A 112,601-nucleotide genomic window follows, 5' to 3' on the forward strand; every position below is an offset into this window, starting at 1 on the left:
TGTTCGAGCTGTTCCCGCGCCTCAAGGAGCGGCGTAACCAGCGCGCCATGACCATGTCCGGCGGCGAGCAGCAAATGCTCGCCATTGCCCGTGCGTTGATGAGCCGGCCCAAGTTGTTGCTGCTGGATGAGCCGAGCCTGGGGCTGGCGCCGATTGTGGTGAAGCAGATCTTTTCCACCCTGCGCGAATTGGCGGCTACCGGGATGACGATCTTCCTGGTGGAACAGAACGCCAACCACGCGTTGCGTCTGTCGGACCGCGCCTATGTGATGGTCAACGGTGAGATTCGCCTGACCGGCACCGGCAAGGAGCTGTTAGTGAACGAGGAAGTGCGCAACGCCTATCTCGGCGGCCACTGAGTACGTGGGGGAGGGGGCAAGCCCCTCCCCGCATTTCTTTTGAGTGATCCACAAGGCTGATCCAAATTGTGGAAAACAAATCCAGCCTCCCTCCAAAGCGCGACATATAGCCGCCGCAAATCGCTGTTTTGTCACAGTTTTGACTTGTCCCCATCCACTGTGGAACCGGCTGTGGGTAACGTGGGAGTAGCTGGCTGAAAGCCTCTGTTTTCGCGGCTTGTAGCCTTGCGGTTGTTTTTTGAGCAGTGGTTTTTTCGGGAGCGTTCGAGGGGTTTGTCAACCTGTTTAAAGACACAGGTATATGACCGAATTATGTCCGTTAAGCCTGTGGATAAGTCTGTGATTAAACTCTGGAAAGACCTCCGCAGAGGCCGAAATAACTGGCCTGGAGCCATCGCGCGGATTTTTCAGCGTGTGTCGGGGCTACATAGGCCTCGCTGAAGGTCAAGCAAAATACTTTCCGAAACAGCCCGCAGCCCTTGTATACAGCGGGTTTGGTCGGTTTGAACTTGCCCCCAAAGACTGTGGGCGCAGCTGTGGATAACCTGCGTGCATAAGGCTACAGGCTGCGCAGTACAAGGGTTTGCGCCAAGTGATCATAAAATAACCAGTCATGCCGCAGTGCGTGTGCGTAGCGGTTGCCGCAACGGCGGTGGACGGGCATTCTGCTGGCTGATTTTTTCCCGTCGCTCGCAAGGAGAACACCATGTCCGACACGCTGTTTATTACTGGCGCCACTTCAGGTTTCGGCGAAGCCTGTGCTCGTCGCTTCGCCCAGGCTGGCTGGAAACTGGTGCTCACTGGCCGGCGTGCCGAGCGTTTGAATGCGCTGGTGGAAGAACTTTCCAAGCAGACCGAAGTGCATGGCCTGGTGGTGGACGTACGTGATCGCAAGGGCATGGAAGACGCGATCGCTAACCTGCCACCGTCGTTCGCCACCCTGCGCGGCTTGATCAACAACGCCGGCCTGGCGGTGGGCACCGACCCGGCGCCCAAGTGCAACCTGGACGACTGGGAAACCATGGTCGACACCAATATCAAAGGCCTGCTGACCACCACCCATCTGCTGCTGCCACGTTTGATCGCCCATGGTCGTGGCGCGGGCATCATCAACCTGGGCTCCATCGCCGGCAGCTACCCGTACCCCGGCAGCCATGTGTACGGCGGCTCCAAGGCGTTCGTCAAACAGTTCTCCCTGAACCTGCGCTGCGACCTGCAAGGCACTGGCGTGCGCGTGACTAACATCGAGCCGGGCCTGTGCGAAAGCGAGTTCTCCCTGGTACGTTTCGGCGGTGACCAGGCGCGATACGACGCCACCTACGCCGGCGCCGAGCCGATCCAGCCCCAGGACATCGCCGACACCATTTTCTGGGTGCTCAATACCCCGGCCCACGTCAATATCAACCGCCTGGAGTTGATGCCGGTGAGCCAGAGCTGGGCGGGGTTTGCGATTGAGCGGGGGGCCAAGTAAAGCGTTAGACCGAGTCGCTGCTATCGGGGGCAAGCCCCCTCCCACACTCGACCGTGTTCACAAACCTAAGATGTGCACTGGTCAACTGTGGGAGGGGGCTTGCCCCCGATGGCGTCAAATCGGCCAAAACACGACATAAGGTACACTCCCTGTCTGAAAGCCCCTCCGCATCGTGCGGATTCAGGGTTTTGACGGGAGGCTATGTGAGTAACCGAGGTGAGCAGGCACTGCTCAAACAATCGACGATTCTGATGTTCGCAGTCGCGATCGCCGGGATTGTCACGGGCGTGATATCCGGCGCCCAATCCATTCTGTTCGACGGCTTTTTCTCGCTGATCGCCACCGCCATCAAGGTGCTGATGCTGATCACGGCCAAGCTGATCGCCAAGAAAAGCAACGAGCGTTTCCAATTTGGCTACTGGCACCTGGAACCCATGGTGCTGTTGATCGAAGGCAGTTTCCTGCTGCTGATCGCTATCTATGCGTTTCTCAACGGTGTGTTCGGCATTATCAATGGCGGGCGTGAGATCGAGTTGGGGCTGGTGATCATCTATGCGGCGGTGTTTACCGTCGTCGAATTCGCTTACTTCTTCTATGTGCGCTACCGCAATCGCAAGCTCAAATCATCGCTGATCCAGTTCGACAACATCAGTTGGCTGGTGGACGCGATGCTGTCGGTGGGGCTGCTGATCAGCTTTCTGGCCGCGCTGTTGCTCAAGTCCCATGGCTATGGCGAATGGGCGGTGTATGTCGACCCCATGATCCTGATCCTGCTGGCCCTGAGCATGCTGGCGCCAGCGTTCAAGATCCTGCGCCCGGCGTTGCGCGACGTGCTGGGGATTGCCCCGGATCATCTGGACGACAAGGTGCGCGAGGTCATGGACGCCGCGACGGCGAGACATGGTTTCGAAGAGTACGTGTCGTACGTGCAGAAGCATGGACGCGCTCGGTTTATCGAAATCCATGTGGTATTGCCGGTGGATTACCCGGTGAACAACGTTGCGACTCTCGATGCATTGCGTGAGGAGATATCCACAGGGCTCGGCACGCCGGATGCGGCGCGCTGGTTGACGATCAGCTTTACCGCAGATCGTAAGTGGATTGCGTAAGGCCCTGGTAGCAGGTGGCCAAGTGATACGGCGTGGTCGACGGCATGTCCCGTCGGCTCACGGCGCCATTGGCATCCAGGCATTCGTGCCAGCCTTTGTCGTGCAGGAAGTGCTGCTGCAGCGCCAGCAATTGGCGTTGCAACACCGCTTGGCTGTTGGGGCGCAGGGTCAGCGCGCGCAGGTATTCGGCCTGGGCCCAAATGCGTTGGGTGCCGTCGCGCACGCTGCCATCGGGGGCAAGCATGCCGCTGACCGCGCCGGTCACGTTATCCACACCCTTGAGTTCGGCATAGGCAAACGCCCGCGTCAGTGAGGCGTGCAACGGCGTACCGCGCAGCACATCCGACGATTCCAGCAAAAAGAACCATTCGAACTGGTGCCCCGGCTCAAACCAGTTATCCACAGCACCCAGCGGTTTCTCCATCATCACGCCGTGCTGGCGGTCGATGAAGTGCTGTTGCATAGCGGTTGCCAGGCTGAGCAGAGCGGCTTGCACGGCGGCGTCCTCACGCACAGCGAGGGTGGCCAGAAAGCCTTCGGCCAGATGCATCAACGGGTTCTGCAGCGGGCCGGAATCGAGCGACGACCAGTTGCGCTCCAATACGGCTTCGTACAGGCCGTCATCTGTGGCGAAGCGTTGCGCGACGACTTCCAGGGCCGCGTTGAGTACCGATTCCACCAACGGTTCGCGCACCTTGGCCCAGTAATGGGCACAGGCGAAGATGATGAACGCGTGGGTGTAGAGGTCTTTGCGCATGTCCAGCGGCTGGCCGGCGGGGTCGATGCTGTAAAACCAGCCGCCGTGTTCGGCGTCGTGGAAATGTCGCTGCAAGGAGCGAAACAATGCGGCTGCCCGCCCTTGGGCAAACTCGGCATCGGGTTGGCCGATCAGGCTGGCGAACAGATACAACTGCCGGGCGCAGGCCATGGCGCGGTAGCGTTGCGGCGGCAAAGGATGGTGATCGGCGTCCAGCGCCTCGTAAGGCAACGCCAGCTCGGCATTCCAGCCTGGGCCCTGCCACAGCGGCACGATCAGGTCATGGAAGTGGGTGAGCACGGTGTTCAAAGAGGGTTGGGAAGCGCTGGGCATTGGCTGGCGTCGTCACGGCAGAGGTGTAGGCGCGCATGGTAGCAGGCTTGGGTTCTGTGGTGTCTGTGGCACAGCTATCGGGGGCAAGCCCCCTCCCACCTTTTGATAGCAATGCAGCCAAATGTGGGAAGGGGCATGCCCCCGATGAGGCCTTTAGCCGCACTGCCAATCAGCCCGCCAGCCACCAGACCCCCCCCCACCGTTTGATAGCGCTGCAGCCAAATGTGGGAGGGGGCTTGCCCCCGATGAGGCCTTCAGCCGCACTGCCAATCAGCCCGCCAGCAACCAGGCCTCTCATACCTTTTGATAGCAATGCAGCCAAATGTGGGAGGGGGCTTGCCCCCGATGAGGCCTTCAGCCGCGCTGTAAATCAGCCCGCCAGCAACCAGACCCCAGTCGCCGCCGAAGCCGCACCGGCCACTCGCACCAATGGCGCCGCTGCCGCCGGCAGGAAGCGCACGAGTGCATAACCGGCTGCGTGCAGTGCTGCCGTCGCGCCGATAAAACCGGCGGCGTATGCCCAAGGGCTGGACATCTCCGGCAGTTCCAGGCCATGGGCCACACCGTGAAACAGCGCAAACAACGCCGTGGCGCCCATCGCCATCAACAGCGGCGGCCGCACCGCCAGCGCCACGGCCAGGCCCAGGGCCAGCACCGAGGCAGCAATCCCGTTTTCCAGCGCCGGCAGCGCCAGGCCTTCGAAACCCAGCAAGCCGCCGATCAGCATCGTGCCCACAAACGTGCACGGCAGCGCCCAGCGCGCGGCGCCTTTTTGCTGGGCGGCCCACAAGCCCACCGCCAGCATGGCCAGCAAATGATCGAGGCCGCCCAAGGGGTGGCTGATACCGGCCACCAGGCCGTTATCGCCGTGGCCGGGGTGGGCGAAGGCCAGCGCCGGAGCGAGAAGCAGGGCAGCGGTGGCAAAGAGTTTGTTGAGGCTCATAACTAGCTTCCTTGAAGAGAGATCAGGCGGCGGTCAGCAGACCCTGGCGTTCGATAAAGGCCACGATATCGTCCAGGCCGACCCCGGTTTTTTGGTTGCTGAACACAAAGGGTTTACCGTTGCGCATGCGCTGGGTGTCGCTGTTCATCAGTTCCAGCGAGGCGCCGACCAAGGGGGCGAGGTCGATCTTGTTGATCACCAATAGGTCGGATTTGCAGATGCCCGGGCCGCCTTTGCGCGGCAGCTTGTCGCCGGCGGACACATCGATCACGTAGATGGTCAGGTCCGACAGTTCCGGGCTGAAGGTCGCCGACAAGTTATCCCCACCGGATTCCACCAGGATCAGGTCCAGGCCGGGGAAGCGGCGGTTGAGTTGATCCACCGCTTCGAGGTTGATGGAGGCGTCTTCACGAATCGCCGTGTGCGGGCAGCCGCCGGTTTCCACGCCGATGATGCGCTCGGGCGCCAAAGCCTGGTTGCGCACCAGAAAATCGGCGTCTTCGCGGGTGTAGATGTCGTTGGTGACCACCGCCAGGTTGTAGCGATCGCGCAGGGCGAGGCATAGGGCCAGGGTCAGGGCGGTCTTGCCGGAGCCTACCGGGCCGCCAATGCCGACGCGCAAGGGTTGTGTGTGCATGTGCTTCTCCGAAGTAAAGGGCGCCAAAATTAAAAGAACCTATGAACGAAACAGGCGGCTGTACTGGCGCTCGTGGGCCATGCACGCCAGGGACAGGCCAAACGCGGCGCTGCCGCAGTGGTCGGGGTCGATGCGACTGGCGTCCTGCTGGGCTTGTTGCAACAGCGGCAGCAGTTCGCTGGTCAGGCGCTGGGCAGCTTGCTGGCCCAGGGGCAGGGTTTTCATCAGCACGGCCAATTGGTTTTCCAGCCAGCTCCACAGCCACGCGGCGAGGGCGTCTTCGGCGCTGATGCTCCAGGCGCGCGCGGCCAACGCCCAGCCAAGGGCCAGGTGTGGTTCGCTGAGGTGGTCGAGAAAGTGACGTGCGGCGGCGTCCAGTTCGGGCAATCCGTTGAGCAGTTGTTGCAGGGAATAGCCCATCTGCCGACTTTCTTGATACAGCTCGCGAGTCTCACGGCTGGCGCGGTGTTCTTCGCACAATTGCGTCAGCCGCGGCCAATCCTGAGCGGCGGCCGCCCGGCAGTGGGCGAGCAGCAAAGGCGCTTCGAAGCGCGCCAGGTTGAGCAGCAACTGGTCGCCGATCCAACGCCTGGCGCTGGCCGCATCGCAGACGCGGCCGTTCTCCACGGCCATCTCCAGGCCCTGGGAATAGCTGTAGCCGCCAATCGGCAATTGCGGACTGGCCAGACGCAGCAACGCCCAAGCTGGGTTCATAGACGCACGCCGAACTGATGCAGCTTGGGCGGGTAGTTGAAATCTTCATCGCCATGGCGCGAGTGGTGATGGCCGCCGCCGTAGGCACCGTGCTCCGGTTGAAAGGGCGCCTCGATGGTTTCGGCGTGGGCGCCCAGTTGTTCGAGCATGGCCTTGAGCACGTAGTCATCGAGCAGGCGCAACCAACCATCCCCGACCTGCAGCGCCACATGGCGGTTGCCCAGGTGATAGGCGGCGCGGGTCAGCTCATAAGCGCTGCTGCAGGTGACGTGCAGCAGCTGTTCAGGGCGTGCAGTGACGCGTACGACACGTCCGTCTTCCGCCTGTAGGCATTCGCCATCGTGCAGCGGCGGCTGGCCACGCTCCAGAAACAGGCCGACGTCTTCACCATCGGCACTGAAACAGCGCAGGCGGCTTTTGCTGCGCGCTTCGAAATTCAGCTGCAACTCAGCGGCCCAGAGGGCTTGGGGGGCAATTCGGCGATGGATCACCAGCATCAGAAAGCTTCCAGCTAGGGGCAATGAACCAGCTAGAGCAAGGGCCTTGCCAACCCCGCAAAAGCGTAGGAATTACCTGTAGGTGGGGAGGCGGCTGCCACCGAATGGGGCAGTGCTGTGCGCAGGGAGCGCCTCAATATGGTGCGTCTGCCGGTGGCTTGCCCCGGACATGGGCGCTTTGGGATTTTTCCTACGACATCTCGGGATTCGGCGCTCAGCGCGCTACACGGCCGGTGATTAGGCTTTGCGCCGTGTTTAATCCGCTGCGATGTTCATCATGTTTAAGTCATTTTTATGTTCGTTTTTTATCGGCTTGTCGTTTGTTGTGTCGTCGGCTTCAGCCAACTATCAACCGCGTTCGACCCTCGGCGCGTCACTGCAAAGCCTGCCGTCTGCCTCGATTACCAATGTGATCGACCGGGCCCATGAATTGTTGGGCACACCTTATAAGTGGGGCGGCATGTCGGTAGAGCAAGGCTTCGATTGCAGCAGCTTGCTGGTCTACCTGTTCAAGACCCAAGCCAATATCCAGATCCCACGCACCACGGCGGCGATGCACCGTTCAACGGCCGCCACCATCCAGCGCAACGCCCTCAAACCCGGCGATGCGGTGTTTTTCAAGGGCAATGGTCGCGGGCAAGTCAGTCACGTAGGGCTTTACATTGGCGAGGGCAAATTCATTCACTCGCCCCGTACCGGCAAGAACGTACGCATCGACTCGTTGAGCAACAGTTATTGGAACAAGCACTACACCACCGCCAAGCGTTTCCACGCGGCGGGTTGATTGGTCTACTCGGTGCTGCCCAGCCCTTGCCAGTGCTTGAGGCCGATAAAGATAAAGCGCAGCTGTTGAGTGATCTTCGCCTGGGGCGTGAGGTGGGCCGGCAGAGCCTGGGCCGGAGGGTCGATGATATCGGGCAGGGTGGCGAACACGCTCTTGACGATCAGGTCGGCCATCACATGCAAGCCTTCGGCATTCAGGTGTTGCAGCTTTGGCATCAGCGTCAGGTCGGCCGCCAGGTCGCGGGTAATGTCTTCGCGCAGTGCGGCGATGGCCTGACGCACGGCGAGGCAGCCGCCATATTGCTCGCGGGCCAGAAACAGGAATTGCGAGCGATTGGCCGACACCACATCGAGAAAGATGCGTACGGAGGCATCAATGATGCCGCCCATGACGAATTCGTTATGGCGCACCAGGCGAATGGTGGCGCGGAAGGTCTGGCCGACTTCGCTGACCAGCACCAGGCCCAGTTGATCCATATCGGCAAAGTGTCGATAGAAGCCGGTGGGGACAATGCCGGCCGTTTTGGCCACTTCGCGCAGGCTCAAGCTGCCAAACCCACGGCCGCACTCCATCAGATGACGAGCAGCGTCCATCAGGGCAAGGCGGGTCTGTTGCTTTTGTTCGGCACGGGGCAGCATGGGCGGGCGGGCTTTGTGGACAAGTACAGCGACGCACTCTAGCAAAACCGCTTGATCGGCGTCGAACTTGGCGGGGTCAGTGGCGAGACAGGTTCTGCAGAAAGTCAAAAGCCCGATCGGCGGATCGGGCTTTTTTCTGGGCCACCACAGGCTCAGCTCTGTGCTTGATGCATTTCTTCCAGGCGGTCGGCACCACCTTCGGCAACGGCATTGCGTTCCAGCAGACGATCAGCACCACCTTCGGCAACACCGTCAGTGTAGGTGCGTTTGTTGGCACGGTCGGAACCACCTTCGGCCACTGCGTTGCGCTCCATCAAACGATCCGCGCCGCCTTCGACCAAACCTTTTTCTTGCAGGCGATTAAAGCCGTTTTCAGCAACAGCGCCTTTGGCGTAGTCGCGGTTCTCTTCTTCTTGCGAACCGCTGCGTGCCAGGGTTTGGCTGGTCTGCACGGCTTGGGCTTTATTTTGTGGGATCGCTTGTTCGGCAGCTGGCAGGGCGAAAGCGCTCGAAGCCAGGACAGATAACAGGGCGGTAGCGAGTATTTGGCGTTTCATGATCAGTTGCTCCTTGGGAGGGCGATAAAGTGGGTACGTGGCTAATGCTACTCTCGATAAGTCGATATAAAAGTTCATAAACACAATGGTAATAATCAACAGAATTGATTGTTCCCGCCGAAGGCTCTAGATCGCGCCTCTCAAGCACGCGGTTTTGCACCGTGGTGGGTATTTTCGACACGTTGGCGGGTAACATTGGTGCGCCATCGATGGTAGAAACTGTCGGTCCGGTCAGGAAAACCAATTTTTTGCGCGACTTCTCGCCCTTAAAACGCGATCGGGTTAAACCCGTGGGCGGTTTGCCAGTCGTAGTCTTGTAAGCTGTTCTAAAGGCTGTGACCCAGCCGGTCGTATTCAGGAGTTCTGTGCAATGACGCGCACTCGTAAAGTCGTGGTTTGGAGCTGCGCCAGCTTCGTCGTGTTAATCGCTGCGGTAGTGCTGTTTCTAGTGTTTTTTGATTGGAACCGCATCAAACCGCCCCTCAATGCCAAAGTGTCCGAAGAGCTGCATCGCCCGTTTGCCATCAATGGCAACCTTGCCGTGAAGTGGCAGCGCGAGCCCGACGAAGGCGGCTGGCGCGCCTGGGTGCCGTGGCCCCATGTGATTGCCGAAGACCTGACCCTGGGCAACCCCGACTGGTCGAAAAAGCCGCAGATGGTCACCCTCAAAAAAGTGGAGCTGCGCATTTCGCCCCTGGCATTGTTGGCGCAACGGGTGGTTATCCCACGTATCGACCTCACTGAGCCGAGCGCCGAATTGCAGCGCCTGGCCGATGGCCGCGCCAACTGGACCTTCACGTTCGACCCTAAAGACCCCGACGCCGAGCCCTCCAATTGGGTGGTGGACATTGGCACCATCGGGTTCGACAAAGGCCATGTGACGCTCGACGATCAAACCCTCAAAACCCAGCTCGACGTGATCATCGACCTGTTGGGCAAACCCATTCCCTTCGGCGAAATCGTCGGCGATGCCGATGCCAAAAAAGCCTTGGAAAAAGGCTCGGCTCCTCAGGACTACGTGTTCGCCCTCAAGGTCAAAGGCCAGTACCACGGCCAGAAGCTCGACGGTGCCGGCAAAATCGGCGGGCTGTTGGCTCTGCAGGACGCAAACAAACCGTTTCCGCTGCAAGCTCAGGTCAAGATCGCCGACACCAGCATCGCTCTGGCCGGCATGCTGACCGACCCTCTTAACCTTGGCGCCCTCGACCTGCGCCTCAAGCTCGCCGGCACCAGCTTGAGCAACCTGTACCCGCTGACCGGCGTGACCTTGCCCGATTCACCGGCGTACGCCACCGACGGTCACCTGATCGCCAAGCTGCACGACGCCAGTGGTGCGTCGTTTCGCTACGAGAACTTCAACGGCAAGATCGGCAACAGTGATATCCACGGCGACCTGGCCTATGTCGCCAGCCAGCCAAGGCCCAAACTCAGCGGTACGCTGGTGTCCAACCAGTTGCTGATGACCGACCTCGCGCCCCTGATCGGCGCCGATTCCAATGCCAAGCAAAAGGCCCGTGGCGGCGACAGCAAGCAGCCGGCGACTAAGGTGCTGCCGGTGGAAGAGTTCCGCACCGAGCGCTGGCGCGACATGGACGCCGATGTGGAATTCACCGGTAAGCGCATCGTGCACAGCGCCGACTTGCCTTTCACCGACCTCTACACGCACCTGGTGCTCAACGATGGCGAACTGAGCCTGGAACCCCTGCGTTTCGGCGTGGCCGGCGGCAAGCTCGATGCGCAGATTCGCCTGAATGGCCGCACCACGCCCATGGAAGGTCGCGCCCGGCTCACCGCGCGCAACTTCAAGCTCAAGCAACTGTTCCCCAGCTTCGAACCGATGAAAACCAGTTTCGGCGAACTCAACGGCGATGCGGATATTTCCGGGCGCGGCAACTCCGTCGCGGCGCTGCTGGGCACCTCTAACGGTGATCTGAAGATGCTGATCAACGACGGCGCCATCAGCCGTGGCCTGATGGAAATCGCCGGCCTCAACGTGGGCAATTACGTAGTGGGGCGCCTGTTCGGCGACAAGGAAGTAAAGATCAACTGCGCGGCGGCGGACTTCGGCGTCAAGAGCGGCTTGGCCACCACGCGGCTGTTCGTGTTCGACACCGAGAACGCGATCATCTATGTCGACGGCACGGCCAACATGGCCACGGAGCAGTTGGACCTGACCATCACCCCTGAGTCCAAAGGCTTTCGCCTGTTCTCCCTGCGCTCGCCGCTGTACGTCAACGGCCCATTTATCAAGCCCAACGCGGGCGTCAAAGCCATTCCCCTGGCCCTGCGCGGTGCAGGCATGGTGGCACTCGGTGTGATCGCCGGCCCGGCCGCCGGCCTGCTCGCCCTAGTGGCCCCGAGCGGTGACGCGCCGAACCAGTGTGCGCCGTTGTTGCAGCAGATGAAGGAAGGCAAGGCGCCGAAGACGGTGAAGGGTTGACGTGACGCACGTTGAATAAGTGGGAGCAGGCAGGCCCTCTGCCACACAAACAAAAGGGGAGCTGACTGATCAGCTCCCCTTTTGTTTGTGTGGCGTTTTACAGGCTTTCGAGAATATCCGCCATATCGTCCGCGTGCTCTTCTTCCTGGGCCAGGATGTCTTCGAAGATGCGGCGGGTGGTCGGGTCTTTGTCGCCGATGTATTGGATGATCTCGCGGTAGCTGTCTACGGCGATGCGCTCGGCGACCAGGTCTTCGTAGACCATTTCTTTCAGGGTGTTGCCCGCCACGTATTGCGCGTGGGAGTTCTTCGACAGCAGGTCGGGGTTGAACTCAGGTTCACCGCCCAATTGCACGATGCGCTCGGCGAGTTTGTCGGCGTGTTCGGCTTCCTGGGTGGCGTGTTCGAGGAATTCCTGCGCGGCGACGGCGGCTTTGATGCCGCTGGCCATGAAGTAGTGGCGCTTGTAGCGCAGCACGCACACCAGTTCAGTGGCGAGGGAGGCGTTGAGCAGGCGAATGATTTCTTCGCGGTCAGCGTCATAGCCCTCGGTCACGGCACCGTTTTCGACGTTCTGGCGGGCGCGGCTGCGCAGGGTGGCAACGTCGGTCAAGTTTGCTTCAGTCATCTCAATCTCCTGGGGCTAATCCGGGTTACGCCACGCTCTGTCGGCGTGATCGCTCCAAGTTGTGAGTGCTGGGCGAGGCAAAAAGTTTTATCGGATTTGCCGCCGGCGTCATCAGCCGGACTTGCAGTTGGGCTAGGCTGCACGGTATCCAAGTATTTTCGAGGACGTTCGCTTCATGCCGCAGTCGTTAGCCACACGTTATCCGTTGGTACTGGTGCCCGGCATGCTGGGGTTCGTGCGTATTGGGCTGTTCCCCTATTGGTACGGCATCGTCCCGGCCCTGCGCGCGGGTGGGGCGCAAGTCTTCGCGGTGCAGGTGGCGCCGTTGGATTCCAACGAGGTGCGCGGCGAGCAATTGCTGGTGCAGATCGAGCGCATCCGCCGCGAGACCGGCGCAGAGAAGGTCAACCTGATTGGCCATAGCCAGGGCTCGCTCACCGCACGCTATGCGGCGGCCAAACGGCCGGAGTGGGTGGCGTCGGTGACGTCGGTGGCTGGGCCCAATCACGGCTCGGAACTGGCCGACTACTTCCACACCCATTACCCCATCGACAGCGTCAAGGGGCGGCTGGTGAGCGCGTTGTTGCACTTGGTGGCCTGGCTAATGGGCCTGCTGGAAACCGGCTATCGCGGCCCGCGCTTCAAGGCGGACTTGCAGGCGTCGCACCAGTCCCTGACCAGTACCGGCGTGGCGCTGTTCAATCGCCAATACCCCCAGGGGCTGCCCGACACCTGGGGCGGCCAGGGCGCGGCGCAGGTCAACGGCGTGCGTTATTACTCATGGTCCGGCACCTTGCAGCCAGGCAAGACCGACCGCGGGCGCAACCTGTTCGATGGCACCCACCGCAGTTGCCGCCTGTTCGCCCGCAGTTTCGTACGGGAGAAAGGCCAGTGCGATGGCATGGTTGGGCGATACAGTTCGCACCTGGGCGTGGTGATTGGCGACGACTATGCGCTGGACCACTTCGACATCGTCAATCAGTCCCTGGGCCTGGTGGGCAAGGGCGCCGAGCCGATCCGCCTGTTTGTCGAGCACGCACGACGCTTGAAGGCGGCGGGGGTTTAAGCGGATCGACGCACCGGTGTGGTCCAGCGTTCCGACAGAACCACGCCGCCCAGGGTCAGCAACCCACCCACCAAGTGATACAACGCCAGTTCTTCCTTGAGCACCGCCGCCGCAATGAGTGCGGTGATCAACGGCAGCAGGTTGAAAAACAGCGTGGTGCGGCTCGGCCCGAGGGTTTTGACCGAATGCATCCACGCCAGCGGTGCGAGCATCGACGCCAGCACGCAGGCGTACAGCACCAACGGAATATTCGCCCAGCCCAGGCCGGCCTTTGCGGAGAACAGGTACAGCGGCAACAGCACCACCACTGCCACCAGTATCTGCAAATACAACAACACCAACGGCGGCAGGCGCAGCTGCCATTTTTTCAGCAGCGTGCTGTAGACCGCGTAGGCCAGGGTGGCCACCAGCATCATCGCGTCGCCCAGGTTGACCCCATGTTGCAGCAGGGCGCCGAGGCTGCCGGCCGACACCACCACTGCCACCCCGGCAAACGACAGCACCGCACCCGTGAGCGCGCCGAAGGTCAGGCGCTGGCCGAGGCTGATAATGGCGGCGGTCAACGCCATCAACGGCATCAGCGACAGAATGATGCCCATATTGGTGGCGCTGGTCAGCGACGCGGCGTAATACGCCAGGCTCTGGTACACCGCCATGCCTAGTACGCCGAGGATGCAGACCTTGCCCAGATTGGGGCGGATGGTCGGCCAATGAGCGATCACCGGTTTGAGCATGAACGGGGTAAACAGCAGGGCCGCCAGCAGCCAGCGGTAGAAACCGATTTCGGCAGGGAAGATCGAACCCACGGCCAATTTGTTGACCACGGTGTTGCCGGCCCAGATAAAGATGGCCAGCAAGGGATAAGCGTATTGCATGACAGCGCCGCATGGATGAATGAGCGGGGATTATCCTCTCTCAGCGCCGGAAGGTGTAACAAGGTTTGACTACACTCTCCACAGGCCGTGCCCTCCGCATGGTAACCGGGAGAAAACTCCATGAAGATGCTGCGTATTCCGTTGTTGATGATGGGCCTGCTGCTGTGTGCCCAGGGCTTTGCCGCCACTGCCCAGCAGACCAAGATGACCACCTGCAACGCCGAAGCCACCACCAAGACGCTCAAGGGCGATGAGCGCAAGGCGTTTATGAAAACCTGCCTGTCGGCCCCGGCCGCCAACGATGCCAAGACGCTGACGCCGCAGCAGCAGAAAATGAAGGATTGCAACGCGTCGGCGAAAACCAAGGCGCTGACCGGTGATGCGCGCAAGACCTTTATGAGTAGCTGCCTCAAGGGCAGTTGAGTAGGCGACTCCTCTTGGGTGAGGGCGACTCATCGACTTGCCCCGATAACGGTGTATCAGTCAGCTCTTGCGTCCACTGATGCACCGCAATCGGGGGCAAGCCCCTTCCCACGCTTGATCGCACTCGCTTGATTCCCTTAAGGCTGGCAGACTGCCCATCCTTTAACGCCGTTCGTTTTGAGGCTGTATGCCAACGTTTTCTCAGCGTCATATGTTGTTGCTGGCCAGCTACATCATTATTTTTGGCGGATTGCTGCTGGTATTGCCGCTCAAGTTGCTACCCAGCCTGCTGGCCGGTCTGTTGGTCTACGAACTGGTCAACATGCTCACCCCTCAACTGCAACGGCTGATCGAAGGCCGGCGCGCGCGCTGGCTGGCGGTGGCCTTGCTGGGCACCGTGATCGTCAGCGTGCTGACGCTGATCTTTGCCGGCGCTATCAGCTTCCTGCTCCACGAAGCGGAAAACCCTGGCGCTTCCCTCGACAAGTTCATGGGCGTGGTCGACCGTGCGCGCGGCCAACTGCCGCCGTTCCTCGACGCCTACCTGCCTGCCAGCGCCGCCGAGTTCCGCGTGGCCATCGGCGACTGGCTGAGCAAGCACCTGAGCGAACTGCAACTGGTGGGCAAAGACGCGGCGCACATGTTCGTGACGCTGCTGATCGGCATGGTGCTCGGCGCGATCATCGCCCTGCAGCGCATCCCTGACCTGACCAAGCGCAAGCCCCTGGCCGCGGCGTTGTTCGACCGCCTGCACCTGCTGGTCCAGGCGTTTCGCAATATCGTCTTCGCGCAAATCAAAATCGCCGCCCTCAACACCGCCTTCACCGCCGTGTTCCTGGCCGTGGTGCTGCCGCTGTGCGGCATCCACTTGCCGCTGACCAAGACCCTGATTGTGCTGACCTTCCTGCTCGGCCTGTTGCCGGTGATTGGCAACCTGATGTCCAACACCCTGATCACCATCGTCGCGCTGTCGTTGTCGATCTGGGTCGCCGTGGCTGCGTTGGGCTATCTGATCGTGATCCACAAGGTCGAGTACTTCCTCAACGCCCGCATCGTGGGCGGGCAGATCAGTGCCAAGTCGTGGGAATTGTTGTTGGCGATGCTGGTGTTCGAAGCGGCATTCGGTTTGCCGGGGGTGGTGGCGGGGCCGATTTACTATGCGTACCTCAAGAGTGAGTTGAAGCTGGGGGGGATGGTTTAGGCTTTGTGGTGCCTGGGCTGACGCCATCGGGGGCAAGCCCCCTCCTACCTTTGAATGCGTTCACAAAGCAAAATGTGGGAGGGGGCTTGCCCCCGATAAACTCACCTCGGTATCCCAGGTGAAATTCAGCAGCCGTAGCGCTTACTCGCCTCAATCGCCAACCCGCTGCCGATACTGCCGAAAATATTCCCTTCCACATGCCGCGCATTCGGCAACATCGCCGCGATGCTGTGGCGCAGTGCCGGGATGCCGCTGGAGCCGCCGGTGAAGAACACGGTGTCTACCTGCGCCACGCTGACCGAGGCATCGTTGAGCAGTTGAGTCACGCTGCCACGTACACGTTCGAGCAGCCCGTCGATGGCTGACTCGAACAAGCTGCGGCTCAGGTCCACGCTCAAGCCGCGCTCGATGCGGTCGAGCGGCACATGGCGATTGTCGTCGTGGGTCAGCTGGATCTTGGTTTCTTCCACTTCCATCGCCAGCCAGTGCCCGGCGCGCTGTTCGATCAGCTTGAACAGGCGGTCGATGCCGCCGGTGTCTTCGATGTCGTAGCGCATGCTGCCCAGGGCCAACTGGGATTTTTGCGAGTACACCGAGTTGATGGTGTGCCAGGTCGCCAGGTTCATGTGGTGGCTGGTGGGCATGTAGGCGCCGCTTTTCATGCGGCTGCCGTAGCCGAACAGCGGCATCATGCCGGCCAGCGACAGTTGCTTGTCGAAGTCGGTACCGCCGATGTGTACGCCGCCGGTGGCGAGGATGTCATCGTGGCGGTTGTCGTTGTGGCGACGCTCCGGTGACAGGCGCACCAGCGAGAAGTCGGACGTACCGCCGCCGATGTCGACGATCAGCACCAGCTCTTCCTTTTCGATGGTGGATTCGTAGTCGAACGCTGCGGCAATCGGTTCGTACTGGAACGAGATGTCCTTGAAACCGATCTTGCGGGCCACATCTACCAGTGTGTTTTCCGCTTCCTGGTCGGCCAGCGGGTCGTCATCGACAAAGAACACCGGGCGCCCCAGCACCACTTCTTCGAACTCGCGGCCGGCGTTGGCTTCGGCGCGGCTCTTGAGCTGGCCGATAAACAGCGCCAGCAGGTCGGTGAACGGCATCGCCGTGCCCAATACGCTGGTGTCGTGCTTGATCAGCTTGGAACCCAGCAGGCTCTTGAGCGAGCGCATCAGCCGGCCTTCGTAGTTTTCCAGGTATTCGTGCAGGGCCAGGCGACCGTAGACCGGGCAACGCTCCTCGAAGTTGAAGAACACCACCGACGGCAGGGTGATTTTGTCGTCCTCCAGCGCAATAAGCGTCTCCTCGCCGGGGCGGATCCAGCCGACGGTGGAGTTGGACGTGCCGAAGTCGATGCCGCAGGCACGGGCTGGGGATGGGTTTTTCATGTCTATCGGGTTCCGGTCGAAAAACGGCCGCGCAGTGTATGCCAGTCCAGAGCCGATGCGTAGGCCGACTATCTGTTAAATCACGCTTGAAAGTCGCCGATTTGCCCCCACATCTGTTGCATACGGCTAGCGCCGATAACACTTTGACGCACCCCCAGGCCATAAGACTCAACAAGTGCAAAGCATCGCACCTTGTGCCCTGGGCTGTGCGATCCCGATGAGAGGATGGTGAACCGCCGATGGATTTCAAAGACTACTACAAGATTCTGGGTGTCGAGCCGACGGCCGATGACAAGGAAATCAAGACCGCCTATCGCAAGCTGGCTCGCAAATATCACCCCGATGTGAGCAAGGAAAAAGACGCCGAAGCCAAGTTCAAGGACGCGTCCGAAGCCTATGAAGCGCTCAAAAGCGCGGATAAGCGCGCCGAATACGACGAGCTGCGCAAGTATGGCCAGCATGGTCAGCCGTTCCAGGGGCCACCGGGCTGGCAGAGCCGTGGCGGCTTTGGTGGCGGCCAGGACGCGGGCGACTTTTCGGACTTCTTCAGTTCGATCTTCGGCTCCCGTGGCGACGCCTTTGGCGGCGGCCAGCGCCGCTCCGCAGCGCGCAAGGGCCAGGACGTGGAGATGCAACTCTCGGTATTCCTTGAGGAGACGCTGTCCACCGAGTCCAAGCAGATCAGCTTCCAGGTGCCGCAATACGACGCCTCGGGCCGGCATGTCAGCAACACCACCAAGAGCCTGAACGTGAAGATCCCCGCCGGCGTCACCGACGGCGAGCGTATCCGCCTCAAGGGGCAGGGTGCGCCCGGCGTGGCCGGAGGGCCCAATGGCGATCTGTACCTGATCATCAAGTTCGCGCCGCACCCCAAGTTCGAAGTGGACGGCGAAAACCTGATCACCCACTTGCCGCTGGCACCGTGGGAATTGGCGTTGGGCGCGGAAGTCGCGGTGCCGACCTTGACCGGCAGGATCAACCTCAAGGTGCCGGCCGGCAGCCAGAACGGCCAGCGCATGCGCGTCAAGAGGCACGGCTTGATGAACAAGGCCGGGCAGCGCGGGTTCCTCTACGTGCAGCTCAAGGCAGTGATGCCTAAGCAGGCCGACGACGAAACCATCGCGCTGTGGCAGGCGCTGGCCAAGAAAGCCAACTTCAACCCGCGCGAAAACGTCTAAACCCGCCCCGGCGCGGGACCGTCACAGCGAGCGCGGCAGCACCACGGTAAAGGTGGTGCCGTCCGCCTCGCTGGACGTCACTTCAATGCTGCCCCGATGGGCCAGCACCACTTCCTTGACGATAAACAAACCCAACCCCAGGCTGGACGACGTGCTGCCCGGTTCCTCATTGGCGCTGCGCACCAGTGGGTCGAACACCGTGCCCAGGGCGGCTTCGGGGATCGGCGGGCCGTAGTTGTGCATGCGCAATTCCACGCTGTCCGCCGTGCCTTTGAGCGTCAAGGTCACCGCCTGGCTGTGGGTGCCGTGCTGCAAGGCGTTGCCGATCAGATTCTGCAGCAGTTGGTCGACGCGGCCACGGTCCCACTGACCGTGGGTGTCGCCGTGGATGATCAGCGCCGGGTTGCATTCCGGGCGACCTGCGCACGCCTCGTCGATGGCCTCGCGCGCGGCGTCCGCCAGGCTCATGGGTTTGGGGTCGATGGGCAGGCTGCTGCCCAAACGGCTGCGTACGAACTCCAGCAGGTCGCTGACCATCGCCCCCATGTGGCGCGCGCCGTTGCGGATATTGCCCAGCAGGCTCAACCCCTGGTTATCCAACTGGGCCTTGCGCAACAGCATCTCGCTCGACATGTTCACTGCCTGCAACGGCGCGCGCAGGTCGTGGCCGAGGATCGCCAGGAAGATGTCCCGCGAGCGCGCCACTTGTTCGGCGTAGGCTGCGGTGGACTCGGCCAGGGCTTCGTCGATGGCTTCATTGAAGCGGATCATGTCTTGCAGGTCTGCCCGTTGCGGGGTTTGCACGCTGTCGACCCACAGCCGGATCACGCAGGCGCGCAAATGGCGGAACTCGGAGGTCATCTGCACCAGGTCAAAGCCCACGGTATGGCGCAGCTCGCCATGGCTGGCTGCGGCTTGATCCAGGCTGGGGGTTTTCTCCGGGCCTTCGCCCTTGGCCTTGGCGGCTTGTTCGCTGGCGCTTTGGCGGGTGTTCATGTCACGGGCGGCGGCCAGCAGGATCGAATGGGCGTGGTCGCGCAATTGTGTGCGGTTGAGGGTGTCGGCGGCGGGTGTCAGGGTCTGGGCGAACAGCTCCCATTCATCAACGATCTGCTCGGCGTGTAACACGATGAATTCGGATAAACGCATGGCCAGGTTTCCAGAACGATGAAAGCGCGTGGCGCATCGTAGCGCCATACGCGTGCTTCATTCACTGGCCCCGCAGGCCTGTGCCGATGAACGGTCAGAACAGGAAATAACGCTGCGCCATCGGCAGCACATCCGCCGGTTCGCACCAGAGCAATTGCCCGTCTGCCTTGACCTGATAGGTCTGCGGGTCCACCTCGATCTCCGGCAGGTAATCGTTGTGGATCAGGTCGGTTTTCTGCACATCACGGCAGCCCTTGACCACGCCGATGCGTTTCTTCAAACCCAGCGCTTCGGGCAGACCCTCGTCCAGCGCCGCCTGGCTGATAAACGTCAGGCTGGTGGCGTGCAATGAGCTGCCAAAGCTGGCGAACATCGGGCGGTAGTGCACCGGTTGCGGGGTCGGGATCGAAGCGTTGGCATCGCCCATCAGGCTGGAGGCAATCGCGCCGCCCTTGAGGATCAGCGTTGGCTTGATCCCGAAGAACGCTGGACGCCACAGCACCAGGTCGGCCCATTTGCCCACTTCGATGGAGCCCACCTCATGGCTGATGCCATGGGTGATCGCCGGGTTGATGGTGTACTTGGCGATGTAGCGTTTGGCGCGGAAATTGTCGTTGCCCGGGCCGTCGCCGGGCAGGGCGCCGCGTTGCTTTTTCATTTTGTCGGCGGTTTGCCAGGTGCGCGTGATCACTTCGCCGACGCGGCCCATAGCCTGGCTGTCGGAGCTGATCATCGAGAACGCGCCGAGGTCGTGCAGGATGTCTTCGGCGGCGATGGTTTCGCGGCGGATGCGGCTTTCGGCGAAGGCCACGTCTTCGGCAATGCTGGGGTCCAGGTGATGGCAGACCATCAACATGTCCAGGTGCTCGTCGATGGTGTTGCGGGTGAACGGCCGCGTCGGATTGGTGGAACTGGGCAGTACATTGGGGAAGCCGCACGCCTTGATGATGTCCGGCGCATGGCCGCCGCCGGCGCCCTCGGTGTGGTAGGTATGGATGGTGCGACCCTTGAGCGCGGCGAGGGTGGTTTCGACAAAACCGGACTCGTTGAGGGTGTCGCTGTGGATCGCCACTTGCACGTCGTAGTCGTCCGCCACCGTTAGGCAGTTGTCGATGCTCGCCGGGGTGGTGCCCCAGTCTTCATGCAGCTTCAAACCGATGGCGCCAGCCTTGACCTGTTCGATCAATGGGCCCGGCAGGCTGGCGTTGCCCTTGCCGGTAAAACCGATGTTCATCGGGAACGAATCGCTGGCCTGCAGCATGCGCGCCAGGTGCCACGGCCCCGAGGTGCAGGTGGTGGCGTTGGTGCCGGTGGCCGGGCCGGTACCGCCGCCGATCATAGTGGTGACGCCGCTGGTCAGCGCTTCTTCGATCTGCTGCGGGCAAATGAAATGCACATGGGAGTCGATGCCGCCGGCGGTGAGGATCATGCCTTCGCCGGCGATCACTTCAGTGCTGGCGCCGATGGCCATGGTCACGCCGGGCTGGATATCCGGGTTACCGGCTTTGCCGATGGCGTGGATGCGCCCGTTCTTGAGGCCCACGTCGGCCTTGACGATGCCCCAGTGGTCGATGATCAACGCATTGGTGATCAAGGTGTCGACCACCTCGGCGGCGAGCAACTGGCTCTGGCCCTGGCCATCGCGAATCACCTTGCCGCCACCGAATTTGACCTCTTCGCCGTACACGGTGAAGTCCTGTTCCACTTCGACGAACAGCTCGGTGTCGGCCAGGCGGACCTTGTCGCCGACGGTGGGGCCGTACATATCGGCGTAGGCTTGGCGGCTGATTTTCATGTGTGTGCCCTGAAATATTTGTGTTGAATGTGAAATCGCTATCGGGGGCAAGCCCCCTCCCACCTTTGGAATGCGTTCCCCTGTGGGAGGGGGCTTGCCCCCGATGAGGCCCTAAAGGTCGCCCATGATCCGCCCGGCAAACCCGAACACCCGCCGACCGCCGCTCAAATCCACCAGCTCGACCTCACGGCTCTGCCCCGGCTCGAACCGCACCGCCGTACCCGCCGGAATATTCAAACGCATGCCACGGCTGGCGGCGCGGTCAAAGGTCAGCGCGTCGTTGGTTTCGAAAAAGTGGTAATGCGAACCCACCTGGATCGGCCGGTCGCCGCTGTTGGCCACGCTCAGGGTGACGGTACGGCGGCCGACGTTGAGTTCGATCTCGCCGGGCTGGATCTGAAATTCACCAGGAATCATGCAGGTTGCCCCAGGGTCTTGTAGTAGATGGCGGTCGGGCTGTAGCGCCCGTCCGGGCTTTGGCAGTAGTCGGGCAGCTCACCGATCTTGGTGTAGCGCAGCGACTGGTAGAAGGCTTCGGCCGGCGAGCCGGCTTCGGTGTCCAGGTACAGCAGGCCACGCCGGTGCTGGCGGGCGGCGAGTTCCAGGGCGTTCATCAATTGCTGGCCGAGGCCGTGGCGGCGGGCGCTGCTGTGCACCAGTAGCTTCTGGACTTCGGCGCGATTGAGGCCGTTGGCTTTCTGGCACAACGCCAACTGCACGCTGGCGATCACCTGCTCGTCGCGCACCACCACCCACAGCAACAGGCTGGCGTCTTGCAGGCTCGCCTGCACGCCGTTGAGGTAACTGCGCGCCTGGGCGTCATCGAAGTCGGCCATGAAACCCACCGACGCACCGTGACTGACCGCGTCCAACAGCAGTTCACTCAAGCCCTGGCGGTAATGGGCGAAACTTTCCGCATTGACGCGACGCATTTGCGCAGCACTCATCGATCTCACTCCTTGGGCGGTTCGGCGCCGGGGTTCAGGGCCAGTTGCATAAAGGTCAGGTCCAGCCAGCGGCCGAACTTGATGCCCACTTGCGGCATTTGCCCGGTGGTGACGAAGCCCAGGCGCTCGTGCAGGCGGATCGAGGCCTGATTGCCACTTTCGATGGCGGCGACCATCACGTATTTGCCGGCGCTGCGCGCTCGTTCGATCAGCACTTGCATCAAGCGTGGGCCAAGGCCCTTGCCGCGTTGGTCGTTGCGCACGTACACCGAGTGCTCGACGCTGTAGCGAAAACCTTCGAATGGTCGCCAGTCGCCGAACGAGGAATAGCCCGTCACCTCGTCGTTTTCCACCGCCACCAGGATCGGGTAACCCTGGGCCTGGCGCGCGTTGAACCACGCCAGGCGGTTGGCCAGGTCCACCGGTTGTTCGTTCCAGATCGCCGTAGTGTTGCGCACCGCGTCGTTGTAGATATCGCGAATGGCGGGAAGGTCCTTTTCGGTTGCATCACGAATCATGAGCGTGCCTCAGGCAATCGGTTGATGAACGGTGACTAGCTTGGTGCCGTCCGGAAAAGTGGCTTCCACCTGGATATCCGGGATCATCTCCGGGATGCCTTCCATCACTTGTTCACGGCTCAGCAGGGTGGTGCCGTAGTGCATCAGGTCGGCCACCGTGCGGCCATCGCGGGCGCCTTCCATCAAGGCGGCGGAGATGTAGGCGATGGTTTCCGGGTAATTGAGCTTCACCCCACGCGCCAGGCGGCGCTCGGCAACTAAGCCGGCAGTGAAGATCAGCAGTTTGTCTTTTTCCCGTGGGGTCAGGTCCATGGTTCAGTCCGTCGTGAAATACATTCGTAAATACAGTGAAGATTAAGTGTGGGAGGGGGCTTGCCCCCGATAGCAGTGGGTCAGTGAAAAATGCTCTGCTTGACACGCCACTATCGGGAGCAAGCCCCCTCCCACATTTTTGATCTTCATGTGCTCCAGATTCTCGGTGATACCGCTTCTCGGCCCAATATGGCCGGGCGCAACAGCCGCCACACATCAATCAACCATCCCCGCGCCAGCAACGCCTCGCTGGCCAGGCAGCGGGCCACCAGCAAGCCGGGCAATTGGGTCAGGTCGCCGCGCACGGCGTGGGGCAGCGCGCGGCAACGTTCCAATAACTCAGGGTCGATATCGCCCGTCACCAGCAACGTGGCGAACACCGGTTGCCCGTCCAGGCCGATGGGCGAATCCAGCAGCCCGTCGCCGCCGACGATGCGTTGGCGTTCATGCCAGAGCGACTGCCCGTCGCGGCGGATATCCAGGTGCGATTGAAAGTGCCCAAGGTCGAAGCGTTCGTCACTGGCCGGTCGGCCCAGCGCAACCACGTCCCAATAGAACAGCCGGGCATCGCCGTGCAGGTCGATGCGCGTGGTGAGTTCGGCTTGGGCCGCACTGAACACGATGGTTTCCTGGGGCAGCCACTCCAGCGTGGCGCCGGCCTCTACCGTCAGCGCCAGTTGTTGAAAAGCCGGGCTGCTGGCGCGGTACCACTTGGCCGCGCCAGGGCTGGTCAGTTGTGCCCAGGCGCCCTCGGCGACGTGGGCGCTGATGTCCAGGCGGTCGCCGCCGGCAATGCCGCCCGGTGGGTGCACTATGATGTGCTGGCACACCTCGGGGCCTTCGGCATACAGATGCTTTTGCACGCGCAGCGGGCCGACGTGGCGGCGCATCACCGGGCGCGTGGTGTCGCCGAAGCGCGCGTAGCCTAGCTCCAGCGCGGCGTGCCAGCTGGGGGTGAACAGGGCAGGGGAAACGGGCAGGTTCATAACGGCGTGCTTTTCATGAGGTCGCAACAGATTAGATGGTTACCAGGCCGCGCACACCTTCGCTTTCCATATTTTCGCCACGGCCTTGCTGGACGATTTCCCCACGTGACATCACCAGGTACTGGTCGGCCAGTTCGGCGGCAAAGTCGTAGAACTGCTCCACCAGCAGGATCGCCATATCGCCCCGGGCCGCGAGTTTTTTGATCACCGCGCCGATCTCCTTGATCACCGACGGCTGGATGCCCTCGGTGGGTTCATCGAGGATCAACAGGCGTGGGCGACTGGCCAGGGCGCGGCCGATTGCCAATTGCTGCTGCTGACCGCCGGACAAGTCACCGCCACGACGATGCTTCATTTGCAGCAACACCGGGAACAGTTCATAGATAAACGCCGGCACTTCCTTGGCCTCGGCGCCGGGGAATCGCGACAGGCCCATCAGCAGGTTTTCTTCCACCGTCAGCCGCCCGAAAATCTCCCGGCCCTGAGGCACGTAGGCGATCCCGGCGTGTACGCGCTGATGGGGCTTGAACCCGGTGATCGGCTTGCCCTCCCAATTCACTGCGCCTTCTTTGGCCGGCAGCAAACCCATCAGGCATTTGAGCAGGGTGGTCTTGCCCACGCCGTTACGGCCGAGCAGGCAGGTCACTTCGCCGATTTTTACGTCGAATGAGAGCCCGCGCAGGATGTGGCTACCGCCGTAGTACTGATGCAGCTTGTCGACTTGCAGCATGTTCAATTCTCCCCAATGATCGTTCCCATGCTCCGCGTGGGAATGATCAACGAACTCCGTTAGTTGGCGTTAAGCGGCAAGCTTCAAGCTTCAAGCTGCAAGTTAGAGCGGACGGATGCCTGCTTTGCTTTAACTTGCCGCTTGAAGCTTTAGGCTCGAAGCTGGCCGATGTATCACCGTCCCAAATACACCTCAATCACCCGCTCATTTTCCTGCACCTGCTCCAGCGATCCTTCGGCCAGCACGCTGCCCTGGTGCAACACCGTCACATGGTCGGCAATCGCGCCGACAAAGCCCATGTCGTGTTCCACCACCATCAGCGAATGCTTGCCCGCCAGGCCCTTGAACAATTCGGCGGTGAATTCGGTTTCGGCGTCGGTCATGCCGGCCACCGGTTCGTCCAGCAACAGCAACTGCGGGTCTTGCATCAACAGCATGCCGATTTCCAGGAATTGCTTTTGGCCGTGGGACAGCAGCCCGGCCGGGCGATGCACCGAAGCGCTGAGGCGGATGGTGTCGAGCACTTCATCGATACGATCCTTTTGTGCGCCGCTCAGGCGCGCACGCAGGCTGGCCCATACCGACTTGTCGGTCTTTTGCGCCAGCTCCAGGTTTTCGAACACGCTGAGAGCTTCGAACACCGTGGGTTTCTGGAACTTGCGACCGATGCCGGCCTGGGCGATCTGCACTTCGCTCAGGCTGGTCAGGTCCAGGGTTTCGCCGAACCAGGCATTGCCGTGGCTGGGGCGGGTCTTGCCGGTAATCACGTCCATCAGCGTGGTTTTGCCCGCGCCGTTGGGGCCGATGATGCAGCGCAGTTCGCCGACGCCGATGTACAGGTTCAAGTCGTTGAGCGCCTTGAAACCATCGAAGCTCACGCTGATATCTTCCAGGGTCAGGATGGTGCCATGGCGGGTGTTCAGGCCCTTGCCGGCCACCTGGCCCAAGCCGATGGCGTCGCGGCCGCTGCCCGCATCGAGAATAGGTTCAAGCATCACATTCCTCATTTCTTCAGCAGCCCGATCACGCCCTTGGGCAGGTACAGGGTGACGATGATGAACAGCGCCCCGAGGAAGAACAGCCAGTATTCCGGGAAGGCCACGGTGAACCAGCTCTTCATGCCGTTGACCACCCCGGCACCCAGCAGCGGACCGATCAGCGTGCCGCGCCCGCCCAGGGCCACCCACACGGCGGCTTCGATAGAGTTGGTCGGCGACATTTCGCTGGGGTTGATGATGCCCACCTGCGGCACATACAGCGCCCCGGCCAGGCCGCACAGCACCGCGCTCAACACCCACACGAACAGCTTGAAGCCGCGTGGGTCGTAGCCGCAGAACATCAGGCGGTTCTCGGCGTCGCGCAGGGCGGTCAGCACCCGGCCGAACTTGCTGCGCGCCAGGCGCCAGCCGATGAACAGACTCGCCACCAGCAACAGCACCGTGGCCAGGAACAACACCGCCCGCGTGCCCGGCTCGGTGATGCCGAAGCCGAGGATGCTGCGAAAGTTGGTGAAGCCGTTGTTGCCGCCAAAGCCGGTCTCGTTGCGAAAGAACAGCAGCATGCCGGCAAAGGTCAGGGCCTGGGTCATGATCGAGAAATACACGCCCTTGATTCGCGAGCGAAAGGCGAAGAACCCGAACACCAGGGCCAGCAACCCCGGCGCCAGCACTACCAGGCACAAGGCCCAGAGAAAGTGATCGGTGCCGGCCCAATACCAGGGTAATTCGGTCCACGATAAAAAGGTCATAAACGCCGGCAGCTCACTACCGGCGGCCTGGCGCATCAGGTACATGCCCATCGCGTAACCGCCCAGGGCAAAGAACAAACCGTGGCCGAGGGACAGCATCCCGGCGTAACCCCACACCAAGTCCAAGGCCAGGGCGACGATGGCATAGCACAGGATTTTGCCCACCAGGGTCAGGGTGTAGGCCGATACGTGCAAGGCGTTGTCCACCGGCAACAGCGACAGCAATGGCAACGCCAGCAGCAGCGCCAGGATCACCGCGCCCACGGCGATGGTCACCTTGGGGCCGGCCTTTTGCGTGGCCGTGAGCATCAATGGCTGGTTCATCAGTCGATCACCCGTCCTTTCAGTGCGAAGAGTCCTTGCGGGCGTTTCTGGATAAACAGAATGATCAGCGCGAGGATCAGGATCTTGCCCAGCACCGCGCCGATCTGCGGCTCCAGAATCTTGTTGGCGATGCCCAGGCCGAAGGCGGCCATGACGCTACCGGCCAGTTGGCCGACGCCGCCGAGTACAACCACCAGGAACGAGTCGATGATGTAGCTCTGGCCCAGGTCCGGGCCGACGTTGCCGATCTGGCTGAGTGCGACACCGCCCAAGCCGGCGATGCCGGAACCCAGGCCGAACGCGAGCATATCCACACGCCCGGTGGGTACACCGCAGCAGGCGGCCATGTTGCGGTTCTGGGTCACGGCACGCACGTTGAGCCCCAGGCGCGTCTTGTTCAACAGCAGCCAGGTCAGCACCACCACGCACAGCGCAAAGGCGATGATCACGATGCGGTTGTACGGCAACACCAGGTTGGGCAGTACTTGAATACCGCCGGACAGCCATGCCGGGTTGGACACTTCGACGTTCTGCGCACCGAACACCAGACGCACCAGTTGGATCAGCATCAGGCTGATGCCCCAGGTGGCCAGCAGGGTTTCCAGCGGTCGACCGTACAGGTGACGAATCACCGTGCGTTCCAGGGCCATGCCGATGGCGGCGGTGACAAAGAAGGCCACCGGCAACGCGATCAAGGGGTAGAACTCGATGGCCGCGGGCACGTAGCGCTGCATCAGCAACTGCACCACATAGGTGGAATAGGCGCCGAGCATCAGCATCTCGCCGTGGGCCATATTGATCACGCCGAGCAGGCCGAAGGTGATCGCCAGGCCGAGGGCGGCCAGCAGCAGGATCGAGCCCAGGGACATACCGCTGAACGCCTGGCCGAGGATTTCACCCAGCATCAGTTTGCGTTTGACTTGGGCCAAGCTGGTTTCGGCGGCGGTATGCACGGCGGCGTCGGTTTCCACGCCCGGCGCCAGCAGCGCTTCCAGGCGCGTGCGCGCCAGCGGGTCGCCGGTGCTGCCTAGCAGGCGCACGGCGGCCAGGCGTATCGCCGGGTCGGCGTCGACCAGTTGCAGGTTGGCCAGGGCCAGGCTGAGGGCGGTGTGTACGTCCTCATTGGTTTCGGCGGCGACCTGCTGGTCGAGGAATTTCAATTGCGCCGGTTGGGCGCTTTTTTGCAGGGTTTGCGCAGCCGCTAGACGCACTTTGGGGTCGGCGGCCAGCAGTTGTTGGCTGGCCTGTACGTTATCGATCAAGCCGCGTAGACGATTGTTCAAACGCACGGTCTTGGTTTCGCCATTGACGGTGAGTTGGCCCTGTTGCAGGGCGTCCACCAGCTCGATGCGCGCAGGGTCGGGGTTGGCGGCCCAGTCCTGCAACAGCTTGGCCTGTTGCGTCGGGTTGGCGGCCAGGAAGTCTTCGGCATCGCCGGCGTGTACCACCAAAGGCAGCAACAGCAAGGCTGTGACGATGAAACGGTGCAGGGCAGTGGGCATACAAAATGTCCTGATCGTGTGGGAGGGGGCTTGCCCCGATGGCGGCGTATCAGTCAGCACATGCAGTGCCTGACACTCAGCTATCGGGGCCCCCCTCCCACAGTTGGCCTGTGGTGGGGCTTAGTTGCTCTTCACCGCATAGTCCGGCTTTTTGTCATTGCCTGGGATGTATGGGCTCCACGGCTGTGCTCGAATCGGCTCCTGGGTCTGCCACACCACCGAGAACTGCCCGTCGGCCTGGATCTCGCCGATCATCACCGGCTTGTGCAGGTGGTGATTGGTCTTGTCCATGGTCAGGGTAAAGCCCGACGGCGCGGCGAAGGTCTGGCCGCCCAGCGCTTCACGCACTTTGTCGACGTCGGTGGACTTGGCTTTCTCCGCCGCCTGCGCCCACATATGGATACCCACGTAGGTGGCTTCCATCGGGTCGTTGGTCACGGCTTTGTCGGCGCCCGGCAGGTTGTGTTTCTTCGCATAGGCTTTCCAGTCGGCGACGAATTTCTGGTTCACCGGGTTCTCCACCGACTGGAAGTAGTTCCAGGCGGCGAGGTTGCCCACCAGCGGCTTGGTGTCGATGCCGCGCAGTTCCTCTTCGCCAACAGAGAACGCCACTACCGGCACTTCGGTCGCTTTGAGGCCCTGGTTGGCCAGCTCTTTGTAGAACGGCACGTTGGAGTCGCCGTTGACGGTGGAGATCACGGCAGTCTTGCCGCCGGCCGAGAACTTCTTGATGTTGGCGACAATGGTCTGGTAATCGGCATGGCCGAACGGGGTGTAGACCTCTTCGATGTCTTTATCCGCTACGCCTTTGGAATGCAGGAACGAGCGCAGGATTTTGTTGGTGGTGCGCGGGTACACGTAGTCGGTGCCGAGCAGGAAGAAACGCTTGGCGCCGCCGCCTTCCTCGCTCATCAGGTATTCAACGGCCGGGATCGCCTGCTGGTTCGGCGCCGCGCCGGTGTAGAACACGTTCGGCGACATCTCTTCGCCTTCGTACTGCACCGGGTAGAACAGCAGGCCGTTGAGTTCTTCGAACACCGGCAATACGGATTTGCGCGACACCGAGGTCCAGCAGCCGAACACCACGGCGACTTTGTCCTGGGTCAGCAACTGCCGACCTTTTTCAGCGAACAGCGGCCAGTTCGACGCCGGGTCAACCACCACAGGCTCCAACATTTTTCCGTTCACACCACCCTTGGCGTTGATCTCGTCGATGGTCATCAACGCCATGTCCTTAAGCGACGTTTCGGAGATAGCCATGGTCCCGGACAGCGAGTGCAGGATGCCGACCTTGATGGTCTCGGCGGCCTGGACGGTCCAAGTCATGCCCATGGCGGCAATGGATGCCGAAAGAGTGAAAGCCTTGATCAAGCTGCGACGCTTCATGGTGCGATCTCCGAGTACCCAAGTGTTGTTGTTGGACAGATACTCCGGTGATTGCAAGGGCTGTGCCTGCTTGCCCTAACGAGTGAATACGGCGCTCACACCGCGCTGGCGGCCAGGCTCTGCACCGAATCGGCGCCTGAACCTGGCCGTGGTGCGGGGCCGGCACTGCACTGGTGCGTTGGCCCCGGCTTGTGTCATGGGCGCGCCGATTGGCCTTGCCCGAACCACCGCGACAGCACCAGGCGATCCAGCACCCACACCGCAATCAACGAGGCGCCCACCAAGGGGAAGATGATCGCCAGCGCCAGCATGATGGCCATCGCGGTTTTCCACTTCGGCAGGTCATGGCGCAATGGCGGCACCCCGAGCCCGCCCTGGGGCCGGCGCTTCCACCAGATCACCACGCCGCTGACCGCGCTGAGCAGGATCATCAGGCAGATCAACAACACGAGCAGTTGGTTGACCCAGCCGAACATCTTGCCTTCGTGCAGCATCACGCCGGTCTCGGTGGCCCGCGCGACCAGGTTGTAGTGCGCCCAGCGCACGTCGGCCAGGACCTTGCCGGTGTATTGATCCACATGCAGGGTCGCGTCGTTGCGCGGGTCGTCGGCGAACACGGCGATGGTGAAAACGCCGTTGGCCGTGGTGGGGAAGGTGATGCTGTAGCCGGGCTCGACTTGGCGCGCGGTGGCCAGGTCGACCACCTGTTGCAGGCGCACGGTCGGCGCAGCCGGGCCCGAATGCATGGCGCCGTGATTCATGTGTTCGGCATGGTCGCCGGACATCGGCATCGGCGTGTTTTCCATGGCCCAGGGCACGGTCTGTTGCGTCGCGGTGTTGAGTGCCCGCGCTTGCTGATCGGACTGCGGCACGTCGTTCCACATCGCTGCGGGGAAGCGGTTCCAGAGCTCGGCGTATTGCTTGCCCCAGAAGCCGGTCCAGGTCATGCCGCTGAGCAGCATCACCAGCAGAAACGCCGCGCCCCAGAAGCCCACCACCGCGTGCAGATCGCGCCAGAACAGCCGCCCGCGACTGCCGAGACGTGGCCACAGCACGCCGGCTGAAGACTTGCCGCGCGGCCACCACAGGTACAGGCCGGACACCACCAGCATCACGCCCCAACCGGCGGCGAGTTCTACCCAGCGATCGCCGGTGGTGCCGATCATCAATTCACCATGCAGCGCGCGGGCGATGGCTTGCAGATTGTATTGGGCGTCCTGCTCGCCGAGCACGGTGCCGCGATAGGGGTCGACAAACACCGTCACTTCGCGGCCATCGTTGTGCATCACAAACTGTGCGCTGCTGGTGGCGGTGGCCGGCGGTAGGTATTTGCTGATCTTGCCCTGGGGAAAGGCCGCCTGGGCCCGTTGCAGTTGCTCGTCGGCGCTCAGCGCGTGTTCGGCGCTTTGCACCGTGAGCAGGTCGCCGTACATCAGCGGATCGAGCTGGGGTTTGAACAGGTAGATGATGCCGGTCAGGGCCAGCAGCACCATAAAGGGGGCGACAAACAGGCCGGCGTAAAAATGCCAGCGCCAGGCCAGGTTGTAGAAGGAAACTTTTTGAGTGCTCATCAGGGGCTCCGCAAGGCTTTGGTTTTTTTGTTTCAGATGTACCGCCATCGGGGGCAAGCCCTCTCCCACATTGGGTGCGCATTTCAAAATGTGGGAGGGGGCTTGCCCTCGATGCTTTTAGAAGCTCATGTCCACCTTGGTCCAGAGCGTGCGCCCCGGCTCCTTGATGGCTTGCGGATCGCTCGCCGGGTAGCCGAACCCGGCGTTGCCGGCCAGGTTCAGATGCTCGGCGTAGGCCTTGCCGAACAGGTTGTCGACGCCGGTGCTGACTTTGAAGTTTTTATTGATGCGATAAGCCCCGTTCAGCGAGAACACGCCAAACCCGCCGCTCTTGTCATAGTCCTTGCCGACCACATTGCCTTTGTTCTGGTCGATGCGGTTTTGCGCCGCGACTACCCGCCACAGGGCTCCGGCGCTCCAGTTGTCCTCGCTGTACGTCAGGCCCAGGCGGGTATCCAGCGGCGGCATTTGCGGCAGGGCCTTGCCGTCGCTGCTGTTCTTGCCCCAGGCGTAGGCCAGGGTCGCATCGGCTTTCCAGTGCGGGGTCAATTTGTAAGCCGCGCCCAGTTCGCCGCCCATGATGCGTGCGTCCACATTGCGTGCCTGGGAGGTGGTGCCCATCATGCCGGGCTTGTAATCGAACAGGATAAAGTCACGCACCTGGCCGACGTAGCCCGATGCCCAGGCTTCCAGCGTGTCGGTTTTGTACTGCGCGCCGACGTCGAGCTGGGTGGTTTTTTCCGGCTTCACACCCTCGAATGCATTCACCGAACCGACCGCGCCGGTGTTGGGCGAAAACAGCTCCCAGTAGTCCGGGAAACGCTGCGAATGGCCGAGCCCGGCGTAGACAGTCGTGGGGCTGTCCGCCAGGTCGTGCTCATAGCGCATAAAGCCCGACGGCAAAGTGTCGGCGCGGGTCTCATCGGCGGTGGGGTTGGCGCGTTTGCTCATGCCCGAGCCGGTGGTCTGGCGAAAGTCCTTGGCCGAGGCGCGGTCCAGGCGCGCGCCGCTGACCAGGCGATCACGGTCGGCGGCATACCAGGTGAGTTCGCCAAACACGCCGTAGTTGTGGAAGTCGGCGTCCTTGTCGCGCGGCAGGTTTTTGTAAGTGTCGATGCCCATACTGCTGCGTTGGCGGTGTTCGTTGGTCTGGGCGTCCAGGCCGCCGATCAACTGCACGTCGGCCCAGCGCCAAGTGGCCTTGATGCGGGCGCCGAGGGTGCGTCGGTCGACGTTGGAGGCCATGGGGCCGGCCATCATCCCGGTGCCCGACGGCGTGCGCAGGCTGTAGTTGTCCATCACATGGTCGGCGTAGTTGTAGTAAACCTGGGCTTCGACCTTATCCAGCACCTCGCCGATATTCGATTTTTCGAAGCGCAGCCCCAGGCTCTCGCGCAGGAACTGCGAGCCGTCCATGCCGCGCCCGGCGTAGCGCGCTTCGCCGTCGCCACGGCCAGCGGTAAGTTCCAGCAAGGTGTCGGCGTCGGGGGTGAAACCCACCGCAACGTCACCGTTCCACTTGTCATAGCGCGAGGCGACCGTGTCGTTATGGCCGTCCTTGTAGTCATCGGCGTGGGCCTGATTGCCGATCACCCGCACATAGCCCAGCGGTCCGCCGGCGGCGGCATCGATGACCTTGTCGAAGCGCCCGTTGGAACCGGCCAGCACACTGGCGTTGAGCCGCGTGCCCAGTTCCCCGAAATGCTCCGGCTCACGGTCGAACAGGATCGTGCCGGCCGAGGCGCCCGGGCCCCAGAGTACGGTTTGCGGGCCTTTGATCACGGTGAGAGTGTCGTAGGTTTCCGGCGAGATGTAGGAGGTGGGCGCATCCATACGACCGGGACAGGCCCCGAGCATCATGCTGCCGTTGGTGAGGATATTCAGGCGCGAACCGAACATGCCGCGCAGCACCGGGTCGCCATTGGTGCCGCCGTTGCGTACCAGGGCGAAGCCGGGGATGGTCTTGAGGTAGTCGCCGCCATCGCTGGCGGGCACCGGTTGACGGGGATCCTTGGGGTTGGTGACCACGGTCAGCGGCGAGCTGGGGGCGATTGCGGTGATCACCGTGGGGCTCAATTCATGTTCGTCGGCGTGGGCCATCGGAACCAACAGTGCGCCGCACAGAACGGCGAACACGGGGGTGCTTCCCAAACGGGAGTCAGCAGAAAACCTGGACATGACAAATTCCATCAATCAATCGTAAACAACACGGCCAGCAGCCTGCGGCTGTCTGTCTAAAGTCGGCCGGGGGTGAAGTAACGGGGTTTAGTGCTTACGTTGCGATGGGCGGCGCACGGCTGCGGGCGCCGGGGAAGATGCTCTGCCGGGCATGGCCCAGGCGCGTGGCGGGGGTGAGGGCGTTGGCCGGCGGTGGGGCGCCGACGGCCACGAAGGACGCGTTGCCGGGCAGGGCCGGGCAACTGAACAGCAGCTCGCAGTAGCCGCATTTGGCCCACAGCGCGTGGTGCTCGCTAGGGGCTTTGGGATGATGGGAGTCGCCGTGGTCAGCGGGCATCTCCATGGGCATTGCCATGGACATACCGGCGTGATGATCCATCGGCATCGCTTGGGAAATCAGCGGACCGATAAAGATCATCAGCATGGCGAACAGGCTGATCCAACTGCCGCGCGTTACACGGGGGCGGGGAGACAACCTGGCGCGAGGGGCGCCCATCGAGCTTCAGCCTATTGCGGGTGCTGGTGCTGGTGCTGGTGCTCGTGACCGGCCATGGGCGGCATTTTCTGCACTGACACTTGCACCTCGACCTTGCCGGCCTTTTCGAAGGTCAGGGTCAGCGGGAACTGTTTGCCATCGGCCAGCAGGCTGCGGTCTTTGAGGCCCAGCAACATCACATGGTAGGCCATGGGCGCGAACGTCAGATCGCCTTTGGCCGGCACGGCCACGTTGGGCACCTCTTGCATTTTCATCAGGGCGCCTTGCATGACGTGCTCGTGCAACTGCGCCTTTTCTGCCACTGGCGTCTCGGCGCTGAGCAGGCGGTCCGGTGTTTCTGCGGTGTTATGCACCACGAAATACGCCGCGACGGTGGGCGCATTGGGTGGCAACTCCTGGGACCAGGGATCGCTGACCAGCAGGTCGCCGGCCTTGTAGTCTTGAGCATTGGCAGCACTGAACACCGGCAGCAGCAACGCAGCCAGAAGCATGGAAGATTTGAGCATGGCAGTTCTCCAGAACGGTTCTAAACGCAGTTCACTTGCGAAAAAGACTAGACCGGTGGAGAGGCGCGGGGGTTGAGGCTCGGCCATTGCTGGCGCGGGGTGGGGGTCTGCAATAACGGCGGCGACAGGCTTTGTAGCGGCTCGAAGCGCGTCACATACAACTGCGGCACATGCCCCGGCAATGCCACCAACGACGGTGAGCCCGAGCAACACCAGCAATGCTGCATGGTGGAATGATCGTCCGGCTGCGGTGCCGGAATCTCCAGTTTGCCCAGTTCGATAGTCTTGAGGCTGGCGCCATTGGATGAACAGAAACTACCCCACAGCAGTTGCTGCACAGGGTCCTTGGATTGCTGCATCGCCCCGGCCAGCGGCATGGCAAACGCGTTGAACAGCACTGCAAAGCAGGCGATCCAGACGATTGCAAAGCGTTGACGGGCCATGGCGGACAATCCGTAGGGTTAAACGATCAGGCCGGTATTTAGCCTGATCGGCGGGGATAAGTAAAAAGCGGCGGTGTGGTTTGGTGTCGCAGTGCTATCAGATCACCGTGGCGTGCAGCTTGAGGCCCAACGCTTTCATGACTTTCATGATAGTCGCGAACTCGGGATTGCCACCGCTGGAGAGGGCTTTATACAGACTTTCTCTGCCGAGGCCCGCGTCGCGGGCTACTTGGGTCATGCCTTGGGCGCGGGCGATGTTATTGAGCGCCGAACGAATCAGCACGCCGTCGCCCGCATCTTCTTCGAAGCATGCTTCAAGATATTCGGCCATATCTTCGGGCGTTCTTAGGTGCTCTGCCACATCGAAGTCAGTGAATTCATTCATGAATTACTCCTTTTTCTCAAAGTCTTCTGCAATTTGTTTAGCACGCTGAATGTCACGTTTCTGCGTTGATTTGTCGCCTCCGATCAACAGCAGATAAACCACCTCGCCTCTGCGAGTGAAATAAACCCTGTAGCCAGGGCCATAGTGGATGCGCATTTCAAAAACGCCATTTCCGAGCGCTTCGCAATCTCCAAAGTTGCCCCATTGCGCGTTATCCAACCTCGCCAGTACGCGTGCTCGCGCGGGTTTACTGCGTAACGAATCAAGCCATTCTTGAAAGTGTTTTGACTTCTTAAATTGAATCATCTTGGATCGTATTCCTTGGGATACAAAGTGGCAAGATGCGACGCGCTGCAAAAGCAGTGCATCCCCCTCCGCGGGCGCTGACGCAAAACCGCGAAACGGGAGGTTAGGGCGGGGGCTTTTGGCTGAGCCAGCCAGCTGGCTCGGAAGTGTCTGTAGGTGGATTCTGCGTTTAAGGCGGGGTAAGGGTGGTATCGGCGTCTGTTTACCGTAGCCGCTGGCATCAGCACCGGAGACCTGTTGGTCAACCTCAGCGAAGCACTCGCCTCGGCCAATGCGCTGAGTAGCGATTGCTCGGCGTTGCGCAGTTGATCAAACTGGCGCAGTGACTGGCGGATCCTGTGCACAGTGGTGTCGGACAGGCGATAGCCACAAGCCACTAACGCCACAACAAACAAGGTGGGAGGGGGCTTGCCCCCGATAGCGTTGTGTCAGTCGCTGATTTGCTGGCTGAACTATCGCCATCGGGGGCAAGCCCCCTCCCACATTAGGTTTGTGGTGCTCCACGAGTGTGTATTGCCTGTAGCAGCGCTGACACGGCTGTGAATTCTCGGTCCACCGCCGCCAACACTGGCCGCTTCAACACCAGCACTGGCACCCCGCGTTCCCGCGCCACTTCCAGCTTCGGCTCGGTGGCGGCACTGCCGCTGTTCTTGCTGATCAGTACATCGATCCCACGCCGTTCAAACAGCGCGCGTTCGTCTTCGAGCAGAAACGGCCCGCGTGCGCCAATCACTTCACAGCGATCATTGCCGGGGTACACATCCAATGCGCGCAGTGTCCAGAATTGCTCGGCGGGGATTTCGTCGAGGTGCTGCAACGGTTCGCGGCCCAAGGTGAAGAGCGGGCGCTTGAAGGGTTTCAGGGCTTCGATCAGCTCGGCCCAGTCACTCACTTCGCGCCAGTCATCATCGGCCTGCGGCTGCCACGCCGGACGGCGCAGGGCCCAGCAAGGGATGCCACTCAACCGCGCAGCCTCGGCGGCGTTACGGCTTATCTGCGCCGCATAGGGATGGGTCGCGTCGAGGATCAGGCTGATCCCTTCATCCCGGACAAACTGCGCCAGGCCCTCAGCGCCGCCATAACCTCCGACACGCACTTGGCAACTGAGATCGGTCGGCACACGCCCCACTCCCGCCAAACTGTAGATGTGCTGCGGGCCCAATGTGTGGGCAATGGCGAGGGCCTCGGTCACACCCCCCAGCAGCAGAATCCTGTTCATAGTGGCTTGATCACTTCGAGCAAAGTGATCGGCAGCGCCTGGCGCCAGGTATCGAAGTCGCCCAACGGCTGGGCCTGGGCTACATGGATGCGCGTCAGTTCGCCGCCGTGCCGGGCGCGCCAGTTCATCAGGGTTATTTCGCTTTGCAGGGTGACCGCGTTGGCGACCAGTCGGCCGCCGGGGCGTAGGTGTTGCCAGCAGGTATCGAGTACGCCGTCGCGGGTGACGCCGCCGCCGATGAAGATCGCGTCCGGGGCTTCAAGGCCTTGCAACGCATCCGGCGCTTTGCCGCGTATCAGCTGCAGGCCAGGTACACCAAGGGCGTCGCGGTTGTGTTCGATCAGGGTTTGGCGGCCTTCATCGGCCTCGATCGCCAGCGCGCGGCAGCTGGGGTGGGCGCGCATCCATTCGATGCCGATGGAGCCGCTGCCCGCGCCCACATCCCACAGCAGTTCGCCGGGCATGGGGGCGAGGCGGGCGAGGGTCATCGCGCGCACGTCGCGCTTGGTCAGTTGGCCGTCGTGCTGGAACGCCGAATCGGGCAACCCCGCCAGGCGCGACAGGCGCGGCGCCGTGGCATCCGCCACACAGTCGATGGCAACCAGGTTCAAATCGGCCACGCATGTGTGTTGCCACGCCTGCGCCAACCCATCGATGCGCTGTTCCTGCGCCCCGCCCAGGTGTTCGAACACGCTCAACCGGCTAGGTCCAAAGCCTGACTCAGCCAATAGCGAGGCGATCAAGGCAGGGCTGCGACCGTCATTGCTCAACACCAACAACCGCACGCCGCTGGCCAGATGCGCGTTAAGCGCCGCCAACGGGCGCGCCACCACGGAGAGCGTCACTACGTCCTGCAACGGCCAGCCCAACCGCGCCGCCGCCAACGACACCGACGACGGCGCCGGCAAGATCAGCAACTCCTGTGCGGCCACTTGCCGCGCCAGGCTGGCCCCTACGCCGTAGAACATCGGGTCGCCGCTGGCCAGCACGCACACAGGCTCACCGCGCCGCGCCAACACCGGCTCCAGGGAAAACGGGCTCGGCCATAATTGCCGCTCGCCCCGAATACACATCGGCAACAGATCCAACTGGCGTTGCCCGCCGATAATCCGTGAGGCGCGCAACAGGGCGTGCCGGGCGTTCCTGCCCAGCCCCTTGAAGCCGTCTTCACCGATGCCTACTACCGTCAGCCAGGGCGACATAGGGATTCCTTGAACGACATCCGACGGGCAGGCTTTTCATGCCGCCGGACAAAGCAGGCATAATACCGCGCCTTTGCCCATGAACCGGTAGCCCCGTGAAGCCAACGCCCGCTGTGAATACCTTGCGCCCCTCGGCTTGTCCGGGGTTGCTGCGTATTGTCCAGGCGCTGGATGGCGGCATCTGCCGGATCAAACTGGCCGGCGGTTCCATCACCGCCGCCCAGGCCCACGCGGTGGCGGACGCCGCCCAAGCCTATGCCGGTGGGGTGATCGAGGCGACCAATCGCGCCAATCTGCAGATTCGCGGCATCGGCGCCGAGCAGGACGCGTTGATTGCCATGCTGCTCGCCGCCGATCTTGGGCCGAATAACCCCGCCGGCGATGACGTGCGCAACCTGATGCTCAGCCCCAGCGCCGGCATTGACCCACAGATGCTGTTCGATACCCGCCCGCTGGCCGAGCAGATCCTCGCCACCTTGCAAAACCATTCGCGGTTTCACCAACTGTCGGCCAAGTTCGCGATCCAGTTGGATGGCGGCGAGGCCCTGGCGATGCTCGACCATCACCATGACCTGTGGCTATCGGCGTTTGTGCGCGATGGCAAGACATTGCTGGCGTTCGGCCTGGCCGGCTGCCCAGGCCAGGATGCCCCCGTGGCGGCGGTGCCGTTGGAGCAGGGCCATACGCTGGTGGTGGCAGTGCTGGAAGCTTTTCTCGACCTGGCGACCCCCGAGCAAACCCGCATGCGCCATCTGGATGTGGATAACCTCATGCGCCGCCTGCGTCTGCCGCTGCTGTCGGTGGAGGGCTTTAAACGCCCGGCCACTGGCGCGTTGCTGCACATCGGAAGTTATCCACAAGAGCAAAAGAATCAGTTCTATGTCACGGCAGGTGCGCCGCTGGGCCGCCTGGACTCGATGATGCTCAAGGGCGCCGCGCAACTGGCCTGCGAGTACGGCGATGGGACGTTGCGCCTGACCCCTTGGCAGGGCGTGTTGCTGCCCAATATCGAGCGTCCGGTCGCGGTGACCCAGCGCTTGGCGCAGTTGGGCTTCCTGTGTGCAATCGACGATCCCCTCGCGCGCCTGATCGCCTGCACCGGTTCCAGCGGCTGCGGCAAAGCCCTGGCCGATACCAAAGCTGACGCTGTGCAACTGGCCGCGCTGCAACCCGGCGTGGAGGTGCACCTGTCCGGCTGCCCGCGCTCCTGCGCTGCGGCGCATACCGCGCCGGTTACCTTGCTGGCGGTAAGCCCCGGTCACTACGACGTCTATTTTCGCGATGCAGCCCAGCCCGGTTTTGGCCGGCTGCAGGCGCGCACCCTTTCTATTGAAGCGACGGGCACCTTGCTGCGTGCCCGCCCACGGAGCAACACCGATGATTGATTACATCCGCGACGGTCAGGAGATCTATCGCAACTCCTTCGCCATTATTCGCGCGGAAGCCAACTTGGCCCGTATCCCGGCTGATTTGGAAAAACTCGCGGTGCGCGTGATTCATGCCTGCGGCATGGTCGAGGCCATCGACGGCTTGCAGTTTTCCGACGGCGCAGGCAAGGCCGGGCGCGATGCACTGGCCGCCGGCGCGCCGATCCTGTGCGACGCGCGCATGGTCTCCGAGGGTGTGACCCGTGCGCGCCTGCCGGCCAACAACCCCGTGATCTGCACCCTGCGCGACGACAGCGTGCCGGAACTGGCGCGGGAGTTGGGCAACACCCGTTCCGCCGCCGCCCTGGAACTGTGGCGCCCACACTTGGAGGGCAGCGTGGTGGTGATCGGCAACGCGCCGACGGCGCTGTTCTATCTGCTGGAGATGCTCGATGCCGGTGCACCGAAACCGGCGTTGATCCTGGGCTTTCCGGTGGGGTTTGTCGGTGCCGCCGAATCCAAGGCGATGCTGGCCGCCGACAGCCGTGGCGTGCCGTTCGTGATCATGCAAGGTCGCCTGGGCGGCAGCGCCATGGCCGCCGCAGCGGTGAATGCGCTCGCCACGGAGGTTGAATAATGTCGGCGCGCGGACGCTTGATCGGCCTGGGCGTGGGCCCCGGCGATCCTGAACTGATCACCGTCAAGGCGCTGCGCCTGCTGCGTGAGTCGCCGGTGGTGGCGTACTTCGTGGCCAAGGGCAAGAAGGGTAACGCCTTCGGCATCATCGAAGACCATCTGGTGCCACAGCAGACCCTGATGCCGCTGGTGTACCCGGTGACCACCGAAGCGCTGCCGGCACCGCTGTCCTACGAGCAGGTGATCAGCGATTTCTACGATACCGCCAGCGTCGATGTGGCCGCGCACCTGGATGCCGGCCGCGACGTGGCGGTGATCTGCGAAGGCGACCCGTTCTTCTACGGCTCCTACATGTACCTTCACGACCGTCTGGCCGAGCGCTACGAAGCGCAGGTCATCCCTGGCGTGTGCTCAATGCTCGGCGGCGCCTCGGTGCTCGGCGCGCCACTGGTGTATCGCAACCAGAGCTTGTCGGTGCTTTCGGGCGTGTTGCCCCATGACGACCTCAAGCGCCGCCTGGCGGACGCTGACGCGGCGGTGATCATGAAGCTGGGGCGCAATTTTCCCAAGGTGCGCCAGGTGCTCGAAGAACTCGGCCTGGCCGAACGCGCGCTGTATGTGGAACGCGCGACCATGGCCAACCAGAAGATCGTGCCGCTGGATCAAGTGGAACCGATGTCGTCGCCATATTTTTCGCTGATCATCGTGCCCGGTGAACGGTGGCAAGGATGATGCGCCCGGCGATTGTCATCCTGGGCCAAGGCAGCTTGGCCACGGCGCGCAAGATCCAGCAGGTTTACCCTGGCGCGCTGATCCACGGCCTGGCGGGGCGTATTGAGGGTGCGGACACCCTCTACAACGAGTTCGGCACCACCCTGCGCCAGCTCTATCAACAGGGCACGCCGTTGATTGCGTTGTGCGCGGCCGGCATCGTGATTCGCACCCTGGCGCCGTTGCTGCTGGAAAAAGGCGAAGAGCCTGCGGTCCTCGCGGTGGCCGAAGACGGCAGCGCTGTGGTGCCGTTGCTGGGTGGGCTGGGTGGGGTCAACGTCATGGCCCGCGAGATCGCGGCTGCGTTGAACGTGGCGGCGGCAATCACCACCAGTGGTGAACTGCGTTTCGGCACTTGCCTGCTCAACCCTCCGAGTGGTTATGAGTTGGCCGATCTGGAGTTGGGCAAGCGTTTCGTCTCCGACCTGCTGGCCGGTGAAAGCGTGCGCATCGAAGGCGCGGCGCCGTGGCTGGAACAGGCCAATCTGCCCCAGGATCAACAGGCGCGCCTGGCGATTCATGTGGGCAGTGCCGAGCGCAAACCTGCGGCCAATGAATTGCTGATCTATCCGAAAACCGTGTGTGTGACCTGTGCTCCGGGCCCGTACTTGGCCGAACGCGTGCGCAGCGCTTTGGGAGAAGCCGGTATTGCCGTGCAATCCCTGGCCTGCCTTCTGGCCAGCCACACGCAGATGGCCGACTCGACGCTGCACGAAGCCGCGCTGGCGCTGGGCGTGCCGCTGCGGTTTGCCGATGTGCAGCCCGGCGCGCAGTTGCTGATCGATGTTGCCGAGCAACCATTGGATGTGTCCAAGCTGGGCCGCGCCCGTGGTCGCCTCGCTGTGATTGGCCTGGGCCCCGGCGCCGCCGAGTTGATGGTGCCGGCGGTGAAAGCCGAACTGGCGCGCTGCACCGATGTACTGGGTTATGAAACCTATGTGCGCATGGCCGGCCCATTCCGTGACGATCAGGTACAGCATTGCACCGACAACCGCGAAGAAATGCAGCGTGCGCGCCATGCTTTCGAACTGGCCGCCCAGGGCCGTTCGGTGGTGGTGGTGTCGTCCGGCGACCCGGGTGTGTTCGCCATGGCTGCGGCGGTAATCGAGGCGTTGCACGAGTCCGACGACCCGGCCTGGCATCAGGTCGACCTGGAAATCCTGCCAGGTGTCTCGGCGTCCCTGGCCACCGCCGCTCAGGCCGGCGCGCCGTTGGGGCATGACTTCTGCGTGATGTCGCTGTCGGACAACCTCAAGCCCTGGTCGATCATCGAAAAACGCCTGGACCTCGCGTCCCAGGCCGACCTGGCCCTGGCGTTCTACAACCCGATTTCGCGTTCGCGCCCGTGGCAACTGGGCCGTGCCCTGGAAATCGTCGCGCTGCATCGCTCGCCGCAAACGCCGGTGGTGCTGGGCCGCGACATTGGCCGCCCCGGCCAGACGCTGCGCGTAACCACCCTGGGTCAACTCACCCCGGACCAGGTGGACATGCGCACCATGGTGCTGATCGGCTCGTCTACCACCTGCACATTCCCGCGGGCCGATGGCGGTACATGGGTCTATACACCGCGTTGGTACGGCGAAAAACCCGGCGCCTGAGGCTGCACGAAAGCTCCGATAAACCCTGGGCGCTCACCGGGTGTTTTCGGAGCTTTTTTCTTTTTTGCACAAGGAAAACCGGAAGGTCCGGCGATGTGCCTCGCAATTGCTGGGCAGCGTTTCGCGCGGCGTGGCGGCGAGCGTTGTTTGTCGTGTGGAAACCCCGCCGGGCGCTGGACTAGGGTGAAGGCAAGCCCCATGTTGGGGTGCTTGTGGAGAACTGGAAAATGGAGCGACATCACAAACGGATCAACAACGTAAAACGGCGCAAATTGATCGCCGCCTACAAACTGCCGGGAGCGCCCGGGGCGCACGCCACGTTACCGCTGGACACCGATGAAGACAGCAACGCCGCGGTGGTTAACAACAGTGTCATGTCGTTTGCCGAGGGCCTGTCCGGGCTGAACCGCGAATACATCCGTAAAAGCTATCTGCTGGCCAGCAGTTACGTGAGCGATGTGTTGAAAGTCCAACGCGGCAGCGAGGCGTGGTACGACGAATTTATCAAGGTGATGATCAGTCTGGGCTGGCTACCGGTGCGCAGTCGGTTCGAGCGCGTCTCCAGCGTCGGCAAGGGCCTGACGGTGCAACTGGCGGCGTTGAATATGATTGCGACGTTGCTGGCTTCGACGTCATTGAGCGGGCCGTTGCTGGCTACGCTGCCCAAGCTCGCGGCGGATGCGCTGGAGGCGCTGAAGCAGCAGCCGACGTCTTTCGAACTGTTCAAACGCAACAGCGCCGTGCACCAGGGCGGTGATTTCGGCCTGGCGTCCTGCGCCGAATCCGACGGTGAATTGACGATGGTGCTGGTGACCTACAGCACCCAGGGCGTGAGTAAACAGGTGGGGTTGCCATTCCTGGAGTGGGATAGCTCCTCGTTCGAGGCCTTCAGCGGGCAAACCTGCCTGGTGCTCAATACCTCGGTGGTCAACGAAAAAACCATCCAGCTGATGCGCGAGAGCGCCGGAGACAAAGTACAGCTGGCAATCGCGAAATACCGGATTTAGGGCACCAGATAGCCGCGCACGCCCGTAAAAATAATCTGCGCGGCAAGGGCGCAAACAAACAAGCCCATCAATCGACTGACAATCTGCAAGCCCTGGTCACCCAAAATGCGTTCGATGCGGTTGGACAAGTACAGCACCACACCCACCGTGAAGCTGGCCAGGGCGATGCTGAGGATGGCCATGATTTTGTCATCCCAGTGCGGCTGGCTGACCCCCATTACCAGCAACGCACCGATGGTGCCGGGGCCGACGGTGAGGGGGATGGTCAGCGGCACGATGGTTACGTCCTGCTGCACGTTATCGGTCTGCACGGCCGACTTACCCTGAGCCATGCCCAGGGCAGAAATGAACAGCACACTGCCGGCGCCGATGCGGAATGCGTCCACGGTGATGCCGAACACACTGAAAATCAACCGGCCGAACAGGTAGAGCAACACACTGGACACCAGTGTTGCCAAGGCCACTTTCCAGGCCAGGCGGCGTCGTTCTTTGCTGGAATAGCCGCGAGTCAGGCTGATAAAGCAGGACAGCACGAAGAACGGGCTGTAGAGCACCAGCATCTTCAGGTAAACGCTGAATAACACGTGGAGCATGGAGGAGGCTCGCGGCAGGAGAAGTGGGGAGAGTCTAACAGGCGCCAGGGGGCAAATGTGGGAGGGCAAGCCCTATCCCACATGGGATTTCAGGTCACGAGGGGGCGTGTTCGGGGCGCTGTTGACGCTGTGCCACCCAGAACTCCACCAGTTCACGCAGTTGCGACAATTCCACTGGCTTGGCCATATGCCCGTCCATACCGGCTTGGCGTGCGCGCTCTTTATGTTCCGAGAGGATGTGCGCGGTGAGCGCGACCACCGGCGTGCGGATGCGTTGGTGGCTGACTTCCCAGGCGCGCAGTTGTTGGGTGGCCGAAAAACCGTCGAGGATTGGCATCTCGCAGTCCATCAACACCAGGTCATAACGCTGGGCTTTCATGGCCTCCAGCGCTTCTTCGCCGTTGCTGGCGGTGTCCGGGTTGAGGTTGAGCTTGCCGAGCATGCCGCGGATAACTTTGGTGGAAATGCTGTTGTCTTCGGCCACCAGGATGCGGAAATCGCTGGGCACGGTGACAGCTTCCGGCGTCGTCAGGACCGGGCGCGGCGTGGCGCTGCCTTTGCTGCGCTGGGTCAGTTCGTCGGCCAGGGTGGTCTTGAGGGTATAGCCGGCCACCGGCTTGGCCAGGATGCGCTTGATCCCGCAGTTACGCGCGATGATCTTGCTCGGCGCGTTGCTGATGCCGGTGAGCATGATCAACAGAATGTCGTGGTTCAGGCTAGGGTCTTCCTTGATCTTCGCCGCCAGTTGCATGCCGGTCATGCCTGGCATGTTCTGGTCCAGCAGCACCACGTCGAAGTAGTCGCGCAGGTGCGCTTTGGTGCGCAGCAGGGCCAGGGCTTCTTTGCCCGAGGGCGCGGCACTGACGTTCAGGCCCCAGGCCGAGCATTGCTGCACCAGCACTTTGCGGCAGGTGTCGTTGTCGTCCACCACCAGCACGCGGGCGCCTTTGAGCGGGCCGTCGAGGTCGGACGTCGGGTGTTCCAGGCGCTCCGGGTCCAGCGGCAGGGTCAGCCATAAGGTGCTGCCCTGATGGCTGCCGCTCTTGATGCCGAATTCGCCGTTCATCAACAGGATCAGCTGGCGCGCGATCACCAACCCCAGGTGGCCGCTCAAACGGGTGGCCGACAGGAAATTCTTACTGTGCAGTTCGCTATGCAGCAGGGCATCGCGCTCGGCGGCTTCCATTGGAATGCCGCTGTCTTGCACGGCGATGCGCAGGCGCGGTTTGGTGCTGCGATCGTCCAAGGCCACCACGATCAGCACTTCGCCTTCGTCGGTTTTCTGCAGGGCGTTTTCCAATAGGCTCAACAGCGCCTGGCGCAGGCGTGTCGGGTCGCCGCTGATAACGCGCGGCACTTGGGGCTGGATAAAGCTGATCAGTTCGACATTCTGCTGCTCGGCCTTGGCGCGGAAGATACTCAGGCAGTCCTCGATCAGCGCATTGAGGTCGAACTGCACATCGTCCAATTCGATCTGCCCGGATTCGAGTTTGGAGATGTCGAGAATCTCGTTGATCAGCGTGAGCAGTTCGTTACCGGCGCTGTGGATGGTCTGCACATAGTCCCGTTGCTTCACCGACAGCGGAGTGCCCAGCAGCAGTTCGGTCATGCCCAGCACGCCGTTCATGGGGGTGCGGATTTCGTGACTGATTTTTGCCAGGAACTCGGCCTTGGCGGCGATCTCGGCATTGCTGGCGGCCAGGTCGCGGCTGAGGCTGAAGCGTGCCTCGACAATCGCGCGCTGGCGCTCGCCCAGAGCCAGGCTCATCAACAGGCCACTCAGGCAAATGAATGCCAGCAGCGTCACGATCAGGCCCTGTGGCGAGACCATCGTCAGGCCCAGCAGCGCCGGCAGGATAATCAGAGTGCCGATATTGAAGACCACCATCCCCGCCACGAACAGTCGCGCTGGACGGTAGCCTTTCTGCCAGTGATACGCTGAAACGAACAACATGCTCAGCCCCGCCAACGCCACCAGCGCGTAGGTGATGATATTCAGGGGCAGGGTGTTGACGAACAACAGCAGCAGACCGCACAGCACGATGAGCAGGATGTCGGCCATCAGCAGCTTGTTCAGTACATGGGGGCCGAGCGGCATAAAGAAGCGATAGGCAAACATCAGCCCGCACGGTGCGGTCAGCAGCAGGGCCAGGTACGCGCCGGGGGTCTGCACTGCGTGCCAGTTGGGCAGCCACGGGCCGACCAGGTTAAGCAGCAGCGCCAGGCTGAGCATCAACAGGGCCTCGCAGGCGGCCAGCCATAGGCTGCTGCGCGAGCGGTGGTAGGCGAACCGTGTGAGGTTATGCAGGATCAGCATCAGCAGGCAGCCGAACAGCAGGCCGTAGATCAGCGTCTGCGTCTGGTTGGCGGCGGCAAGTACGGCCGGTTCCAGAGTGATATAGGGGCGCAGCTCGTGTTCCGAGACCAGCCGCACGTAGACCTCAAGGACGTTCTGACTTTGCGGCAGCGGTAGCATGAAGTCGCTGCTGGGCAGCGGGCGTTCCGTCTGGGCCTGGCGGGTGCCGGTGCTTTGTTGCTCTACCAGGGTGTCACCATCGAGCACGTATAGGTTCAGGTGGGACAGGTCCGGGGCGAAGATGCGCAGCACTTGCTCGTGCTTGCCGGGTTGCAACTTGAAACGTACCCACAACGCACCGTCCGGCTCCGCGGCGGTAATACGGTCCAGTTCGATGGGGCTGAATTGATTGGTGTAACGCGAGGAGCGGATGTCGCTCAGTTGCAGGTCAGCCTGTTCATCAAGCAATACTGCCCAGCCACTGCCTTGCGCGGCGGCCTGGGCCGGGAGCAAGCAGAGCAGCGTCAGCAGACTGACAGTGAAACCTATGGCGATCCTGAGCCAGCGCACGGCGAAATCCCTTCGTAGGTTGATGCACGGGTTAACTATGCGCGGGGTGGCGGGTATACGGCAAGGGCCTTGAGCCCTTGCCTAACCGAACGGATAGCTACTGACAATGCTAGCGATGTTCGAGATTTACTGGCTCTCACCACGCTCGCGGGCAATGGCGCGATAGCCGATGTCCTTGCGGTAGAAGCAGCCCTTCCAGTCGATTGCCGCGGCCAGTTTGTACGCTTGCTGCTGCGCGGCGTCGACACTGGCGCCCATGGCGGTGGCGCACAGCACGCGGCCGCCGGCGGTGACGACCTGGCCGTCCTTGAGCGCAGTGCCCGCATGGAACACCTTGCCTTCCAGCTTAGCCGCCGCTTCCAGGCCTTCAATCACGTCGCCCTTGGCGTAGTCGGCAGGGTAGCCGCCGGCTGCCAGCACAATGCCGACGCTCGGACGTGGGTCCCACTGTGCTTCAACCTTGTCCAAGGCCTGGGCCAGGGCGGCTTCCACCAGCAGCACCAGGCTCGATTGCAGGCGCAGCATCACCGGTTGGGTTTCCGGATCGCCGAAGCGGCAGTTGAACTCGATGACTTTCGGATTGCCGGCTTTGTCGATCATCAGACCGGCGTAGAGGAAACCGGTGTACACGTTGCCTTCGTCGGCCATGCCGCGCACGGTCGGCCAGATCACCTGATCCATCACACGCTGGTGCACATCACTGGTCACCACCGGCGCCGGCGAGTAAGCGCCCATGCCACCGGTGTTCGGGCCAGTGTCGCCGTCGCCGACGCGCTTGTGGTCCTGGCTGGTGGCCATTGGCAGCACGTTCTTGCCGTCGACCATCACGATGAAGCTGGCTTCTTCACCGTCGAGGAATTCTTCGATGACGACACGCGAGCCCGCATCGCCGAAGGCATTGCCGGCGAGCATGTCGCGTACGGCGTCTTCGGCTTCCTGCAGGGTCATCGCTACGATCACGCCTTTACCGGCGGCCAGGCCGTCGGCCTTGATCACGATTGGCGCGCCTTTTTCACGCAGGTAAGCCAGGGCCGGCTCGATCTCGGTGAAGTTCTGGTAATCGGCGGTCGGGATCTTGTGGCGGGCGAGGAAATCCTTGGTAAAGGCTTTCGAGCCTTCCAATTGCGCAGCACCGGCGGTGGGGCCGAAGCAATCCAGGCCACGGCTGCGGAACAGGTCCACCACACCGGCCACCAGCGGTACTTCCGGGCCGACGATGGTCAGGGAAACGTTTTTCTCGGCGAAATCGGCCAGTTGCTCAAGGGCCAGCACGTCGATGGCAACGTTCTGGCATTTGGCTTCAATGGCGGTGCCGGCATTGCCGGGGGCTACGAAAACTGTCTGGACGCGAGGGTCCTGGGCAACTTTCCAGGCCAAGGCGTGTTCACGGCCGCCGCTGCCGATGATCAAAACATTCAAGTCAGACTCCTTCGAGGGAAGTTAAAAGCTGCAAGCGGCAAGTTAAAAGCAATCTGCATTGCCTCTCCCTACGTTGCGCAGCCTCTAATGAATAAGGCTGCAAGCGAAAGTAAAAGCGATCCCGGTCTACTCTTACTTGCCGCTTGCAGCTATAAGCTCGCTACTTCACGCAGTGGATCAGTGGCGGAAGTGGCGCATGCCAGTGAAGACCATGGCAATGCCAGCTTCGTCGGCCGCGGCAATCACTTCGGCGTCGCGCATCGAGCCGCCTGGCTGGATCACGGCAGTCACACCGGCCTTGGCGGCGTTGTCCAGGCCGTCACGGAACGGGAAGAACGCGTCGGACGCCATCACCGAACCGGCCACCTGCAACCCGGCGTGCTCGGCCTTGATCGCGGCGATACGCGCCGAGTTCACGCGGCTCATCTGGCCGGCGCCGACCCCGATGGTCTGGCGGTTCTTGGCGTAGACGATGGCGTTGGATTTAACGTACTTGGCCACTTTCCAGGCGAAGATCAGGTCGTGGATTTCCTGCTCGGTCGGCGCCCGCTGGGTCACCACTTTCAGGTCGTCGGCGCTGATCATGCCGATATCGCGGCTCTGCACCAGCAGGCCGCCGTTGACGCGCTTGTAGTCCCATGCCGCGGCGCGGTCGGCCGACCACTCGCCGCAGGCCAGCAGGCGCACATTGGCCTTGGCTGCGACGATGGCGCGGGCTTCTTCGCTCACGGATGGGGCGATGATCACTTCAACGAATTGACGATCGACGATGGCTTTGGCGGTCTCGGCGTCCAGTTCGCGGTTGAAGGCGATGATGCCGCCGAACGCCGACTCGGTGTCGGTGGCGTAGGCCAGTTCGTAGGCCTGGCGAATGCCGCCTTCGGCGTCCGGGCTGACGGCCACGCCGCACGGGTTGGCGTGCTTGACGATCACGCAGGCCGGCTTGACGAAGCTCTTGACGCACTCCAGCGCAGCGTCGGTGTCGGCCACGTTGTTGTAGGACAGCTCTTTGCCTTGCAACTGGGTCGCGGTGGCGATGCCCACTTCGGCAGGCTTGGCTTCCACGTAGAACGCCGCGCTCTGGTGCGGGTTCTCGCCGTAGCGCATTTCCTGGGCCTTGATGAACTGGCTGTTGAAGGTGCGCGGGAACTGGCTGCGGCCTTCGGTGCTGAGGGTTTCGGCGGCTTGATTAACGGTGCCCATGTAGTTGGCGATCATGCCGTCGTAGGCGGCGGTGTGTTCGAACGCCTTGAGCATCAGGTCGAAACGCTGAGCGTAGGTCAGGCCACCGGCCTTGAGGTTTTCCAGCACGCTGGCGTAGTCGCTGGCATTGACCACAATGGCCACGTCTTTGTGGTTCTTGGCCGCCGAGCGGACCATGGTAGGGCCGCCGATGTCGATGTTTTCGATGGCGGTCGGCAGGTCACAGCCGGGTTTGTTGATGGTGGCTTCGAATGGGTAGAGGTTGACGGCCACCAGGTCGATCGGCTTGATGCCGTGCTCGTTCATGATCGCGTCGTCGGTGCCGCGACGGCCGAGGATGCCGCCGTGGATTTTCGGGTGCAGGGTCTTGACCCGACCGTCCATCATTTCTGCGAAACCGGTGTAGTCCGCGACTTCTACTGCGGCCACGCCGTTGTCCTGCAGCAGTTTGAAGGTCCCGCCCGTGGAGAGGATTTCCACGCCCAGAGCTTCCAGCTCACGGGCAAATTCGAGGATCCCGGTCTTGTCGGAGACACTGATCAAGGCGCGGCGGATCGGCAGGCGGGTGGTCTGGTCGGTCATTTCAATTTCCATCAAAAGCAAAGGAGTCAGCAAAAAAGGCGACCGGTTTTACGCGGGCGCCTTTCTGGTTGGATTGAATGCTTACAGCAAATCGTACTGCTTGAGCTTCTTGCGCAGGGTCCCACGGTTGAGGCCCAGCAGCTCACTGGCTTTGGTCTGGTTGCCCTTGACGTAGTTCATCACGCTTTCGAGCAAGGGCGCCTCGACTTCGGAGAGCACCAGGTTGTACACGTCCGTGACGGAAGCGCCCTCAAGGTGGGCGAAATAATTGTGCAGCGCCTTCTCGACACTCCCGCGAAGGGTCTGACCTTCTTCGCTCGGCGTGTTGAGGTGCTGTTTCAAATTGACGTTGTCGCTCACGGGTGCTGTTCCACTCACTAAAGTCTCGGTCATCATCGTCATGCGGCCACCCCCTCTCCGTCCCCTGTCACCAGGCTCTTGTAACGTCCGGCGAAGAACTCACGAACGTTGGCGCACTGTGCTTCCGTATCATCCAAACGATTGAAGTGGGCGCGAAACTCCTTGGCGCCCGGCAAGGTTGCGAGATACCAGCCCACATGCTTACGAGCAATGCGTACTCCCATGACGTCTCCATAGAAGGCGTGCAGGGCGGCCAGATGCTCTAGCAGAATACGTTCCACCTCGATCAGCGCCGGCGCCGGCAAGGTTTCGCCGGTGCGCAGGAAGTGCTCGATCTCACGAAAAATCCACGGCCGCCCCTGGGCAGCACGGCCAATCAACAGGCCATCGGCACCGGTCGCGTGGAGTACGCGCCGGGCTTTCTCGGCGGAGTCGATATCGCCATTGGCAAAGACCGGCATCGACACCGCCTGCTTGATCGCGGCGATGGTGTCGTACTCGGCTTCACCGGTGTAAAGGTCGGCGCGGGTGCGGCCATGCACCGCCAGCGCTGTAATACCTGCCTGTTCGGCGATCTTCGCCACCGTAAGACCATTCTTGTTGTCCCGGTCCCAGCCGGTGCGAATCTTCAGGGTTACCGGCACATCGACTGCGGCGACAACGGCCTGCAGGATCTCGGCAACCAACTGCTCATCTTTCAACAGCGCTGAACCGGCGGCCTTGTTGCAGACCTTCTTGGCCGGGCAGCCCATGTTGATATCGATAATCTGCGCACCCAGCTCCACGTTGGCCCGGGCCGCATCCGCCAGCATCTGCGCATCTCCACCGGCGATCTGCACCGAGCGGGGCTCGGGATCACCTTCGTGGATCATGCGCATCCGCGACTTGCGGGTGTTCCACAGACTCATGTCGCTGGTGACCATTTCCGAGACTACTAGGCCGGCGCCCAATCGTTTGCACAGCTGACGAAAGGGCTGGTCGGTGACGCCCGCCATAGGGGCGAGAATCAAGCCGTTCTGCAATGTGTATGGGCCGATGCGTACCGCCGACATAGGACTTCCCTGTTGTGGGGCCGGATCATTAGAGTTCGAAAAAGGGTTGGCATGATACCCGCTCTCGATGACTGGATAAAGGCTGAATTGGATAAAATCTGAACAGTTATTTCTTTATCGCCGTCGGTTTGGTTGACCGGCGCGCAGTCAATCTTCCACCGTCAGGTTTCGCTGGTTGAGTCGTTTCACTCGGGGGAGTGGAAGCTCAGGCTGTAATTCACGGCTTTGTTGCCCGGATCGAGGATATCCAGGGAGATATGGATCGGGGTCTGCGATGGCATTTCGCTAACGCCGGCCAGCTCGCCGCTGAGGTATTCGCTCGGTTTGAACCGACGACTGGCAATCAAGCCGCCGTTGAGGTCGGCGAAACGCAGCTCTAGCAGTGGGAAGGGCTGGGAGAAAGTTGCACGGTTGTAGATGATTGCGTCCACCACCAGCGCCCCGGCGAACTCAGGGTGGCTGCGCACCACCAGGTTGCTGCTCTTGATATGGGCGATATCGACCCGTGACGGTACCGTGCAGCCCAGTGTGGGGCACAACTGCTGGAACCACGGACGGTAGGCGTCCTGGCGGGCCAGGTCGTCGAATTGATAGGCGATGTACTGGCCCGCCAGGCCGGCTGCGGCGAGAAGCACCAGCAATAGCCAGATCAGGCGGCGGCCCAGCCCTGAAGGGCGTTTTTGCGCGTAGAGGTGCAGCGGGTCGTCTTCCAGGTCCTGAAGCACGTCGTCGTGGACGCTGGCCGCAGGGCGCGCACGCTTGCGGCGCGGCTGAGGGTGTTCTTCCGGCTCCGGGGTGGGGGTCTCATCGTGTACTGGAGTGACGGGGGGATCGAATGCGTCGGTGTCGCGTATCGACCGCAACGGCGGCTCATCCTCGATCTCGTCGGTGTGGAACGACATCGACGGTTCGGTGCGCTGACGTGTCGCAGCGCCTGGGGTCGCTTCGGGTTCGTCTTCGTCGGCTTGGACACGTTCTTCAGCGGGTTCGCTGAACAGGCTGGCGGCCCACTTTTCCTCTTCGGCCTTGAGCGTGTCGCGGCTGGCGCTGAGGGGTTCTTCCTTCTGCCGACGATCGCCGGGTTGGCGACGGTCGGCGCTCACCGATGCGGCGGGCTGAGTGGGGCGGCGTTCCAGCTTGGCCAGTTCTTCGTCCAGGTCCAGGTGATCCAGATCCAGCTCTTCGGCGCTCCATTGCTTCTGGCTGATCGCGCGCGGCGCCTCGGGCAAGGCCTCGGCGGCTGTCGGCGGCTCGGTCGTCGGCGCAGGCGCAGGCGCAGGCGCATGGGCCGCGCGTTGCTCCAGTAACTGACGAGCCGCGTTGAACACTTGCAGGCACGAGCCACAACGAACTACGCCGCGGGCCACGCTCAATTGAGCATGGTTGACGCGAAAGCGAGTCTGGCAATGTGGGCACTGGGTGACGAAACTGTCGGTCATGCGGCCATCCGATTCAGGCAAGCGCTCATTCTAGCGCCGACGACCGCTGATGCGTACCCAGCCATCGCGGTTAGCGATCGGGTCCAGGTCGAAGTCCTGGGCATAAGCGGCGGCGACTTCATCGCCCTGTTCGGCGAGGATCCCCGACAGCGCCAGGCGCCCGCCGGGCTTGACCAGGCTCGATAGCTGCGGCGCCAGGGACACCAGCGGCCCGGCGAGGATATTGGCCACCAGCACATCGGCCTGCACCTGGGGCAAATCCTGCGGTAGGTAAAGCGGGAATTTGCCTTCAGGAATGTTGTTGCGCCCGGCGTTGTCGCGCGACGCTTCCAAGGCCTGTACATCGATATCGGTGCCGACGGCTTCCTTGGCACCCAGCAGCAGAGCGGCGATTGCCAGAATCCCCGAGCCGCAGCCAAAGTCCAGTACGTGGCTGTCGCGCAGGTCCTGACCGTCGAGCCATTCCAGGCAGAGGGCGGTGGTGGGGTGGGTGCCGGTGCCGAACGCCAGGCCCGGGTCGAGCAGCAGGTTCACCGCGTCCGGCTCCGGGGCCGCGTGCCAGCTCGGCACGATCCACAGGCGCTGGCCAAAACGCATGGGCTGGAAGTTGTCCATCCAACTGCGCTCCCAGTCCTGGTCTTCGATCACTTCGCTGTGATGTTCCGGCAGCGGGCTGCCGGTGAGCAGTTCCAGATGGGCCAGTACGCTGGCGGCTTCGGTGCCGCCCTCGAACAGGGCCAGCAAGTGGGTGTGGGACCACAGTGGGGTGGTGTTCAGTTCGGGTTCGAAGATCGGCTGGTCTTCGGCATCCATAAAGGTCACCGACACGGCGCCCACTTCGAGGAACGCGTCTTCGTAGGTTTCGGCTTGTTCTGGGCTGATGGCGAGACGGACTTGCAGCCAAGGCATGGCGGGCACCTTTGAAAATAATGAGTGTGCGACGACGGGGTCGCGAAAGCGCGCAAGTTTACGCGAGCGGCGGGCAGAAGACGACACTACTGACTGCACGCCGGTCAAATGTGGGGAGGGGGCTTGCCCCCGATAGCGTTGGACCAGTTAGAGATACTCAGACTGACACACTGCAATCGGGGCAAGCCCCCTACCACATTTGGCTTGTGTACATTTTCACAATAGAGGGCTCACAAACAACAAAACCGCCCGAAGGCGGTTTTGTTGGGTGGAGCACTTACTGGTCGGCCAGTTTGTGTTCCAGGTAGTGAATGTTCACACCACCTTCGCAGAAGCCTTCATCGCGGACCAATTCCCGGTGCAGCGGAACGTTGGTCTTGATGCCGTCGACCACGATTTCGTCCAGGGCGTTGCGCATACGGGCCATGGCCTCGTCGCGCGTGGCGCCCCAGGTGATCAGCTTGCCGATCAGCGAGTCGTAGTTGGACGGAACCTTGTAGCCGCTGTACAGGTGCGAATCGACGCGAACGCCGTTGCCGCCCGGAGCATGGAAGTGCTTGACCAGGCCTGGGCTCGGCATAAAGGTTTTCGGGTCTTCGGCATTGATCCGGCACTCCAGGGAGTGGCCATGAATCTTCACGTCAGCCTGGGTGAACGACAGCACGTTGCCGGCGGCGATGCTTAGCATCTCCTTGACGATGTCGATACCGGTGACCATCTCCGAAACCGGATGCTCCACCTGCACGCGAGTGTTCATCTCGATGAAGTAGAAACGACCGTTCTCGTAGAGGAACTCGAAGGTACCGGCGCCACGGTAGTTGATGTCGATGCACGCCTTGACGCAGCGCGCCAGAACTTCCTGGCGAGCGGTTTCGTCCAGGCCCGGAGCCGGCGCTTCTTCCAACACCTTCTGGTGACGGCGTTGCAGCGAGCAGTCACGGTCGCCCAGGTGGATGGCGTGGCCCTGGCCGTCGGACAGTACCTGCACTTCCACGTGACGTGGATTGGTCAGGTATTTCTCCAGATAGACCATCGGGTTGCCGAACCAGGCGCCGGCTTCCGCACGGGTCTGCTTGGCCGCTTCGATCAGGTCTTCTTCTTTGTGCACCACGCGCATGCCGCGACCACCACCACCACCGGCGGCCTTGATGATCACCGGGTAACCGACTTCGCGACCAATGCGCAGGGCGGTTTCCTCGTCTTCAGGCAATGGGCCATCGGAACCCGGAACGGTTGGCACGCCGGCCGCAATCATGGCGTCCTTGGCCGACACCTTGTCGCCCATCAGGCGAATGGTTTCGGCTTTCGGGCCGATGAAGGCGAACCCGGATTTTTCCACCTGTTCGGCGAAATCGGCGTTTTCCGCGAGGAAGCCATAGCCTGGGTGGATGCCATCAGCGCCGGTCACTTCTGCCGCGGCGATGATGTTCGGGATGTTCAGGTAGGAGTTCGAGGCCAGTGGCGGGCCGATGCAGATGCTCTCGTCCGCCAGCTTAACGTGCATCAATTCGGTGTCGGCCGTCGAGTAAACAGCGACGGTCTTGATGCCCTCTTCCTTACAGGCGCGCAGGATACGCAGCGCGATCTCGCCGCGGTTGGCGATCAGGACTTTTTGCAGTTTCTTCGCAGGTTTCAACATCGAAGGTGCTCCGCGGTTCAAACGATGGTGAACAGCGGCTGGTCGTACTCAACCGGCTGACCGTTTTCTACCAGGATGGACTCGATCACGCCGGCTTTTTCAGCGGTGATGTGGTTCATCATTTTCATCGCTTCGACGATGCAAATGGTGTCGCCCACTTTCACGGTCTTGCCCACTTCAACGAAGGCTGGCGAGGTCGGTGCCGGGGTGCGGTAGAAAGTACCGACCATTGGCGACTTGACCACGAAACCGTTCAGCGCAGGAGCTGCCGGTGAGGCAGGAGCAGCCGGGGCAGCCGGTGCAGCGGCTGGTGCAGCAGCAGCCGGAGCCGGCGCTTGCATCTGCGGGGCATAGAATTGTTGAGCTGGGGTCTTGCTGTGGCGGCTGATCCGTACGGACTCTTCGCCTTCCTTGATTTCCAGCTCGTCGATACCGGATTCTTCCAGCAGTTCGATCAACTTCTTAACTTTACGGATATCCATGAATCATCAACTCCCAAGGGTCGGTCAGGGGCGCTTGGCCGGTTGTTCAAGCTGTTCCAGGGCGGCCTCCAGGGCCAGTCGGTAACCGCTGGCGCCAAGGCCGCAGATCACTCCCACCGCTACGTCGGAGAAGTAGGAGTGATGGCGGAAAGGTTCGCGTTTGTGCACGTTCGACAAATGCACTTCGATGAATGGGATGCTCACCGCCAGCAGCGCGTCACGTAATGCAACACTTGTATGCGTAAAAGCGGCTGGATTGATCAGGATAAAGTCCACACCTTCGCCGCGCGCGGCATGGATGCGATCAATCAACTCGTACTCGGCATTGCTTTGCAGGTATTGCAGATGGTGGCCGGCATCACGGGCCCTCTGTTCCAGATTGAGGTTGATCTGATCGAGGGTCACTGCCCCGTAGACGCCCGGTTCACGGGTGCCAAGCAGGTTCAGGTTGGGTCCGTGAAGAACCAGTAAGGTCGCCATCGGCTGTTCCTTGTTATAGAGGTGGGTACGTCAGAACCCGGCGACTATGCCGCAAAGCCTTTGTGACTGTCCAGTTCTATGCAGTAGGCGGCACGATTAGCGAGGATTGCGCAAAATTTATGACTGTGGGTCAGTATCCGGTCATAGGCGACACGTCATGAACCCTATGGAGATCAAGTGTGGAAGGGGGCTTGCCCCCCGATTGCAGTGTGACAGTCTCAGTATCTCTAACTGATCCACCGCTATCGGGGGCAAGCCCCCTCCCACATTAGTTCTTGATATGACGCTGGGACCGGTTAGACGCGGAATGCCTGTACGGCGGTATTGAGCTGCCCACCCAGCACCAGCAAATGCTCACCCTGGCTGCGACCTTGGCCGATACGCAGCAAATTGTCTTCGCCCAGTTGATGAATACGCTCGCTGTTATCGCGAATCTCACTTACCGCGCCACTCTGCTGCGCGGTGACATCGGCGATGCGCACGGCGGTGTCGGAAATGGTCTGGATCGCGCCGACGATTTCGTCCAATGCGCCGTCGGCGGCCTGGGCCTGCTGGGCGGTGGCTTCGGCGTGTTCCACCTGGGCGCGCATGCCTTCCACCGATTGGCGGGCGGCGCTTTGCAGGCCGGCGATCAAGCCTTGGATTTCGGCGGTGGCGCCGGCGGTGCGCTGGGCCAGGGAGCGGACTTCGTCGGCGACCACCGCAAAACCGCGGCCGGCCTCCCCGGCGCGGGCGGCTTCGATGGCTGCGTTGAGTGCGAGCAGGTTGGTCTGGTCGGCGATGGAGCGGATTACCGTCAGCACACCGCCGATGGTGGCGGATTCTTCGGCGAGTTTTTCGATCATCTGCGCGTTTTGCTGTACTTCGCCCACCAGGACATGCAGGCCGGTCAGGCTCAGGCCGATCACCCGCTGGCCCTGTTCCACCGCCTGGCCTGCGCTGCGGCTGGCGCCGGCGGCCTGGCTGGCGTCGCCGGCCACTTGCTGAATGGTCGCTTCCAGTTCACCCAGGGAGTCGCGGATCTGCGCGGTATCGCCGGCCTGGCGCTCGGCGCCGTCGTGCAGGCCGCTGCTCAATTTGGCCAGCGCACGGCTGCTGCCGGCGACTTCTTCGGCATTGCCACGAATGGTGTCTACCAAGTCCACCAGGTAGGCACGCAAGCGGTTCAGGGAGGCTTCGATATCGTGCAGTTCGCGGTTGGTCTTGCCCAGGGCAATCGGTTGGCTGAAGTCGCCCTCTGCCCAGGTCGATAAGGCCGGCGCCAGGCTGGTCAGCACTCGGGCCAGGCGGCGTTGGAGGGTGTCGATCAGCAGCGCGATCAGCAGGATCAGGCCAATCATCACGCCTTGCATCAGGCGCACTTCGCCCTGGATTTTGCCATGCTGCGCGCGCACTACCGGTTCCAGCCCGGCGATGGCCTGTTGCACCGCATTGATCTTCAGATGCGTGGCGGCGGCCAGGTCGGCGCGCTGCTGGATCTGCGCGCGGGTGCGTTTGAGTTCGGCGGGGTAACGGGTCAGCAGGCTGTTGAGTTCGCGCTTGAGGTCGACGCCGCTGTCCTGGGCTTCGGCTTTTTCAGTGTTTTCCAGGCCCATCAACGCGGAGAAGTCATCGGTATTGGATTCGGCGCTGGCTTTCACACCCAGTAATGGCAACTGTTCCAGCAGGTCGGCCTGGCCACGGATCTGGCCGAGTTCGCGCTCCACGTCATCGGCCAGCTCGGCGCGCCCGCTGCTGACCAGTTTGTCGCGGGCCAGTGAGAGTTTGCCCAAGTGCTGGGACGCGGCCAGCAGCGCTGGCAGGTAGCGTGCAGCTTCCGGGGAGTTCACGCCGGTGGCGTACTGGCTCAGCTGTTCCAGGTTCGCACTCAGCTCACGCTCGGCCTGCACCAACAAGGCTTGCGGGTCGCCGGCCAACTTGCCGGCGGCGAGCAGGTCGGTCTTGCTGAAGGCGTCCAGCTCCACCAGGCTGGGGCGTAGGCTCTGCGTCAGCTCGGCGGGCAGTTCATCCAGATGTTGCTGCAGGCTTTCCAGGCTTTGGCTGGCACCGCTCAAACGCAGCGCATCGCCACTGGCCAGATAGTCCTCGATATTGCGTGCCGCCTGGTTCTGAAAGGTCTGCGACAGGCTCAGGTAGCGTTCCATCAGCAGATAAGGGCGCTCCAAGGCGCGTTGCGACCACCATAAGGTCGCCCCCAGCGCCAGGCACACGGCCACTAACAGGAGGGTGTTGAGATTGGTCAGCAGCTTCAGGCGCATGCGTGGTTTCAGCCGGCAGCAAAAGATAAGTGCCTGAAGTTATTGCGTTTCTATTACAGCGTTATGACGGAGTCAGTGGATTCCGATGAAAAGATGGCACTTTGCTTTGATGTGCGCGCCGCCTGTACGCGGTTGCGTCCTCCACCTTTGGCGCGGTACAGCGCCTCGTCGGCCTGGGCCGCCATCATCAGGCTGTCGGAACCGTCGCACAACTCCACCAGGCCGGCGCTGAAGGTGCACCACAGATCATGGGGCTGGGCGGGGTAGTGGATTTCGGCAAAGCGTTCGCGAATTTCATCCAGCACCTTGCAGGCCGATTCCAGGTCGGTGTCGGGCATGACGATGGCGAACTCCTCACCGCCGTAGCGCCCGATAAAGTCGGTCTTGCGCAACCGCTGCTTAAGAAACAGCGCCAGGCTCTTGATCACGCGGTCGCCCATCGGGTGGCCGTGGCTGTCATTGACGCGCTTGAAGTGGTCGATATCGAGCATGGCAAAGCTCAGCGGCTTGTTTTCGCGGCGCGCGCGGAAGCTGCAGTCTTCGAGCAGTTGCAGGATATGGGTGTGGTTGTACAGACCGGTCAGGCTGTCGCGCACCATCCGCGCCTTGAGGTTACGGGCGCGGGCCGCGCGGTTGCGCACGGTGGTGATCAGGTGGCGCGGCTTGATCGGCTTGGTGAGGAAGTCGTCGCCGCCCTCGCTCATGGCATCCAGTTGCTTGTCCAGATCGTCCTCGGCCGACAGGTAGATGATCGGCACGCTCACATAACGGTCATTGTGGCGGATCACCTTGGCCAGCTCGGTGCCGGTGCAGGCGGGCATGTACATGTCGAGGATGATCAGGTCGGGCTGGAAGTCCGCCAGTTCGGCCATGGCCTGGATCGGCTCGATCAAGGTGCGGGTGACGATGCCGGCGCTGTTGAGCAGGCGCTCGGTATGCAGGGCCTGGGCCCGCGAGTCATCGATGATCAGCACTTTATAAGGTTCGTACTGGGCGACGCAGGTCAGCACTTCGATCTTTTCCAGCAGGCTGGAGGCTTCCAGCGTGCCGGTGAGGAATTCCTGGCCCCCGGCGCGAACGGCGGCCAGGCGCGTGGGGGTGTCGGTTTCGTGCAGGCTGAAAAACAGCAGCGGCAGTTTTTGCTCCAGGCCTTCTTGGGCTTCGGCAGCGAGCTTGAGGCCCAGCCCGGTGCCGCAGAAATCCACGTCCATCACGATGGCAGATGGCAGGCGCTCGGCCATGGACGAGCGAAATGCCGCTACGCTGTCCAGGGACTGTGCGCTCATACCAAAGAATTCCAATTGCTTGGCCAGGCGCTCGGCACGGTCGTGATCGGCCAGCATCACGTAGATCGGCTTGCGCATCGGCGGCAGAAAGGTTTGTTCCAGCTGGTCGCCCTGGCGCAGGCCGGTGCGGGACAAACGCTGCATCAAACGGTTGAGTTCAGTGATCAACTGGCTGCTCAGGCGGCCGCGGTTTTCGTCCACCGCTTTAAGGGATTCGCCGATATGGTGAGCCAGTTGACCGTGCTCGGGCTGTTCGAAGCGCTCGGCAAAGCGCAGCAGGCGTAAATTGGCTTCGCTGAGTTCGGAGAGGTCGGCGCTCGACCATTCGCTGCGTTGCAGGCGCTGCCAGATCTCAAGAATTTGACGTGCCTGATGAATTACCCGCTGGGCAAAGTGCTGCTTGAGGCGCTCACGGCTGGGGTCTTCTGGCTCGGTCATATCCTGACTACTAGGTGAGGGTGCATGCTGAGGTTGACTGATGGCTCTATGCTAGCACCTCTTTTCATGGGAATGAGTGTCATACGTCAATTAACTGTGCGTCTTCGCTATTCAGTTACTGACTCGGTGGTCGCGCTGCGAAAAAAAACGTGCATCCTTATATAGACGAACACGCCCGATACGCCAGTTTGGATAAAACCCCCACACCGACCGGCACGATGGGGTAGGGTTGTGGTCGGAGTGTTTTGAACGCACGCCCTCAATTCAAGTGCATGAACTCAAGTGATTGAAAGGATATCGCCATGCTGGACTGGAAAAACCGTGCAGGCAGTGCCACCGGCCCCGCGCCTGAACCCAAATCGACCAACCGCGGCTATTTTCGTACGCTGCTGATGAGTCGGGCCGTACTCAGCGTACTCGGCCTGTACCTGTTGGTCACCGGCGCTCTGGGCTGGTATTGGAGCGAAGAGCCGGCGTTGTTTCCGGTCCAGCAAAATGCGCAGATCGCTGCCGACAAAGACGGCAAGCAGATGGTCGTGGGCTTCACCACCGTTGAAACCCTCAAGACTGTGGTCGGCACGCTGTTGAACAAACCCGGTGGCTACATTTCTAACGACCGCTTCCCGCCGGGCCTGTGGATGGACAACATGCCCAGCTGGGAATACGGCGTGCTGGTACAGGTGCGCGATCTGACCCGCGCTCTGCGTAAGGACTTCGCCCGCTCCCAGTCCCAATCGGCTGAAGACGCTGACTTGGCCAAGGCCGAGCCACGCTTCAACTTCGACAACAAGAGCTGGGTGCTGCCGTCCAGTGAGTCCGAGTACCAGGAAGGCATCAATTCCCTGAGCCGCTACGAAGCGCGCCTCTCCGATCCCAACCAGAAAGGCGCGCTGTTCTACGCCCGCGCCGACAACCTGAACAATTGGCTGGGCGATGTCGCCACGCGCCTGGGTTCGTTGTCCCAGCGCCTGTCGGCCAGCGTCGGTCGGGTCAAACTCAACACTGCGTTGAAAACCGAGGCGCTCGCGCCGGGTGAAGTGCCGCAGGTTGACGAAGAAGTGGTGGAAACACCGTGGATGCAGATCGACAACGTGTTCTACGAAGCCCGTGGTCAGGCCTGGGCCTTGTCTCACCTGCTGCGTGCGATCGAAGTCGACTTTGCCGATGTGCTGGCCAAGAAGAACGCCACCGTCAGCGTGCGCCAGATCATTCGTGAGCTGGAAGCCTCGCAAGAGCCGGTGTGGAGCCCAATGATCCTCAATGGCAGCGGTTTTGGCGTGCTGGCCAACCATTCGCTGGTCATGGCCAATTACATTTCCCGGGCCAACGCTGCGGTGATCGACCTGCGTCAACTGCTCAACCAGGGTTGATGATGGATGCCAGTCAACGGGAGGAGGCCCATCGCGCGGCCTCCGATGCCGAGCTGATCTGTTGGGTCGACGAGCAGGACAACCTGCTCGGCCACCTCGTCAGGTCCGATCTGCGTGCGCGTGGCTTGATCGGCCGCTGCACGTTTATCTTCCTCTTCAACTCCAAGGGTCAGCTGTGCGTGCATCGGCGCACCCTGAGCAAAGCCCTGTACCCAGGGTTTTGGGACACGGCGGCGGGTGGAATGGTCGCGGCGGGTGAGTCTTACGCGGTGTCGGCGGCCCGTGAATTGGAAGAAGAGTTGGGCGTGGGCGGGGTGGATCTGGTCGAACATGACCATTTCTATTTCGAGGATGGTGACAGTCGGCTCTGGTGTAAATCCTATTCAGCCGTGTGGGATGGCCCTCTGCGGTTACAGCCAGAAGAGGTGATGGAGGCGCGCTTTTTACCCATCAGCAAAGTCTTGCGGGACGCCAAGAAAAAACCTTACTGCCCTGACGCTCAAGAGGGCTTGCGCCGCTATCTGGCCTTGCGTCGCTAAAGTTGCATGAAATGGCGCCATTTGGCTCTTAGCAAGCGTGCTTTTTGCCGTTACACTGCGCGACTTTTCACCCGCGTCGCTTTGGCGATTCGGTAGCGCTGCCCCTGCCTGAGTGGGGCTTCGCGGTCGGCTGACCCTTTTGGGGGCCGATCAGTCTTCATCCTCCCAAGAGGATTGCCGGTGGCCAAAAAAGCCGCATCCTTCGCCGCCCTTGGTGGCCTGGTATTTTCCACCGACGCAGGTCGACACTGCCCGGACTGTCGTCAGCCCGTGGATGCCTGCATCTGCAAACAGACCCTGATTCCCGAAGGCGACGGTATTGCCCGCGTGCGACGCGAGAGCAAGGGCCGTGGCGGCAAGACGGTGACCACCATCACCGGCGTGCCCCTGGCCGCGGAGCCCCTCAAGGAACTGGCCACCACGCTGAAAAAGCGCTGTGGCACCGGTGGCGCGTTGAAAGACGGCGTCATCGAGATCCAGGGCGACCACGTCGAGCTGTTATTGGCCGAGCTGATCAAGCTGGGATACAAGGCCAAGAAGTCCGGCGGCTGAGCCTCTTACCGGCCAGTGTCTAAACTCTGTCCTGCGAGTGGGGTCTACCTCTCTTACAGGCAAATCGTCATTTTCATTCTTTAGACTGCGCCGGCCTCGAACCCGAGGCGGTGCCTTCGACTTCATTTATAGGGGACTTCGATGTCCGTACGACGCACACGCAAAGACGATGGCAGCCAATGGACCGTTGCGGACAGCCGCAGTGTTTATGGGATCCGCCATTGGGGGGCCGGGTATTTCGCGATCAATGACGCCGGTCGCGTTGAAGTTCGTCCAAACGGCCCGAACAGCACGCCCGTCGACCTTTACGAGCAAGTCGACGAACTGCGCAAAAGCGGTCTTTCGCTGCCGCTGCTGGTGCGCTTCCCCGACATCTTGCAAGACCGCGTGCGCCAACTGACCGGTGCTTTCGATTCCAACATCGAACGCCTGGAGTACCAGAGCAAGTACACCGCGCTGTACCCGATCAAGGTGAACCAGCAGGAAGCGGTGATCGAGAACATCATCGCCACCCAGAACGTTTCCATTGGCCTCGAAGCCGGCTCCAAGCCCGAGCTGCTGGCCGTGCTGGCGTTGGCACCAAAGGGCGGCACCATCGTTTGCAACGGTTACAAGGACCGTGAGTTCATCCGTCTGGCGCTGATGGGCCAGAAGCTGGGCCACAACGTGTTTATCGTGATCGAAAAAGAATCCGAAGTCGGCCTGGTGATCGAAGAGGCCGCGAGCCTCAAGGTCAAGCCTCAGGTGGGCTTGCGCGTGCGCTTGTCGTCCTTGGCGTCGAGCAAGTGGGCGGACACCGGTGGCGAGAAATCCAAGTTCGGTTTGTCGGCCGCGCAGTTGCTGTCGGTGGTCGAGCGCTTCCGCGCCGCAGGCCTGGATCAGGGCATTCGTCTGCTGCACTTCCACATGGGCTCGCAGATCGCCAACCTGGCGGACTACCAGCACGGCTTCAAAGAGGCCATTCGTTATTACGGCGAACTGCGTAACCTCGGCCTGCCGGTGGATCACATCGACGTCGGCGGTGGCCTGGGCGTGGACTACGACGGTACTCACTCGCGTAACGCCAGCTCCATCAACTACGACATGGACGACTACGCCGGCGTGGTGGTTGGCATGCTCAAGGAGTTCTGCGACGCGCAGAGCCTGCCGCATCCGAACATTTTCTCCGAAAGCGGCCGTTCGCTGACCGCCCACCACGCCATGCTGGTGGTGCAGGTGACCGACGTCGAGAAACACAACGACGAAATCCCGCTGATCGAGAACAAGGAAAGCCTGCCGGAAACCGTGCAATGGCTGGTGGACCTGCTCGGCCCGACCGACATCGAAATGGTCACCGAAACCTACTGGCGCGCTACCCACTACATGAGCGACGTGGCTGCCCAGTACGCCGACGGCAAACTGACCCTTTCGGAAAAAGCCCTGGCCGAACAGTGCTACTTCGCCGTGTGCCGTCGCCTGCATAACTCGCTGAAAGCCCGCCAGCGCTCGCACCGCCAAGTACTGGACGAACTCAACGACAAACTGGCCGATAAGTACATCTGCAACTTCTCGGTCTTCCAGAGCCTGCCCGACACCTGGGCCATCGGCCAAGTGCTGCCGATCCTGCCGCTGCACCGTCTCGACGAAGAGCCGCTGCGCCGTGCGGTACTGCAGGACCTGACCTGCGACTCCGACGGCAAGATCAAGCAATACGTCGACGAGCAGAGCATCGAAACCAGCCTGCCGGTACACGCCCTGAAGGAAGGCGAGGACTACCTGCTGGGTATCTTCCTGGTCGGCGCCTACCAGGAAATTCTCGGCGACATGCACAACCTGTTTGGCGACACCGACTCGGTGAACATCTACCAGCGTGAAGACGGCTCGGTGTACAGCGCCGGGATCGAAACCCACGACACCATCGAAGACATGCTGCGCTACGTGCACTTGTCGCCGGAAGAGTTGATGACGCACTACCGTGACAAGTGCGCCAGCGCGAAGATCAGCGCGTCGGAGCGTACCCAGTTCCTGGATGCGTTGCGTCTGGGGCTGACGCGTTCGTCCTACTTGTCTTCCTGATACCGTCTTGAGCGACGCACGGTGTTTTCCGTGCGTCGTATCGGCGGGCGCTTCAGTGCACTTTCAGGCACACACTGTGCCCGCATTGAGCGGTATTGAACTCAAGGCTAAGTCGGTCAATTCTGTCAACGTTACCGTTTCTACGGTGCACCATGACAACTCGGTCATCAATGGGCAGCTCAACTCGACCTTTTGGCCCAAGTTGGTGAACATCGGCTTCTTGGGTGACTATCAGATTGAACTGGGTGCTGTTTTCCACCTCCAGCATGCCCTGAACATTGGCCGGCCCTTGCCCATTAGTGCAGCCAGCAGTGGTTGCGAGTGTGCAAGCGGCGGCCATCCACAGTGCTTTCGTGATGTTCATATCCGACTCTCCTTGAATGTATGGGATGGGGATTACCCATGACCATTCAACGCCCGGCGGGTCGGTTTGTAACCTGTGAAAACTAACAGGTCGGATCGCCAAACCATTGGTTCTTTTTGCTCAAGCGCCACGCGATAACCCACAAGGTTAAACTGCGCAGCGCCATAAACAGCAGGAAGCTGATCCACAACCCGTGATTGCCCAGCCCCTGCAAGACCCACGCGAACGGCAGCACGATCAATACCGTCAACAACATCCCATCGCGCATTTCCCGCGCCCGCGTGGCACCGATAAACAGCCCATCCAGCAGATAACTCCACACCGCAATCAAGGGCAGTACCGCCAGGTAAGGCAGGTAGGTGTCGGCGGTTTCGCGCACGCTGGGGATATCGGTCTGCATGGCGATAAACAGATGGCCGGCGACGCTGAACAACAATGCAAATCCAAGGCTGGCGATCAGTGACCAGCCACCGGCCACTACCAGCGAGCGGCGCAAGGTTTGCCGGTCCCGTGCGCCGATGGCGTGACCGCACAGTGCCTCCACCGCGTGGGCCAGGCCGTCCAGGGCGTGGGCGGTCAGCAGTAGGCCGTTGAGCAGCAGCGCATTGGCCGCCACGGTGGCGTCGCCCAGGCGCGCGCCTTGCACCGTGATCATGAAAAACACTGACTGCAACGCCAGGCTGCGGATAAAAATGTCGCGGTTGACCGCCAGCAACGGGCGCCAGCTCTGCCAGCGCTTGAGGGCCGCCCAGGCGATATGCCCGGGGTAGGCGCGTAGGGCTTTTTGCGTGAGGGCCAGGCCAAGCAAGGCACCGGTCCACTCGGCGATGACCGAGGCGCGTGCCGACCCCGCGACGCCCCACTCCAGGCCAAGCACGAACCAAAGGTTCAGGGCGATATTGACCAAGTTGGTGGTCAGCAGAATCGCCAGCGGCGCGCGGGCGTTCTGCGTGCCGAGGAACCAGCCAACCAGCGCATAGCTGGCCAGTGCAGCGGGCAGGCCGAACAGGCGGGTGTGGAAAAAATCCCGGGTCAGTTGATTCAGTTGCGCGGACGGCTGCATCCATTCCAGTGCCATATGGCTCAGGGGGATGCCCACCGTGCCCAGCAATATGGCCAGCCCAAGCGCCAGCAGCAAGCCTTGCAGCAGGATCTGTCGCAGCGCTGCGCCATCCTTGCGCCCGGCGGCCTGAGCGGCGAAACCAGTGGAGCCCATGCGCAGAAAACCCATGGCCCAGGCCAAAAAGGTGTACAGGCTGGCACCCACGGCCACCGCGCCCAATTGGTGGGCATGCGGCAAATGGCCGATCACCATGCTGTCGACCAGGGCAACCAACGGCACCGAGATGTTCGACAGAATCATCGGCGCAGCCAGGGCCCATACGCGGCGGTGGGTGGGGCGGTCGCGCCAGTCGGTCAGTAAGGTGGACATGCAGGCTCCTTGGGGGAACGACATTGTAACCATCCATTAGCCATGCAGCAGAGCCAATGTGGGAGGCGGCTGTGGGATTTGGCTGGGGGTTTCAAACGGCTGCGAACCAACCCACCCTCCGTCGGTCAATGTGACCAGCACCACATCGGCCCCGCTCGGGCTGATATATAGTTCACACCCCCGGTTCCCTCTGACAACGAGTGCCCCATGCTTAACAAAGGATTGTTCCTGGCCTGCGCCCTGGCCCTGCTGAGCGCCTGCGATTCTTCCGATAAACCCACTGCGCCCACCGCACCCGTGGCGATCACCAGCACCGCCCCCAAGCCGATCAAAGCGGCGGTGGATGTGGCGGCGCTGAAGCAGCGCTACGCCGGGCGTGAATTAAGCGTGGTAGACGTGTCCGAGGTGCAGTTGGACGGTGCCAGCACGCTATCGGTGAGCTTCTCCATTCCCCTGGACCCGGAGCAGAAGTTTGCCGACAAGCTGCACCTGGTCGACAGTAAGTCCGGCAAGGTCGACGGCGCCTGGGAACTCTCCGATAACCTGATGGAATTGCGCCTGCGTCACCTCGAACCGCAGCGCAAACTGGTGCTCACCGTCGACGCCGGGCTCAAGGCCGTCAACGATAGTAAACTCGCCGCCGAGCACATCGCCCGCCTGGAAACCCGAGACCTGCAAGCCACCGTCGGCTTCGCCAGTCGCGGCACCCTGCTGCCGACGCGCCTGGCCGAGGGCCTGCCGGTGATCGCGCTGAACGTCGACAAAATCGACGTCGAATTCTTCCGCATCAAGCCCGAGTCCCTGCCGTCGTTCCTGGCGCAGTGGGGGCGCAATACCAGCCTGCAAAGTTACGAGTCCCGCGAGTTGCTGCCCATGGCCGATCTGGTCTACGGCGGGCGTTTCGATTTGAACCCTGCGCGCAATACCCGCGAAACCCTGCTGCTGCCGATCGCTGGCCTCAAGCAATTACAGCAGCCAGGCGTATACCTGGCGGTGATGCGTGCGTCGGGCACGTATAACTATTCCCAACCGGCCACGCTGTTCACCCTGAGCGACATTGGCCTGTCGGTGCACCGCTACAGCAATCGCCTCGACGTTTTTACCCAGGCCCTGGAAGGCGGCAAAGCCCTGAATGACGTGGACCTGGAAGTGCTGGATGGCGATGGCCGCGTGCTGGCCGAGGGCAAGACCGAAAAGGGCGGCCACGCGCAGTTGCCGCTGCCGAAAAAAGCCCAGGTGTTGTTGGCCAAACAGGGTGAGCAGACCAGCCTGTTGCGCCTGGATAGCGCCGCGCTGGACCTGGCCGAATTCGACATCGGCGGCCAGCCGTCCCACCCCTTGCAGTTCTTTGTATTCGGCCCGCGCGACCTGTATCGCCCAGGCGAAACCGTGCTGCTCAACGCCTTGCTGCGGGACAAGGACGGCAACACGGTCAAGCCGCAGCCGGTGAGCGTCGAAGTGCGTCGTCCGGATGAACAGGTCAGCCGCAAATTCGTGTGGGATGCCGACGCGTCCGGCCTCTATCAATACGCCCTGCAATTGGCCGGCGAAGCGCCGACCGGGCGCTGGCAACTGGTGTTCGACCTGGGCGACGGCAAGCCGCAGTTGTACGAATTCCTCGTTGAAGACTTCCTGCCCGAACGCTTGGCCCTGGAACTCAAGGGCAGCGACACGCCGTTGAGCCCGGCGGACAGCCCGCAAATCCAGCTCACGGGGCGCTACCTCTACGGCGCGCCGGCTTCGGGTAACCGGGTGAGCGGCCAGGTTTATGTGCGGCCGTTGCGCGAGGCGGTCAAGTCGCTGCCGGGCTACGAGTTCGGTTCCGTCACCGAGGAGGACCTGAGCCAGGATTTCGAGATCGACGAAAACGTGCTCGACGCCAAGGGCCAGGAGGTTCTGAGCCTGGAGAGCAAGTGGGCCGAGGCCAAGTCGCCGCTGCAACTGATCGTGCAGGCCAGCCTGCATGAGTCGGGCGGGCGGCCGATCACTCGGCGCCTGGTGCAGCCGATCTGGCCGGCCAAGCAACTGCCGGGCCTGCGCGGGCTGTTTGACGGCAAGGAAACCAATGGCGACGGCCCGGCGGAATTCGAAGTGCTGCTGGCCAACCAGGACGGCCAGAAGCTTGCCGCGCCCAACCTCAAGGTGCGCCTGGTGCGCGAGCGCCGTGACTACTACTGGAACTACTCCGACAACGACGGCTGGAGCTACCACTACAACGAAAAATTCCTCAACCTCGACGAGCAGACCCTCAACATCAAGGCCGGTGATACCGCCAAGGTCAGCTTCCAGGTGGAGTGGGGGCCGTATCGCGTCGAGGTCGAAGACCCGCAGACCGGCCTAGTCAGCAGCCTGCGTTTCTGGGCCGGTTATCAGGCCCAGGACAACACCGAAGGCGGCGCCGTGCGCCCCGATCAGGTCAAGCTGGCGCTGGATAAGCCAGCCTATGGCGATGGCGATACCGCTAACATCACGGTCACGCCGCCGGCCGCCGGTAAGGGTTACTTGCTGGTGGAATCCGCCGAAGGGCCGCTGTGGTGGCAGGAAATCGACGTGCCGGCCGAAGGCAAGAGTTTTGCCGTGAAGCTTGACCCGAAATGGTCGCGCCATGACCTGTATGTCAGCGCCCTGGTGATTCGTCCCGGCGAGCGCAAAGCCAATATCACCCCGAAACGCGCGGTGGGCCTGCTGCACTTGCCCCTGGATCGCACCCAGCGCAAGCTCGGCGTGACCCTCAGCGCTCCGGAAAAAATGCGTCCCAAGCAGCCGCTCACGGTGAAGGTCGCAGCCAGGAATGCCGACGGCAGCGTGCCTAAACAAGTGCATGTGCTGGTGGCAGCGGTGGACGTGGGCATCCTCAATATCACCGAATATCCGACGCCCGACCCGTACGCCAGCCTGTTCGGCCGTAAGGCTTATGGCGTGGATCAGTTCGACATCTACGGCCAGTTGATCGAAGCCGGCCAGGGCCGTCTGGCCAGCCTGGCGTTCGGCGGTGACGCGGCGTTGGCCAAAGGTGGCAAACGCCCTGACACCAGCCTGACCATCGTGGCGCTGCAAAGCGCGCCGGTGACGTTGAATGACAAGGGCGAGGGTGAAGTCAGCGTCAATATTCCTGACTTCAACGGCGAGTTGCGCCTGATGGCCCAGGCTTGGAGCGATGACCGCTACGGCATGGCCGAAGCCAAGACCGTAGTCGCCGCACCCCTGGTGGCCGAACTGTCGGCGCCGCGCTTCCTGGCCGGCGGCGACCAGACGAGCCTGGCGTTGGACCTGTCCAACCTGTCGGGCAAGGCGCAGAAGCTCGATGTGCAACTGAGTGCCGAAGGCCAGTTGGAACTGGTCGATGCCGGCGCGCAATCGGTCGAACTCAAGCAAGGCCAGCGCACCACGCTGCGCATCCCGGTGAAAGCCTGGGGCGGGCTGGGGCAGGGCAAGCTCAAGGTCACCGTCAATGGCCTGGACCTGCCGGGCGAACAGCTGCCGCCGTTCAGCCGCGAATGGACGTTGGGCGTGCGCCCAGCCTACCCGGCGCTGCTCAAGCATTACCGCGCGGTGCTCAAAAGCGAACCGTGGAGCTTGCCCGTTGGCACGCTGGATCAATTCGATGCCTCGGGGCGTGAAGCCTTGCTGAGCCTGTCGAGCCGGCCGCCGTTGAACCTGGGCGCGCAGATCAGTGCGCTCAAGGCCTATCCCTACGGTTGCCTGGAGCAGACCGCCAGCGGCCTGTATCCCTCGCTGTATGCCGATGACGCGTTGCTCAAGCGCCTGGGTATCAAGGGTGAGTCGGACGCCGAGCGCAAGCGCAAAATCGAACTGGGCATCGAACGCCTGCTGGGCATGCAGCGCTATAACGGCAGCTTTGGCTTGTGGGGTGCCGATGGCGAAGAGGAATATTGGCTGACCGCGTACGTCACCGACTTCCTGCTGCGCGCCCGTGACCAGGGTTTTGCCGTACCGGCCGAGGCCCTGAAAAAAGCCAGCGAGCGCCTGCTGCGTTATGTGCAGGAGCGCAACCTGATCGACGTCGACTACAGCGACAACGCCGACCACACCCGCTTCGCCGTGCAGGCTTATGCCGGCATGGTCCTGGCGCGCAGCCAGCAGGCGCCGTTAGGGGCGTTGCGCAGTCTGTTCGAGCGGCGCAGCGATGCGCGCTCGGGGTTGCCGTTGGTGCAGTTGGCGATTGCCCTGCAGAAAATGGGCGACCAACCGCGTGCCGATCAAGCCTTGCTCGCCGGCCTTGCCGCACAGCGCAGTAACAAGGATTGGCTGGCCGATTACGGCAGCCCATTGCGCGATCAGGCGATGATCCTGGCGCTGCTTGAAGAAAACGACCTAGCCAAGGGCAAGCGCGAGGAGCGGCTGTTTACCTTGTCGGATCAATTGGCGGCCAGCCCGTATCTGTCGACCCAGGAGCGCAATTCGCTGTTCCTCGCCGGGCGTCTGGGGTTCGCGCAACCGGAGGCCAACTGGCAAGTGTCGCTTACCGGCAGCGGCGGGGTGCATGAGTTGAATAATCAGCAGTCGACACTGGCATTGGACGGCAAGCTGCTGTCCGCCGACCTGGCCCTGAGCAATCAGGGGGAGACGCCGGTGTACCAGCAACTGACGATCTCCGGTTACCCACAAGTCCCGCCGGCACCGGGGGGCGACAACCTGAGCATCCGCCGCGAGTACCTGGGCATGAACGGTCAGCCGTTGAACCTGCGCAACCTCAACAGCGGCGATCTGGTGCTGGTGCATGTGGCAGTCAAAGCCAAGCAACGGGTGCCGGACGCTCTGGTGGTGGATTTGCTCCCCGCAGGCCTGGAGCTGGAAAACCAGAACCTGGCACAAAGCGCCGCCAGCCTGGATAACGCCAGCAGCCAAGTGAAGGAGTGGCGTGAGTCGATGCAGAACGCATCGCTCAAGCACCAGGAGTTCCGCGATGACCGCTACGTGGCGGCCTTGAATCTGGACAGCGATGTCACCACGCACCTGCTGTACCTGGCGCGTGCCGTAACGCCGGGCACCTATCGCGTGCCGCCGCCGCAGGTGGAGTCGATGTATCGGCCGAACTGGCAGGCGGTGGGTGAGACCCCGGCGGATCTGGTGATCAAGGGGCGCTGATTTCTCAACTCGGAATCGGCGCTAATGTGAGAGGGAGCTTGCTCCCGATGGCGGTGGGTCAGTTGCCAGGTGCGTTGACTGGAGCGCTGCTATCGGGGGCAAGCCCCCTCCCACAGGGGGCTGTGGCGTGCTTAACGTTAATGCACGACCCAACTGAGCAGCCACAGGCCGAGCATCAGCCAGATGATGCCCATGATGATCGACGCCCGCATAAAGGCGCGTACGGCCGAGTAGAGCAGCATCAGGCCGATGATCAGGGTGATGATGCTGATGATCGAAGTGTCCATGCCCAAGGTGCGGGACAGGCCTTCGACGAAGTTGCTGCCGGCGTGGGTCAGGGCGCCGAACAGTCCGCTGAGGCCGTCGACGATAAAGCGGATGACGGAACCGAGCGCCTGGCCCAGCCATTCGAAGAAGCTTTCTACCTGCATATATGTGTCCTGATCAAAAGGTGGGCGGGTGTGTGCCTTTGGTTGTTATTGCAGCGGGCTAGTTCCCCACAAGCATAGAGGTTTGCCGGTTTGAGGTTTCGTTTATTCATGGCTGGATTCACTCGGCTCCCACGGTTGCTGCGCTGGTTTATGGGTGCTGTGCTGTCAGTGATTGCGCTGCTGTGGCTGGCTGACCGCATCTGGCCCTTGCCGCTGCCTCAGGATGATTTGGCGCGGGTGGTGCTGGCCGAGGATGGCACGCCGTTGTGGCGATTTGCCGATGCCGACGGCGTGTGGCGCTATCCGGTGCAGACCAGTGAGGTGTCGCCGTATTACCTCGATGCGCTGCTCACCTATGAAGACCGCTGGTTTTATCAGCATCCGGGGGTGAACCCGCTGGCGTTGGTGCGGGCGACCTGGCAGAACCTGGCCGGGGAACGGGTGGTGTCGGGTGGCAGTACCCTGTCGATGCAGGTGGCGCGCCTGCTGGACCCGCACTCGCGCACCTTGCACGGCAAGTTGCGTCAGTTGTGGCGCACAGCCCAGTTGGAGTGGCACCTGTCCAAGGCCGAGATCCTCAACCTGTACCTCAACCGCGCGCCCTTCGGTGGCACCTTGCAGGGCGTGGCGGCGGCCAGTTGGGCGTACCTGGGCAAATCCCCGGCGCAGTTGACCCACGCCGAGGCCGCGTTGCTGGCGGTATTACCACAGGCGCCCAGCCGCCTGCGCCCGGATCGCCATCCGCAACGTGCGCAGCAGGCCCGCGATAAGGTGCTGCGGCGCCTCGCCGAATTCCAGGTATGGCCGCAAACGGCGGTCGATGAAGCCCTGGAAGAACCGCTGCTGCTCGCTCCGCGCCAGGAGCCCAGCCTCGCGCCGTTGCTTGCGCGACGCCTGAACCGTCCCGACAGCCCGCCGTTGATCCGCACCACCCTGGACGCCTCCTTGCAGCGCCGTCTGGAAGACCTGCTGCTGGGCTGGCGTGCGCGTCTGCCGGAGCACACCTCGGCCGCGATCCTGGTGGTAGAAGAAGAAACCATGGCGGTGCGCGCCTACTTGGGTTCGGTGGACATCAACGATGCCAGGCGCTTCGGGCATGTGGACATGGTCAGCGCCTTGCGCTCGCCGGGCTCCACCTTGAAACCCTTCCTGTACGGCATGGCGCTGGACGACGGCTTGATTCATTCCGAGTCGCTGCTGCAGGACGTGCCTCGGCGCTACGGCGATTACCGCCCGGGCAACTTTTCCATGGGCTTTACCGGTGCGGTGCCGGCGAGTACGGCGCTGTCCAGTTCCCTCAACCTGCCGGCGGTGCAGTTGCTTGAAGCCTACGGGCCCAAGCGTTTTGCCGCGCAGATGCGCATCGGCGGCGTGCCCCTGGCGCTGCCGGCGCTGGCCGAGCCGAATTTGGCGCTGATTCTGGGCGGCGCCGGCAGCCGCCTTGAGGATCTGGTGAGCGGCTACAGCGCTTTCGCCCGCGACGGCAAGAGCGCCACTCTGCGCTTTCAACCGGACGATACGCTCAGAGAGCGGCCGTTACTGTCGCCAGGTGCCGCCTGGATTGTGCGGCGCATCCTCAGCGGCCAGGCCCGGCCGGACCGCGACCCGCGCGCCGAGTTGGTCCAGCGCCCGGTGCTGGCCTGGAAAACCGGCACCAGCTACGGCTTTCGCGATGCCTGGGCGATTGGTGTGGGGCCGCGCTACTTGATCGGCATCTGGATCGGCCGCCCGGACGGCACGCCCGTGCCCGGTCAGTTCGGTCTGGCGTCGGCGGCGCCACTGATGCTGCAAGTGCACGATGTGCTGACCAACCGCGACAGCCAGCGCGGTATCAGCGCGCCGGTCAAAGCGGTGCCGGCCAATGTCGGCGTGGCGGCGATCTGTTGGCCGCTGGGCCAGCCTATGAGCCGCACCGACCCCAATTGCCGACGCCAGCGCTTTGCCTGGACCCTGGACAACACCACGCCGCCGACCTTGCAGGCATTGGATCAACCGCTCAGCGTAGGGCTGATGGAAAACGTGTGGGTCAACGCCAAAGGCTTGCGAGTGGATGCCCACTGCCCCGGCGCGCAGGCCAGGAATATCGCCCTATGGCCTGCGCCGCTGGAGCCCTGGTTGCCCAGGGCCGAACGCCGTGAAGCACGCATTCCGGCGGCCGACCCGGACTGCCCGCCACCGGCCTTGGCGGCCTCTTCACCGCTGTCGATTGTCGGCGTGCGCGAAGGCGACCAACTGCGCCTGCCGGCCGGCAGCCAGCAGGCTTTGCAGCTGAAGCTATCGGCCCTGGGCGGCAGCGGCCGGCGCTGGTGGTTCCTCAACGGCGCGCCACTGGGCGACAGTGCCAACCAGGGCAGCATCAATGCCAGTTTCGAGCGCTTGGGCCGCTATCAGCTCAGTGTGTTGGATGAGGCCGGTCAAACCGCCAGGCTTGAATTCAGCGTGGTGGATTAGGGCCTCATCGGGGGCAAGCCCCCTCCCACTTTTTGTTATGTAAATGCATTCAAATGTGGGAGGGGGCTTGCCCCCGATGGCGGCCTGAAGGCGACTCACTGCGCGGCCGGCAGCCAGCAGGCTTTGCAGTTGAAGCTATCGGCCCTGGGCGGCAGTGGCCGGCGCTGGTGGTTCCTCAACGGCGCGCCACTGGGCGACAGTGCCAACCAGGGCAGCATCAATGCCAGCTTCGAGCGCTTGGGCCGCTATCAGCTCAGTGTGCTGGATGAGGCCGGTCAAACCGCCCGGCTTGAATTCAGCGTGGTGGATTAGGGCCTCATCGGGGGCAAGCCCCTCCCACTTTTTGTTATGTAAATGCATTCAAATGTGGGAGGGGGCTTGCCCCCGATGGCGGCCTGAAGGCGACTCACTGCGCGGCCGGCAGCCAGCAGGCTTTGCAGTTGAAGCTATCCGCCCTGGGCGGCAGCGGCCGGCGCTGGTGGTTCCTCAACGGCGCGCCACTGGGCGACAGTGCCAACCAGGACAGCATCAATGCCAGCTTCGAGCGCTTGGGCCGCTATCAGCTCAGTGTGTTGGATGAGGCCGGTCAAACCGCCAGGCTTGAATTCAGCGTGGTGGATTAGGGCCTCATCGGGGGCAAGCCCCCTCCCACTTTTTGGTATGTAAATGCATTCAAATGTGGGAGGGGGCTTGCCCCCGATGGCGGCCTGAAGGCGACTCACTGCGCGGCCGGCAGCCAGCAGGCTTTGCAGTTGAAGCTATCGGCCCTGGGCGGCAGCGGCCGGCTCAACGGCGCGCCACTGGGCGACAGTGCCAACCAGGGCAGCATCAATGCCAGCTTCGAGCGCTTGGGCCGCTATCAGCTCAGTGTGCTGGATGAGGCCGGTCAAACCGCCAGGCTTGTATTCAGCGTGGTGGATTAGGGCCTCATCGGGGGCAAGCCCCCTCCCACTTTTTGATATGTAAATGCATTCAAATGTGGGAGGGGGCTTGCCCCCGATGGCGGCCTGAAGGCCATCCCAGGTGATTCACTTGCCTTCAACGCTCATCCCCCCGAAGCTATACACCTTCAGGAGCCCGCCCCATGAACCTCGAACACCTCACCGAACGCCTGCATCGCATCCGCGATACCAACGACTGGAAACCGTTTCACAGCCCGAAAAACCTGGCCATGGCCGCCAGTGTGGAAATGGCCGAGTTGGTGGAAATCTTCCAATGGCTCACCGAAGACCAATCCCGCCAATTGCCCGCCGACAAACTCGCCCACGCCGGCCAGGAAGTCGGCGATATCGTGTTGTATCTGTTGTTGCTGTGCAGTGAGCTGGGCCTGGACATGAACGAGGTGGTGCGCGCCAAACTGGCCGATAGCGAACGGCGGTTTATCCATGAGTGACCGTCACTTCGACCAACTGGCCACGCGCTTCGCCGAAAAAATCTATGGCGGCGCCAAAGGCGCGATCCGCCTGGCGGTGTTGCAGGCCGACCTAACCGAAGCCTTGCCGCAGCGCCCTTTGCGCGTGCTGGATATCGGTGCCGGGCTCGGGCATATGTCCCTGTGGCTGGCCGAGCGTGGGCATCAGGTGACGCTGGCCGAACCCGCCGCGCCGATGCTCGAAGGTGCTCGCCAACGCTTCGCCGAAGCCGGGCAGCACGCTACCTTCATCCACGCGCCGTGGCAGGAACTGCTCGGCCAGCTCACCGAACCCTATGACCTGGTGCTGTGCCACGCCGTGCTGGAGTGGCTGGCCGAACCCCACGCCATCCTGCCGGTGTTGCATCAGCTGACCGCGCCGGGGGGCTGGTTGTCCCTGGCGTTCTACAACCGCGATGCGCTGATCTACCGCAACCTGCTCAAAGGCCATTTCCGCAAAATGCGCAAGAACGACATGGCCGGCGAAAAGCAAAGCCTTACTCCGCAACAGCCCCTCGACCCGCGAGAGCTGGCGGCGCAACTCGAAGGGTTGTGGCAGGTCGAAAGCCAAAGTGGCGTGCGGGTGTTCCACGACTATATGCCGGTGGAGTTCCAGGCCCGCGCCGCCTTGCAGGATCTTGTCGAGATGGAGCTCGCTCATCGTCGTCACCCAAGCTTTGCCGGACTTGGGCGTTATTTGCACTGGATCTGCCGTCCGGTTTAAGCGGTTCAGTCTGCGGAGGTCGAAATGCGTCGTCTGTGTTTGATCCTGCTGTCCCTCGGGCTCGGAGCATGCTCCAGCCCCAACCCTTACGTGGCCGCTTCGGCCCCGATCCCGCCGGCGCCGCCCCAGGCCGCCACCACGTTCGATGCCAGTGCCTACCCGGCGCCGGTGCGTGACTACGGTGCTTACCGCAATTGGGCTTGGCGCAATGGCCAATTACCGGCGGGCACCGCGTGGGCCGATTCGGCGCAGATCGCCGAAGCGGTCAGCGGGGCCCTCGACCAGCGCGGCCTGCGCCCGCTGCATGACAACCGCCCGGCGGACCTGCTGGTGAGCGCCGATGTTCGCCAGGAGAAGCGCCTGCGCCAAGTCCAGGATGATTACGGCTATGGTTACGGCGGCTATAACCGCTATGGCCCAGGCTACGGCATGTACAACAGCGTGCCGGTGGTGCGCACCTATGAAGTGCAAGTGGTGGTGGTTCGCATCAACCTGTTCGATGCCCGCAGCGGCCAGCCGGTGTGGAGCGCCAGCGCGGAAACCAGCAGCCAGGGCAGCCTCAGCGAGCGGGCCGATGCGCTGCGCCAGGCGGTACAAAAGGCCATGGCCGCGTATCCGCCGCATTAACCGCTATTCTCATTTAACGTGTCTGCCGCTTTTTGGAGAACCACCATGTTTCGTCGTATCGCTACGCTTGCGTTTGCTGTGCTGCTGAGCGGTTGCCAGACCAGTCAAGTCAACCACGACTTCGATGCCAGCCGGGACTTCGGTGCCTACCGCAGTTGGGCTTGGAAAGACCCCGCCCTGCAATACCGCCCCGATGATCCGCGCATCAAAAGCGACCTCACCGAGCAGCGCATCCGCCAAGCCGTCGGCGAGCAACTTGACCAGCGCGGTTTGCGCCCGGCGGCTGCCGGCGCCACGGCAGACGTGAACGTACAGGCTTACCTGATCGTCGAAGACCGCCAGCAGCAAGTCACCACCAACTACGGCGGCGCCTGGGGCGGTCCATGGAACGGCTATTGGGGCGCGCCGATGTACAACGAAACCCGCAACGTCACCTACAAAGTGGCGACCATCCAGATCGACCTGCTGGACGGCAAGGACGGCAAACTGGTGTGGCGCGGTAGCGATGAACAACTGATGAGCAGCACCCCGAACCCGCAGGACCGCAATAACGCGATCCGCACCACGGTCACGCGCATCCTCTCCAGCTATCCACCCCACTGATCGATCGCCGTGGGCTGCGCGGCAGCCCCCGCTAACCTTGTCTACACTCCATCGAACCTACGGAGAGTAAGCGCGAAGGAGTGCCTGATGTCTCCCCGAATCGGTTGCAGGCAGCGTGGCGCCATTAGCTTGATGGCGGCGGGCACCCTCGCGGTGGCCCTGGTCTTTCTTTTGCTGGCGGTGGACAGCGGCCGCCTGTATCTGGACAAGCGCAAATTACAATCCATCGCCGACACTTCGGCCCTGGAGGCCGCCGGGCGTGGCGGCCAGTGTAGCCCAACCACCACGGCCAACGACTATGCCAAGCAAAACGCCGCGCGCAATGGCTTCACCGTGGTCGCCGGCGACAGTAGCCGTGGCCTGGCGGTAACTTGCGGCACGCTGATCACCAATGCCGCCAATATTCGCGTCTTCAGCCCCGATGTCACCCAGAGCGAGGCCGTGCGCGTGGTGGCCACCCGCAGCGTGACGACCAGCATCGCCAGCGGCCTATGGAGTCTGTTCAGCGGCGGCTCGACGTCCACTCAAACCCAGCTCAGTGCCACCGCCGTGGCCGCCTATGCACCGCCCGTTGCGCAACTGAGCATCCGCAGCAACCTGGGCACCGTCGATTCGGCAAAGTCCGACGTTTTGAATCTGCTGATGGGCCGCCTGCTGGGCGGAAGCCTGTCGCTGACAGCCGCTGGCTGGAATGGACTGCTGGGCACCAACGTCAATCTGCTCGGCTACCTGGACCAGTTGGCGATCAGCTTGAACGTCAAGGCGGGTGACTATGAGGCGTTGCTCACCACGGCGGTGTCCGCCAATGAGCTGATTGATGCGGCAGTGAAAGTTCTGCAAACAAACGGCGCCGTGGCCACCGCCGTTATCAACGATGTAATCAAGGTTCAGGCGATTGCCCCCAGCACCCGGCAGTTGACGGTCGGGCAGTTGCTCAAGATCGCCACCGGTACACCGGCTGCCGCCTTGAACACCAACCTTCAACTGTTCCAACTGCTGCAAACCACCGCGCAGTTGTCCAGCAGCAAGAACCCCGTGAGCGCAGCGGTGCAGTTGAATATTCCGCTGGTGGGCAATGTATCGGTGCAGACCAAAGTCATCGACCCGCCGCAACTGTCGGCGGTCGGCAACCCGGCGAAGGCCAAGGCGGGGCTCAACAACGTGCCGCCGACGGATCAGATAGCCGTGCGCACGGCGCAGGTGCGCACGCTCATTACGGTTCAGGCGCCAGTTTTGAACGGGGTGGCTTCGGTGGCGACGGTATTGAATGGGCTGCGTACACCGGTTTCGAACCTGGTGGCAGGCCTGCTGAACCTGAATATTCCGGCGGCGGTGGGGGGGCTGTTGTGTCTGGTTTCGTGTGAAATCACCGACGTGGCGATCGCTGATACGTTGTCGATTTATCTCGAAGCCGGCAGCGCCGAAAGTCATGTCACCGATTATTCCTGCGCAACGCCGACCAGCAAATCGCTGACTGTTCAGGCGACAACGTCGGCGGCCACCTTGGGGGTCGGTACTGTCAGCCCGACGGCCTTGTCTTCCGCCTCGCCTGTGGTGGTTCAGCCGCTGAGGCTGGTGGATTTCGGCAAGCGCTCGTGTGCGGTCTTGAACCTGCTCTGCAGTCCCAACCGTACCCCCACGGTGGGCGGTGGTTTGACGGTCAGGGCGCTGTCCACCGTGGGCGCCCAGACCGGGACGCTGGTGTTTGCCCCCGTGGCTGAAATGAACACCACGCCGACGTATCTGCCGGCGTCGGGCTCGACCAATATCGTCGGCAGCCTGAGCGCCACATTGAGTGGTTTGCAGGTCACGTACGTGCCCCCCAGCGGCAGTGTATCCAGTGGCGCGCTGGCCGGGATGGCCAGCACGTTGAACACCATTACCAACGCGGTGATCGGCCTGGTTCAAGGTGTGCTTTCACCGATCCTCGACCCGGTCGTCAACAGCCTGCTCAAGTCCCTGGGCATCAGCCTGGGCAATGCCGAAGTCGGTGCCAACCTCAGTTGCCATATGGGCCGCGCTTACTTGGTGATCTGAGCCACCGGCAGTTCCACGCAGAATCGCGCGCCATGCTCGCCGTTGACCACGCTCAAGCGCCCGCCCATGTTTTCCACAATGCCGTAGCTCACCGACAAGCCCAGGCCGGTGCCCACACCGATGGGTTTTGTGGTGAAAAACGGCTCGAAAATCCGCTCCAGTAACCGCGGGTCGATGCCGCCGGCGTTGTCTTCCACCCAGATCCGCACATGTCGGCAGTCGTGCTCACAGTGCAGTGCGATCCACGGGCGCAGTTGCGGGTTCTTTTCGCGCCGGCTCGACAGCGCATCGCGGGCGTTGACCATCAGGTTGATCAGCACCTGTTCCAGTTGATCCACATAACCGGTGACCTGCACCGCCACGGCCGGCGGGGTGATGCGCAGTTCCACGCCCTTGCCGCGCAACCCCTCGCCGAGCAACGCCAGGGTGCCGTCCACCGCCTGGGCGGGGTCGAAGGGCTGTTGTTCGATTTCCGAGCGGCGGCCGAACACGCGCATATGGTCGACCACCCGGGTTGCGCGTTGCACCTGGGCGTCGATGCGCTGGAGTTTTTCGGTGAGGTACGCCACTTCGACCTTGCCGTCGCCCAAACGCTTGAGCACGTTAACGATGGCCATGCGCATCACATTCAGCGGCTGGTTGATTTCGTGGGCCAGGCCGGTGGCCATTTCACCGAGGGTGGCCATTTTGGCGCTTTGGGTCAGTTGCTGCTGGGAGCGCCGCACCTCGGTGTTGTCGCGGCCCACGGCCTGCACTTCGACCAGCACCCCCTGGGCATCGAACACGCCACGGTCCGACCACACCCACCAGGCATGTTCGCGCCCCGGTAATTCCAGGCTGATTTCCGCCGTACTCACCGGAAACTCCGGGGTCAGCTGATGGATGCGCTGCACAAAGGCCTGGCGCTGTTCGTCCGACAACCAATGGCCCAGGTTCATGCCCGGCAACTGGGCGGGTGGGCATTCGAGGTAGTTGGCCAGCGGCGTGTTGCCGAAGGTGAGGGTCAGGTCTGGGCGGTAGCGGCAGATCATCGCCGGCGAGTCTTCCACCAGGATGCGGTAACGCTCTTCGCTTTGCTGGATGCGGTCGGCGGCCAGGGTCGCTTCGGTGACATCCAGCCACAAGCCCACGGCTTCCACCGGTATGCCAAGGTCGTCGCGCAGCAACTTGGCCTCGTCGAGCAGCCAGTGGTAATGCCCCTGTTTGTCGCGCACGCGATAGCGGCTGCGCACACTGCCTTCGCGCAGCAGTTGGCGCGTGCGCTCGAAGTAGAGGTCGCGGTCGTCGGCGTGGATCAGGGCCGGCAGGTGTTCGTGGTCGCAGTCGGCCAGGGTCCAGCCGAGCAGCGGCAATAGGCTGTCGCTGAAGAATGCCGAGTGCAGCGCGCCGCTGACATAACGCTGCACATAGATCACCGCCGGGGCGCTGGCGATCAGGTTGTCCAGGCGCGCATGGGCGGCGGCGGCGTGCAGTTGCTGGTTCTTGATGTCGCTGATGTCCAGCATAAAACCGACCCAGCGCCGGTGTTCGCCTTCGCCCAGCACCTGGCCTTGCACGCGATACCACAGCGGGTTTTGCGTGGCGTCGCTGCGTTGCAGGCGCACCCCTGCCAGCAGCGGTGTGCCTAGGGTTTGCAAGTCGTGCAGGCGGCTGTGCAGCTCCTGGCGGTCGGCGGGATGGATCAGTTCCAGCCACCGCGCCAACGGTTGCCGGGTGGGGCCGTGTTCCAGGCTGAGGCTGTGCAGCAACTGCGGAGCCAGTTGGATTTCATCGGTGCCGGGCAGCAGTTCCCACCAGCCGGTGCCGAGCAGGCCTTGCAGGGCTTCGACCCGTTCCAATTGCTGGTGATGGTGCTGTTCGCGCAGGCGGCTGAGCAGCGGGCCGGCGAGGGCGGCGGCCAGGTCCAGCCAGTCCTGGTCGCGCATAGGCGCCTGGCCTCGGTAGAAACCGCACAGCAACCAGGCGGCGACCCCCTGGCCGTCCCGATATGGCACCAGAAAACCGTCGGCTTGCCCGAATACGCTGTGCAGACGCGGGTTGTCGCTGCGGCCTAGTGTTTCGTCCAGGCGCAGCGGTGCGTTGCCGTGGATGCTGTCCAGGCGCGTGCCCAAACGCTGGCCGGTTTGCCACAGCGCGGGTGCGTCGTGGGCGGCGTACTGGCTGTAGATCCGCCAACCCTGATCTTCTTCATCCAGCAGCGCCAGGCCCACGCAAGGAATTCGCCAGCGCTGCGCCAGGCTGCGCAGGTGCTCATGGAACACTTCGGGCAAGCGGTTGAGGCTGCACACCCGCAGTTGCTGGCTTATCTGGCAGGCCAGCAGATGGTTCTGTTCGCGGTCCTGGGCCAGTTGCTGGCCGGCGAGCAAATCGCCGACGTCCAGCACACGCAACACCCAGCCGTCGCTGTTCGGTTCAACCCAGCCACGGGTGTGCAAAACCTGGCCGGCGGTGCCTTGGAAATCCAGGTCCAGGTTCTGATGCTGCCACTCGGCCGGGTTGCCTTCGATGCTCAGGGCACTGCTGGCACATAACAAGGCGCTCAGGTGGGGCCGAGGCTCGCTTAAAGCTCCCGGTGCCAGTTGCGCCCTTAACGCGACGCTGAGTGTCAGGACATGCCCTAGATGATCCAACTGCACCGACAGGCCTTTGCCTGTGCTGGTATGCGGCTCAACGCTTACCGCGCCAGTACGGCCGAGCAGCCTGTCGAAGAGGTTTTCGCCCGGGGTCAAAATTGCAGGCTCGAACGGGCGGACAGGTTGGTTGGCAGCCTGGGGACGGTACCCACGCCCGGCAGCACCAACGCAGGGAACACCGCATAGAGTTGGCTGGTGGGGTAGGCGATCTCGACGGTCAATGTGTTGGCGCTGTAGGTCGCGTTTACGTACTCACGCTTGAATTGGAAGCTGGAGGGGATCCAGCTCAACTGGCTCACCACGGTGTCTTTGGCGCGTTGGGTCAGCTGCGTCCCGTAGGCGTTGCCGGCGCTCGTCGGGTCCACCGCCATGGCCTGGCGCACGGCCTCGGCGGCGGCCTGGTTGAACGACTGCATCAACAGCAGCGGCAGGCTGAAGCTGATCAACCCGTAGAACACCGCAAAGAAAATTCCGAAGACCAAGGCAAATTCGATGGCGGCTGCGCCTTTTTGCAGGCGAGGGAGGCCGGTTTTCATGACTGCGTCTATCCTGACGGCTACTACTTGATATCAGCATAGAATCAATCAGCGAAAAGGGACTTTTTTTACGTGATTCACGGCGTGGTGATACTGGTGTGGCTGGGCGTTTGTGCCGTGCAGGACGTGCGCCAGCGGCAGATCGCCAACCCGCTGACCTTGGGCGTGGCCTTAGTGGCGCTGATCTACCTGAACGCCAGCGGCACCACTTGGCTCGGCGCGCCCGCCGCTGACGGCGGTTGGGCATTGGCCCTGGCGCTGCTGTTGACCCTGCCAGGCTACGCCCTGGGACGGTTCGGCGCGGGGGATGTGAAGTTGCTCGCAGCGCTGGGCTTGGCCAGCGAGGTGGACTGCCTGCTGTGGTCGTTGATCGGCGCGGCCTTTGTGCAAGGTGGCTGGGTGCTGGTTCATCAACGGCTTGCGGTGCGCCCACCGGGAACGGCCGCAAGCCTGTCAACAAAGCAGCCGTTCGCACCCTGTGTACTGGTGGGGTTCGCACTCTATTGGCTGTGGGCCCATTAGTCGCAGGAACGGCCCGGTGCGGTGTACAGAGTGACAAACTGCGTCTAGGTTTAGGAGGGACAGGCAATCGCCGTAGTCGTCAAATGGATAGGTCGCCCTTAGGCTTGCCAGGCATGGAGTAGCGCGTGAACAGGCTGACATCGGCAGTGAAAGTGCTCGTGGTCGACGATCAACCCCTGATCGTGGAAGAGCTGTGTGAGTTTCTTGAAAGCAGCGGTTATGGCTGCGTCCCCTGTGAATCCAGTCATCATGCGTTGCAGTGTTTTAGCGACGACATCGAGATCGGCCTGGTGCTGTGCGACCTGCATATGCCGGACATGAACGGCATCGAACTGGTGCAGGCCATGCAGAAAATCGCCGGCAAGCAGCGCGCGTTCGAAGCGATCATGCTCACCGGTCGCGCCGACAAACAGGACGTGATCAAAGCGCTGCGCGCGGGGATCGCGGATTACTACCAGAAACCCATCGACCTCCACGAATTGCTCGAAGGCATACAGCGCCAGGAAGCCGTTTTGGACGAGCGACAGAAAGAGCTGCAACTGGGGCACCTGAACCAGAAGTTGCAGTATCTCTCGGCCTCGATCAATGACCTGTACCACGACCTCGACAAGGTGCGACGCGGCCCTGGAAGCACCGAACACGGCGATCTGCCGGTGGAGGGTGCCGCGCCGTTGGCGCTATCGCCGATCCTCGCGCAGTTGTCCCCGCGCCAGGCCGATGTGGCGCGGTTGGTGGGCAAGGGCCAAACCAACTACCAGATCGCCTGTGAGCTGGGCATCACCGAAAACACGGTCAAGCTGTACGTGTCCCAGGTGCTGCGCCTGACCCATATGCACAATCGCACTCAGTTGGCGTTGGCCCTGTCGCCGAACGGGACGGCTCTGCGCCAGCGCGTTACGGCGCACTGACGGCGCTTTATCGGCCCGTGCCGCCGGACGCGGCGGCGCCACTGCCCTGTTCGAAGAACTCCGGGATCGGATGCTTGTTGCTGTCCAGCCAGCGCTGCAATGCCTGCTCCCGCTCGGCGGGGCTGCTGCTTTGCGGCGTGGGCGAGGCGGCGTGGCCGTTGACCTGCAACGTCAGCCACTGTTCAGTCTCGGCTTGCTGCGGCGAGGACGGCCCCGGTTCGATAGCTGACGCCGCCAGGGGCAGCAAGGCCAGGCATAGCAGATGCTGGGATTTCATGGTGTCGACTCCTAGCGCAGGTTCATCGGCGGTGCGTCGCTGGCGGCCGCTACGTTATGTGCGGCCGTGCTGGAACCCTTGAGCTTTTGCGCACGGGCCTGGGCCTCGGTGACCTGCTCCGGGCTCAGCCCCAATTGGCTGACCACCTTCGCCGCTTGGCCCCAATCGTCTTGGTAGATCAGCAGAGTCACCAGATTGACGGCTGCGAGCAGGTCTTCCTGCTTGAGTTCGATGGCGGTCATAAACTCAAAGCGCGCGTCTTCCAGCCGCTGTTGTTTGAGGTAAACCACGCCCAGGTCATTGCGGATTTTTTCGTCGGTGGGCGCCAGCCGCGCAGCCCGTTGCAGGTGGGCCAGGGCCTGGGCTGCATCGCCGTGTGTCGCGGCCAGTTGCCCCAGGCCGTGTTCGCCTTCGGCAGTCATGCAGGTGCCGAGCAGGCTGCGATACAACGGCTCGGCCTCGCTGCGTCCGAGCAAGCGGTAAGCTCGGGCCTTGCGCTGGCGCACCTGGGGCAAGGCATCTGGCAGGTTTTGCAGGTTGGCCAGGCTGGCGTGCAGCTTGCCTTCGTTGGCCAAGTCATCGGCCAGGTTCAGCGCCAGTTCCTGTTCCGAACCGGGCTTGGCGCATTGGCCGGGCGTGGTTAGCGCGGCCCACGGCGATTGACCGTTGCTGGCGCAACCGCCGAGCATCATCACGACCAATGTGGCAATCAGAGCTTTCATCAGGGCTTTCCTCAAAAGTGGCTCAAGGCGCGGGCGATGCCGATAAAGGCCGGGCCGCCGAGCACGATCAGCAAGGCCGGAAACAGAAACACCATCATCACCACCGACATTTTTGCCGACATCTTCGAAATGTATTCCTGCAAACGGGTCAGGCGTCGGTCGTCGAGTAATTGCTTGAGGGCCAGCAGTGATTTCATTGCACCGCCGCCTTGCAGGATCAGTTGCTGAAGGATGGTGCAGGTTTCGTTGAACTCATCCACCGCCAGCAGCCGTGCGGTCTTGCCCAATTCCTCGCCCAGCTCCAGGCCCGAGTCGACACGGGCCAGAATCAGGCGCAGTTCCTGGGTCAGTTCCGGCAGCAGGCGCTGCCCTTCGGTGCTGAGCACGCGCAGGGCCTGTTCAACCGCCATGCCGGACTCGAACAAAATGCGCAGCAGCGGAATGAAGGTCGAGACCTCCACGGCGATGCGCTGCTGCCGATGCTTGGCGATGGACGCCAGAATGCGCTTGGGCAACAGGTAGCCCAGGCCGAGTGCCACCAGCGGAGCAATCCACGGCGAGGACGTATGTGGGTACAGCAATTGCTGGCCCACCAGCGTCACCCCCAGCAGCACCAGCGGCGTGCCGACCTGGCAGGCGGCGAACATCGAGCGCTGGCTGGCCTTGCGCCAGCCGACACGGTTGAGCAGGGTCTGGGTCTCGGTGTCCAGGGTCACTGAGCGTTGCGCCAGGGGGCTGGTGCCGAGATGGCGCATCAGGTTGCCGAACCGCGCTTCGCGGGTCATTTGGCCGAGCAGACGCTGATTCACCAGGCGCTGGCGGCGGCGCTGTTCCAGCCAGTGGCCGGCCACCAGCACCAACGCCGCAAGAAACATCAGCACGCTCGCCAGCAGGGCCATTTCAGATACTCCGCAACATGCGCCACATCACGAAGCTGCCCGTCAGCTCCATGGCCAGGGCGCCGAACAGCATGTAGCGCCCGGTTTCGTCGTTCCACAGGGTCATCAGGTAGTTCGGGTTGGCCACCATGAAATACCCCACCATGCACACCGGCAGCCCGGCCAGCACATACGCGGTCATGCGCGTCTCGCCGGTCATGGCCTTGAGCTGGCGCGCGCCTTGTTCCTTTTCGCGGATCATCTTGATCAGGTTTTCCAGCAGCTCGCTGGCATTGCCGCCGTAGCGATGGTTGACCTTCAGGCCCAGGGCGAACAGGCGAAATTCGTCGCGTTCGTAGAATTGCGCGAAATCATGCACGGACTCCGGCAAGCTCACCCCCAGTTGTACGTTGCGCTGGATACGGCCCATGGCTTGCTTGAGCGGTTCGTCGGACGCCTCGATACCGCCGAGCACCGCATCGGCCAGGGTGCGTCCCGACTTGAGGCTGCGCACGGTGTAATCGAGCAAGGACGGCAGTTGTTCGATCATTCGCGCCACACGGTGCTGATAGCGCCAGGCGATATAGCCGCGCGCGGCCAGTGGCGGCAGCACGATCATCAACAGCAGCCCAGGCCACTCGGCCGCCAGCAGCCCCAACAACGCGCCGAGTGCCCAACCGACCAGCCACAGCCCCAGGCGCTCGCTAGGTTTACCCAGGCCGGCGCGTTGAAACATGCGCTCCAGGCCGACCCAGGCGGCGCGGGTAGGCACCGTCGTGGGCTGGCCTTTGGCAAGCCGTTCCAGCACACGGTCGGTGCTGGCGCGGCGCACGCCATTTTGGAAAAGGCTGTAGGACAGGCCCACCAGAACGATGCAGATCAGCAGCAGGATCGGGCCGGTCATGGTGCGTCTCCTTACAGCGTGATTTCGCGGCGCAGTTTGTCGCCCGCCGGGTTGAGTGCTTCACGGGCGAAGCCGAAGCCGGTGCGGCGGTCGAGGCGAAACAGCGTATTGGTCACGTAGATGTCATCGCGCACACCCACCACTTCCACGACTTCGCTCACGCAGCGTCGACCATCGGGCAGGCGGGTGAGCTGGATCACCACATCCAGCGCCGCGCAGATCATCTGTCGCAGGGTTTTTTCCGCCACCGCGCGGCCGGTGAGGCCCACCAGGGTTTCCAGGCGCAGCAGTGCATCCTGGGCGTTGTTGGCGTGCACGGTGCTCATGGACCCGTCGTGACCGGTGTTCATCGCGGTCAGCACATCGAGCACTTCCACGCCGCGGATTTCACCGAGGATGATGCGGTCCGGGCGCATGCGCAGGGCGTTGCGGATCAAATCGCTGGCCTTGACTTCGCCATGCCCCTCGGCATTCGGCGGCCGGGTTTCCAGGCGCACCACATGGGGATGGCCCAGTTGCAGTTCGGCGACATCTTCGATGGTCACCAGGCGTTGATGAGGGTTGATCAATTGGCTGAGGATATTCAGCAACGTGGTCTTGCCGGTGCCGGTGCCGCCGCTGATCAAGATGTTGCACCGCTTGCCCACCGCTTCCTGGAAAAACTCGAAGATATTCTGGTCGATGGTCTGCATCGCCACCAAGTCGCTGCTCTTGAGCATGTCCTTGCGGAATTTACGGATCGACAGGCATGGGCCGTCCAGCGCAATCGGCGGAATGATCGCGTTGACCCGGCTGCCGTCGGGCAAGCGCGCATCGACCATCGGCGACGATTCGTCCAGGCGCCGGCCCAGCGGCGCGAGGATACGCTGCATCACCCGCTCCACATGGTGCGCATCGATAAAGCGCAGGTCGCTCTGATGCAGCAGGCCGTCGCGTTCGATAAAGACCCGGTGCGGCCCGTTGACCAGGATTTCGGTCACCGACGCGTCGCGCAACAGCACTTCCAGCGGCCCGAAGCCGGTCAGTTCGTCAACGATTTCCTCGGCCAGGCGCTCCATTTCATAACGGGAAATCGCCAGGTGCATGCGCGTGATGTATTCCGAAACCTTGTCGATCACCAGTTGTGCCAGGGTTTGGCGCGTGCCTTCCAGCAGGTTTTTGCCCGACTCTTCGATGGCGTCGATGATGTAGCGGTGCAGCACCAGTTTCAGGCCATCGTGATCGTGATGGCCTGGGGTGCCGGCAGCGGGGCCGCCGAAGAGTTTTTCGCCGTTCACCGGGCAGTCCTGCGCAGGCGTTCAAACCAGCGTGTTGACGGTTTTTGCAGACCTTCTGAGCGTCTGGCCAGGCGCTCGCCAAGGGTGCGCAACGCCAGGGTCAGGGGTTCGCGGGGGGCGAGGCTGAACAGGCTCTGGCCCTGATTTTTGGCGTTCATGCGCAGTTCCGCGCTCAGGGGCAGCACCGCGATGCACTCCAGCCCGAAGCTTTTTTCCAGGGTGTCGGTGTCGGGGGGACAGGCTTTGAGGTAGCGGTCCACCAGCAGCTTGGCGTGTTCGAGTTTCATGCCTTTTTCCCGCCACAGGTTCAGCACCGCCAGGTTGCGCCGACAGTCGAGCACGCTCTGGTCGGTGCACCACAGCAGCTTGTCGCAGTGGCTGACAAAGGTACGCAGGGCTTCGCTGTCGGCTTGCCCGGTGAGGTTTACGACGATGTGCTGGAAGTGCTGACGTAGGGCACTGAGCAGCATGTACACCTCGGCGGCGCTGGTCAGTTCCAGCGGCTCGTCATTGCCGGCGTAGGCGAGGATGCGCAGGTTGTCGTCGGCGCGGGCGAAGGCACTGTCGATCAAGGTGGGGTCCAGGCGCCGCAGATGGCGCAGGGCGTCGCCGAAGTTGAAGGTGCTGTCCAGGCCCAGCAGCGCAAGGCTGTCGCCGCGCGGCAGGCCCAGGTCGAGCAACAAGGTTTGCTGCCCACTCTTTTGCACCACCATGGCCAGGTGGCTGGCCAGCAGGGCGCCATCGGCGTTGCCCTGGGTGCCGTAAAGCACCGTAAGGCCTCCCAGGTGAGCGCTCGGCGCGCTGGGCGGCAGGCGTTTGCTCAGGCGGCGCACCAGCCCCGCCACTTCGCTGGAGCGCGAGCCATAGGCGACAAAATCCCGTGCGCCGGCGCGCATCGCGTTGAGCACCAACTGGTTGTCCATGCCGTCGCCCAGGGCGACGATTGCCAGCATCGGCTTGGCTTCCAAAGCGCCCTCGATCAGCGTGGTCTGGGCCACTACATGCTCGCGGTCCAGGCCGATGAACACCAGGTTGGCGAAGGTCACATCCACCAGCGCGAGCAACTCATCCAGGCTGCCCCCACCGGCGCCCACCACTTGGCCGAGGGGCGCAAGGGCTCCTTGCAGCCATTCCAGGTCGATGTTGTTGCGGGTGATCGCCAGGAAGGTCTGGCTCAGGCTATCGCTCATTGGGACAGTCCACTGCTGCGGTCGAAGTGACCGTTTTCCAGAAAAAACAGGCGGTACCAGTTCGGGTCGTAGTTGCGCAGTTTTTCACCGGGCAGAGACGGCAGTTGCGCATTGGCGGCCAGCGGTTGCACCAGATGCGGGGTGACAATCATCAACAACTCCTTTTCTTCGCGACTGGTGGTGGCGTCGCGAAAAAACGCGCCGAGGATCGGGATATCACCCAACCCCGGAAACTTGTTGATAGTGGAACGGCTATTGGTGCTGATCAGGCCGCTGATCACAAAACTTTCGCCATCGGCCAGGGACACGCTGGTGTCGGTGCGGCGCACGGTCAGCGCCGGCACTTGGATGCCCTGGATCTGTACAGCGTTGCTGTAGTCCAGCTCGCTGACTTCCGGCGCGACCTTGAGGCTGATGCGGTTGCGGTCGATCACCGTGGGCGTGAGCGTCAGGCGAATGCCGAACTCCTTGTATTCGATGGAGATGCTGTCGCTGCCAGCGCTTGGCACCGGCACCGGCACTTCGCCGCCCGCGAGAAAACTGGCGCTCTGGCCGCTCATCGCCACCAGGCTAGGGCGCGCCAGGGTGTAGGCAAAACCGCTGCGCTCCAAGGCGTTGATCATGGCCTTGACCCGCCCGCCGCCGAAACCAATGTTAAAGCTGTCGGCGCTCACCGGAAGTTTGAACACACCCTCCGAGGGTGACAGCAGGTTGGGACTGCCGAAGAAAAAATTGCTGCCGTTGCCAAGCAGGCGGGTACTGGCTTCCTTGAGCTTGCTGCGGCTGACTTCGACAAAGCGGATGTCGGTTTGCACTTGGCTGGGCAGCAGCGGGTCCTGGGACGGCGACAGCGACAGGCTGGTGAGCGCCGAGGTGGCCTTGCCTTTGACGAACACCATGCTCTGGCGCGGCGCGCTGGCGCAGGCGGTCCAGACCATCAGGCTGGTGGCGCCACTGGCGACGCCGGTGAGCAGAAAGTGGCGGTCGCCGTTGACCCGCACATCGGCAATCTTGGGATCGCCAATCGCCAGGCGGGTGATGGCGACCGGCGATTGCAGTTCCTGTTGCAACCCTTCGCCCACCTCCAGCACGGCGGGCAGTTGGCCCAATGCGCTGCAATTGCCTTGCGCCGCCAGGACAATGCCCGCCGGCAAGCACGTCAGCAGCACGGCCCAGGCCATTTGCGCGAGCGAGGGGGCGTAGCGATGGCTCATTCACTGCATCCTTGCATGGTCACGGGGTTTGTTGAGTGGCTTGGGCGCCACGTATCACTTCGATACCTCGGCGAACGGCAGGGGCGGTGTCGGTCTGCGCGAGACTTTTAGGCGGGCCGATCAGCGCCAGTTGGGTGAATTGGTAAAGGTCGCGATTGGCTTCGGCGAGTTTGCTCGCCGCGTCGCTTTCGCCGGCCCAATAGCGGCCGAGCAGTTGTTCATCGGCGCTGCGTACGGCCAGGCGCAAAGTGCCGGCTTGTGCCGCAAGCATCAGGCGGCTCAATAGCGGCTCGGGCACCGCCAGCACCACGGTGCGCGCGGCGGCGCGGCGTTGGGCGGCCTGCACACGTTCCTCCACGGTTGCCGGCGCCGGCACGGCGGGCTGGCCGTCGTTGCCCAGGCCCAATTGATCGCCGACGCTGAGCAGGCGCAGCGCGGGAATGATGATCTGGGCCGACTGCTCTGCGTTCCCGGTGTCGCGCCCCAGAAACAGCAACACATCCACGTAATCACCGGGGCTCAGTTGCCCGCCCGCACCGATAATTTCGTCCACCGCGACGGCCAGCGCGCGTTCATCCGGGCGAATCATGCGCGCCAGCGGGCCGCCTTCGCTGAAGCTTTGGTCGTTGAGCCAGGTGCCAGCGCCCAGGGCACGCAACGGTATGCGGCCGATGGCCTGATCGACTTCCGTGAGGCTACCGGCGGGCACCGTGCGCAGTTTTTCCAGCGCCAGGTCGGCAGCGGTAAGAGGCGCGAATGCTGGCACATCATGCACCAGCACCACCACGGGGCGACGGGTCTGGTCTTCGACGGCGGCAGCGGTGCTTTCCACGGAAACCACCGGGGCGGCAACAGGCTCCGGCGTGCGGCTCAACACCAAGCCCCAATACCCGGCGATCAATGCACCGACGAGCAGCAAGCCAGCCAGCGCCATGCTGATACGACTGTTCATGACGGCTCTCCCTTTCCCGTTGCACTGCCTGCCCGTGTATCCAAACGGGTGAAATCGCAACCTGGCTGTGATGAACATCTAACGATTTGGCTATTTGACGGTAGCTCAGCTAGGACGAAACGCCATTACCGTCTGGAAAATTAATCCGTACTTTCCTTATCGCCTTTTAATAACGGCAACACAGCGGCGATAACCTTACGACTAATACTTTGTGATTAATTAGTTCTTACAGTTGTGAGGGGTAGGTTTGTTGTCAATGCTCTAAAGGCATGCCGCGATCAACCGCGCTAGAGCCGTACCGGCTTGCTGTGTCGTATTAGGGAGAAGCCTTATGTTCCTTGACCAGATGTTGAAGCTTTATGTGCAGGCGCAACTTTTCTTCAAGCGCGAAGAGGGGGCGTCAGGTATTGAATACGCCATTATCGTGGCGTTAGTTGCACTGGTAATTGTTGGTGCCGGCGCGGGGCTTGGCGATAAGATCAAATCGATCTTCGACAGTATTGCCACCAAGATGACCACTTAAATAACTTCACGAACTATTCGTGGCCATCATCCTTTAGGCTTTTTGATTTCAGGAATGTCTATGAGCGCCTCTTCGCCAACCCGCCAGCAAATTCTTTTGGTGGACGACGAAGAGGACGCCCTGGTCGAGCTTGCCGAGTCCCTCGAAAACGAAGGATTCGAATGCTACACCGCCACCTCCGTCACCTTCGCCTTGCAGGAACTGACCCTGCACCCGGACATCGCCCTGGTGATCACTGACCTGCGTATGCCCGAGGAAAGCGGTATCTCCTTGATCAAGCGCCTGCGCGAACACACGGACCGCTCGCACTTGCCGGTAATCGTTATGTCCGGTCACGCCGAGATGGATGACGTCAGCGACTTGCTGCGCTTGCAAGTGCTGGACCTGTTTCGCAAACCGATCTATCTGGCGCGGCTGGTCGATACGTTGAACAGCCTGTTTCCCAAACACGTCACACGGTTCAAGCCTTGAGCGGCCAACGGTGCTCAGCCGATGGGCTGCCACCTGCCGACCATATGCTCAATCCCGCCCGCACCGTTCAACACCCACTCGCCACTCGAACCGGCGGCGCTGGCCGATAGGTGCACTTCGCTGGGCAGCCGCACCGGTTTTCTGAACTCCACAAACAGTTCGATATTGGCCGCGGGCAGATGCTCACCCAGAGCCGCCAGGCTGCGCGCCTTGTTCCATAAACCATGGGCGATGGCCTGGGGAAACCCGAACAGTCTGGCGGTGAGGGCGCTGAGGTGGATCGGGTTGTAGTCGCCGGACACCCGTGCGTAGCGGCGGCCGATGTCGCTGGGGGCGTTCCAGCGCGTCAGTTCGCTGACCTGGGCGGGCGTGGGCAGAGGCTCATCCTCTGCCGGGCCTGACAGCTTCACGCCTCGGCACAGCATGCGGCTCTCGCCTTCCCACAGCAGGCCGAGGGCGTCCTCGACGGTGGTGATCAGGTCGAAAGTCGCGCCTTTGGCGTGTGGCTTGAGGTTCTGTGCGTGCACGCCAATCCACAGTTCGCCCACGCCGCCCAAGGGGCGGTGCACGCGGATGCGGTTACTCAAGTGGATCAGCCCGAGCAGGGGAAACGGGAACGCTTTGTCGGTGAGCAATTGCATCTGCACGCCGAAGGTGAGGATATGCGGGTAGGTGGCCGGCAGCATCGGGCTGTCGGCAAAGCCGCACACCTTGCGATAGGCCGCCACCGCCTTGGGATCGACGCTGACCCGGCAGCGCAACCCCAGGTCGGGCAGGCTGGTGCCGCTGATCTTGCGCTTGAGCGCTGCACGCCAATACAGCGGCGGCAGGAACGGTCGGTTGCTTAAGGTCTGCCACTGCATGCTCACGCTCCCAATAGACTTTGCCCACACACCCGTAGGGCTTGCCCGCTGACCGCGCCGGAACCCGGCTGGCCCAGCCACGCCACGGCCTCGGCGACGTCCTGAGGCAAGCCGCCCTGGCCCAACGAACTCATGCGCCGCCCGGCTTCGCGCAGGGCGAAGGGAATATGCGCGGTCATCTGGGTTTCGATAAACCCGGGCGCGACGGCATTGATGCTGATGCCCCGCTGCTTGAGCAGCGGCGCCCAGGCTTCGGCCAGGCCGATCAAACCGGCCTTGCTCGCCGCGTAATTGGTTTGCCCGCGGTTGCCAGCGATGCCGCTGATGGAGGCCAGCAGCACCACGCGGGCGTTGTCGCGCAGGGTGCCGCTGTCGAGCAGGGCTTTGGTCAGTACTTGCGGCGCATTCAGATTGACCGCCAGTACGGCATCCCAATATTCCGGGGTCATATTGGCCAGGGTCTTGTCGCGGGTGATGCCGGCGTTATGCACCAGAATGTCGAGACCCTCGGGCAGATGTTCGATCAACTGCGTGGCGGCGTCTTCGGCGCAGATATCCAGGATGACGGTGCGCGCCCCCAGGCGTGCGGCCAGGGCTTCCAGATCGGTCTTGGCCTGGGGCACATCGAGCAGGATCACCTCGGCGCCGTCGCGGGCCAGGGTTTCGGCGATGGCCGCACCGATGCCACGGGCGGCGCCGGTGACCAGGGCCTTGCGCCGCGCCAGGGGGCGGGTCCAGTCCTCTACCGGGGTGGCGCAGGCTTGCAGGCGAATCACCTGGCCTGAAATGTAGGCGCTCTTCGGCGATAGGAAGAAGCGCAGCGCGCCTTCCAGTTGCGCCTCGGCGCCGTCGCCGACATACAGCAACTGCAACACGCCGCCATTGCGCAGTTCTTTGGCCAAGGAGCGGCTGAAGCCTTCCAGGGCGCGCTGGGCACTGGCGGCAAACGGATCGCTGAGGCTTTCCGGGGCGCGGCCGAGAATCACCAAGTGGGCGCTATGGTCGAGATTTTTCAGCAGCGGCTGAAAGAATTCGCGCAGTTGCTTGAGCGAATCGGTGTGCTGCAGGCCGCTGGCGTCGAACACCACCGCTTTGAGCTTGGGGCCATGGCCGGGGATCCATGCGGGGGCTTCCAGCGGTTCGGCGCCATAGCTGTAAATGGCATCGGTGAGTCTGTTGGCGAACGGCAGCACTTGGGCCGCCAGTGCGCCGCCGCCGAGCAGCAAGGCGCCCTCGACCGGCCGCAGGCGCCCGGCCTGCCAGCGTTCCAGGCGTCCCGGCGACGGCAGGCCAATGGCGGCGACCAGGCGCTGGCCGAGGCTGGAGTTGGCGAAGTCGATATAACGGTCAGACATGGAACGCTCTCCGAAGGCTGGGGTTCAAAGGGTTGACCATCCCAGGGTAGCAGTCGTTCGACTAGGCTTATCCTTCCAGGCCACGGCGGCCGGCCCACCACACACAGGGAGCTTTCCATGACTCAATTGCGGCGTGTAGCGATCATTGGCGCAAATCGCATTCCTTTCGCCCGCTCCAATGGCCCCTACGCTACTGCGAGCAACCAGGCGATGCTGACGGCTGCCCTGGAAGGTTTGATCGAACGCTACAACCTGCACGGCTTGCGCCTGGGCGAAGTGGCCGCCGGTGCGGTACTCAAGCATTCGCGGGATTTCAACCTGACCCGCGAATGCGTGCTGGGCTCGCGCCTGTCGCCGCAAACCCCGGCCTACGACATCCAACAAGCCTGCGGCACCGGGCTGGAGGCGGCGCTGCTGGTGGCCAACAAAATCGCTCTGGGCCAGATCGAATGCGGCATTGCCGGCGGCGTGGACACCACTTCCGACGCGCCGATCGGTGTGAATGAGGGGTTGCGCAAGATCCTGCTGCAGGCCAATCGCAGTAAGTCGATGGCGGATAAATTAAAAGTCCTGTTACAACTTCGTCCCCATCACCTCAAACCTGAACTGCCGCGCAATGGCGAACCGCGTACTGGCCTATCCATGGGCCAGCACTGCGAGTTGATGGCTCAGACCTGGCAGATCCCCCGGGCAGAACAGGACCAACTTGCTCTTGAGAGCCATCAGAAAATGTCCGCCGCCTACGCCGAAGGCTGGCACGACGATCTGATCACGCCGTTTTTGGGCCTGACCCGCGACAACAACCTGCGCTCCGATCTGACGCTGGAGAAACTCGCCGCCCTCAAACCGGCCTTTGAACGCAGCGAGAGGGGCACCCTCACCGCAGGCAATTCCACGCCGCTGACCGACGGCGCCTCCCTGGTGCTGCTGGGCAGTGAGGCATGGGCTCAGGAGCGTGGCCTGCCGATCCTGGCTTACCTGCGCGATGGCGAAGCGGCCGCGGTGGATTTCGTCAACGGCGCCGAAGGCTTGCTGATGGCGCCGGTGTATGCGGTTCCGCGCCTGCTGGCCAGGAACGGTCTGACGCTGCAGGACTTCGATTATTACGAGATCCACGAAGCCTTCGCCGCCCAAGTGTTGTGCACACTCAGGGCCTGGGAAGATGCCGATTACTGCAAGACCCGCCTGGGCCTCGACGCGCCGTTGGGCGCCATCGACCGCAGCCGGCTCAATGTCAAAGGCAGCTCCCTGGCGGCGGGGCATCCGTTTGCCGCCACCGGCGGGCGCATTGTTGCCAACCTGGCGAAATTGTTGGAGACGGCGGGCAAGGGCCGTGGGCTGATCTCGATCTGCGCCGCCGGCGGGCAAGGGGTGACCGCGATCATTGAGCGTTAACGGCGCCCCGGAATTGGCCTATTGGTTGCATTCTTAAACGGGCAAAGATCAGTCGCCTCTCCCACCCGCGAGCCGATTGCCGTATAACGAGTGCCATACGCGTATTTGGTAACAAAGGACCCACAATAAAAGCTGATGAAGACTCCTAAACGCATTGAACCCCTGATCGAAGACGGTCTGGTCGACGAAGTGCTGCGCCCACTCATGAGTGGGAAAGAAGCAGCTGTTTATGTGGTGCGCTGCGGCAACGAATTGCGTTGCGCCAAGGTTTACAAGGAGGCGAACAAACGAAGTTTTCGTCAGGCATCCGAATACCAGGAAGGCCGTAAAGTCCGTAACAGCCGCCAGGCCCGCGCCATGGCCAAGGGCTCAAAGTTCGGCAAGAAGGAAACCGAAGACGCCTGGCAGAACGCCGAAGTCGCGGCGTTGTTCCGCTTGGCCGGTGCCGGTGTGCGCGTGCCGCAGCCGTATGACTTCCTCGAAGGCGTGCTGCTGATGGAGCTGGTGGCCGATGAGTATGGCGATGCCGCCCCGCGTCTGAACGACGTAGTGCTGGAGCCGGATCAGGCCCGCGAGTACCACGCTTTCCTGATTTCCCAGATCGTGCTGATGCTGTGTACCGGCCTGGTGCACGGTGACCTGTCCGAGTTCAACGTGCTGCTCACGCCGACCGGCCCGGTAATCATCGACTTGCCCCAGGCGGTGGATGCGGCGGGCAACAACCACGCATTCAGCATGCTGGAGCGGGATGTGGGCAACATGGCTTCCTACTTCGGGCGCTTCGCCCCGGAGTTGAAAAAGACCAAGTACGCCAAGGAAATGTGGGCGTTGTATGAGGCCGGCACCTTGCACCCTGGCAGCGTCTTGACCGGTGAATTCGACGAGCCGGAAGAACTGGCGGACGTGGGTGGTGTGATCCGCGAGATCGAAGCGGCGCGGCTCGATGAAGAGCGTCGCCAGGCGATTCGGGCGGCGGATGATGCGCCGTCGAGCAAAGTCCCCGACGAACCGCCACCGCCGCCTTGGATGCAATAGTCTTCGGCTGCATGCAGATCAACAGGTGGGAGGGGCGGTGCGACGATTCGACTTGCCCCCGGTGGCACACAGCTTCGGTCGAAAACATAACCTGAGAAAGTGAGATTTTTTGTGGTGAGCAGGCTTGCCCTGCGCTGGGCTGCGAAGCGGCCCTGAAACCTGACAACCGGTTTGGCCTGATACGCCGCAGTGTGCGGAGAGGGGGCCGCTTCGCGCCCCAGCGCAGGGCAAGCCTGCTCGCCACAGCGTTATTTGTCCGCCTTTAAAACTAGAAGATATCTATGCCCCGATGGCAGCGTTTCACCGCAACGGCTGGCTGATCCGCCGCTGTCGGGCAAGCTCTCTCCCACATTGGTTTTGCGTGTGGCCTTAGGAGCAGCAAGAGCCGGACGCCAGCTCCTTGAGGATCGGGCAATCGGGCCGGTCATCGCCTTGGCAGTGTTCCACCAGGTCCTGCAAGGTGTCGCGCAGTTGGCCCAGTTCCAGGATCTTCTGATTCAACTCGTCGATATGCTGGCGCGCCAAGGCTTTTACGTCGGCGCTGGCGCGGTGGCGGTCTTGCCACAGGGCCAGCAGTTTGCCGACCTCTTCCAGTGAAAACCCCAGATCCCGCGAGCGTTTGATAAACGCCAACGTATGCAGGTCCTCCGCGCCGTACACGCGGTAGCCGCTGTCGGTGCGGTGAGCCGCTTTCAGCAGACCGATGGATTCGTAATAGCGAATCATCTTGGCGCTGAGGCCGCTCTGACGGGCGGCTTGGCCGATGTTCATGGGTGTCGATCCTCCAAATCCTTGGGTTTCCAGGTTTTCAACAGCAAGGCATTGCTCACTACGCTGACGCTGGACAACGCCATCGCCGCACCCGCCAACACTGGGTTGAGCAGGCCGAAGGCCGCCAGGGGAATGCCAATCAAGTTATACACAAAGGCCCAGAACAGGTTCTGGCGGATCTTGGCGTAGGTCTTGCGGCTGATCTCCAGCGCGGCCGGCACCAGGCGCGGATCGCCGCGCATCAGGGTAATGCCGGCGGCATGCATGGCCACATCGGTGCCGCCGCCCATGGCGATGCCGATATCGGCGGCCGCCAGGGCCGGGGCATCATTGATGCCGTCGCCGACCATCGCCACCACGCCGGTTTTTTTCAGCGCGGCGACGGTGGCGGCTTTGTCGGCGGGCAGCACTTCGGCATGCACATCGTCGATGCCCAGCGCCTGCGCCACCACCTGTGCACTGCCGCGATTGTCGCCGGTGAGCAGATGGCTGCTGATGCCTTGAGCCGTGAGCTGCCCCACGGCCTGCAACGCACCGGGCTTGAGGGTGTCGCCAAATGCGAACAGCCCCAACACCCGCTGTTGTGCGCCTTGCTCGATCAACCAGGACAACGTGCGACCTTCGGCCTCCCAGGTCTGAGCGGTTTGCGTCAGATCGCCAGGGTTCAGGCCGCTGTCTTCCAGCAGGCGGCGATTGCCCAAGGCCAGTGGCCGGCCATCGAGGGTGCCGGCGATACCGCGCCCGGTCAGGGATTGGCTGGCGCTGACATCGGCAATGTTCAGCCCTTGTTCGGCGCAGGCTTCCAGCACTGCGTTGGCCAATGGGTGCTCGCTGCCGCGTTGCAGCGCGCCGGCTTGTTGCAACAGTTGGGCTTGATTGCCATCCACCGCGATCATATGCGCGATTTTGGGCGTGCCGGAGGTGAGGGTGCCGGTCTTGTCGAACACTACGGCGCTGACTTCATGGGCACGTTCCAAGGCTTCGGCGTCCTTGATCAGAATGCCGTGTCGCGCGGCGACGCCGGTGCCGGCCATGATCGCGGTCGGCGTGGCCAGGCCCAGGGCGCACGGGCAGGCGATCACCAGCACCGCGACCGCATTGATGATGGCGGTTTCCAACGGCGCGCCGTACAGCCACCAGCCCACCAGCGTGATCAGCGCCAACACCAGCACGGTCGGCACAAACACCTGGCTGACTTTGTCCACCAGTTTCTGGATCGGCGCCTTGGCGGCCTGGGCGTCTTCTACCAAACGGATGATCCGCGCCAGGACGCTCTCGGCGCCCAGCGCGGTGGTGCGCACCAACAGGCGGCCTTCACCGTTGATGGCGCCGCCGGTGACCTTATCGCCCGGTTGTTTCGGCACGGGCAAGCTCTCGCCGCTGATCAGGGCTTCGTCGGCATGGCTCTGGCCTTCGATCACTTCACCGTCCACCGGGAAGCGTTCGCCGGGTTTGACGCTGACCACATCGTCGAGGGACAGGGCGTTGATCGCCACCTCTTGTTCATGGCCATCGCGCACGCGGGTGGCACGCTCGGGGCGCAAGGCTTCCAGGGCGCGGATGGCGCTGGCGGTCTGGCGCTTGGCGCGGCTTTCCAGGTATTTGCCCAGCAGGATCAGGGCGATCACCACTGCGGAGGCTTCGAAATACAGGTGGGGCATGCTGCCGGCGGGGGCGTTGAGCCATTCGTACAGGCTCAGGCCGTAACCGGCGCTGGTGCCGATGGCCACCAGCAAATCCATGTTGCCCGCCCCGGCGCGCACGGCTTTCCAGGCGGCCACGTAAAAGCGCGCGCCGAGGATAAATTGCACCGGGGTGGCCAGGGCGAATTGCACCCAGGCCGGTAGCATCCAATGCAGGCCGAACGGCTGCACCAGCATCGGCAGCACCAGGGGCAGCGCCAGCACGATGGCCAACAGCAAGGCCCAGCGCTCGCGGTGCAGGCGCTGGGCTTGATCGGCGGCGGTGCGGGTTTCGGTCTGCGGCAGGCTGGCGCTGTAACCGGCCTTGTCGACGGCGGCGATCAGCACGCTGGGGTCCATCTGGCCGAGGACTTCGACGTGGGCACGTTCATTGGCCAGGTTGACGCTGACCCTCTGCACCCCCGGCACCTTGCCCAGCGCGCGCTCGACACGCCCGGCGCAACTGGCGCAGGTCATACCGCCGATGGGCAGGTCAAAGGTGGTGGTTCCATTCATGGGGCAATCCTCCAAGAGAAGTGGCCCCTAGGATCAACCTTGTCCTGTGGGTAAGGTCAAGTGCCTTCAGTATTCCAATGCGGCAGGCTTGAGGTACATGCCGTCCGGGCCTTGGGCGATCCGCAGTTTGCGTACGTCACCGGCCTTCAATGTGATGTTCTGCGCCGGCGGTGCCAGCAGACCCGGCAAGCAGCCCGGCGCCTGGCCCGGCAGCAACTTGAGGCGCAACGACAGGTTACCCGCCGGCAAGTTGAACGAGGTGGACTGCTCTTGGAACAGCCGGCCGGCCAACTGGTCGTTGAGGTACAGGCCAATCTCGCAATTGGTCGGCACTTCCAGGCGTTCCCGGGAAATGATCAGCACCGCATAGTCTTCTGCGGCCAGGGCCTGGGGCGCGGCGGCAGACAAGCTCATCAGGCCCACAAGGCCAAAAAACGACCAGCGCATGGCGAGTACTCCGTGGTTCACAGCTTGAGAAAGTTGAAGCTTGGCCGACGTGGCCGCCGAATACCAGCCCGGCCGATTTCTCAGGAACTTGACCTTGCCATCGTGGCAAGGTCGAGACTGGGTCCAACCTCATCAAAGGAGTCATGTCATGCAAGTATTCACTGTGGAAGGAATGACCTGCGGCCATTGCGTCAAAGCGGTGACCCAAGCGGTACAGAGCCAGGACCCGACAGCCGAAGTGAAGGTGGACCTGGCGGCGAAGCAGGTCAGCGTGCAGAGCCAACTGAGCCGTGAAGCGATTGCCGGGCTGATCAAGGAGGAAGGCTACAGCGTCGTCTGAAATTTAATAGTTAGCGAGCTATCGTAATGTTCAAGGCACCCAAGCACGGCTAGACTGTCGGGCTGCCGACTCACTTGGGTGCCTGATGAACCTTCGCATAATTCTGATCCTGGGTGCCCTGAGCGCCTTCGCTCCACTGGCGATCGATTTTTACTTGCCGGGTTTTCCGGCGATGGCCACCGCGTTTGCCACCGATGAAAAACATATCCAGCTGACCTTGGCGGTGTATTTCGCCGGCCTGGCTATCGGCCAATTGATCTACGGCCCCCTGGCAGACCGTTTCGGTCGGCGCGGGCCGCTGCTCAGCGGCGTGACCCTGTTTACCTTGGCCTCCTTCGCCTGTGCCTTTGCGCCGTCCCTGGAATGGCTGATCGGCGCGCGCTTTGTGCAAGCCCTGGGTGGCTGCGCGGGCATGGTGATTTCCCGCGCGGTGGTCAGCGACAAATGCGATGCCGTGGGCTCGGCCAAAGTGTTCTCCCAACTGATGCTGGTGACCGGCCTGGCGCCGATCCTCGCGCCGCTGGCCGGTGGCTTGATGGTGGGGTTGTGGGGCTGGCAGTCGATCTTCCTGGCGTTGTCGATCTTCAGCGTGATGGCAGCGGTCGCCGTGGCAGTGGGGTTGCCGGAAACTTTCCCGGCCCATCAACCGCGCCAACCGTTGTCCGGCTCGCTGCGTCGTTATCTGGGGTTGCTGTCGGACCGGGTCTACCTCGGCTATGCCCTCACCGGTGCGCTGTCGATTGCCGGAATGTTTGCCTACATCGCCGGTTCACCTTTCGTATTTATCAAACTCTACGGCGTGCCAGCCGAGCATTACGGCTGGGTGTTCGGCTCCAACGCCGCCGGTTTTATCCTGGTGGCTCAGCTCAATGCCCGACTGTTAGCCAAACGTGGCCCGGCATTTTTGCTGTCGCGCACAGTGTGGGTGTACGTGGCGGCGGCGCTGACGCTGCTGGGAGTGGCCGCGCTGCGCACCCAAGCGTTGTGGCCTCTGCTGATACCGCTCTTTATCTGTATCGCCAGCCTGGGTTGCATCCTGCCTAACACCTCGGCCTGTGCTATGGCAGGCCAGGGTGCGCGGGCCGGTAGTGCTTCGGCATTGCTCGGTTGTATTCAGTTCGGCGTGGCGGCGGGGGCGGCGTCGTTGGTGGGGGCGTTGCACGATGGCACAGCGATGCCGATGGCGATGGTCATCAGCTTGTGCGGGCTATTGGCGGTGACAGTGGCCATGTCGACCTTGCGCCTGCAACGGGCCAGGGCCGTGCAGGCGCAGGGCTGACCGAGGGGGTCAGCCAGCGGCGGCGCGCTGCTGGTTGACCTGGAAATTGTGCGGCGCCTGAATGCGCGCTTGCAGGGTCTCGGCAAAGGCGCGGGCCTCGGCTTCACTGCGGAAGGTAATGGTTCTCTGGTCCAGACGGACCTCCCATTGAGATTTTGCTAACGCTTTTATCAGGATCTTCATTGCTGACTTCCTCACGTAAAAGAATCGTGGCAAAGGCGGCCAATATAAACCCGAATGCGCTCGCAAATATGACAAAGGTCAACTGTCTGACTAGCGGCGTCGTCCTTCACTCACACGAGTAACAGACGACGCCTACAGGCCTGTTTCAGAAACCTTCCAGCACGATCTTGCCTTTGGCCTTGCCGCTCTCCAGCAGCGCGTGAGCCCGACGCAGATTGGCCGCGTTGATCGCACCGAAGTGCTCGCCCACGGTGGTTTCCAGGGTGCCGGCGTCGATCAGTTCAGCCACGCGATTGAGCAGGTGGTGTTGTTCGATCATGTCCGGCGTCTCGAACATCGAGCGGGTGTACATAAACTCCCAATGCAGCGACAGGCTCTTGCGCTTGAGCTTGCTGACGTCCAGTGCCTTGGGGTCGTCGATCAGCGCGAGCTTGCCCTGAGGTTGCAGCGCTTCGACCAACTGATCCAGGTGGTGCTCGGTCTGGGTCAGGCTGGCGACATGGGTCACCTGCGCTTCGCCTGCCTGTTGCAAGGCTTGGCTCAGCGGCTGGCTGTGGTCGATCACCCGATGGGCGCCCAGTGCCTTGGCCCATGCTTGGGTTTCCGGGCGCGACGCGGTGCCGATCACCTTCAATGCCGTCAGTTGCCGGGCCAGTTGGGTGAGGATCGAACCCACACCGCCGGCGGCGCCGACGATCAGCAGGCTCTGGCCTTCATCTTCCTTGCCCTCGCGTATCTGCAGGCGCTCGAACAGCAGTTCCCAGGCCGTGATAGCGGTCAGCGGCAGCGCGGCGGCTTCGGCAAAGTTCAGGCTCTTGGGCATATGCCCGACGATGCGTTCGTCCACCGTGTGCAGTTCGCTGTTGCCGCCCGGGCGGGTCAGGGAGCCGGCGTAGAACACCTTGTCGCCAGCCTTGAACAGGGTCACGTCGCTGCCGACCGCCTTGACCACCCCGGCGACGTCCCAGCCCAGCACCTTGGCAGCGCCGTGTTCGGGGGCGACGTTCTGGCGCACTTTGGTGTCCACCGGGTTGACCGAGATGGCTTTGACTTCCACCAGCAGGTCGCGCGGGCCGGCGACGGGGGCCGGTAGTTCGATGTCTTGCAGGGACAGAGGGTCGTTGATGGGCAGTGATGCGTAGTAGGCAATGGCTTTCATGGAGGCTCCGGAAAATAGCGGTGATCAGGCGAGAAAATTCAGGCGTTTGAGTTCGAAATGTTCGAGTACCTGCGCCGCCTCGGCGCGGAAGTGCTGGATATGCGCACTCTGGTCGTGGGCCGCCAGCGCTGCGTCGTCGCGCCAGCGTTCGAGCATGTAGAAGGTCTCGGGGTGTTGCTGGTCCTGGTGCAGGTCGTACTGCTCGCAGCCGTCTTCACGGCGTGTGGGTTCAAGCAGACCGCGCAGCAGGGTTTCCAGGGCGGCCTGTTGGCCAGGTTTGGCGATCAGCGTGGCGATCACGTTAAAGGCAGCGGACATAAGCGACTCCTGGCACGTTAAACACGGGGTGGGCAGATGATTGGCTATTTCCCGCCATCATAAAAGCGGCTAAAACAGAGGGCTGTTTCAACGGAATTTTGATAATGCTGCGCTTCGATGATTTGCAATTGTTTGTACGTGCGGCGGACTTGGGCAGCCTGTCGGCAGCGGCGCGGGTGATGGACCTGTCGCCGGCGGTGGCCAGTGCGGCGCTCAAGCGCATTGAGCAGCAGTTGGGCGCGCGTTTGCTGGCGCGCTCCACTCGCAGCCTGCGCTTGACCGCCGAGGGTGAGGGGTTCCTGGAGTATGCCCGAGCTGCGTTGGGTTCCTTGGATGAGGGCCGGCGCTTGCTGGCCAGCGGTCAGGACCATGTCAGCGGCGTGCTGCAACTCTCGGCACCGTCGGACTTTGGCCGTAACCAATTACTGCCCTGGCTGGATGAGTTCCAGCGTGAACATCCACAGCTCAACGTGCGCCTGTTGTTGGGCGATCGAATCGCCGACCTGTTTCGCCAACCGGTGGATATCGCCCTGCGCTACGGCGAACCCGAGGACTCCAGCCTTGTGGCGCTGCCCGTGGCGCCGAGCAACGTGCGTGTGCTATGCGCCGCCCCCAGTTATTTGGCGCGTCACGGCGAACCCCGTCACCTGGAACAACTGGCTCAGCACAATTGCCTGTTGTACATGCTCGGTAGCCGCGTGCATGACCATTGGGCGTTTCGCGACGGTAAGCGCGACATCAGTCTGACGGTCAGCGGCGACCGTTTCAGCGACGACGCCGATGTGGTGCGGCGCTGGGCGGTGGCCGGCGTGGGCATTGCCTACAAATCCTGGCTGGATGTGAGCACCGACGTGCTCGCCGGGCGCCTGCGCTTGATCCTCCCAGAGCTGCGCGGCGAGCCCACACCGCTTAATCTGCTGTGTGCCCATCGGGCGCAATTGAGCAAACCCGTCAACTTGCTGCGGGACATGCTGGTCACCCGTTGTGCGAACTTGACCGCGCAAATGCCGGAGCCAGCAGGGGCTGGGCAATAGCCTCCACCACAGCCAGAAATTTCACTCATGTTCTGTCCCTATTCGCGCTGTCAGACGCCGCGGAACCGGCCCATGGCGCACCTATACTTTGGCGCCAACCGCAGCAGAAAAGTGATTTAACAGGGAGTGAACCGATGGAAGCAGCACCTTGTATCAGTCAGATCGCCGGCTTGCTCGCCGAGCCGAAACGCGCCGCCATGCTCTGGGTTTTGATGGACGGCTCCGCTAAGACTTCAGAAGAACTCGCCAGCCTGACCGGGCTCTCGCCAGCGTCGGCCAATGCGCATTTGGCGCGGCTCACCGGCAGTGGCTTGCTACGGGCCGAGGCGCGGCGCGGCAAGCGTCTGTTTCGGGTGGCCGCCGCCGATGTCAGCCTCGCCATCGATGCGTTGGCCAGTACCACCCTGGCCAGTGCCGCTCGTGCTGCGCCCTGTTCGCCGGAACCGACGCTGTTGGCGCCGCCGTCACTGCGTCGGGCGCGACTGTGTCACGGCCATCTCGGCGGCGAGCTGGCGGCGGGGCTGTACGAGCGCATGATGGCGGCGAGGTGGATCGAGCGTTATGAACAACGCACCGATGTCACCGTCAAGGGGGCCCAGCAACTGGCGAACTTGGGCATTTTCACCCAGGCACTGAGCTCGCCGCTGACCTGCGATTGTTTCGACTGGAGCCAGCAGCATCCGCACTTGGGCGGCGCGCTGGGGGCGGGGTTGCTGCAATTGTTTCTGCAATCGAACTGGGTCAGCCTGATCAATGATTCCCAAGCGCTACAGGTCAGTGACATCGGGCAGCAGGAAATCGCCCGCCTGGCCGCTTCTGAATAGTCGTGGCGTCGTTGAGAGTTTTAATCAGGTCGCATCCAGCAAAAATCTGGAAAAAGCATGCCGCACACTCGTCTTCGGGCTTTTCTTACTGGGGGTGTGGCATGGGTATGCAAGGTTTTAGTGCAGCGGAACGCCTCGAACGGTTACCCATCAGCGGTTACCACCGAGTGATTTTTATCATCATTGCCTTGGCGTTTTTTTTCGACTCCATGGATCTGGCGATGATGACGTTTCTGTTGGGCTCGATCAAAACCGAGTTCGGGCTGAGCACCGCCCAGGCGGGTTTGCTCGCCAGTTCGAGTTTTTTCGGCATGGTGGTGGGGGCGTCGTTGTCCGGGATGCTCGCCGATCGCTTCGGGCGTAAGCCGGTGTTTCAGTGGAGCATCGTGCTGTGGGGCTTGGCCAGCTATCTGTGTTCCACGGCGCAGACCGTGGAGACATTGACGCTGTTTCGTATCCTGCTGGGGATCGGCATGGGCATGGAGTTTCCGATTGCGCAATCGATGCTGTCTGAGCTGATCCCGGCCAAGGCGCGCGGGCGCTATATCGCGTTGATGGATGGTTTCTGGCCGCTGGGCTTTGTGGCGGCGGGGGTGCTGTCGTATTTCCTGCTGCCGGTGATCGGCTGGCGTGACATCTTCCTGGTGTTGGCGGTGCCTGCGGTGTTTGTGTTGGCGATCCGTTTTTTCATCCCCGAATCGCCGCGCTGGCTGGAACAGGCCGGCCGCCATGACGCAGCGGACAACGTGCTGATTGGGATCGAGAACAAAGTGCGTACCTCCCTGGGCCGCACCGACTTGCCGGAACCGATTCGCCTGCCACGGGTGCAGAGCGTACCGGGGAATTTCTTTTCGGCATTCCAGCAATTGTGGTCCGCGCAGTATCGCCAGCGCACGCTGATGATCTGGAGCGTCTGGTTCTTTGCCCTGCTCGGTTTCTACGGGCTGACTTCGTGGCTGAGCGCGCTGTTGCAGCAGTCCGGTTTCGCGGTGACCCAATCGGTGTACTACACGGTGATCATTTCCCTGGGCGGGATCCCCGGCTTTTTGATGGCGGCCTGGTTGGTCGAGCGCTGGGGGCGTAAACCGGTGTGTGTGGTGACATTGCTCGGTGGCGGCTTGATGGCGTTTCTGTATGGGCAGAGTGCGGTGTTTGGCGGCAATGTCGGCTTGCTGATCACCACGGGGCTGTTGATGCAGTTCTTTTTGTTTGGCATGTGGGCGGTGCTCTACACCTACACGCCGGAGTTGTACCCCACGTCGGCGCGGGCGACCGGGTCCGGGTTTGCCTCGGCGATTGGCCGGGTCGGTTCGTTGCTGGGGCCGTTGGTGACCGGGCTGGTGTTTCCGGTGACCGGGCAGGGCGGAGTATTTGCCTTGGGCGCGCTGTGTTTTGCGGTGGCGGCGCTGGTGGTGTGGGTATTTGGGATGGAAACCAAGGGCAAAACGTTGGAAGAGTTGGCCGAAGCCTGAAAACCGCTGCGCAAAAGAAGGGAGGGTGCAAGCACCCTCCCTTTTTTCGTTACGGCTTGATCAAGCGCGCATCCAGGCTGTTCTGGGCCAGGCGTTTGGCCTGGTCCTGGGTCATGCCCAGTGATTCATACAGCGCATAGAAATTTTCGGTGACATAACCGCCGAAGTACGCCGGATCATCCGAATTCACCGTCACCTTCACGCCCCGCTCAAGCATGTCGAGGATGTTGTGCTGGGCCATGTCATCGAACACGCAGAGCTTGGTGTTGGACAACGGGCACACGGTGAGCGGAATTTGCTCGTCGATGATGCGCTGCATCAGGCGCTCGTCTTCGATGGCGCGCACGCCGTGGTCGATACGCTGGATTTTCAGCAGGTCGAGTGCTTCCCAGATGTATTCCGGTGGGCCTTCTTCGCCGGCGTGGGCCACGGTGAGGAAGCCTTCATGCCGTGCGCGATCGAACACGCGTTGGAACTTGCTCGGCGGGTGGCCCATTTCCGAGCTGTCCAGGCCAACGGCGACGAACGCATCGCGGAACGGCAGGGCCTGGTCCAGGGTTTTCTCGGCTTCTGCTTCACTCAGGTGGCGCAGGAAGCTGAGGATCAAACCGCTGGTGATACCCAATTGCTGCTCGCCATCTTTGAGCGCGGCGGCGATGCCGTTCAGCACCACTTCGAACGGGATGCCGCGGTCGGTATGGGTTTGCGGGTCGAAGAACGGCTCGGTGTGGATCACGTTCTGGGCTTTACAGCGCAGCAGGTAGGCCCAGGTAAGGTCGTAAAAATCCTGGGAGGTGCGCAGCACATCGGCGCCCTGGTAGTACAGGTCGAGAAATTCTTGCAGGTTATTGAAGGCGTAGGCCTTGCGCAGGGTGTCGACGTCGTTCCACGGCAGCGCGATTTTATTGCGCTCGGCCAGGGCAAACAGCAGCTCAGGCTCCAGCGAACCCTCCAGGTGCAGGTGCAGTTCGGCCTTGGGCAGGGCGTTGAGCCAATCGTACATGTCTAAATTCTCATCAGGTGCAATCGCCGCATTCTACAGGCCATGGCTGAAATAATCGGCAAAACCTGACCAGCAGGAGAGTATTCGTTTTATTCGCGCAAGGGCGACGTGAACTAAGGTGTAACGAAACGTTAGCGGCGTGGCGCAGTCTGTACCCCATCAATGACTGATTTGCCGCATTAAAAGGCCCGGAATGCTCACATCCCTCAAGCAAGAAAAATTTATGCTGCTGGCGCTGATTGCCGCCATCGCCGCCTACCCGTTGGAGCATTGGATGCTGCACAGCGGGCAAATGGTGGCGTTGCTCGCGGGGTTGGCGCTGATCGCGTTTATCGTGATGGCGTCGATGCGTGTAGCTCACCACGCCGAGCAACTGGCGGAAAAAGTCGGCGACCCCTACGGCACCATGATCCTGACCCTCGCGGCCGTGCTGGTGGAGGTGGTGATCCTGGCGATCATGATGAGTAACGAACCTTCACCGACCCTGGTGCGCGACACCATTTACTCGGCGGTGATGCTCGACATCAACGGCATCCTTGGCCTTGCCGCGCTGATGGGCGGGATCAAGCATGGCGAACAGTCCTACAACGACGATTCGGCGCGGACCTACAGCGTGATGATCCTCACCGCCATGGGCGTGTCGATGGTGGTGCCGGAATTTATCCCCAAGGGCGATTGGAAAATTTACTCGGCCTTCACCATCGGCGCGATGGTGGTGCTGTACACCTTGTTCCTGAGGATGCAGGTGGGGCCGCACAGTTACTTCTTCAGTTACAGCTACCCGGAAAAACGCCGTAAGCAGTTGCCGGCAGACGCGGAAGCGCCGCCGGTCAGCCTGGCGTTTTCCATTGGCACTTTGGTGTTCGGTGTGGTGGTGATTGGTGCGTTGGCAGAGGTCATGTCCAAGACTCTCGACCTTGGCCTGGAAGGCACGGGCGCGCCGCCGGTAGTGACGGCGATTGTGGTGGCGGCGATTTCGGCGGCGCCGGAAATACTGACGGCATTGCGCGCCGCGTTGGCCAACCGTATGCAGTCGGTGGTCAACATCGCGTTGGGTGCTTCGTTGTCAACAGTGATCCTGACCGTGCCGGTGATGGAGGCCATGGCGCTCTACACCGGCCAGCCGTTCCAGATGGCAATGACCCCCGTGCAAACCGTGATGGTGTTTATCACGCTGATCGTCAGCGCGATCAACCTCAACGATGGCGAAACAAACGCCATCGAAGGGATGACCCACTTTGTGCTGTTTGCGACGTTTATCATGTTGTCGCTGCTGGGCCTGTAAGCGCAGCAGCGTAAGGTGGGTGAGGACGCCGGGATCAGCTCCCGGCGATCAACGCCCGCGCCGCCTGGCTGTGATCGGCAATCAGGCCTTTCAGATCCAGGCCTTCTACCTGCCCGTCGATGACTCGCCACTGCCCGCCGACCATCACCCGATCCGCTCGGTCCGCGCCGCACAGCAGCAGCGCCGATATCGGGTCATGGCTGCCGGAAAAGCGCAGCTCATCCAGCTTGAACAGCGCCAGGTCGGCTTGTTTGCCAGCGGCCAACTCGCCGATATCCGTACGCCCCAATAACTGCGCCGAGCCTTTAGTGGCCCAGCCGAGCACGCCTTCGGGGGTGATGTGCTGCGCGCCATAACGCAAGCGCTGGATATACAGGGCCTGGCGCGCTTCGAGGATCATGTTCGACGCGTCGTTGGAGGCCGAGCCGTCCACGCCCAGGCCGATTGGCGCGCCGGCGGCGATCAGGTCCAGGGTCGGACAAATGCCCGAGGCCAAGCGCATATTGGAGCTTGGGCAGTGACAGATACCGGTACCGGCCTCGCCCAGGCGCGCGATTTCATTCGGGTTGAAGTGAATGCCGTGGGCCAGCCAGGTGCGCGGGCCGAGCCAGCCGACGCTGTCGAGGTAGTCCACCGTGCGCAGGCCGAAGCGCTGCAGGCAGAAGTCTTCTTCGTCGAGGGTTTCGGCCAGATGGGTGTGCAGGCGCACATCGAGTTGAGTGGCCAATTCGGCACTGGCGCGCATGATTTCCGGCGTGACTGAAAACGGCGAGCAGGGTGCCAGGGCGATCTGGATCTGTGCGCCGTCGCCGCGCTGGTGGTAGGCGCGGATCAGGCGCTGGCTGTCGTCCAGGATCACCTGGCCTTGCTGCACGGTTTGCTGCGGTGGCAGGCCGCCATCGGCTTCGCCCAAGCTCATGGAGCCGCGGGTGAGCATGGCGCGCATGCCCAGTTCGCGCACGCTGTCCACTTGCACATCGATGGCGTGTTCCAGGCCGTCGGGGAACAAATAGTGATGGTCGGCCGCAGTGGTGCAGCCGGACAGCAACAGCTCGGCCAATGCCACTTTACTGGCCAGGGCGAGTTTTTCCGGGGTCAGCCGCGCCCATACCGGGTAAAGGGTTTTCAGCCACGGAAACAACGGCTGATTGACTACCGGCGCCCAGGCACGGGTGAGGGTCTGATAGAAGTGATGGTGTGTGTTGATCAGGCCCGGCAGGACCACATGTTCACGGGCATCGAAGACCTGTTCGCAAGGTTGCGCAGGGACTTGGCCAGCCGCCAGTACTTCGGCGATCACACCGTCTTGCAGCACCAGGCCGCCACGGGCATCAAGGCCATTGGCAGTAAAAATCGCGAGGGGAGTTTTTAACCAGATACGGGTCGCAGGCATTGGCCGGCTCCTCTGAATGATGGGTTCAGGTTTGCCAGCTCAGTGTTGCCCTGTCTGCTGATCCAGGGTCGCCGGTGGGGGCGAGGGGCTAGATTACGTGGAGTTCGGTTTGTAGGAAAGCGGATTGATTTGTGTGGGAAGGATAAGTCCCTCCCACATTTTCTTCGTGTGTACTTACCAGGCGATTGTGTCGCCTTTGTAGTCCACGAAATGATGGCCACCTTTGCCGGCGAAGGCATTCACTTGATCCACCAGGCCACGCACGCTGGTATCGACATCGATATGGGCGTTTTCGCCGCCCATATCGGTTTTGACCCAGCCCGGGTGCATCGACAGCACCGTTAGCCGATGGTCGCCCAATTGGGTGATAAAGCTGTTGGTCATGGAATTGAGCGCAGCCTTACTGGCTTTGTACAGCGCCATCTCCGAACCGTCGGGAATGGTGACGCTGCCCAGTACCGAGCTCATGAACGCCAACACACCGCTGTCTTTGCGGATCTGCCCGACAAAACGCTGGGCCAGGTTGATCGGCGCTACGGCGTTGGTGAAGAACAGCTGGCCGACTTCGGCCAGGGTGGCGTGGCCGGGTTCCTGATTGTCCGGGCCTTTGACGCCGGCATTGATGAACAGCAGATCGAAGGTGCGCTCTTTGAGGCGCTGGTTCAGGGCGATCACGGCTTGTTGATCGTCCATGTCGAGTTTCTCGATCTGTACCGGGCCAGCGGCTTTCAGCGCATCGGCTTTGCTCGGATCGCGCACGGTGGCGGTCACGTCCCAGCCGTCCTGGAGCAGTTGCTTGACCAGGCCAAGACCCAGCCCACGGGAGGCGCCGATGATCAGTGCGGTTTTTGGCGTAGACATGAAAGGCTTCCTTTGAAATCGCGGTTCAGGGAGATTCAGCGCACAACAGTAGCAGTTTCAGCGTTGCAGGAGGATGCGGCCACGGCTCAAGTCGGCGAGCTGGGTTTGCAGGGTTTCGATCTGCGCTTCCCCCAGGGCCAGTTGCAGTTCGACACCATTGGCGGTGAAGGTTTCTTCCACCACCAGCCCACCCAATTCGGCCACGCGCAGTTTGACCAGGTTCAATTCGGAGAAGCCGCACGCACAGCGCAACGGCACGCGGCTGATCAGCTCGATGCGCTCGGCGTTTTGTAAGCATTTATTCGCGCCACCACCATAGGCACGGGCAAGCCCACCGGTGCCCAGTTGGATACCGCCGTACCAGCGGATGACCAGCACGGCGACCTGGTCAAAACCTTGGGCCTCGATGGCGGCCAGGATCGGCCGCCCGGCCGTGCCGCCGGGTTCGCCGTCGTCGTTGCTGCGGTATTGATCGCCCAATTTCCAGGCCCAGCAGTTGTGCGTGGCATCGAGAACGCTGTGCTCCTGAAAAAACGCCTGGGCGTCCTGTGGGCTGGTGATCGGCACAGCGAGGGTGATAAAG

Annotated in this window: 106 protein-coding genes and 4 pseudogenes (2 of these 110 running past the window's edge); 41 read left to right on the plus strand and 69 right to left on the minus strand. The window is 62.4% G+C overall.

Annotated elements, in window-relative coordinates; genetic code table 11:
• The 3 genes from HRH33_RS03675 to HRH33_RS03685 all read left to right on the plus strand — a co-directional run.
• On the plus strand, positions 1–359 hold the 3' portion of the coding sequence (locus HRH33_RS03675) for an ABC transporter ATP-binding protein (RefSeq protein ID WP_034095634.1). The gene continues 358 nt to the left of window position 1, outside the view; only the last 359 of its 717 coding nucleotides appear in the window; its start codon lies off the left edge, out of view; its stop codon occupies positions 357–359.
• A 706-nt stretch (positions 360–1,065) separates the two neighbouring features.
• Positions 1,066–1,830 carry an SDR family oxidoreductase gene (locus HRH33_RS03680; RefSeq protein WP_034095635.1) on the plus strand — a complete coding sequence of 255 codons (765 nt, stop codon included), beginning with the start codon at positions 1,066–1,068 and terminating at the stop codon, positions 1,828–1,830.
• 203 nt (positions 1,831–2,033) lie between these two features.
• The gene (locus tag HRH33_RS03685) at positions 2,034–2,939 is read left to right on the plus strand and encodes a cation diffusion facilitator family transporter (RefSeq protein WP_167416807.1); all 906 of its coding nucleotides are present in this window, start codon (positions 2,034–2,036) and stop codon (positions 2,937–2,939) included.
• On the opposite strand, the gene HRH33_RS03690 is transcribed toward HRH33_RS03685, so the two are convergent.
• From HRH33_RS03690 to ureE, 5 genes are all read right to left on the minus strand, one after another.
• Positions 2,911–4,029, minus strand: coding sequence for an AGE family epimerase/isomerase (locus tag HRH33_RS03690; protein ID WP_167416808.1), 1,119 nt, complete (start codon positions 4,027–4,029; stop codon positions 2,911–2,913). The genes HRH33_RS03685 and HRH33_RS03690 overlap by 29 nt on opposite strands.
• 370 nt (positions 4,030–4,399) lie before the next feature.
• Entirely contained in the window at positions 4,400–4,972 is a 573-nt protein-coding gene (locus HRH33_RS03695) for a HupE/UreJ family protein (protein ID WP_167416809.1), read from the minus strand.
• A gap of 22 nt (positions 4,973–4,994) precedes the next feature.
• Positions 4,995–5,609: an urease accessory protein UreG gene (gene ureG / locus HRH33_RS03700; RefSeq protein ID WP_034095639.1), complete on the minus strand. Its 615-nt coding sequence runs from the start codon at positions 5,607–5,609 to the stop codon at positions 4,995–4,997.
• Positions 5,610–5,648: 39 nt separating this feature from the next.
• Positions 5,649–6,323 (minus strand): urease accessory protein UreF, encoded by a 675-nt coding sequence (locus tag HRH33_RS03705; protein ID WP_123479538.1) that lies wholly within the window; start codon positions 6,321–6,323, stop codon positions 5,649–5,651.
• Complete coding sequence (gene ureE, locus HRH33_RS03710; RefSeq protein ID WP_167416810.1) at positions 6,320–6,820, minus strand: urease accessory protein UreE; 501 nt, start codon at positions 6,818–6,820, stop codon at positions 6,320–6,322. Before ureE ends, HRH33_RS03705 begins: the two co-directional genes overlap by 4 nt.
• 277 nt (positions 6,821–7,097) lie before the next feature.
• Between ureE and HRH33_RS03715 the strand changes: the two genes are divergently transcribed.
• Positions 7,098–7,604 (plus strand): C40 family peptidase, encoded by a 507-nt coding sequence (locus tag HRH33_RS03715; RefSeq protein WP_123479640.1) that lies wholly within the window; start codon positions 7,098–7,100, stop codon positions 7,602–7,604.
• Positions 7,605–7,609: 5 nt separating this feature from the next.
• Here the strand turns inward: HRH33_RS03715 and HRH33_RS03720 are convergent, their stop codons facing one another.
• Both HRH33_RS03720 and HRH33_RS03725 read right to left on the minus strand, forming a co-directional pair.
• Entirely contained in the window at positions 7,610–8,242 is a 633-nt protein-coding gene (locus tag HRH33_RS03720; protein ID WP_034095642.1) for a TetR family transcriptional regulator, read from the minus strand.
• Positions 8,243–8,394: 152 nt separating this feature from the next.
• Positions 8,395–8,799, minus strand: coding sequence for a hypothetical protein (locus tag HRH33_RS03725; protein ID WP_040265934.1), 405 nt, complete (start codon positions 8,797–8,799; stop codon positions 8,395–8,397).
• Between the two features lie 370 nt (positions 8,800–9,169).
• On the opposite strand from HRH33_RS03725, the gene HRH33_RS03730 reads away from it, so the two are divergent.
• On the plus strand, positions 9,170–11,239 hold the full coding sequence (locus HRH33_RS03730) for an AsmA family protein (RefSeq protein ID WP_167416811.1): 2,070 nt from the start codon (positions 9,170–9,172) through the stop codon (positions 11,237–11,239).
• Between the two features lie 97 nt (positions 11,240–11,336).
• On the opposite strand, the gene HRH33_RS03735 is transcribed toward HRH33_RS03730, so the two are convergent.
• Positions 11,337–11,867: a ferritin-like domain-containing protein gene (locus HRH33_RS03735; protein WP_034095645.1), complete on the minus strand. Its 531-nt coding sequence runs from the start codon at positions 11,865–11,867 to the stop codon at positions 11,337–11,339.
• 175 nt (positions 11,868–12,042) lie between these two features.
• Here HRH33_RS03735 and HRH33_RS03740 point away from each other — a divergent pair, with 175 nt between their 5' ends.
• Positions 12,043–12,933, plus strand: coding sequence for an esterase/lipase family protein (locus HRH33_RS03740; protein ID WP_167416812.1), 891 nt, complete (start codon positions 12,043–12,045; stop codon positions 12,931–12,933).
• Here the strand turns inward: HRH33_RS03740 and HRH33_RS03745 are convergent.
• Entirely contained in the window at positions 12,930–13,808 is an 879-nt protein-coding gene (locus HRH33_RS03745) for a DMT family transporter (protein ID WP_034111555.1), read from the minus strand. The genes HRH33_RS03740 and HRH33_RS03745 overlap by 4 nt on opposite strands.
• 120 nt (positions 13,809–13,928) lie before the next feature.
• Between HRH33_RS03745 and HRH33_RS03750 the strand changes: the two genes are divergently transcribed.
• On the plus strand, positions 13,929–14,231 hold the full coding sequence (locus HRH33_RS03750; protein WP_034095648.1) for a PsiF family protein: 303 nt from the start codon (positions 13,929–13,931) through the stop codon (positions 14,229–14,231).
• Positions 14,232–14,418: 187 nt separating this feature from the next.
• Positions 14,419–15,432: an AI-2E family transporter gene (locus tag HRH33_RS03755; RefSeq protein ID WP_034095649.1), complete on the plus strand. Its 1,014-nt coding sequence runs from the start codon at positions 14,419–14,421 to the stop codon at positions 15,430–15,432.
• Positions 15,433–15,557: 125 nt separating this feature from the next.
• Here HRH33_RS03755 and HRH33_RS03760 read toward each other — a convergent pair whose 3' ends face one another.
• Positions 15,558–16,826, minus strand: coding sequence for an Hsp70 family protein (locus HRH33_RS03760; RefSeq protein ID WP_173603363.1), 1,269 nt, complete (start codon positions 16,824–16,826; stop codon positions 15,558–15,560).
• Positions 16,827–17,065: 239 nt separating this feature from the next.
• Between HRH33_RS03760 and HRH33_RS03765 the strand changes: the two genes are divergently transcribed.
• Complete coding sequence (locus HRH33_RS03765) at positions 17,066–18,004, plus strand: DnaJ C-terminal domain-containing protein (RefSeq protein ID WP_173603364.1); 939 nt, start codon at positions 17,066–17,068, stop codon at positions 18,002–18,004.
• 21 nt (positions 18,005–18,025) lie between these two features.
• Here the strand turns inward: HRH33_RS03765 and HRH33_RS03770 are convergent, their stop codons facing one another.
• The 19 genes from HRH33_RS03770 to HRH33_RS03855 form a co-directional block, all read right to left on the minus strand.
• Positions 18,026–19,153, minus strand: a complete 1,128-nt coding sequence (locus HRH33_RS03770) for a sensor histidine kinase (protein WP_167416813.1) — start codon at positions 19,151–19,153, stop codon at positions 18,026–18,028.
• A gap of 94 nt (positions 19,154–19,247) precedes the next feature.
• Positions 19,248–20,948: an urease subunit alpha gene (gene ureC, locus HRH33_RS03775; protein ID WP_178125582.1), complete on the minus strand. Its 1,701-nt coding sequence runs from the start codon at positions 20,946–20,948 to the stop codon at positions 19,248–19,250.
• A gap of 111 nt (positions 20,949–21,059) precedes the next feature.
• Positions 21,060–21,365 (minus strand): urease subunit beta, encoded by a 306-nt coding sequence (locus HRH33_RS26310; protein WP_034111559.1) that lies wholly within the window; start codon positions 21,363–21,365, stop codon positions 21,060–21,062.
• Positions 21,362–21,895 carry a GNAT family N-acetyltransferase gene (locus HRH33_RS03780; RefSeq protein WP_094065083.1) on the minus strand — a complete coding sequence of 178 codons (534 nt, stop codon included), beginning with the start codon at positions 21,893–21,895 and terminating at the stop codon, positions 21,362–21,364. The genes HRH33_RS26310 and HRH33_RS03780 overlap by 4 nt, the downstream gene beginning before the upstream one ends.
• 5 nt (positions 21,896–21,900) lie before the next feature.
• Positions 21,901–22,413 (minus strand): GNAT family N-acetyltransferase, encoded by a 513-nt coding sequence (locus HRH33_RS03785; protein ID WP_034095656.1) that lies wholly within the window; start codon positions 22,411–22,413, stop codon positions 21,901–21,903.
• 9 nt (positions 22,414–22,422) lie between these two features.
• Positions 22,423–22,725 carry an urease subunit gamma gene (gene ureA / locus HRH33_RS03790; RefSeq protein WP_003171437.1) on the minus strand — a complete coding sequence of 101 codons (303 nt, stop codon included), beginning with the start codon at positions 22,723–22,725 and terminating at the stop codon, positions 22,423–22,425.
• Positions 22,726–22,871: 146 nt separating this feature from the next.
• On the minus strand, positions 22,872–23,711 hold the full coding sequence (locus tag HRH33_RS03795) for an urease accessory protein UreD (protein WP_167416814.1): 840 nt from the start codon (positions 23,709–23,711) through the stop codon (positions 22,872–22,874).
• 31 nt (positions 23,712–23,742) lie between these two features.
• A complete protein-coding gene (gene urtE / locus HRH33_RS03800) occupies positions 23,743–24,441 on the minus strand; it encodes an urea ABC transporter ATP-binding subunit UrtE (protein WP_040265954.1) in 699 nt (232 codons plus the stop codon).
• 173 nt (positions 24,442–24,614) lie between these two features.
• Positions 24,615–25,448, minus strand: a complete 834-nt coding sequence (gene urtD, locus HRH33_RS03805; RefSeq protein WP_034095659.1) for an urea ABC transporter ATP-binding protein UrtD — start codon at positions 25,446–25,448, stop codon at positions 24,615–24,617.
• Positions 25,445–26,512, minus strand: coding sequence for an urea ABC transporter permease subunit UrtC (urtC, locus tag HRH33_RS03810; protein ID WP_034095660.1), 1,068 nt, complete (start codon positions 26,510–26,512; stop codon positions 25,445–25,447). The genes urtD and urtC overlap by 4 nt, the downstream gene beginning before the upstream one ends.
• Positions 26,512–28,014 (minus strand): urea ABC transporter permease subunit UrtB, encoded by a 1,503-nt coding sequence (gene urtB / locus HRH33_RS03815; protein WP_034111567.1) that lies wholly within the window; start codon positions 28,012–28,014, stop codon positions 26,512–26,514. The genes urtC and urtB overlap by 1 nt, the downstream gene beginning before the upstream one ends.
• A 120-nt stretch (positions 28,015–28,134) precedes the next feature.
• Positions 28,135–29,400, minus strand: coding sequence for an urea ABC transporter substrate-binding protein (urtA, locus tag HRH33_RS03820; protein WP_034136691.1), 1,266 nt, complete (start codon positions 29,398–29,400; stop codon positions 28,135–28,137).
• Positions 29,401–29,594: 194 nt separating this feature from the next.
• Positions 29,595–30,971: a PepSY-associated TM helix domain-containing protein gene (locus HRH33_RS03825; RefSeq protein ID WP_167416815.1), complete on the minus strand. Its 1,377-nt coding sequence runs from the start codon at positions 30,969–30,971 to the stop codon at positions 29,595–29,597.
• Between the two features lie 117 nt (positions 30,972–31,088).
• Entirely contained in the window at positions 31,089–33,149 is a 2,061-nt protein-coding gene (locus HRH33_RS03830) for a TonB-dependent copper receptor (protein ID WP_167416816.1), read from the minus strand.
• Between the two features lie 94 nt (positions 33,150–33,243).
• Positions 33,244–33,645: a DUF2946 domain-containing protein gene (locus HRH33_RS03835; RefSeq protein WP_167416817.1), complete on the minus strand. Its 402-nt coding sequence runs from the start codon at positions 33,643–33,645 to the stop codon at positions 33,244–33,246.
• Between the two features lie 11 nt (positions 33,646–33,656).
• Positions 33,657–34,151: a copper chaperone PCu(A)C gene (locus tag HRH33_RS03840; protein WP_167416818.1), complete on the minus strand. Its 495-nt coding sequence runs from the start codon at positions 34,149–34,151 to the stop codon at positions 33,657–33,659.
• Between the two features lie 47 nt (positions 34,152–34,198).
• Positions 34,199–34,594: a DUF2946 domain-containing protein gene (locus HRH33_RS03845; RefSeq protein WP_123479525.1), complete on the minus strand. Its 396-nt coding sequence runs from the start codon at positions 34,592–34,594 to the stop codon at positions 34,199–34,201.
• Positions 34,595–34,691: 97 nt separating this feature from the next.
• Positions 34,692–34,979 (minus strand): addiction module antidote protein, encoded by a 288-nt coding sequence (locus HRH33_RS03850; RefSeq protein WP_167416819.1) that lies wholly within the window; start codon positions 34,977–34,979, stop codon positions 34,692–34,694.
• Positions 34,980–34,982: 3 nt separating this feature from the next.
• Positions 34,983–35,285, minus strand: coding sequence for a type II toxin-antitoxin system RelE/ParE family toxin (locus tag HRH33_RS03855; RefSeq protein ID WP_040265967.1), 303 nt, complete (start codon positions 35,283–35,285; stop codon positions 34,983–34,985).
• 198 nt (positions 35,286–35,483) lie between these two features.
• Here HRH33_RS03855 and HRH33_RS26615 point away from each other — a divergent pair.
• Positions 35,484–35,611 (plus strand): annotated as a pseudogene (locus HRH33_RS26615) (DUF6124 family protein).
• Positions 35,612–35,769: 158 nt separating this feature from the next.
• Here the strand turns inward: HRH33_RS26615 and HRH33_RS03860 are convergent.
• Both HRH33_RS03860 and cbiE read right to left on the minus strand, forming a co-directional pair.
• Positions 35,770–36,504 carry a cobalt-precorrin-6A reductase gene (locus HRH33_RS03860; RefSeq protein ID WP_167416820.1) on the minus strand — a complete coding sequence of 245 codons (735 nt, stop codon included), beginning with the start codon at positions 36,502–36,504 and terminating at the stop codon, positions 35,770–35,772.
• The gene (gene cbiE / locus HRH33_RS03865) at positions 36,501–37,706 is read right to left on the minus strand and encodes a precorrin-6y C5,15-methyltransferase (decarboxylating) subunit CbiE (RefSeq protein ID WP_167416821.1); all 1,206 of its coding nucleotides are present in this window, start codon (positions 37,704–37,706) and stop codon (positions 36,501–36,503) included. Before cbiE ends, HRH33_RS03860 begins: the two co-directional genes overlap by 4 nt.
• A 95-nt stretch (positions 37,707–37,801) precedes the next feature.
• Here cbiE and cobG point away from each other — a divergent pair, with 95 nt between their 5' ends.
• The 5 genes from cobG to HRH33_RS03890 all read left to right on the plus strand — a co-directional run bounded on the left by cobG (position 37,802) and on the right by HRH33_RS03890 (position 43,085).
• Positions 37,802–39,091 (plus strand): precorrin-3B synthase, encoded by a 1,290-nt coding sequence (gene cobG, locus HRH33_RS03870; protein WP_279287784.1) that lies wholly within the window; start codon positions 37,802–37,804, stop codon positions 39,089–39,091.
• A complete protein-coding gene (locus tag HRH33_RS03875) occupies positions 39,084–39,710 on the plus strand; it encodes a precorrin-8X methylmutase (protein ID WP_034095672.1) in 627 nt (208 codons plus the stop codon). The genes cobG and HRH33_RS03875 overlap by 8 nt, the downstream gene beginning before the upstream one ends.
• Entirely contained in the window at positions 39,707–40,441 is a 735-nt protein-coding gene (locus HRH33_RS03880) for a precorrin-2 C(20)-methyltransferase (protein ID WP_169902991.1), read from the plus strand. Before HRH33_RS03875 ends, HRH33_RS03880 begins: the two co-directional genes overlap by 4 nt.
• Entirely contained in the window at positions 40,441–42,078 is a 1,638-nt protein-coding gene (gene cobJ / locus HRH33_RS03885) for a precorrin-3B C(17)-methyltransferase (RefSeq protein WP_167416822.1), read from the plus strand. The genes HRH33_RS03880 and cobJ overlap by 1 nt, the downstream gene beginning before the upstream one ends.
• Positions 42,079–42,305: 227 nt before the next feature.
• Complete coding sequence (locus HRH33_RS03890; protein WP_034095675.1) at positions 42,306–43,085, plus strand: hypothetical protein; 780 nt, start codon at positions 42,306–42,308, stop codon at positions 43,083–43,085.
• Here the strand turns inward: HRH33_RS03890 and HRH33_RS03895 are convergent.
• From HRH33_RS03895 to HRH33_RS03955, 13 genes are all read right to left on the minus strand, one after another.
• A complete protein-coding gene (locus HRH33_RS03895) occupies positions 43,082–43,678 on the minus strand; it encodes a MarC family protein (protein ID WP_034095676.1) in 597 nt (198 codons plus the stop codon). The genes HRH33_RS03890 and HRH33_RS03895 overlap by 4 nt on opposite strands.
• A gap of 94 nt (positions 43,679–43,772) precedes the next feature.
• Entirely contained in the window at positions 43,773–46,544 is a 2,772-nt protein-coding gene (locus tag HRH33_RS03900) for a hybrid sensor histidine kinase/response regulator (protein ID WP_167416823.1), read from the minus strand.
• 126 nt (positions 46,545–46,670) lie between these two features.
• The gene (gene purD, locus HRH33_RS03905; RefSeq protein WP_167416824.1) at positions 46,671–47,963 is read right to left on the minus strand and encodes a phosphoribosylamine--glycine ligase; all 1,293 of its coding nucleotides are present in this window, start codon (positions 47,961–47,963) and stop codon (positions 46,671–46,673) included.
• A gap of 177 nt (positions 47,964–48,140) precedes the next feature.
• Positions 48,141–49,748 (minus strand): bifunctional phosphoribosylaminoimidazolecarboxamide formyltransferase/IMP cyclohydrolase, encoded by a 1,608-nt coding sequence (gene purH / locus HRH33_RS03910; protein ID WP_034095679.1) that lies wholly within the window; start codon positions 49,746–49,748, stop codon positions 48,141–48,143.
• Positions 49,749–49,829: 81 nt separating this feature from the next.
• Positions 49,830–50,150 (minus strand): DNA-binding transcriptional regulator Fis, encoded by a 321-nt coding sequence (fis, locus tag HRH33_RS03915; RefSeq protein ID WP_003221275.1) that lies wholly within the window; start codon positions 50,148–50,150, stop codon positions 49,830–49,832.
• Positions 50,147–51,160 carry a tRNA dihydrouridine synthase DusB gene (gene dusB / locus HRH33_RS03920; protein ID WP_167416825.1) on the minus strand — a complete coding sequence of 338 codons (1,014 nt, stop codon included), beginning with the start codon at positions 51,158–51,160 and terminating at the stop codon, positions 50,147–50,149. Before dusB ends, fis begins: the two co-directional genes overlap by 4 nt.
• Before the next feature lie 185 nt (positions 51,161–51,345).
• The gene (locus HRH33_RS03925) at positions 51,346–52,599 is read right to left on the minus strand and encodes a DUF3426 domain-containing protein (RefSeq protein WP_167416826.1); all 1,254 of its coding nucleotides are present in this window, start codon (positions 52,597–52,599) and stop codon (positions 51,346–51,348) included.
• A gap of 30 nt (positions 52,600–52,629) precedes the next feature.
• A complete protein-coding gene (gene prmA / locus HRH33_RS03930) occupies positions 52,630–53,508 on the minus strand; it encodes a 50S ribosomal protein L11 methyltransferase (protein WP_040265994.1) in 879 nt (292 codons plus the stop codon).
• A 277-nt stretch (positions 53,509–53,785) separates the two neighbouring features.
• Complete coding sequence (accC, locus tag HRH33_RS03935; protein ID WP_034095683.1) at positions 53,786–55,147, minus strand: acetyl-CoA carboxylase biotin carboxylase subunit; 1,362 nt, start codon at positions 55,145–55,147, stop codon at positions 53,786–53,788.
• 17 nt (positions 55,148–55,164) lie between these two features.
• The gene (accB, locus tag HRH33_RS03940) at positions 55,165–55,629 is read right to left on the minus strand and encodes an acetyl-CoA carboxylase biotin carboxyl carrier protein (protein ID WP_034095684.1); all 465 of its coding nucleotides are present in this window, start codon (positions 55,627–55,629) and stop codon (positions 55,165–55,167) included.
• A 24-nt stretch (positions 55,630–55,653) separates the two neighbouring features.
• A complete protein-coding gene (gene aroQ / locus HRH33_RS03945; RefSeq protein ID WP_173603365.1) occupies positions 55,654–56,109 on the minus strand; it encodes a type II 3-dehydroquinate dehydratase in 456 nt (151 codons plus the stop codon).
• A 296-nt stretch (positions 56,110–56,405) separates the two neighbouring features.
• Entirely contained in the window at positions 56,406–58,367 is a 1,962-nt protein-coding gene (locus HRH33_RS03950) for a methyl-accepting chemotaxis protein (protein ID WP_167416827.1), read from the minus strand.
• A 53-nt stretch (positions 58,368–58,420) separates the two neighbouring features.
• Positions 58,421–60,091 carry a response regulator gene (locus HRH33_RS03955; RefSeq protein WP_034136709.1) on the minus strand — a complete coding sequence of 557 codons (1,671 nt, stop codon included), beginning with the start codon at positions 60,089–60,091 and terminating at the stop codon, positions 58,421–58,423.
• A gap of 302 nt (positions 60,092–60,393) precedes the next feature.
• On the opposite strand from HRH33_RS03955, the gene HRH33_RS03960 reads away from it, so the two are divergent.
• The 4 genes from HRH33_RS03960 to speA all read left to right on the plus strand — a co-directional run bounded on the left by HRH33_RS03960 (position 60,394) and on the right by speA (position 64,607).
• Positions 60,394–61,461 (plus strand): DUF2333 family protein, encoded by a 1,068-nt coding sequence (locus tag HRH33_RS03960; protein ID WP_034136710.1) that lies wholly within the window; start codon positions 60,394–60,396, stop codon positions 61,459–61,461.
• Between the two features lie 2 nt (positions 61,462–61,463).
• Complete coding sequence (locus HRH33_RS03965) at positions 61,464–62,000, plus strand: NUDIX hydrolase (RefSeq protein WP_034136711.1); 537 nt, start codon at positions 61,464–61,466, stop codon at positions 61,998–62,000.
• A gap of 180 nt (positions 62,001–62,180) precedes the next feature.
• Complete coding sequence (locus HRH33_RS03970; RefSeq protein ID WP_034095690.1) at positions 62,181–62,552, plus strand: translation initiation factor Sui1; 372 nt, start codon at positions 62,181–62,183, stop codon at positions 62,550–62,552.
• 141 nt (positions 62,553–62,693) lie between these two features.
• Positions 62,694–64,607, plus strand: coding sequence for an arginine decarboxylase (speA, locus tag HRH33_RS03975; RefSeq protein WP_034136712.1), 1,914 nt, complete (start codon positions 62,694–62,696; stop codon positions 64,605–64,607).
• Between the two features lie 52 nt (positions 64,608–64,659).
• Here the strand turns inward: speA and HRH33_RS03980 are convergent, their stop codons facing one another.
• A complete protein-coding gene (locus HRH33_RS03980; RefSeq protein WP_167416828.1) occupies positions 64,660–64,971 on the minus strand; it encodes a hypothetical protein in 312 nt (103 codons plus the stop codon).
• A gap of 82 nt (positions 64,972–65,053) precedes the next feature.
• Positions 65,054–66,403 carry an MATE family efflux transporter gene (locus tag HRH33_RS03985; protein ID WP_167416829.1) on the minus strand — a complete coding sequence of 450 codons (1,350 nt, stop codon included), beginning with the start codon at positions 66,401–66,403 and terminating at the stop codon, positions 65,054–65,056.
• Positions 66,404–66,610: 207 nt separating this feature from the next.
• Here HRH33_RS03985 and HRH33_RS03990 point away from each other — a divergent pair, with 207 nt between their 5' ends.
• Entirely contained in the window at positions 66,611–71,512 is a 4,902-nt protein-coding gene (locus HRH33_RS03990; protein ID WP_167416830.1) for an alpha-2-macroglobulin family protein, read from the plus strand.
• 137 nt (positions 71,513–71,649) lie between these two features.
• On the opposite strand, the gene HRH33_RS03995 is transcribed toward HRH33_RS03990, so the two are convergent.
• Positions 71,650–71,943 carry a hypothetical protein gene (locus HRH33_RS03995; RefSeq protein ID WP_034095695.1) on the minus strand — a complete coding sequence of 98 codons (294 nt, stop codon included), beginning with the start codon at positions 71,941–71,943 and terminating at the stop codon, positions 71,650–71,652.
• A gap of 108 nt (positions 71,944–72,051) precedes the next feature.
• Between HRH33_RS03995 and pbpC the strand changes: the two genes are divergently transcribed.
• From pbpC to HRH33_RS04040, 9 genes and pseudogenes are all read left to right on the plus strand, one after another.
• Positions 72,052–74,394: a peptidoglycan glycosyltransferase PbpC gene (pbpC, locus tag HRH33_RS04000; RefSeq protein WP_167416831.1), complete on the plus strand. Its 2,343-nt coding sequence runs from the start codon at positions 72,052–72,054 to the stop codon at positions 74,392–74,394.
• A gap of 105 nt (positions 74,395–74,499) precedes the next feature.
• Positions 74,500–74,706: pseudogene (locus HRH33_RS04005) on the plus strand (hypothetical protein); the annotation flags it as partial.
• Between the two features lie 104 nt (positions 74,707–74,810).
• Positions 74,811–75,017, plus strand: a pseudogene (locus HRH33_RS04010) (hypothetical protein); the annotation flags it as partial.
• 105 nt (positions 75,018–75,122) lie between these two features.
• Positions 75,123–75,317, plus strand: a pseudogene (locus HRH33_RS04015) (hypothetical protein); the annotation flags it as partial.
• Positions 75,318–75,478: 161 nt separating this feature from the next.
• Positions 75,479–75,787, plus strand: coding sequence for a MazG-like family protein (locus HRH33_RS04020; protein WP_034136718.1), 309 nt, complete (start codon positions 75,479–75,481; stop codon positions 75,785–75,787).
• Positions 75,780–76,529: a methyltransferase gene (locus HRH33_RS04025; protein WP_123479508.1), complete on the plus strand. Its 750-nt coding sequence runs from the start codon at positions 75,780–75,782 to the stop codon at positions 76,527–76,529. Before HRH33_RS04020 ends, HRH33_RS04025 begins: the two co-directional genes overlap by 8 nt.
• A 24-nt stretch (positions 76,530–76,553) precedes the next feature.
• Positions 76,554–77,156 carry a DUF4136 domain-containing protein gene (locus tag HRH33_RS04030; RefSeq protein WP_167418485.1) on the plus strand — a complete coding sequence of 201 codons (603 nt, stop codon included), beginning with the start codon at positions 76,554–76,556 and terminating at the stop codon, positions 77,154–77,156.
• Positions 77,157–77,201: 45 nt separating this feature from the next.
• A complete protein-coding gene (locus HRH33_RS04035) occupies positions 77,202–77,759 on the plus strand; it encodes a DUF4136 domain-containing protein (protein ID WP_167418486.1) in 558 nt (185 codons plus the stop codon).
• Positions 77,760–77,846: 87 nt separating this feature from the next.
• Positions 77,847–79,796: a pilus assembly protein TadG-related protein gene (locus HRH33_RS04040; RefSeq protein ID WP_167418487.1), complete on the plus strand. Its 1,950-nt coding sequence runs from the start codon at positions 77,847–77,849 to the stop codon at positions 79,794–79,796.
• Here the strand turns inward: HRH33_RS04040 and HRH33_RS04045 are convergent.
• Positions 79,781–82,525 (minus strand): PAS domain-containing sensor histidine kinase, encoded by a 2,745-nt coding sequence (locus HRH33_RS04045; protein ID WP_167418488.1) that lies wholly within the window; start codon positions 82,523–82,525, stop codon positions 79,781–79,783. The two genes, HRH33_RS04040 and HRH33_RS04045, sit on opposite strands and share 16 nt — an antisense overlap.
• Positions 82,522–82,965: a TadE/TadG family type IV pilus assembly protein gene (locus tag HRH33_RS04050; RefSeq protein WP_034136723.1), complete on the minus strand. Its 444-nt coding sequence runs from the start codon at positions 82,963–82,965 to the stop codon at positions 82,522–82,524. The genes HRH33_RS04045 and HRH33_RS04050 overlap by 4 nt, the downstream gene beginning before the upstream one ends.
• 72 nt (positions 82,966–83,037) lie before the next feature.
• On the opposite strand from HRH33_RS04050, the gene HRH33_RS04055 reads away from it, so the two are divergent.
• On the plus strand, positions 83,038–83,487 hold the full coding sequence (locus HRH33_RS04055; RefSeq protein ID WP_167418489.1) for a prepilin peptidase: 450 nt from the start codon (positions 83,038–83,040) through the stop codon (positions 83,485–83,487).
• A 125-nt stretch (positions 83,488–83,612) separates the two neighbouring features.
• Positions 83,613–84,395, plus strand: coding sequence for a response regulator transcription factor (locus HRH33_RS04060; protein WP_167418490.1), 783 nt, complete (start codon positions 83,613–83,615; stop codon positions 84,393–84,395).
• A 7-nt stretch (positions 84,396–84,402) separates the two neighbouring features.
• Here HRH33_RS04060 and HRH33_RS04065 read toward each other — a convergent pair whose 3' ends face one another.
• From HRH33_RS04065 to cpaB, 8 genes are read right to left on the minus strand one after another with little or no spacing between them, the layout of a single operon-like run.
• Positions 84,403–84,672, minus strand: a complete 270-nt coding sequence (locus HRH33_RS04065) for a DUF3613 domain-containing protein (protein WP_167418491.1) — start codon at positions 84,670–84,672, stop codon at positions 84,403–84,405.
• Between the two features lie 11 nt (positions 84,673–84,683).
• Positions 84,684–85,394, minus strand: a complete 711-nt coding sequence (locus tag HRH33_RS04070; RefSeq protein ID WP_167418492.1) for a tetratricopeptide repeat protein — start codon at positions 85,392–85,394, stop codon at positions 84,684–84,686.
• A gap of 11 nt (positions 85,395–85,405) precedes the next feature.
• Positions 85,406–86,293, minus strand: a complete 888-nt coding sequence (locus HRH33_RS04075) for a type II secretion system F family protein (RefSeq protein WP_167418493.1) — start codon at positions 86,291–86,293, stop codon at positions 85,406–85,408.
• Between the two features lies 1 nt (position 86,294).
• A complete protein-coding gene (locus HRH33_RS04080; protein WP_094065053.1) occupies positions 86,295–87,176 on the minus strand; it encodes a type II secretion system F family protein in 882 nt (293 codons plus the stop codon).
• An 11-nt stretch (positions 87,177–87,187) separates the two neighbouring features.
• Positions 87,188–88,453 carry a TadA family conjugal transfer-associated ATPase gene (locus HRH33_RS04085; RefSeq protein ID WP_034136730.1) on the minus strand — a complete coding sequence of 422 codons (1,266 nt, stop codon included), beginning with the start codon at positions 88,451–88,453 and terminating at the stop codon, positions 87,188–87,190.
• Positions 88,450–89,643 carry a CpaE/TadZ family protein gene (locus tag HRH33_RS04090; protein ID WP_167418494.1) on the minus strand — a complete coding sequence of 398 codons (1,194 nt, stop codon included), beginning with the start codon at positions 89,641–89,643 and terminating at the stop codon, positions 88,450–88,452. The genes HRH33_RS04085 and HRH33_RS04090 overlap by 4 nt, the downstream gene beginning before the upstream one ends.
• Positions 89,640–90,857: a type II and III secretion system protein family protein gene (locus HRH33_RS04095; RefSeq protein ID WP_167418495.1), complete on the minus strand. Its 1,218-nt coding sequence runs from the start codon at positions 90,855–90,857 to the stop codon at positions 89,640–89,642. Before HRH33_RS04095 ends, HRH33_RS04090 begins: the two co-directional genes overlap by 4 nt.
• Positions 90,858–90,876: 19 nt before the next feature.
• Positions 90,877–91,809, minus strand: coding sequence for a Flp pilus assembly protein CpaB (gene cpaB, locus HRH33_RS04100; RefSeq protein WP_167418496.1), 933 nt, complete (start codon positions 91,807–91,809; stop codon positions 90,877–90,879).
• Between the two features lie 331 nt (positions 91,810–92,140).
• On the opposite strand from cpaB, the gene HRH33_RS04105 reads away from it, so the two are divergent.
• On the plus strand, positions 92,141–92,332 hold the full coding sequence (locus HRH33_RS04105) for a Flp family type IVb pilin (RefSeq protein WP_034136734.1): 192 nt from the start codon (positions 92,141–92,143) through the stop codon (positions 92,330–92,332).
• 60 nt (positions 92,333–92,392) lie between these two features.
• On the plus strand, positions 92,393–92,803 hold the full coding sequence (locus HRH33_RS04110) for a response regulator (RefSeq protein WP_034136735.1): 411 nt from the start codon (positions 92,393–92,395) through the stop codon (positions 92,801–92,803).
• A gap of 14 nt (positions 92,804–92,817) precedes the next feature.
• Here the strand turns inward: HRH33_RS04110 and HRH33_RS04115 are convergent, their stop codons facing one another.
• Together HRH33_RS04115 and HRH33_RS04120 are read right to left on the minus strand one after the other, a co-directional pair.
• Positions 92,818–93,666 (minus strand): MaoC family dehydratase, encoded by an 849-nt coding sequence (locus tag HRH33_RS04115; protein ID WP_167418497.1) that lies wholly within the window; start codon positions 93,664–93,666, stop codon positions 92,818–92,820.
• A gap of 2 nt (positions 93,667–93,668) precedes the next feature.
• Positions 93,669–95,021 (minus strand): 3-oxoacyl-ACP reductase, encoded by a 1,353-nt coding sequence (locus HRH33_RS04120; protein ID WP_167418498.1) that lies wholly within the window; start codon positions 95,019–95,021, stop codon positions 93,669–93,671.
• A 117-nt stretch (positions 95,022–95,138) separates the two neighbouring features.
• Between HRH33_RS04120 and HRH33_RS04125 the strand changes: the two genes are divergently transcribed.
• Complete coding sequence (locus HRH33_RS04125; protein WP_167418499.1) at positions 95,139–96,416, plus strand: acetyl-CoA C-acetyltransferase; 1,278 nt, start codon at positions 95,139–95,141, stop codon at positions 96,414–96,416.
• Positions 96,417–96,551: 135 nt separating this feature from the next.
• Positions 96,552–97,451 (plus strand): PA4780 family RIO1-like protein kinase, encoded by a 900-nt coding sequence (locus HRH33_RS04130; protein WP_034095704.1) that lies wholly within the window; start codon positions 96,552–96,554, stop codon positions 97,449–97,451.
• A 369-nt stretch (positions 97,452–97,820) separates the two neighbouring features.
• Here HRH33_RS04130 and cueR read toward each other — a convergent pair whose 3' ends face one another.
• From cueR to HRH33_RS04145, 3 genes are all read right to left on the minus strand, one after another.
• A complete protein-coding gene (cueR, locus tag HRH33_RS04135; protein ID WP_034095719.1) occupies positions 97,821–98,222 on the minus strand; it encodes a Cu(I)-responsive transcriptional regulator in 402 nt (133 codons plus the stop codon).
• On the minus strand, positions 98,219–100,420 hold the full coding sequence (locus HRH33_RS04140; protein WP_167418500.1) for a heavy metal translocating P-type ATPase: 2,202 nt from the start codon (positions 100,418–100,420) through the stop codon (positions 98,219–98,221). The genes cueR and HRH33_RS04140 overlap by 4 nt, the downstream gene beginning before the upstream one ends.
• Positions 100,421–100,486: 66 nt before the next feature.
• Positions 100,487–100,867 carry a hypothetical protein gene (locus HRH33_RS04145; protein ID WP_034095721.1) on the minus strand — a complete coding sequence of 127 codons (381 nt, stop codon included), beginning with the start codon at positions 100,865–100,867 and terminating at the stop codon, positions 100,487–100,489.
• Between the two features lie 148 nt (positions 100,868–101,015).
• Here HRH33_RS04145 and HRH33_RS04150 point away from each other — a divergent pair, with 148 nt between their 5' ends.
• Both HRH33_RS04150 and HRH33_RS04155 read left to right on the plus strand, forming a co-directional pair.
• Positions 101,016–101,207 carry a heavy-metal-associated domain-containing protein gene (locus HRH33_RS04150; protein WP_034095722.1) on the plus strand — a complete coding sequence of 64 codons (192 nt, stop codon included), beginning with the start codon at positions 101,016–101,018 and terminating at the stop codon, positions 101,205–101,207.
• An 85-nt stretch (positions 101,208–101,292) separates the two neighbouring features.
• The gene (locus HRH33_RS04155; RefSeq protein ID WP_034111610.1) at positions 101,293–102,486 is read left to right on the plus strand and encodes a multidrug effflux MFS transporter; all 1,194 of its coding nucleotides are present in this window, start codon (positions 101,293–101,295) and stop codon (positions 102,484–102,486) included.
• Between the two features lie 9 nt (positions 102,487–102,495).
• Here HRH33_RS04155 and HRH33_RS04160 read toward each other — a convergent pair whose 3' ends face one another.
• The 3 genes from HRH33_RS04160 to HRH33_RS04170 all read right to left on the minus strand — a co-directional run bounded on the left by HRH33_RS04160 (position 102,496) and on the right by HRH33_RS04170 (position 104,146).
• A complete protein-coding gene (locus tag HRH33_RS04160; RefSeq protein WP_167418501.1) occupies positions 102,496–102,669 on the minus strand; it encodes a hypothetical protein in 174 nt (57 codons plus the stop codon).
• A gap of 145 nt (positions 102,670–102,814) precedes the next feature.
• Positions 102,815–103,828 carry a zinc-binding alcohol dehydrogenase family protein gene (locus HRH33_RS04165; RefSeq protein ID WP_034095724.1) on the minus strand — a complete coding sequence of 338 codons (1,014 nt, stop codon included), beginning with the start codon at positions 103,826–103,828 and terminating at the stop codon, positions 102,815–102,817.
• 24 nt (positions 103,829–103,852) lie between these two features.
• Positions 103,853–104,146, minus strand: a complete 294-nt coding sequence (locus HRH33_RS04170; RefSeq protein WP_034136741.1) for a putative quinol monooxygenase — start codon at positions 104,144–104,146, stop codon at positions 103,853–103,855.
• 104 nt (positions 104,147–104,250) lie between these two features.
• Between HRH33_RS04170 and HRH33_RS04175 the strand changes: the two genes are divergently transcribed.
• The 3 genes from HRH33_RS04175 (at position 104,251) to HRH33_RS04185 (ending at position 107,476) form a co-directional block, all read left to right on the plus strand.
• Positions 104,251–105,180, plus strand: a complete 930-nt coding sequence (locus tag HRH33_RS04175; protein ID WP_034095726.1) for a LysR family transcriptional regulator — start codon at positions 104,251–104,253, stop codon at positions 105,178–105,180.
• Between the two features lie 134 nt (positions 105,181–105,314).
• A complete protein-coding gene (locus HRH33_RS04180; protein WP_034136743.1) occupies positions 105,315–106,004 on the plus strand; it encodes an ArsR/SmtB family transcription factor in 690 nt (229 codons plus the stop codon).
• Between the two features lie 101 nt (positions 106,005–106,105).
• Positions 106,106–107,476 carry an MFS transporter gene (locus tag HRH33_RS04185; RefSeq protein ID WP_040266031.1) on the plus strand — a complete coding sequence of 457 codons (1,371 nt, stop codon included), beginning with the start codon at positions 106,106–106,108 and terminating at the stop codon, positions 107,474–107,476.
• A 49-nt stretch (positions 107,477–107,525) separates the two neighbouring features.
• Here the strand turns inward: HRH33_RS04185 and HRH33_RS04190 are convergent, their stop codons facing one another.
• A complete protein-coding gene (locus HRH33_RS04190; RefSeq protein ID WP_047881371.1) occupies positions 107,526–108,479 on the minus strand; it encodes an adenosine deaminase in 954 nt (317 codons plus the stop codon).
• 193 nt (positions 108,480–108,672) lie between these two features.
• Between HRH33_RS04190 and HRH33_RS04195 the strand changes: the two genes are divergently transcribed.
• Complete coding sequence (locus tag HRH33_RS04195; protein WP_094065041.1) at positions 108,673–109,764, plus strand: calcium:cation antiporter; 1,092 nt, start codon at positions 108,673–108,675, stop codon at positions 109,762–109,764.
• Between the two features lie 34 nt (positions 109,765–109,798).
• Here HRH33_RS04195 and HRH33_RS04200 read toward each other — a convergent pair whose 3' ends face one another.
• The 3 genes from HRH33_RS04200 to HRH33_RS04210 form a co-directional block, all read right to left on the minus strand.
• Positions 109,799–111,157 carry an 8-oxoguanine deaminase gene (locus tag HRH33_RS04200; protein WP_167418502.1) on the minus strand — a complete coding sequence of 453 codons (1,359 nt, stop codon included), beginning with the start codon at positions 111,155–111,157 and terminating at the stop codon, positions 109,799–109,801.
• Positions 111,158–111,331: 174 nt separating this feature from the next.
• Entirely contained in the window at positions 111,332–112,018 is a 687-nt protein-coding gene (locus HRH33_RS04205) for an SDR family oxidoreductase (RefSeq protein WP_167418503.1), read from the minus strand.
• A gap of 57 nt (positions 112,019–112,075) precedes the next feature.
• Positions 112,076–112,601, minus strand: the 3' portion of a protein-coding gene (locus HRH33_RS04210) for an IMPACT family protein (protein ID WP_034111623.1). The gene runs 56 nt beyond the window's last position; the window shows 526 of its 582 coding nt (coding positions 57–582); its start codon lies off the right edge, out of view; its stop codon occupies positions 112,076–112,078.

It is taken from the genome of Pseudomonas rhodesiae, assembly GCF_013285305.1.
Taxonomy (GTDB): Bacteria; Pseudomonadota; Gammaproteobacteria; order Pseudomonadales; family Pseudomonadaceae; genus Aquipseudomonas; species Aquipseudomonas rhodesiae.

Excerpts from the sequence above, each read along its gene's own strand:
- HRH33_RS03680 (WP_034095635.1), top strand. The coding sequence starts at position 1,066 with ATGTCCGACACGCTGTTTATTACTGGCGCCACTTCAGGTTTCGGCGAA.
- HRH33_RS03690 (WP_167416808.1), bottom strand. The coding sequence starts at position 4,029 with ATGCCCAGCGCTTCCCAACCCTCTTTGAACACCGTGCTCACCCACTTC.
- HRH33_RS03695 (WP_167416809.1), bottom strand. The coding sequence starts at position 4,972 with ATGAGCCTCAACAAACTCTTTGCCACCGCTGCCCTGCTTCTCGCTCCG.
- ureG (WP_034095639.1), bottom strand. The coding sequence starts at position 5,609 with ATGCACACACAACCCTTGCGCGTCGGCATTGGCGGCCCGGTAGGCTCC.
- HRH33_RS03705 (WP_123479538.1), bottom strand. The coding sequence starts at position 6,323 with ATGAACCCAGCTTGGGCGTTGCTGCGTCTGGCCAGTCCGCAATTGCCG.
- ureE (WP_167416810.1), bottom strand. The coding sequence starts at position 6,820 with ATGCTGGTGATCCATCGCCGAATTGCCCCCCAAGCCCTCTGGGCCGCT.
- HRH33_RS03715 (WP_123479640.1), top strand. The coding sequence starts at position 7,098 with ATGTTTAAGTCATTTTTATGTTCGTTTTTTATCGGCTTGTCGTTTGTT.
- HRH33_RS03720 (WP_034095642.1), bottom strand. The coding sequence starts at position 8,242 with ATGCTGCCCCGTGCCGAACAAAAGCAACAGACCCGCCTTGCCCTGATG.
- HRH33_RS03725 (WP_040265934.1), bottom strand. The coding sequence starts at position 8,799 with ATGAAACGCCAAATACTCGCTACCGCCCTGTTATCTGTCCTGGCTTCG.
- HRH33_RS03730 (WP_167416811.1), top strand. The coding sequence starts at position 9,170 with ATGACGCGCACTCGTAAAGTCGTGGTTTGGAGCTGCGCCAGCTTCGTC.
- HRH33_RS03735 (WP_034095645.1), bottom strand. The coding sequence starts at position 11,867 with ATGACTGAAGCAAACTTGACCGACGTTGCCACCCTGCGCAGCCGCGCC.
- HRH33_RS03740 (WP_167416812.1), top strand. The coding sequence starts at position 12,043 with ATGCCGCAGTCGTTAGCCACACGTTATCCGTTGGTACTGGTGCCCGGC.
- HRH33_RS03745 (WP_034111555.1), bottom strand. The coding sequence starts at position 13,808 with ATGCAATACGCTTATCCCTTGCTGGCCATCTTTATCTGGGCCGGCAAC.
- HRH33_RS03750 (WP_034095648.1), top strand. The coding sequence starts at position 13,929 with ATGAAGATGCTGCGTATTCCGTTGTTGATGATGGGCCTGCTGCTGTGT.
- HRH33_RS03755 (WP_034095649.1), top strand. The coding sequence starts at position 14,419 with ATGCCAACGTTTTCTCAGCGTCATATGTTGTTGCTGGCCAGCTACATC.
- HRH33_RS03760 (WP_173603363.1), bottom strand. The coding sequence starts at position 16,826 with ATGAAAAACCCATCCCCAGCCCGTGCCTGCGGCATCGACTTCGGCACG.
- HRH33_RS03765 (WP_173603364.1), top strand. The coding sequence starts at position 17,066 with ATGGATTTCAAAGACTACTACAAGATTCTGGGTGTCGAGCCGACGGCC.
- HRH33_RS03770 (WP_167416813.1), bottom strand. The coding sequence starts at position 19,153 with ATGCGTTTATCCGAATTCATCGTGTTACACGCCGAGCAGATCGTTGAT.
- ureC (WP_178125582.1), bottom strand. The coding sequence starts at position 20,948 with ATGAAAATCAGCCGCCAAGCCTACGCCGATATGTACGGCCCCACCGTC.
- HRH33_RS26310 (WP_034111559.1), bottom strand. The coding sequence starts at position 21,365 with ATGATTCCTGGTGAATTTCAGATCCAGCCCGGCGAGATCGAACTCAAC.
- HRH33_RS03780 (WP_094065083.1), bottom strand. The coding sequence starts at position 21,895 with ATGAGTGCTGCGCAAATGCGTCGCGTCAATGCGGAAAGTTTCGCCCAT.
- HRH33_RS03785 (WP_034095656.1), bottom strand. The coding sequence starts at position 22,413 with ATGATTCGTGATGCAACCGAAAAGGACCTTCCCGCCATTCGCGATATC.
- ureA (WP_003171437.1), bottom strand. The coding sequence starts at position 22,725 with ATGGACCTGACCCCACGGGAAAAAGACAAACTGCTGATCTTCACTGCC.
- HRH33_RS03795 (WP_167416814.1), bottom strand. The coding sequence starts at position 23,711 with ATGAACCTGCCCGTTTCCCCTGCCCTGTTCACCCCCAGCTGGCACGCC.
- urtE (WP_040265954.1), bottom strand. The coding sequence starts at position 24,441 with ATGCTGCAAGTCGACAAGCTGCATCAGTACTACGGCGGTAGCCACATC.
- urtD (WP_034095659.1), bottom strand. The coding sequence starts at position 25,448 with ATGAGGAATGTGATGCTTGAACCTATTCTCGATGCGGGCAGCGGCCGC.
- urtC (WP_034095660.1), bottom strand. The coding sequence starts at position 26,512 with ATGAACCAGCCATTGATGCTCACGGCCACGCAAAAGGCCGGCCCCAAG.
- urtB (WP_034111567.1), bottom strand. The coding sequence starts at position 28,014 with ATGCCCACTGCCCTGCACCGTTTCATCGTCACAGCCTTGCTGTTGCTG.
- urtA (WP_034136691.1), bottom strand. The coding sequence starts at position 29,400 with ATGAAGCGTCGCAGCTTGATCAAGGCTTTCACTCTTTCGGCATCCATT.
- HRH33_RS03825 (WP_167416815.1), bottom strand. The coding sequence starts at position 30,971 with ATGAGCACTCAAAAAGTTTCCTTCTACAACCTGGCCTGGCGCTGGCAT.
- HRH33_RS03830 (WP_167416816.1), bottom strand. The coding sequence starts at position 33,149 with ATGTCCAGGTTTTCTGCTGACTCCCGTTTGGGAAGCACCCCCGTGTTC.
- HRH33_RS03835 (WP_167416817.1), bottom strand. The coding sequence starts at position 33,645 with ATGGGCGCCCCTCGCGCCAGGTTGTCTCCCCGCCCCCGTGTAACGCGC.
- HRH33_RS03840 (WP_167416818.1), bottom strand. The coding sequence starts at position 34,151 with ATGCTCAAATCTTCCATGCTTCTGGCTGCGTTGCTGCTGCCGGTGTTC.
- HRH33_RS03845 (WP_123479525.1), bottom strand. The coding sequence starts at position 34,594 with ATGGCCCGTCAACGCTTTGCAATCGTCTGGATCGCCTGCTTTGCAGTG.
- HRH33_RS03850 (WP_167416819.1), bottom strand. The coding sequence starts at position 34,979 with ATGAATGAATTCACTGACTTCGATGTGGCAGAGCACCTAAGAACGCCC.
- HRH33_RS03855 (WP_040265967.1), bottom strand. The coding sequence starts at position 35,285 with ATGATTCAATTTAAGAAGTCAAAACACTTTCAAGAATGGCTTGATTCG.
- HRH33_RS03860 (WP_167416820.1), bottom strand. The coding sequence starts at position 36,504 with ATGAACAGGATTCTGCTGCTGGGGGGTGTGACCGAGGCCCTCGCCATT.
- cbiE (WP_167416821.1), bottom strand. The coding sequence starts at position 37,706 with ATGTCGCCCTGGCTGACGGTAGTAGGCATCGGTGAAGACGGCTTCAAG.
- HRH33_RS03875 (WP_034095672.1), top strand. The coding sequence starts at position 39,084 with ATGATTGATTACATCCGCGACGGTCAGGAGATCTATCGCAACTCCTTC.
- cobJ (WP_167416822.1), top strand. The coding sequence starts at position 40,441 with ATGCGCCCGGCGATTGTCATCCTGGGCCAAGGCAGCTTGGCCACGGCG.
- HRH33_RS03890 (WP_034095675.1), top strand. The coding sequence starts at position 42,306 with ATGGAGCGACATCACAAACGGATCAACAACGTAAAACGGCGCAAATTG.
- HRH33_RS03895 (WP_034095676.1), bottom strand. The coding sequence starts at position 43,678 with ATGCTCCACGTGTTATTCAGCGTTTACCTGAAGATGCTGGTGCTCTAC.
- purH (WP_034095679.1), bottom strand. The coding sequence starts at position 49,748 with ATGACCGACCAGACCACCCGCCTGCCGATCCGCCGCGCCTTGATCAGT.
- fis (WP_003221275.1), bottom strand. The coding sequence starts at position 50,150 with ATGACGATGATGACCGAGACTTTAGTGAGTGGAACAGCACCCGTGAGC.
- dusB (WP_167416825.1), bottom strand. The coding sequence starts at position 51,160 with ATGTCGGCGGTACGCATCGGCCCATACACATTGCAGAACGGCTTGATT.
- HRH33_RS03925 (WP_167416826.1), bottom strand. The coding sequence starts at position 52,599 with ATGACCGACAGTTTCGTCACCCAGTGCCCACATTGCCAGACTCGCTTT.
- prmA (WP_040265994.1), bottom strand. The coding sequence starts at position 53,508 with ATGCCTTGGCTGCAAGTCCGTCTCGCCATCAGCCCAGAACAAGCCGAA.
- accC (WP_034095683.1), bottom strand. The coding sequence starts at position 55,147 with ATGTTGAAACCTGCGAAGAAACTGCAAAAAGTCCTGATCGCCAACCGC.
- accB (WP_034095684.1), bottom strand. The coding sequence starts at position 55,629 with ATGGATATCCGTAAAGTTAAGAAGTTGATCGAACTGCTGGAAGAATCC.
- aroQ (WP_173603365.1), bottom strand. The coding sequence starts at position 56,109 with ATGGCGACCTTACTGGTTCTTCACGGACCCAACCTGAACCTGCTTGGC.
- HRH33_RS03950 (WP_167416827.1), bottom strand. The coding sequence starts at position 58,367 with ATGCGCCTGAAGCTGCTGACCAATCTCAACACCCTCCTGTTAGTGGCC.
- HRH33_RS03955 (WP_034136709.1), bottom strand. The coding sequence starts at position 60,091 with ATGACCGAGCCAGAAGACCCCAGCCGTGAGCGCCTCAAGCAGCACTTT.
- HRH33_RS03960 (WP_034136710.1), top strand. The coding sequence starts at position 60,394 with ATGCTGGACTGGAAAAACCGTGCAGGCAGTGCCACCGGCCCCGCGCCT.
- HRH33_RS03965 (WP_034136711.1), top strand. The coding sequence starts at position 61,464 with ATGGATGCCAGTCAACGGGAGGAGGCCCATCGCGCGGCCTCCGATGCC.
- speA (WP_034136712.1), top strand. The coding sequence starts at position 62,694 with ATGTCCGTACGACGCACACGCAAAGACGATGGCAGCCAATGGACCGTT.
- HRH33_RS03980 (WP_167416828.1), bottom strand. The coding sequence starts at position 64,971 with ATGAACATCACGAAAGCACTGTGGATGGCCGCCGCTTGCACACTCGCA.
- HRH33_RS03985 (WP_167416829.1), bottom strand. The coding sequence starts at position 66,403 with ATGTCCACCTTACTGACCGACTGGCGCGACCGCCCCACCCACCGCCGC.
- HRH33_RS03990 (WP_167416830.1), top strand. The coding sequence starts at position 66,611 with ATGCTTAACAAAGGATTGTTCCTGGCCTGCGCCCTGGCCCTGCTGAGC.
- HRH33_RS03995 (WP_034095695.1), bottom strand. The coding sequence starts at position 71,943 with ATGCAGGTAGAAAGCTTCTTCGAATGGCTGGGCCAGGCGCTCGGTTCC.
- pbpC (WP_167416831.1), top strand. The coding sequence starts at position 72,052 with ATGGCTGGATTCACTCGGCTCCCACGGTTGCTGCGCTGGTTTATGGGT.
- HRH33_RS04020 (WP_034136718.1), top strand. The coding sequence starts at position 75,479 with ATGAACCTCGAACACCTCACCGAACGCCTGCATCGCATCCGCGATACC.
- HRH33_RS04025 (WP_123479508.1), top strand. The coding sequence starts at position 75,780 with ATGAGTGACCGTCACTTCGACCAACTGGCCACGCGCTTCGCCGAAAAA.
- HRH33_RS04030 (WP_167418485.1), top strand. The coding sequence starts at position 76,554 with ATGCGTCGTCTGTGTTTGATCCTGCTGTCCCTCGGGCTCGGAGCATGC.
- HRH33_RS04035 (WP_167418486.1), top strand. The coding sequence starts at position 77,202 with ATGTTTCGTCGTATCGCTACGCTTGCGTTTGCTGTGCTGCTGAGCGGT.
- HRH33_RS04040 (WP_167418487.1), top strand. The coding sequence starts at position 77,847 with ATGTCTCCCCGAATCGGTTGCAGGCAGCGTGGCGCCATTAGCTTGATG.
- HRH33_RS04050 (WP_034136723.1), bottom strand. The coding sequence starts at position 82,965 with ATGAAAACCGGCCTCCCTCGCCTGCAAAAAGGCGCAGCCGCCATCGAA.
- HRH33_RS04065 (WP_167418491.1), bottom strand. The coding sequence starts at position 84,672 with ATGAAATCCCAGCATCTGCTATGCCTGGCCTTGCTGCCCCTGGCGGCG.
- HRH33_RS04070 (WP_167418492.1), bottom strand. The coding sequence starts at position 85,394 with ATGAAAGCTCTGATTGCCACATTGGTCGTGATGATGCTCGGCGGTTGC.
- HRH33_RS04075 (WP_167418493.1), bottom strand. The coding sequence starts at position 86,293 with ATGGCCCTGCTGGCGAGCGTGCTGATGTTTCTTGCGGCGTTGGTGCTG.
- HRH33_RS04080 (WP_094065053.1), bottom strand. The coding sequence starts at position 87,176 with ATGACCGGCCCGATCCTGCTGCTGATCTGCATCGTTCTGGTGGGCCTG.
- HRH33_RS04090 (WP_167418494.1), bottom strand. The coding sequence starts at position 89,643 with ATGAGCGATAGCCTGAGCCAGACCTTCCTGGCGATCACCCGCAACAAC.
- HRH33_RS04095 (WP_167418495.1), bottom strand. The coding sequence starts at position 90,857 with ATGAGCCATCGCTACGCCCCCTCGCTCGCGCAAATGGCCTGGGCCGTG.
- cpaB (WP_167418496.1), bottom strand. The coding sequence starts at position 91,809 with ATGAACAGTCGTATCAGCATGGCGCTGGCTGGCTTGCTGCTCGTCGGT.
- HRH33_RS04105 (WP_034136734.1), top strand. The coding sequence starts at position 92,141 with ATGTTCCTTGACCAGATGTTGAAGCTTTATGTGCAGGCGCAACTTTTC.
- HRH33_RS04110 (WP_034136735.1), top strand. The coding sequence starts at position 92,393 with ATGAGCGCCTCTTCGCCAACCCGCCAGCAAATTCTTTTGGTGGACGAC.
- HRH33_RS04115 (WP_167418497.1), bottom strand. The coding sequence starts at position 93,666 with ATGCAGTGGCAGACCTTAAGCAACCGACCGTTCCTGCCGCCGCTGTAT.
- HRH33_RS04120 (WP_167418498.1), bottom strand. The coding sequence starts at position 95,021 with ATGTCTGACCGTTATATCGACTTCGCCAACTCCAGCCTCGGCCAGCGC.
- HRH33_RS04125 (WP_167418499.1), top strand. The coding sequence starts at position 95,139 with ATGACTCAATTGCGGCGTGTAGCGATCATTGGCGCAAATCGCATTCCT.
- HRH33_RS04130 (WP_034095704.1), top strand. The coding sequence starts at position 96,552 with ATGAAGACTCCTAAACGCATTGAACCCCTGATCGAAGACGGTCTGGTC.
- cueR (WP_034095719.1), bottom strand. The coding sequence starts at position 98,222 with ATGAACATCGGCCAAGCCGCCCGTCAGAGCGGCCTCAGCGCCAAGATG.
- HRH33_RS04140 (WP_167418500.1), bottom strand. The coding sequence starts at position 100,420 with ATGAATGGAACCACCACCTTTGACCTGCCCATCGGCGGTATGACCTGC.
- HRH33_RS04145 (WP_034095721.1), bottom strand. The coding sequence starts at position 100,867 with ATGCGCTGGTCGTTTTTTGGCCTTGTGGGCCTGATGAGCTTGTCTGCC.
- HRH33_RS04150 (WP_034095722.1), top strand. The coding sequence starts at position 101,016 with ATGCAAGTATTCACTGTGGAAGGAATGACCTGCGGCCATTGCGTCAAA.
- HRH33_RS04155 (WP_034111610.1), top strand. The coding sequence starts at position 101,293 with ATGAACCTTCGCATAATTCTGATCCTGGGTGCCCTGAGCGCCTTCGCT.
- HRH33_RS04160 (WP_167418501.1), bottom strand. The coding sequence starts at position 102,669 with ATGAAGATCCTGATAAAAGCGTTAGCAAAATCTCAATGGGAGGTCCGT.
- HRH33_RS04165 (WP_034095724.1), bottom strand. The coding sequence starts at position 103,828 with ATGAAAGCCATTGCCTACTACGCATCACTGCCCATCAACGACCCTCTG.
- HRH33_RS04170 (WP_034136741.1), bottom strand. The coding sequence starts at position 104,146 with ATGTCCGCTGCCTTTAACGTGATCGCCACGCTGATCGCCAAACCTGGC.
- HRH33_RS04175 (WP_034095726.1), top strand. The coding sequence starts at position 104,251 with ATGCTGCGCTTCGATGATTTGCAATTGTTTGTACGTGCGGCGGACTTG.
- HRH33_RS04180 (WP_034136743.1), top strand. The coding sequence starts at position 105,315 with ATGGAAGCAGCACCTTGTATCAGTCAGATCGCCGGCTTGCTCGCCGAG.
- HRH33_RS04185 (WP_040266031.1), top strand. The coding sequence starts at position 106,106 with ATGGGTATGCAAGGTTTTAGTGCAGCGGAACGCCTCGAACGGTTACCC.
- HRH33_RS04190 (WP_047881371.1), bottom strand. The coding sequence starts at position 108,479 with ATGTACGATTGGCTCAACGCCCTGCCCAAGGCCGAACTGCACCTGCAC.
- HRH33_RS04195 (WP_094065041.1), top strand. The coding sequence starts at position 108,673 with ATGCTCACATCCCTCAAGCAAGAAAAATTTATGCTGCTGGCGCTGATT.
- HRH33_RS04200 (WP_167418502.1), bottom strand. The coding sequence starts at position 111,157 with ATGCCTGCGACCCGTATCTGGTTAAAAACTCCCCTCGCGATTTTTACT.
- HRH33_RS04205 (WP_167418503.1), bottom strand. The coding sequence starts at position 112,018 with ATGTCTACGCCAAAAACCGCACTGATCATCGGCGCCTCCCGTGGGCTG.